This is a genomic window from Streptomyces sp. E2N166, assembly GCF_003671715.1.
GTDB classification, from domain to species: Bacteria; Actinomycetota; Actinomycetes; order Streptomycetales; family Streptomycetaceae; genus Streptomyces; species Streptomyces thinghirensis.
In genome coordinates this window covers 93234-195816 of sequence record NZ_RAIF01000006.1, presented here as the reverse complement: position 1 = coordinate 195816, position 102583 = coordinate 93234, and the positions used below count along the sequence as shown (strand labels likewise).

Here is a 102583-nt window from a genome sequence, read left to right as displayed (position 1 = left end):
ACCGAGGACGAAAACGGACCCCACCAGTTGGTGCTCAGCCCGCAGGACGCGGTTCCGGAGTTGGCCACTGTTCCGTGCACGGTCGAAGAGCTCCCGGACCGCCTCGCGCAGGCGGCCCGGTACGCGTTCGACCTGACCGCCGAAATCCCCATCCGCGCTTGGCTTTTCCAGACCGCGCCGGACGAACACGTACTCCTTACCGTCATCCACCACATCGCCACCGACGGCTGGTCGACGATTCCGCTCAGCCGAGATCTGTCCACCGCGTACCGCCGGCGGGTCGAGGGCGTGGACACCGGACTCCCGGCGCCTGACGTGCAGTACGCCGACTACACCCTCTGGCAGCGGGAGATCATGGGCTCGGAAGGAGACCCGGACAGTGTGATCTCGGCGCAGTTGGACTACTGGAAGTCGACTCTCGCGGGTCTTCCCGACGAGCTCGAACTGCCGATCGATCGCCCCCGTTCGGCGGTAGACGCCAGGCGGGGCGACGAGGTGCGGTTCGACGTGCCGCCAGAGCTGCACGAGCAGGTGACTGCGCTGGCTCGGGAGGCCGGAGCCACGTCCTTCATGGTGGTACAGGCGGCGGTTGCCACGTTGCTGACGCGGATCGGGGCGGGTACGGACATCCCCATCGGGGCGCCCGTTGCGGGCCGCATGGACGTCGCCACCGAGGACCTGGTCGGCTTCTTCGTCAACACGCTCGTGCTGCGCACTGATACCGACGCTGACCCGTCGTTCCGGGAACTCGTCCGGCGGGTGCGAAAGTCGGATCTCGCGGCCTACGCGCACCAGGACATACCGTTCGAGCGCCTTGTAGAGGTCGTCAATCCGCCCCGTTCGCTCTCCCGGCATCCCCTCTTCCAGGTTCTGCTGGCGTTCCAGAACGCCGAGGACCGAGCAGATGCCGCGCTGACCGGTGCGTTGCCCGGGCTGCGGGTTGCCCGGGAACACGTGTCGACATCGGTCGCCAAGTTCGATCTCGCGTTCCTGTTCTCCGAGTGGTACGACGACGAGGGCCGTGCGGCGGGGATGAGCGGGTCCCTCCACTACTGCGCTGACCTGTTCGACGGGGATACGGTGCGCACCCTCGCAGAGTGCCTCCAGCAGCTTCTGCGCTCTGCCGTTGCTTCCCCGGAGCTGCACCTGAGCCGCCTGGAACTGCTTGGCGAGGAGCAGTACCGAGGTGCTGTCGCCCGGGCCGACGGGGAACCCTGCCTTCTGCCCGAACTGCCGCTGCCGGAGATGTTCGAGCGGCAGGCCGCTCGTACCCCGCAGGCAACGGCGGTCATCGCTGACGGTGGGCGAGGGAAGGCACATACCTATGCTGAGATCAATGCCGCGGCCAATCGGCTCGCGCGGCTACTCATACGTCGCGGTATGGGCCCTGAACAGCGGGTGGCGCTGGCGATTCCCAACTCAGAAGACTCGGTCGTGGCCTGGCTCGCCGTCCTCAAGGCCGGTGCGGCATATGTTCCGATCGATCCGGAGTATCCCTCGGACCGCATCTCGTTCATGCTGCGGGACGCCGCGCCGCGGCTGATCCTGACGACTCTGGCAACCGGTGCGCGGCTGGCGGTCGGCGAGGACGGCCCAGAACTTCTGTGCGTCGACGACAACGCCACCCGGGCGGCTCTGAAGGGACTGCCGGACACGGACTGCACGGCTACGGACCGGATCGCGCCACTGCTGGTCGGCCACGCCGCGTACGTCGTCTACACCTCCGGTTCCACCGGCCGTCCCAAGGGCGTGGTCGTGCCGCACCAGGGCATCGCGAGCCTGGTGGCGTGTGAGCAGTCCGAGCTGCGGGCGGGGCCCGGTGACCGGGTGCTGCAGGTCGTGTCCGCCAGTTTCGACGCCGCCGTGTGGGATCTGACCACCGCCCTGCTGTCCGGAGCCGCGCTGGTCTTCGCGCCCGAAGAGCGGATCCTGGGCGAGGAGTTGGCGGAGCTGGTGACGGAGTGCGGGATCACGCATGTGACCATGCCGCCCGCGGCGCTGGCCACCATCCCGGAGGGGGCCATCCCGGCTCACGTGACTCTGACGGTCACCGGTGAGGCGTGCCCGCCGGATCTGTTGGCCCGCTGGCTCCCTGGCGGGCGGCGGATGTTCAACGGCTACGGTCCGACCGAGGCGACAGTGGGCGCCACGCTCGCGCTGTGCCGCCAGGACAGCGGCCCGGGGCCGGTGCCGATCGGCAGGCCCATGCCGGGGAAGCGCATCCGCGTGCTGGACGGCCGGCTGCGGCCGGTGCCGCAGGGCGTCACCGGGGAGGTCTATGTGGCCGGTGCCGGCGTGGCGCGTGGCTATCTGGACCGTCCGGACATCACGGCCGGACGTTTCGTCGCCGAACCCTTCGGCGGAGCCGGCGACCGCATGTACCGCACGGGAGACCTGGCCCGCTGGCGGGCCGACGGGCAGCTGCAGTTCGTCGGCCGTACGGACGACCAGGTGAAGATCCGTGGCTTCCGCATCGAGCCGGGCGAGGTCGAGGCGGTGCTCTGCACTCATCCGGCGGTGGCCCAGGCAGTGGTGGCCGTTCGGGAAGAGGAGGCGGGCGGCAAGTTCCTCGCGGCCTATGCCACCGCGGTGGTCGGCGCCACGCTGGATGCCGCCTCATTGCGTGAGCATGTCGCCGACCGACTGCCGCACTACATGCTGCCGGCCTCGTTCACCGTACTGGACAGCCTGCCGGTCAGTGCCAACGGGAAGGTCGACCACAAGGCGTTGCCCGCGCCCGTGCGGCAGTCGCGAACCGGTGGCCGTCCGCCGCGTACGCCCCGGGAACGGATGCTGTGCGAGCTCTTCGCCGAGGTGCTCGGACTGGACGAAGTGCCGGTCGACGACGGCTTCTTCGACCTCGGCGGGTACTCGTTGCTCGCGAGTCGGCTGATCACACGGATTCGTGCCGTGCTGGGCGCGGAGGTGTCCATCCGCGATCTCTTCGAGGCACCCTCACCGGCCGCGCTGGCCCGGCGGCTGGACGCCGGAGGTGGCGATGGCGGCCCGTATGACGTGCTCCTGCCGTTGCGGCCGCACGGCGACGGGACGCCACTGTTCTGCGTGCACGCCGGTGGTGGGCTCAGCTGGGCGTACGCAGGCCTGATGAAGCACGTCGACACGCAGATCCCGGTCTACGGGATCCAGGCGCGCGGGATCGCTGAGCGGGTCCCGCTGCCCGGCAGCATGGCCGAGATGGTCGAGGACTACCTCGCCGAGCTGCGCAAGGTCCAGCCGCACGGCCCGTACCGGCTGCTGGGCTGGTCGTTCGGAGGACGCGCGGCGCAGGCCATGGCGGTGCGGCTCCGCGAGGAGGGCGAGGACGTCGAACTCCTCGCGCTGCTCGACGCCTCCCCGAGCACGGGTGCGGACCAGGGCGAGGAGGTGGACGAACAGTCGGTGATCGCCCACCAGCTGAAGGGCATCGACCTGGAAGCCCCCACGGGACCGCTCACCGAGGGCCCCTGGCTGGACCGGCTGCGGGAACTGCTGCGGGAGCGGGGGGCTCCGACCGCCAACCTCGACCCCCAGTCGCTGCTCGCGGTCAAGGACGTCTTCGTCAACAACGTGCGGCTCACCCGCTCCTCCGTCTCCGGACGTTTTGACGGGGACATGGTCTTCTTCGCCTCCACCCCACCGTCGCCGCAGGAGGCCCCGGGTGCCAGGAGCGCGCTGTGGCAGCCATATGTGACGGGCCGCATCGACACCCACGTCCTGCCGTGCGCCCACCAGGACCTGACACGTCCCGACATGCTCGCCGAGATCGGCCGTGTGCTCTGCGAGCACTTCCGACCGGAGCCGGCTCCGCCACGAGCTGATGCGGGCTGAGGCGGTCACCGCCGTACACCGAGTGCTGGCCGGATCGGTCTGCCGAATCAGGATGACGCGGAAAGCGAGAGACATGGAAGACATGGAGCCCTCGGGCGATGGCCAGCCCGCATACGGAGACCTTCTACGGCTGCGTGAGCTGCTGGACGCGGCCTGCGTCCACGACGAGAACGTGGATCAGGTGCTGTTCCTGACCACACATCAGGTATGTGAGCTGTGGTTCGCCGTGCTGCTGCGACACCTGGACGCGGCGCGAGCCGCGCTGGGTTCCGGAGACGGGGAGGTGGCGGCACGGCGGTTGGAGCAGCTGCCGCCGGTGATCAGGGTTCTGATCGACCAGTTCGACGTACTGGCCACCCTGGAGCCCCAGGCGTTCGAGGCGATCCGCGTGGAGGTGGGAGACGCCAGCGGTTTCCAGTCCGTGCAATACCGCGAGCTGGAGTTTCTGTGCGGACAGAAGGACACCAGGCTGCTCGCCACCAAGGGTTTCACCGAGGAGGACCGCGGGCGGCTGCGCCGACGGCTCGAAGAGCCCTCAGTGGCCGACGCCTTCGCCGAGTTCGCGCGGGGCGGTGCCGAGGAGCCCGCCACGCCGCGGCGGTCACCGGCGGTGGTCGAGCGGATCCGACGCGCCCTGCTCGCTCTCGACGAAGCCGTCGTCATCTGGCGTGCGCGGCACGCCGTGCTGGCCGAGCGGTTCCTCGGCGGCAGACCCGGAACGGCGGGGTCCGCGGGGGCTCGCCATCTGTGGCGGGTGACGGAGCGACGGCTGTTTCCCGACGCCTGGCCACAGAGCTGACGCGCCCGAGAGCACGAGACGCCCACACCACAGAGAGGCACGGCAACATGGCTACGCACGGCGACGGCGGCGCGCCTTGGGCCCCCTTGGAGATCACCGCGGAGAACGGCGGCGGCACGGCAGCGCTGCTGGCCACGTTGGAAGAACTCGGCGACGGATTGGGGCCACTGCTCTGCCGCGCGAAGGCGATCGTCTTCCGGAACTTCCAGGTCACCGCCGACCGGCTGGACCCAGCGCTCGACCGTCTGCTTCCCAACCGTCTGGGGTACGTCCACGGCAACTCGCCCCGGACCAAGGGGAGCGGTGTCGCGGACAACGTGTACACCTGCACCGAGTACCCCCCGGAATACACCATCTCCATGCACAACGTGCTGAGTTGCGCCCACACCTGGCCGTCCCGGCTGGCGTTCTTCTGCGAGGTTCAGCCGGGTGGCGGCGGAGCGACACTGGTCCTGGACGGCGCCCTGTGGCTGCGGAACCTGGACTCCGAGATCCGCGAAGCTTTCGCCGACGGCGTGTGCTATGTACAGAACCTGCACGACGGTGTGGGGTTCGGCAAGAGCTGGCAGGACACCTTCGAGACGGACAACCGGGCGGCGGTCGAGGAGTTCCTGGACGGCAGCGGAGCCGAGTGGACCTGGAAGGCGGACGGCGGCATCCGGGTCACATCACTCCGCCCGGCCGTAGCCCAGCACCCGGTGACCGGTACCGAGGTGTGGTTCAACCAGGCCGGCCAGTGGCACCCCGCCGGCCTGGACGACGAGACCGCGGCCGAACGCGCCACGCTCCTGCCCGAGGACGAGATCCCGCAGAACGTGACCTTCCCCGACGGCAGCCCCATTCGCGCGGAGTACGTGCAGCACATCCAGGAGGTGGGCCTTGCCGGCGCCGTGGACGTCGACTGGCTCCGCGGTGACCTGCTGCTCATCGACAACATGCTCGTGGCCCACGGCCGACGGCCCTTCACCGGCAGCCGCCGGGTGCTGGTCGCGATGTCCGACTGACCGACCGAAGCGACCCAGCCACGTCAGGAGTGTGACGCATGCGCACAGCGGCCATCGTCGGAACCGGCCGAATCGGCCGCTCCATCGGTACCGCGCTGCGGGCGCGGGGGGTGGCCACCTATCTGCTGGACACCGACGCAGACGCGGTACGCGTCGCCCAGGAACTGGGCGCCGGGACCGCCCAGCCGCCCCCGCGACCGGTGGACATAGCGGTGCTCGCGGTGCCGCCGGAGCAGGTCGCCCCTGTACTCGCCGTACAGCAGAAGCAGGGACTGGCCCGCTGCTACACCGACACGGCGGGTGTCAAGGTACGTCCGCAACGGCAGATCGAGGCCAGTGGCTGCGACCTCACCAGCCTGGTCGGTGGCCATCCGCTGGTCACCGACGACCACGACGGGCCGCCGGCCGCCCGTGCCGAGCTCTTCGAAGGCTGCCCGTGGGTGCTCACGCCGACGGGCCGCACCAGCAGTTCGGCACTCAACGCGAGTCTGGAACTGGTCTCGCTGTGCGGCGGGGTGCCGGTCCTGGCGGACCACGCTGCACACGACCGCGCGATGGCGCTGGTCTCGCACACGCCTCGGCTGATCGCGACGCTCCTGGCCTCCCGGCTGCGGGACGCCGACAATGCCACCCTGCGGCTCGCCGGGCAGGGTGTACGGGACATGACCCGTGCGGCCGGGGGCAGCCCCGCGCTGTGGACGGACATCCTGACGGCCAACGCGCATCCAGTGGCAGAGGTACTCGACGCCCTGGCCGCCGACATCTCCTCGGCAGCCGCGGTTCTGCGCGGCCGGGCTGTCCACGCTTCGGGGCCTTCGGAGGATGGCGAAGCGGCCGGGGAGCGGTCAGGCGAGGCGCTGGCCCGGCTGCTGGAGTTGGGGATCAAGGGGCGGAACCGGCTGCCGAGCGGCACGTGAACCGGATAGCGAAGGGATAACGCATGCATAGCACGGCACCGCAGAGTTTCGCGGGGGGTGACGAGATGGCAGCCGATAACCCGGACATCACCCGGCTCGTCGACCCGGCGAGCCGCTTCGACCCCTATCCGCTGCTCGCCCAGTTCAGGGCGGCTTCCCCGTACGTGGTCTCCGACGGGCTGCTGATGGCCGGCCGGCACGCCGACTGCTCCGCGGTGCTGCGTGATCCGCGAATGAGCAGTGAGCGGGACCGCTCCCGGCTGTCCCCCGGGGCGAAGGGGCCGCGTACCCGCAACTTCCTGCACTTGGACCCGCCGGACCACACGAGGCTGCGCCGCCTGGTCGTCAAGGCGTTCACCCCGAAGGTCGTCGCGAAGCTCGAACCGCGGATCCGGGAACTGGCCGAAGGTCTCTTCCAGGAAGCGGCGCGGCGGGACCGCTTCGAGATCGTCTCCGAGCTCGCCTACCCGCTGCCGTTGCGGGTGATCTGCGAGCTGCTTGGCGTACCGTTCGAGGATCGTGACCTGCTCGAAGGCTGGGCGGAAAAGCTTTCGGAGGCCCTGGAACCGCCGTTCCCCGGGCTGGTCGCACCCCGTGCGCGCACCGACGCCGCCCGGGCCCGGGCGGAGGCCATCACCTACTTCCGTGAGCTGATTGCCGAGCGTCGTCGCTCGCCGCGAGACGATCTCGTCTCCCATCTGGTCCAGGCCGAGGAGAGCGGGGACCGGCTCAGCGAGAGCGAAGCCCTCGCCACCTGCGTTCTCCTCATAAACGCTGGCCACGAGACCACCGTCAACCTCATCAGCAACGGGATTCTCGCGCTGTTGAACCACCCCGATCAGCTCGAACTGCTGCGCAAGAGCCCCGCACTGGCCGCCGCCGCGGTCGAGGAGGTGCTGCGCTACGACGCGCCGGTCCAGATGACGTCACGAGTGGCCCGTGGAGACGGGCACATCGGGTCCCTTCCGGTCCGGGACGGCGACACCGTGGTGCTGATGCTGGGCGCGGGCAACCGCGACCCCGATGTCTTCGACGCGCCCGATACGTTCGACGTGACGCGCCCGCAAGGAGCCCAGCATCTCTCCTTCTCAGCCGGGCCGCACTTCTGCCTCGGCGCAGGACTGGCCCGGCTGGAGGCGCGTATCGCGTTCGAGCTGTTCGTGACCCGGGTGACCGCGCCGTCCCTGGCCCAGGACGGGCTGACGTACAAGCCGAACCTGACCCTGCGCGGCCCCGACCGCCTGACCGTACTGTTCGACGACATCCAAGGCCCCTCCTAATCTACGGAGCTGTTTTGCCCTCCTCCAGCACCACACCCACCTCGGAAACTCTCACGGCATGGCTGACTGAGCGGCTGGCGGTCCATGCCCGGACGAACCCGGAGGACATCCAGCCGGACGTCCCCATGGCCTCCTACGGTCTGGACTCCGTGACCACGGTGACCATGCTGGTGGAGATCGAGGACGAACTGGGTTTCCCCCTCGACCCGAACGTGCCCTGGGACTACCCGACCATCGATGCGCTCACCGGCTATCTGATGGGTGAAGCCCGGCGGCATGACAAGACCGATGCCCAGGACGGCTGATATGAGCGTCGCCGGCAAGCTCAGGGGTGACGGCCATGAGCACCTCGCGCGGATCGTCGACCATGTGACCGGTGTCTGGCCTCAGCACGCGGATTTTCTCGCTCTGCGTTTCGAGGGGGAGAGCGCCGGGCAGTTGCGCTTCGCCGAGGAGACCGCCGGCAAGGTGTGGCGGCTCATCGAGCACGAGGCGGAGCAAGCCGCCGTCAGCTACCGCCGGCTGTGCTACGAACTGCTGCGCGAGGAACATCATTTCCGCCGCCATGGCCGCTACCGGTACGCCACGGTGCGCGAGGTGCAGGACTCCGGAGTCTTCCAGGAGCCCCGCGTCACCCACTACCAGCGAGGGCTGCTGCTCACCCAGGTGCTGTGGCAGAACCACACCAGGGTCGCGGAGGCGTACGTGCGCGAGTTCCTGGAACAGCGCGGCGCCCGAGAGCGGCTGCTGGAAGTCGGCCCCGGCCATGGGCTGTTCCTCGCCATGGCCGGGTCCCGGCTGAGTGGTGAGGTGGCGGGGTGGGACATCAGCGACGCGATGCTCCGGTACACCAGGCAGAACCTCGCCGCACTCGGTGTCCGGGACACGAAGCTGGCCCGGCACGACATCCGGGAGGGGCCTCTGGACGGCACCTTCGACCTGGTCGTCGCCAGCGAACTACTCGAACACGTGGAGGACCCGGGTGCGGTGCTGCGCTCCCTGCGCGGCCTGCTGAGCGAAGACGGGCGGATCTTCCTCAACGTCCCGGTCAACAGCCCCGCGCCTGATCACATCTACCTGTGGCACAGCCCGGAGGAGTTCTTCGCCTTTGTGACGGAGAACGGCATCACCCCGTTGAGCACCCACACCTATCCCTTGACCGGCAGCACCGAGGAACGCGCGCGGGAAGGTGGCTTCACGATCTCGTGCGTCGTGGTGGGCCAGAGCGCCGCCGGCGCCGGATGACGACTGTCGCCGCGCAACTGTGAAGGCGTGACCGATCTGTCACGGTTGGGCGCGGCTTCGTGACGCGGCCGAGCGGCCAGGGTGCCGACGGTCGCGAGCGGTGGTGGCGGGTGGGGTCCCGGTGCCGGCGTACGGCCTCTGCTCCCATGCGGTTGTGGGTGACCACCTCAGCTTGCTGTCCGTCCCCTCGCCCTCGCTCAGAGGTCGTCCACGTCCACCAGCCCGTCCTGAATAGCGCGGGCCACCAGGCTTGCTTTGGTACGTGCGGGGCGGCCGACGTTCGCGTACTTGATGCGCACCCGGTCCAGATACGAGTTGACCGTCCGTACGGAGATGCCAAGCCGCTGCGCGACCAGCTCCTTCGACTCCGACTGGAACCATTCGATGAGCACGTTCTCCTCGCGCGCGGAGAGGTGGGGGCGGCCGGGCCGGGTGTTCGTTCCCAGCGCGCCGGCCAGGGCGGGCGGCATGTAGGGACGCGCATCGGCTGCTGCCAGCGTCGCCTCGACCAGGTGCTGTCGGCCCTCGCTCTTGGTCAGGAAGGTCGCGGCTCCCAGGTCGAGGCAGTTGAGCGCTGTCCTCTCGTCGTCCCGCATCGAATAGACGACCACCTGCCGTCCGGCGTCGACGAGTCTTCGGAGGCTGCCGAAGGCGGGTCCGCCCTCGCCCAGTTGCAGATCCAGGAGGACGACATCGGCTGTGTCGCCCGGCGCCGTCCAGGCTTCCTGTACGGAGGCACCGGCCGCGACGACGGTGATGGGCCGCCGCGATGCGGCGTACCACGCCTCTACACCCGAGAGGATGGCGGGATGGTCGTCGACGACGACCACGCCGACTGGTGCGTTGTCACTCATGTCAGGTCAACTCCGCCGGCCACCGGTCTTCTCCAACTGGCCTCCACCCACACACTTTTGCCACGCGTGGTTCTGGCCACGTTCACCTTCGAGTCCGTGGCACGGCCGTGCGTTTGAGCGTTCTGTCTCGTACTGGAGTCGTCGGCGCAGTCCTCGCTGATCACGCTCACGCGTACCGCGCCGGGGGTCCATACGACGGTCAGCCGCGCGGTCGAGCGGGTGCGGCCCAGAATCACCGTCACCGGGTCGATCAACTCCCTGCGTACCTCCACAGGTACCTCACCATGCTGGCCTCGTACGGCCAGGCTCACCGTCACCCCTTTGTCCTCGGCCACCTCGACGCAAGCCCGCAACTCGTTCAGCAGCGGGTCCGAGACGGCATCGTTTTCCGCGAACAGGCGGCGCATACGGGCGGCTTCCACGCCGCACCGCAGCCTGACCTCCTCGTCGTGCGGGCTCAGCGCACCATGGCCAAGGCCCACGAGGAGCGGCACCGTCGTCGCCGTCAGGGCGCGGTAGCGCTTCTTGTGGTCACGCTGCATGTGCTCGTGGATGCGTTCCCGGGTGCGCAGTTCTTCCTCCCGTGCGGCTGCGGTCCCCGCTGCCGGCGCCGTACCGTGGAGCAGGCGCGTCACCAGGACACCGACCGAGAACTGGAAGCCGCACGCGGATATCGTGGAGATCCCCATGACGGCCGACTCGGCGGTGCTGGGCGCCCCCGACAGGACCACGGCGGTCGCGTTGAGCCCCATATGCGCCCCGAGGAACGCCGCGTACACCCTGGCCCGCAGGTCTGCCAGCAGGAACAGCGCATGCCAGCCGACCACTCCGAATGCCCAGTCCGCCGGACCTGTCGCCTGCTCCGGCGGGAGTGTGAACGCGCACACCGCCGAAACGGCCAGCACCGAGCCCAGGCTCCACCCGCGCGTCCTCGGCGGGATCTGCCTGCCACGCAGCAGATAGGCGCCCCCGATCACCGCGACGGCGGCGAGGCAGACGAAGGCGGCTGTCTGTGCCCACGCAGGGCGGTACACGTCCTGGTGGACCGTGAGCCGCCGCAGCGAGACGGTGAACTGCCACACCACGCTGATCAGCAGCACGGCCAGTTGGGCCCCGTAGAGGAACTGGCCGCGGATGAGGCGGACGGCAGCGGTGTGCTGAGCCTGGACGCGGTGCGGGCGCGGTACGCCGCCAGTCACCTGTGCTCCGTCCGCTGCCTGTGACGGCCGGGCCCGGCCGTGCCATCGCCACTGCACGCGGGTCCCGGTGCCTGGACGGGAGGTGACGGAAGCCGAGCCTCCGACCGTGTGCATCCTGCCGATGATCGAACCGGAGATGCCGCGGCGTCGTGCGGGGACAGACTGCGGGTCGAAGCCCCGTCCCGCGTCGAACAGTTCGACGACGACGCCGTTCTCCTCCGCCCATGCCCTGAGCTGCGCCTGCCGCACCCCGGCATGGCGGCCCACATTGGTGACGGCCTCCCGGACCCCGTTGAATATCGCGAGCCCAGGGCCGGACGGAATCACGAGCGGGCCATCGATGCGCGTGTTGAGCTGCACCCTGGCGGGTCCCTCGCCCTCGGGCACGCAGCCGAGAAGCGCCGCGAGGTCGACGCTTCCCGTCTCGAACCCGGGCATGGCGGACAACGCCTCCAGATCCTGTCTTGCACGTGGCGACAGCCACGACCAGTCGCGGCCATCGCCCTGAGAGACCATCAGCAGCGTCGCGCTCGCCGTATCGTGCAGGGTCGCCAGGTACTCGCGCTCGGTCGCCCTCCGCGCGGCGGCGACAGCGGCCTCCCGGCGCGACGCCGCTCTGGCCGCGGCCGACCGGTCGGCCGCCCTGGCCCGCGCCCGAACCATGAGGTAGGCAGCCCTCGACAGGCTCACCTGGACAAACATGCGCACCAGGGATACCGCGTCGGGACTTTGCCCCGGCGAGGAAAGGACGTCGCCCATTACGCAGACGACCACCCCCACCATGGCCAGGCCGACCCCGGCCACGGGGCGCGACGCCCACTCGTATTGGAAGGCGACGACGCAGATGCCGACAACCGCCTCCACCATCACGTTCGCGCCGTCGCCACCGAGCACCGGCTGAGACAGTCCCGTCAACACCAACACGGCCGCGTCCAGCGTCCACAGCAGGGCCGGCCGGAGCGGGCGGCGCAGCGCGTAAAGGCGCACACCGCAGGCCAGGACAGCGGGCAGCAGCAGGGACATCGCCAGGGGAGTGTCCGCCACATCCGCCAGGACGATGCCCAGCGCACTGCACGGGAAGACCACGCCGGACCGGAGCCACACCCCGTACCGCTCGAGGGTCAGGATCAACAGGCGTTCGCTGGACCGGGGGGCGTCCACCGGCTCAGCGGCTCCGTCTCTGTTTCCCTCGTGTCTCCCAAACCCCATGGAAAACAAGAGTAGTTGGTCCATGTGAACCCGCAGGGTCTCTTCCACCGTAGATCACACTGCGGCTCCAGCACCGTCTCGACGTCTGTCGGTTCGGGCAGGATCTGCGTCGTCCCTCACAGGTTTCTCACGGTGCTGTGGCGCTGGGCGTGCTGTATGCCCGAGGTGCCGCGCAGTGTCGGCTGATGGTCCTCAAGTCATCCGACATGCAGCCCAGTCGCCCCTCGTGATTCCTGGCGTCGGTGCATGACGCGCGTTCTCGGCAGCGCCGCAGACGCGGGGCTGATGTGGCGCCGAACTGATACTTGGCCGCGCCCCTGTCGTGCCATCGGAGGCGGGTTGGGGAAATCGCCGTTCCGTCTCCGGTCGGCTCCTGGTTCAGATGGGCGTGTTCTCGTCGGGGACGAAGGGGTCTCCGTGGCCGGGGACGATCAGGGCGGGCTTGAGGGCGAGGATCTTGCGGCGGGAGGCGCTCAGGCCGTCGGGGTCGTCGGAGGTGGGGTCTTCGGCGGGGCCGTGGACGCTCCACCAGGCGTGGGTGAGGACGACGGTGCCTTCGGCGGTTTCCGCGACGGTGGAGATGTCCTGGGGGGTGTGCCCGGGCGTTTCGATCAGGCGGATCGAGGGGGAGAGCTGGTAGCCGTCGGCGGGGCGGTCGTACCAGAGGTTGTTGTGGTAGGCGGCCCAGACGTCGTGGGCCCGCGCGTTGGGGAAGAGGGCGGCGTTGAGGGTGTGGTCGGGGTGGTGGTGGCTGAAGACCACGTCGGTCACCTGCTCGGGGTCGATGCCGGCGGCGGCGAGCGGGTCGAGGATGAGTGTGCGGTCCTCGACCATGCCGGGGTCGACGACGACGATCGTGTCGCCGTCGCGCAGGAGGCCCACGGTCGAGGCGACGTACCACGGCTTCTCGCGGCCGTCGCGGCCGTCATTGGGTGCGTCGAGCCTGCCGTAACCGGTGGTCAGCAGGGTGAATGTGGCTGTCATGAGAGGTGATGGTCCTTTGCCGATCATGAGGAATGGCCGGCAGGGAGGGCGAGGTGTGCCGTCCGTGCCGGGGCTTGAGGGTGTGCGAAGCCGCGCCCCGGCGCGGGTCCGGTGAACCGGCGGCGGGGCGGCCGGACTCAGTCGGCGGCGGTCTGCGTGCGGCGGGCGTAGGCGCGGGCGGCGCGGGCGCGGTCGCCGCAGCGGATCGAGCACCAGTGGCGGCGTCCGGCGCGGAGCAGGTAGCGGTTGCAGGGGGTGGAGGGGCAGGCCGTCAGCCGTTCGGCGTCGGGTCCGGTGAGGAGGTCGGCGGCGTCGGCGGCGAGGATGCCGAGGGCCTGGTCAACGATCTGGTCGATGGGGTGCGGGGCGGTGCGGTGCATGCCGCGGACCGCGTCCCAGCCGAGCGGGGAGGCAGTGGGGACCCGTGTGAGGGCGTCGTTGACGGCAGCCATCGCGGTGACTGGGGCAGGGTGGCCGCCGACCTGGGCGGCAAGCAGGGCTCGTACCTGTTCGCGCAGGGAACGCAGGCGTGCCGCGCAGATCTCCTGCATACCGGCGTCCGCGGGGGCCAGGTCGTGGTCGACCAGCCACTGGTTGGCGCCAGACGGGGTGCCCAGAGCATCGAGGAATTGGCCGCCCGGCAGAGCGATGGCGCTGTTGGCGAGGTCGAGCGCGGGGTATTGCTCAGCGCCCGGTGCCTGCGGCAGCCCGGGGGCGGCATTTTCGGCGGTGGTGGCGGCATCGGTCTCACTCACAGACCTCACGCTACAGCTTGCTTCCATCCGTGACAAACGCCTATGGTCACGGATGCAAGCCAATCTATCCGTGAGGTGGTCCTCATTATGGCAGCACCCGGCACGTCCAACGAGCAGGTCCCCATCCGTGTCTTCGGCGGTCCGACCGCCCTCATCGAGTACGGCGGGCTGCGCTTCCTGACCGACCCGACCTTCGACGCCCCCGGCACCTACCCGTCGGGACTGGCCAAGACCGCTCCCGCCTCCGCTACGCCCGCCGATCTGGGCCGTATCGACGTGGTGCTGCTGTCGCACGACGAGCATGACGACAACCTCGACGCCTCGGGCCGGGCCCTGCTCGTCGATGTCCCGCTGACCCTGACCACGCCCAGTGGTGCGGGGAGGCTGGGCGGTACCGGACGCCCCCTGAAGGATTGGGAGTCCATCGAGCTCGACCGCCCCGGGGGCGGCACGATCACCGTCACCGGCGTCCCGGCCCTGCACGGCCCCGGGGCACGCGAGGACCTCGAACCCGTCGTCGGCGAGGTCGTCGGATTCGTCCTGAGCGGTGAGGGCCTGCCCACCATCTACGTCAGCGGCGACAACGCCCAGCTCTCCCTGGTCCGGGAGATCGCCGACCGTTTCGGCCCGGTGGACACCGCTGTGCTGTTCGCCGGCGCGGTCCGCACCGATGTCCTGGACCGCGCGCTGCTCACGCTCGACAGCGCTCAGGCCGCCGAGGCCGCCCGCATCCTGGGCGCCCGCCGGATTGTGCTGGTCCACTTCGACAGCTGGGCCCACTTCACCGAGGGCCGCGAGCAGCTCGTGGACGCCTTCACCACTGCCGGATTGATCGACCGCGTGGAACTGGCCTGACCTCGAACGCCATGGCCGCTGCGGTGTGTCACAAGCTCACCGCAGCGGCCCTTCCCCGGTCCGGCCACTCGCGCCGGGCCGGCGCACCGCAGAAGGAATCCCCCGTGAACGACCCGATCAAGGGCACGGCCCGCGGATCCGCTCCCGCGCCGCTGTCCGTCCTCGACACCGCCCTGGCCGGCCGCGGCATCAGCGCCGCCGGCGCCCTGTCCGGCAGCATCGCCCTGGCTGAACTCGCCGAGAGGCGCGGCTTCACCCGCTACTGGGTGACCGAACACCACTCCATGCCTGGCGTCGCCTCCTCCAGCCCCGCCGTCCTACTGGCCCGGCTGACCGCCCACACCACGCGGCTGCGGCTCGGGGCGGGCGGAGTGATGCTGCCCAACCACCCCCCGCTGATCGTCGCCGAACAGTACGGCCTGCTGCAGGCCCTCGCCCCGGACCGGATCGATCTCGGTCTGGGCCGCGCCCCGGGCACCGACCAGGCCACCGCGGCCGCCTTGCGCCGCGGACGTTCGGACAACGACGACTTCCCCCAGCAGGTCAACGAGCTACTGCGCTTCCTCGACGACGACTTCCCCGAAGAACACCCCTACCGCGGGCGCGTCTACGCCGTGCCCGGCCCGGGACAGGACAAGGAGAACGGCATTGCGCGGACGGCCGACCGTCCCTCGGTCTGGCTGCTGGGATCCTCCGGGTACTCCGCACAGCTCGCCGCCGACTTGGGCCGGCCCTTCGCCTTCGCCGCGCACTTCTCTCCCGATCACGTCGCCGCCGCGCTCCAGCTCTACCGGGACCGGTTCACCCCCTCAGCCGTCCTGGCCGAGCCGTACGCACTGGCCAGCTTCGCCGTCATGGCCGCCGACGACGAGCACGAGGCCCTGCGCCAGACACACAGCTACGCCCACAGCATGATGCGCATGCTCCACGGCAAGTCCTACCTCGTGCCCGCGCCCGACGAGGCCGCCTCCTACCCCTGCACCGCCTCCGAGCAGCAGGTCCTCGACCGCTGGACCAACAGCGTCCTGCACGGCACGCCCGACCAGGTCACCGCTCACCTCAACCGCCTGCACGAGGCAGCCCGCCCTGACGAAATCATGATCGCCAGCGTGGGCCACAACCATCAGGCACTCCTGCACTCGACCGAACTCATCGCCGACGCCTACACCTTGCCGACCTCACCGGTCCCCGTGTCCGCGCGCTGACACGGGCCCGCCGCGCCCCCCGGGGCAGTTCGCGCGGACCGCCCCTCGATGACCCCCGTGCACATGCACGACCACGGCCACAGCACCGCCGCATCCGGCCTCGTCATAGCCCTGCACATAGGCGCGATGTACCTGCCCTCACCTCTGACCGGAGCACTCACCGGCCGCTACGGACCCACCACGACGGCCGCCGCCTCCGGCCTGACCCTGCTGGCTGCCGGCGTCCTCGCCGCCGCCGCGCCCGCCGACTCCGCCCTCCTCCTCACCCTCGCTCTCGTCCTGCTCGGCATCGGCTGGAACTTCGGCCTTGTCAGCGGTACCACCATCATCACCAACGCCGTCCCCCTGGCCACGCGCGCCAAGACCCAAGGCACGGTCGATGTCGCCATCGCCATCGCCGGTGCCACTGGCGGCATGGCCTCCGGGATCGTCGTCACAGCAGCCGGCTACCCCCTCCTCGCCCTGACCGGAGCCGCCTTCGCCCTCGCTCTCCTCCCCGCAGTCGTCGTCACCGCCCAGAAAGGCTCGCCCCGGACACCTTCCTCGGAACGCCGATAGAGCAGCACCGAACCCTGAGCCCGCCCGGACATCGCCGTAACTGAACCGCCAGGCGCAGGAGAGCTCCGTGCCGTGACGTCCGCGGCTCCTCGCCGTTGCCCGCATCCGCACCACGGCCGGCAAGTTCGGTCTGCCCCACCTGGCCGAGCTCCTGAATCAGTACGCTCAGCGGGCCGACGACGCCAAACCGGGCTATCACTAGCGTGGCGTCAGCTTCAGCGGCGTGGCTCCAGCCTCGAGGGCGGAGAGTCGACGTTGGCCGGCTCCGTGCCTGACGCCGGTGCCCGCAGGCCCCAGGTCTGCAGGACATAGGGGCGTCCCTTCTCGTCCCCCTCGATCAGTGGCACGTCGAGCAGGCTGAAGCCCGCCTTGGTGGCCACGGCGACGCTGGCGGTGTTCTCGGCCTCCAACTCCAGGATCACTTCTTCCACCCCCAGTTGTTCGAAGGCATATGCGGCCATCACTCGTACCGCCCGCGCGGCCAGCCCCTGGCCGCGGTGCGCCGGGCCGACCGCGTAGCCGATCTCCGTGCCCTCGGGAGCGCGTCGCAGCATCACCTCACCAAGCGGCGCACAGCCGTCGACGGTGATGGCGAGCAAGACGGTCGTGCCCTCCGCCCGCATCTTCCGCTCCCGGCCCAGCCGTGCGCGAGCGGCCCCTTCGTCGAAGGGCGAGACGATCGGCGTCCAGTAGGCGATGTCGGGATGGTCGAACAGATCCGGCATCACGGCCAGATCTGCTTCCGTCCAGTCACGCAGGACGAGCCCCTCCCCTTTGAGCTCGATCCGATCGGGAAACGGCAACGTGCTGCTGCTCATGATGCGGAACCTCCCTGACCTGTAGGACGAGGCAGCATAACGGTGCAGCTGAACGCCTGGTCAAGCTCGGGATTCTCGTCGAAGCCGACACCGGCAACCTCGCCGGAAAGCAATAGCCGACAGAGCCCTCCATTGGCGACGCTCCAGCCTCAAGCAGCGAGCTGGAGATCCACGGGGACATGGCCAACTTCGCGTCGGCCGAGCCCAGTTCCTTCCTTGGCGAGGTGAAGTCCGGCTTCTCCGCCAACGAGTACGCCCAGAAGGTCGCCGCGGTCGTACAACCGCTGGGCGGAGACGCCACGACCAACGCTCCCTCGGGACAGGAGGGCGTCATCCTCATCATGTCCGCGATGGCGGCGCTGCTCACCCTGATGCTGGTCTCCGTGGCCGGCCTCGGCGTACTCAGCTCCGTGGTCATGGACACCCGGGAGCACATCCACGACCTGGGCGTCTGCAAGGCGATCGGCATGGCGCCACGGCAGACCATGAGCCTCGTGCTCTCCTCGGTGGCCGCGATCGGCGTGATCGGCGGGCTGATCGGCGTGCCCGCGGGATACGCGCTGCGCAGCCTTGTCATGCCGCTGATGGGACGTGCCGTAGGCACCAGGCTGCCGTCGCCGGTCCTCGATGTGTACGAGCCTGCTCAGCTGCTCCTGCTGGGACTGGGCGGGGTCGTGATCGCGGTGCTGGGCGCGCTGGTCCCGGTCGGTTGGGCGGCCAGGGCACGTACCGGCCACGGCGCTGCGCACCGAGTAGCGTCCGGCGGAGCGCGAGCCGCTGGGGCAGATCCGCCAGGCCCGTGCGATCGGGCTGCCCGTACAGGCGTAGGTGCCGATGCCCCCGTCCAGGCAGGTCCTCCAGAGAGGGACTCGGGAGGCGCGCACGGGACGGGCAGCGGGAAGCGGTGGGGGCATCGGCGGCGAGACGCACGGCTGCCTCGGCGTCCCGCACCTAAAGGCCTCCAGGGAAGATCGTTCGGCTGAAGCCCCAGTGTCTTTCGCCGCGTAGGCGATCGCCCTCACATCACGCATACCTTCAGATCAGCCCTGACTGGCATATGCCAGTCAGGGCTGATCTGCGTCTGGGGCGGAGTGGCCGCGGCGGTGCTGGGTACGGTGCCCGGTCATGGACGACTACGAGCGCACCGACCTCGACGAGAGCGACCTGCACGAAATACTCTCCACGCCGGTGGTGACCACGGACCTCCTGGCGTTGCTGGCGTGGGAGGAGGCCAACGACGTGCTCGGTCTGGTGACCCTCTCGCAGGAGAACGGGCCCATGTCGCGGGAGGCGGACCGCCTGGCGAAAGCGATAGCTGTCCGCATCCCCTCAGAGAACTGACGCCGGTCGGCGGGCGTTCTGGCAAGATCGGTCTTGCCCAATCGGGCACGTCTGTGAGTAGCGCGCGGCGGCTTCAGCCTGTTGCTGTTGCTGACTCGGTGAGACTCTCCACGAGAAGCTCCGGGACCGTACCAAGTCCTGCGGAGACGACTGCTCCGTCCACGCTGCCCCGACGCTCTCGGGGGAACCTCGGATACGACCACGGAAGCCGGGGGAGCGGCAGCCGCCGCTGCCGGGATATCAACGGCGTCAACGGTCCGCCCCGGTCCCGCAGGATCAGAACCAGAGTCTTCGGAACCGTTCACGCCGTTAACGGTTGGCCCGAACACGAGCGCATTCACCGGCCTCGCCGAGGAGAACCGTCATGCCGGACCCTGACGGGTGCGGCTGCGAGGCGTCGGGGGAGACGTTGAAGATCACGGGCAGGGGGAGCCGGGCTTGACCTTCGAGTCGGGGCGAAGGTTTACGGTCGGAGGATGAGCACGATGCGAATCCCCCAGCTCGCGACACGCAGCGGCGTCCCGGCGACCGCCCTGCGGTTATACGAAAGTGCGGGGCTGCTGCCCGCCGAGCGGACCCCGGCCGGCAACCGCCTGTATGGCGAGGACGCGGTCGACCGGCTGGCGTTCATCGGGGCGGCCAAGCACCTGGGCCTGCCGCAGGAGGAGATCGCCGAACTGCTCGGGGTGTGGCAGGCGCGGGCCTGCCAGGAGGTGAAGGCCGATCTGCGCGAGCGGGTCGTGGCCCGGATCCAGGAGGCCGAGCGGCGGGCGGTGGAGCTGGCCGCGTCACCACCTCGCTGCACCTCGCGGTGGAGCACCTGGACGAACTGCCCGACCGCGAGGACCGCTGCGACCCGCAGTGCGCCTTCCTCGGCCGGCTCCCCGCGGGGCTCCCGGCGCCGTCCGCACACCCGGACGGGGCCGGAGCCGTCCGGCGCGCGTGCCGACGGCCTGACCGTCGCTCGCCCCAACCCTCCCGGGGCCGGCCCCCGCCGCCCGGCGTCTTCTCTCTCGTCCCTGTCCGCAAGCAAGGAGCACGTACGTTGCCGCAGTCATCCGGCCTGGTCGAAGCCATGGAGCGCCGTCAGGTCGCCGTCTACATCGGCGCCCTGGCGGTCGGCGGCCTGGTCGGCTGGGCGGCCCCCGCGGCCGGGCCGAGCCTGGAGCACGCCATCAACCCGGTGCTCGCCGCGCTGCTCTACGTCACGTTTTTGCAGGTCCCCGCGGCCGACCTGCTCCGCTCGCTGCGCGCGGGGCGGTTCCTGACTGCGGCCCTGGTGGTCAACTTCGTGGTCGTGCCGCTTGTCGTGGCGGCCATGTTCCCGTTCCTGCCCGCCGGCCAAGCCGTCCGCCTGGGGGTGCTGCTGGTCCTGCTGGCGCCGTGCGTCGACTACGTCATCGTCTTCTCCGGCCTCGCCGGCGGCAGCAGCCAGCGCCTCCTGGCCGCGACCCCCTTGCTCCTGCTGGCCCAGATGATCCTGCTGCCCCTCTTCCTGTTCCTGTTCCTGGGCTCGGGCCTGGCCGACGTCGTAGAAGCCGGACCGTTCCTCGAAGCGTTCCTGATCCTGATCGTCATCCCGCTCGCCCTGGCCTGGCTCACCCAAGGCTGGGCCGCCCGCCGGGCCGCAGGGCAGAAGGCCGCCGACGCGATGGGGACCACCATGGTCCCGCTGATGGCCGCGACCCTGCTGACCGTGGTGGCCTCCCAGATTCCCAAGCTCGGCGACAGCCTGGCGGACGTGGCCCGTGTGGTGCCCTTCTACGTCCTGTTCCTGCTCGTGATGGCCTTCGCCGGACTCGCCGTCGCCCGCGTCTGCCGCCTGACCGCCCCCGACGGGCGGGCCATCGTGTTCACCGGCGCGACCCGCAACTCCCTCGTCGTCCTGCCCCTGGCCCTGGCCCTTCCCGACGCCCTGGCCGTCGCCGCCGTCGTCGTGGTCACCCAGACTCTCGTCGAGGTGATCGGCATGGTCGTGTACGTCCGGACGATCCCCCTCCTGCTCTCGGCCTCCGGCCGCAGCGTCCGCGCAGGTCAGCGGTAGGCGGCGGACTCCGGCACGGTGCCGCCCCCTCGCTTGGTCGACCCGGTCGGAGCCTCAACCGGTGCGTTCTCCGAGATGATCGCCATCAGCGTCTGCGGCTGCGCCGACGCCCCCGGAACTGGAGTAGCGCAGGGTCGGAACACCGCCTCTTCACCAGTCAAACGTGCTCAACGCGGGTATGGAGTCGTTCCACGGATTACGGAACAGAGCCGAACGATTCACATTCCCGCACTCGAGACCCGCGACGATCGCGACTCGCGGAACTGGTGCGCTCAGGCGAGAGCCTGGAGGCTGACGGGCCATAGCAGGGTGGTGGCCGCCCAGGTGAAGCCTGCGCCGAAGGAGGTTACGACGACTCGCTGTCCGGCTTTCAGCTGTCCGTCGATCGCGGAGTGACTGAGCAGCAGGGGGATGGAAGCTGCGGAAGTATTGCCGACTCGGGCGATGTTGGCCGGTACGCGCTCGTTCGGAATTCCCAGGCCGTTGGCTACTGCTGCGCTGATGCGTGCGTTGGCTTGGTGGACGATCAGCCTGTCAATGTCCTGGACGGCCCACCCTGCCGCGGTGGCCGCCTGACGGGTCACGTGAGTGATGCGACGTACGGCGTGACGGAATACCTCGTTTCCTTTCATGTGTACGTAGAGATCATCCAGGTCGGCAGTGGTACGTGAGGGGCTGCGGGAACCGCCGCCTGGGATGATGATGGCGTCTGCGTGCTCGCCGTCGCTGCCCCATGCGGCTGGGCCGAGAGCTCCGGGTTCGCCGGCGTGTCCGGCTGTGAGTACGACCGCTCCCGCTCCGTCGCCGAAGATCGGCGCGGTGGATCGGTCGGCGGGGTCGATGACGGCCGACATCTTCTCCGCTCCGATGACCAGTACGGTGCCGGCGGTTTTCGCGTGGATGAGTCCCGCGGCGACAGTCGTTGCGTAGACGAAGCCGGAGCAGCCGGCGCCGAGGTCGAAGGCGGGTACTTGAGGCAGGCCGAGCCGGTGGGCCACCACGGGTGCGGTGCCGGGCACGTGATGGTCCGGAGTGGCGGTGGCCAGGATGACGGCGTCGACGTGTTCGACTTGCGCTGATTTCATTGCCCGGAGGCCCGCCTCTGTTGCCAGGTCACTGGTGGCCGTATCCGGATCGGCGACGTGTCGCTCGGCAATGCCGATGCGGGTGCGGATCCAATCGTCTGTCGTGTCCAGGCGTGAGGCGAGGTCGGCGTTGCTTACCTTCTGTGAGGGCAGGTAGGACCCCAGACCGATCAGCCGCGCGGCGGGCGCGGGCGACGGAGACGCGATTTTTCGTGCGAAGATCAACGGTTTTCTTCTCTGTACTTGCTTGTTGGCGTCACCGTCAGCGGAGGGTCCGCCTTCGGAATTGCGGACTGACCGGCTGCGCGTTGTGATCCCTGCGCCGCCAGCCTGTTGCCGCTGAGGCCGGTAATGGCCGGTGCTGCTGACCGAGGAGCCGGGGCGCGACTACGCCTCGGGCACCGCGTGTGGTCGACCTGTCTGCTGGGGGTGGGGGCCCTGCTCTTGCGCGTTCTCGCGGCGTGGGGATGATGCTGCCCGTTGAGCTACGAGGTTGACCAGGTCCTCCATGGTCGTTGGCTTTGTGAGCTCGTGTTCGGTGATCACGACGCCCAGGCGCTCTTCGAGAATCATGGACAGCTCGGTCACCGCCAGGGAGTCGATGCCGGCTTCCTCCTTCGTCGCCTGACGCGTGATCGATTCAGCCGACAGGTTCCCTTGGTGGACCAGGATGCCTTTGATGAAGTCGAAATCGACGACTGCTGCGGTATCACGGGCAGTGGCAGGTACGGGGAGTGTCGGGCCGGCGTGGGGAAGTTGCTCCGCTCGGCTGCTTGCCTGCGGGTCGTCGTTCGGGCGCGGGAGGTCACCCACGGCGTCGTGGAACAGGCCAGACAGTCGGTCCAGGCCGGGGAGGGCGGTATTGGTGACGAAGCAGACGCTGGTGGTTCCGTTGTAGCTGCAGGCCACGATTGACGCCGGCTGGTGCCGGGGGAGCCAGGTGAAAGGCTGGAGACGGGTGACGGGGTCCTGTTTGTAGCGCAACGGCCGGTGGATGGCGACGTAGGACGTGCTGATGGAGGCCCGGTCGGGGGTGGTCAGCCGGGTCGCCAGAGCATGGAAGGCACGTGCGGGGACGAGGTTCATCACCGAACGCATGGCCTTGTGATGGGCCGGGTCTTTCGTGGTGCGGGTGGCGGCGATGACGCGGTCAAGGCGTCCTTCGGCTGTCGGCTCGTGGCAGGGCAGCGGCGCGGGGGCGAAGGTGAAGTAGTTCCCCGGCCGGTCGTGTTCTTCGGCACGGCGCAGGTTGACCATCGTGATCGCTGGGAGCGGCCTGTCCGTGCCGCGAGGCCAAGATTGTGCTGTCCAGGTGCGCAAGGCTCCGCTGAGGGCGGCCAGGAAGCCGTCGTTCGTGTCGCCACCGCGGGCGGTGGCGGCATGCCGCAGCCGCTGAGTGGGGACTTCCGCCCAGGTGATGTCGCGGCGACCGGTCAGAGGGCGGTCGGGGTCGTTCCAAGCGCTATTTGTTGCGCTTGCTGTGAGCATGTCGCGCACGGTGCTCAGGTAGGTGCCGGCGCCTGCCCGGAGCGCTGGGCGCTTCGCGGGCGCGGGTGCGCTTCCGAACAGAGCGGTCAGGGTTCCGATCAAGCCCAAGCCGTCCTGAGAGCTGTGGTGCGCTCGCAGACAGACGGAATAGCGCTCTGGGGCGTACCCGGCCAGCAGCCAGATGTCCCACAGTGGGCCCTCAGCGGGCAATGAGTGCGCGACGAGGCCCGTCAGGGCTGCATCGAGGTGCTGGGTGCCTGATGGGAGGCGCTGTTCGCGGACGCGGTGGGTCAGGTCGGGCGCGGGGTCGCAGTGCCAGCGCGCTTTGAGTCCGGGGCCGCTGAGGTAGTGGGTCAGACGTGGTTGGGACTTCAGGTGGGAGCCGACATAGGCGCGGAGTTCGCTGAGGGTCGGCGAGGTTCCTTCCAGATGGAGGATCACTCCGATGGTCTGGGAGATCGAGGGATAGGACTGGGCCATGTCGTGCATGGTCAGGTCCATGGGCGTGGGACGCAGGGGCACGGTCACGGGATTCTCCGCGGTGGTGGTTTGGTGAGGTACAGGGGTCAGGCCGGTGTCTGTCAGGCGGAAATGCGGCAGAAGTGTCCCGAAGGTTCGAGATCCGCTGCGCCTCCCGTGAGCAGACATACGCGCCTCGGCCCAGGCAAGAGGAAGCAGGTTGAGCGAAAGTCTCATGGGGCCGTCCTCTCGGCGAGTTGCGTATTGCTGTGCTGGCGGCCTGGCACGGCGATGCGTGACGGCCGGATGCGCCGGGAGAGGTGGCCCAGGGCGAGCAGAGTGAACGCGTCGGCCAATAGCGGGACGTGATAGGGGAAAGGACGCGGGCCGAGCATGTCGGGAGCGGAGACGATGCTGCCATCGGGGCGCTGCCGCGTGAGCAGGTAGTCCGCGGCGCGCGCAGCGGGTGCGGGATCGGGCTGTGCGGCCAGGATGATCAGGGCGTAGGCGGTGCTGATGGCATCGCTCGAGGCACCGTGACTCTGTCCGAAGCCGCCGTCCGCGTTCTGCGCGGTTCGGACCAGGCCGACGATCCGACCGCTCATATCCTGGACGGCCGGAGAGGACTGCCGGTTATGGGCGGCGAGGTAGGCCCGGAAGAGGGTGTGCAGGCGACTGCTGCTCCAGCCGGGGGGAAAGGAGCCGTCAGGCATCTGGCGGTCAGCGAGAAAGCGCAGCGCAGGCTGGATGAGGTGATGGTGGCGGCCTTGGGTGCTGAGCGCGTTGATCGCGGCGGCGGTCATGCACGCCTCGGAAGGAGTGCCCGCTCCGTAGGTGGGGAATCCGCCGTCGGCGCCGTGGACCGAGACCAGCGCGCCCAGGGCACGCTCAATCGGGTTGCGGTAGGTGACCGGCTCCAGCTGGTGCAGGAATTCGACTGCGGCGGTGGTGCAGTCCGTGTCGGAGAGCTCAGCGTGGTCGGTGTAGGACCAGCCGCCGTTCGCGTGCTGAACATGCACAAGGTGCCGGGCGATGCGGTGCAGCACCTCGCGCGGTGCGCCGGCAGTGCCCAGGGCCAGGCCCGCGACGACGGTACTCCACGTGTCGGTGTCCGTGACGAAGGGCAGGCCGCCGTCCTCCCACTGGTGCACTAGGGCGGTAGTCAGGCCGGCATGGACGACGCTCTCCATACCGGGGACATCCACCACCGCATGCAGGACGGACAGGTGAACGAAGAGATTTCCCTCCCATACCGTTCCCGGGCGTTGAGTGGATGCCAGCAGAGCGACATCGTCTGCGCCAGCGTGACCTCGGCCTGCCGCCCGGTCCAGGATCGCGTTCACGGCAACGGCTTGCACCGCGGCCCAGGGGTGCAGCGCGCCCGCATCGACCGCCGGGGCAGCGACGTCGGCATGGTCGGTAGCCGCGTCCAGCATGGTGAAGATGGCGTGGACCAGGGCACGTTTGCGTGGACCGGTGAAGTCCGGTACTCGGCTGACAATGTCCTCGAGGGCCTGGCGACGCACCGGCTGCCTGGTGCCCCGGCCCAGGGCAGCGGCGGCTGCGGTCGCGTCAACGAGGTTTTCGCTGTTCTGATGGCGCTCCAGGTAGCGCACGATGCGGGTACGCGCCTCGTGGTGACCGGATCCGCACCGCTCCATCAGCGCCAGTGTGAGCGCGGATTCGAGGACCCGGCTCCGGCAGGCGTCGCGCACAGCACCGTCCGCTCCCACCCGGTTCAGCACGTACGCCAGAAGACGCGCGCGTCCGGCAGGCAGTGCTGCTGGGAAGTACGACGACGGCCAGGCCGCTGGCAGTTGCTCGGTGGCAGGGGGTCTCATCGGTAGGGCAGTCCCTTGGAAGGCACGGAGACGCGGGGGAGCGTGGATCGGGAGGGCAGGTGAACGAGGTGGGTCACATCGGCCGGGGCGCCCAGCGGGCATCGAAGCGATGGGTGACGCTGAGCCACTGCAGCGTCGCGGCCACAAAGGACCCGAGTGCCGCCACGTAGCGGCGTACTTCCTCCCGCTCGGCCCCAGGAAGGGCCATTGCCGTCAGCGAGGCGGCCAGGGTGTGGAAATCCCTGACTCGGTCATCGCGCATTGCCGTGACCTGTTCGCGTGCCGAGGGCAGGGAGCAGCCGCGCTCGCAGCTCAACACGGTCACCAGGTTGTCGCGGACCTCCCGCAGGTCGTCCTCGGCCGAGGCAAGGTCATTGGTCCAGCCGGCCACGTCAGCCGCGGCCTGCCGCAGGGCCTTCACGAGGATTTCCCCCAGGGGCAGGTCGGGCCGGGGCGCGCGAGCGGTGCATTCCAGGATGTCTGCCATAGGCAGGGCCGTGATCGTCCTGCGGCGTTGCAGCACGTAGTCGTTGAGCCTCACCGAGACCCCTTCGATGCGCCCGGCGGCCTCTTCCTGCGTGGCCAGGGCGAAGTCGCGGTAGTCGGCAACGAACCGCTCCTGCCACTGAGCGGACATCCGCGGAGCCGTACGCCGCCACAGATCATCCAGGGCCTGCTCGATCGCGCTGCCTGACCCTGCGTGGCCACCGGTGATCACGTTCATCAGCCGCGCGAACAGCGATGCGACCTCCTCCGGCCGGACGTCGGCCCCGCTGCGGTCGAACCGGTCATCGACCAGGCAGATGAACGCGGCCCACTGTGCCGTCAGTTCCAGATCGGCGTCGCGTGCGTCCGGAGCCATCAGCTCAGCGAGTTCCCCCAGCCGCATGGCAAGCAGACGCTTCTCTTCAAACGCGTCAACCACCAGGCCCAGGTCCCGCGCCCATGCCAGCACCGCAGCGCCCGCCTTGTCAGCCCGGACCTCACCCAGCGGACCAGGACTTACAAGGCCGGCGCCATTCTCCCCCGACATCCGGTTCAGCCCAGCGCCGGGACCACAGCGACACGGCCCGCCAACGTGGCCAGGCCACTCCCAGTGGGAACCGGCGACGCGCCGAACGCTCGAGAGAACACCGCCGCACCGTCCGGCTGGAGCGTCGTATCGAACGGCGTGCCCTCAACCGAGCCCGGCGAGTTCACCGAGGGCATGGTGACCGTGATCTTCGTCATGTCGAGTTCGTACGTGGAGAGATCAACCGGCTGCGCCGCTTCATTTCCCACCGTCGCATCTACCAGCATCGACCGCCGCGCCAAGTCACCGTGCGCCCCGGTGAAGCGAAGACCGCGCCCGTCCGAGGCCCTGGTGAAGGACATACCGCCCCCCGCCGTCCAGGAGCCCTTGGTCAGGTCGAGACTGATCTTGCCCTTCATCGGCCACTGCACGCACGGGGTCGGTCCTGAAGAGTCGAGCACTGCCGGAGCAGCAGCCGCCATCACAACTCCGTCAGCCGCCAGGTGATCAGCCGCCGCTGCGGTCAAACACCACGTCACCGTCCCCGCCACGGGCATCACGGGCCCCGCAGCCACAGCCGCAGACACACCAACGGCCGACAGGGAAAGCAGAGCAGTGGCGATCACTGTACGACGTCGCATGAGAAAGCCTTCCGTTGGGCGGCTGCCAGAATTGCCCATAACGCCCCTGATGTCGGGTGGGTGAACGTTTCGGCATCCGAAGTTCACCTGAAGGCGTGAGACGGCAACTGCCCGGATTCCGGTAGGTCATCGCGGCCGATTCCCGCTGCGCGCACGCACCCGGTCAGCCGGCCCCGCGCGGGTCGGCTACGCAAAGATCATCAGTTCGGGCACGTCCCTGCTGGCGGCTGCACCGACGGCTACTCCACCTGCGCTGGCGGCAAGGCGCCGCTGGAACACGGCACTTGGGTGGCGGCCAAGGAGTTCGCTCACCGACAGGGTCGAGCCCGATTTCGGACCGTGGTACTACCTCGAAGGAGTCGAAGCCTTCGGGGGGACACCCTCTGCTCTACGCGATCGTCGCCGTCAGCGACTTCACCGCCGACGGGTTCAGTGCGACGATCGACGGCGACGGCCGTTACTCCGACGTCCTCGCCGAGCGACTGATCACCGCCGGCCGGCTCAGCCCGGTCCTGAACGCCGGGATCAGCTCCAACGAGCTGCTCACCGACTCGGCTCCCGGTGGTGACGCCGAGGCTGCGTCCGCGCTGCCCGCACTCCGAGGGCAAGGGGCACAGGCGCCATGCTCACCCCTTACCGGCACGCAGGAGCGGGCAGGTCCGCCGCGGGGCGAGGCGGTCCGTGCCCAGGTCGACCCGTGGATCCGCGCCAGTGGCGAGAACGATGCCAGCATCGGCTTGGCCAATGCCTCGCGGACGGGCGGATCCCCGCACTGGACGCGGGGCAGGGGGTGGCGGTCTCGACCAGTTCGGGACCGCGCTGCTGGCGGCCCGTCTGTGCCCGTACGGAGCACGGAGGCGTACGTTGCGCAGGGCCCGTTGTCAGCGGGCCTGCGTGCGCGGCAACTCGGCGGTCGGCACTTCCAGCAGTCGATGTACGTCCATCGATGCGCCGACAGTTCAGTCCCCTCGGGCCGCGCGGCGGGCGGACCGGCGGCGGAGCCACAGAGGCAGGGCGTACCACGACAGGGCGAACCAGACCATCACGCCGCCGACGAGGAGCTTCGCCATGAGTCCCGGCACAACGACGTGAAGGATCAGGAGGAGAGTGCACCCGATGGTCACGGCCATCAGAAGCATGCCGCACATCATCAGGCGATGCGCCACCTCCACCATCTCGTCCTTCATCCGCTGTCCCGACAGGAAGCGGTGGATGGAGACCGGGGCGATCAGGCAGGCGGTCGCGGTGGCACCGGAGACCACGGTGATGACGTAGGCGGCGTGCTCGAACGTTCCCAGGTCATGGAAGAGAGGCGTGAAGGCGACACTGAGCAGGAAGCCGAAGAGGATCTGCACTCCCGTCTGAGCGACGCGCGTCTCCTGCATGATCTCGTTCCACCGGCGGTTGACGCGCTCGCGTGGTGTCTCCGGCGCCTCGTCCGTGGACTCGGGGCCGTGCCCTTCGCACGCGTCGCAACCGCCGGGCTTCGCCTTCGGCCACGTGATCGGCTCCGTCGTCATGTTTGTCTTGCCCCTCCCGTAGTGGAACGTTCGTATGCCCATTGAAGCCGTGCACATGCCGAGGGCACCCGACGACGGGGTCCGTGGGGTCTCGTTCACGTGTGTGACGGAGCACGGAGGTTGGGGCAGCTTCCGGTGCGGATGCTGCCGACCGGTCGCCAGCCGAGTGATCGCGGGTGTTCGTTCAGCGTGCCGGGGCCGTGTGCTGCTCGGCTTCCGCCGCGACGAAAGCAGCGGACCCGACCGAGAGACAGGTTCCCTGAGCACGGTCAAGGAAGAGGTGGGAGCCGAGGTTCCCGTGCACACCGCCCATCGGTCGTGCGCTGGCGCGCCTGAGCACTTTCCGCGCCCAGGCGCCCACGGTCACGAGGGACGCGTACTGGTCGATCATTCGACACCAACGAGGCAAGCTATTCGTCACGGACCATCGACTGGTCCCGGACGGCGCCAGCCGGTGGTGTCTCTCCGGGCGCCGCCGCAAGCCAGGTCCGCCAGACGTGACGCGTATTGGGCACCTCGGGGCGGTCCAGGAGCCAGAGGACGTAACCTGCATGGCGCTGCGCCCATGGGTTGTCCGAACGGGCTGCTCTGTCGAGCCTGCGGCGCAGGTCCTCGCCGTCCACGGCCCGGGCTACGCGCACGTACTCGCGGTCCTTGCAGCGGTAGGGTCGCTTTACGACGGTTTCGAGCAGATCCACGAGCTTGCTTCTGACCGTCTCAGTGTGGTGAGCGGCAGACACGTCTCGGATGAGGCGCTCCTTCGTGCCCCACGACTTGGCATGCCGTGTCCAGTCCTGCGGGAACCTCGCCTCCCACTCCAGGAAGCACAGTGCGTAGGGAAGACCCGGCCAGGTGCCTATGTCGGGACCGGCCGGCCGGTCCCACAGCGCACCGGGCAGCGAATACCTCAAGGCTTTCAGGTAGTTCCTGTGGGGCACCTGCCACCCCAGCGAGTACCTGCGGCGCCACGCCTTGTTGAGCCGCTCCAGAGCCTCCTGGGTGTTCCTCTCGGCGTCAGCCAGACGGGCAAGTGCCGCAGCACGTTCTTCCGGATCGCTTGCTACCAGCCCGAACGCCCACCCCAGCCGCTCGTGCCACACGTCGGCACCGTCCACGCTCACGCCCGCATCCGCGTCCCTCTTCATATGGCTGATCATGCTCTACCTCGAGCCGCGATTGCCTTCCCTTATCCCCGTCCCGCACTGTCCGGCCGGCGTCAACAGCACAGTGACAAGACTCCTGCCTTCGTGACGACCTCCCTACAACTGGTCCCCCCTCATGGGTGGTTCCGGAGGATGCATCCCGCCACCGTCCTTGATGTCCTCTTCACAGGTGCGTCCGTCGTAGGACTGGTCATTGGGGATCAACAACACTCCGGCGACCTGCTCAGGGTGCTCGACGGCGAGCCAGTCGTCGCCCGTGAGGTCGTCGGCCGGCCTGAACGCCTGGGACGAGTAAACCGTCTGACACCCCAATGCCACACGCTCCTTGTCGACCGCGCAGGCATCCACTGCGGGATCGGAATATGCGTCGGCGCCGCTGAAGCGGAAGCGGAAGTGGACCCGGTCACCTTCGGAGGGCACCTGCGGGTGGGGCTCAAGGCGCCAGTCAACAACCGCGGCGGTGACGCCGAGAGGCTCCCCGTCCGTGTCCAGCACCTGCACCCTGACACCGGCCCTACCGCGCTCCGCCGTCGTGTCGGTGCAGCCCCAGGAAGCGCAGCCGGACAGGGCGAGAATCACCAGAGCCAGCGGGGCAACGGCGAATACCCGTGCAGGTAACACTGAGATGACCTCCGGTCGAGGTGGGGTGGGGCAGCGTATCCCGGGGCCTGGCAGCCGCGGGTGGTGGCGACGAGCGGCTGCGGCGGCGAAGCCGAAGCGCAGAGGAGCCCTGTGCACTGGGCGGGTGCTTGCAGCAACTGCGTTGGCCGGTCAAGGCTCCCAGTGGCCACCGGCACGGCCCCCGAACGCAGCCGTTCCTCCCGTGAGGAGATCCACTTGATCCCCATCGTCTTCACCGCCCCCAGGCGACCGCGTGAGGACCATCGCCCGCCAGGAGCGCGCCGATCTCCTCCGGCACCGAGTCCCGCCGGTCCCGCGGCGGCGTGGTGGCTGGTCACGTGGGTGCGGCCGGCGTTCGCGATCAGGTGGTCAGCGCCGCGAGCTCCGCGTTGGCACGCTCGGTGACCAGGACGAGGACACGGCCGGCGGCGGCCAGGTCCTCGGCGGGTATCCCGGCCCAGATGCGGGCGGAGATGGGGGCGACCTCCGCGCCGACGGCGGCGAGGAGCTCGCGCCCCGCGTCCGTGGGGCGAAGGTACGCGGCGTCCGTAACGAGCAACTGCCGGGCCAGCAGCTCGTCGAGAATGGCGCGGACATCGACCGGATCGGCCTTGAGGGAGCTCCGGACCTGAGTGACGACGTCGTCCGGTGTCTGCGGTGCGTCGGTGGTGACCGCGGCGCGCAGGACGATCTGCTGCCGGAACGTGACACCGTGCCGGGCCAGGACGTGCTCCAGGACGCCGCGGGCGGCGTGGTGGGCCAGGCCGAGGACGCGGGAGTCGGCGGCGGGTGCCGTGGGGGTGGCCGCAGCGCTGGTCATGGTGTTCTCCCCTGAGTGGTTTCGTCGTTCGGTACGGACGGAGTGAGGGGTACGTCGAGCAGGGTCGTCAGCTCGTCGGTGAACGCACGAGTCCGCGGGGCGTCGAGGCCGCCGAGAGGCTCCAGCAACTGCTGAAGTAGTTCCTGGACCACCACGACGGCCTGCCGCGTGACGGCCTGGCCCTGCTCGGTGAGAGCGAGCTGTACGGCTCGCGGGTCACTGGGGTCGCGGGTGCGCTCGATCAGGCCGGCCGACTCCAGGGCGCGCGCCAGCTTCGAGACGTACAACGCCTCCAGGCCGGTGTGGTCGGCCAGCCGGCGCTGGCTGGGCCGCTCGCCGGTGCGCTGCATGCCGTGCAGGGACGCGACCAGTGAGTACTGCGCGTGGGTGAGGCCCAGTGGAGCCACCGCGCGATCGACCGCGACGCGCCACTTGTTGGCGAGCCGCCATACCAAGAAGCCAGGGGTAGGACCCGGTGAACCCTTACTCATGGCGATAGATTACATGGCGACTATGTCCATGGCTACTATGCTGCGGATCTCGTCGCGCAACCCCACTCCGTGGCGCGACGTCTGGAATCCTGCGGAACGGAGTGGGAACGCCACCTGCAAGTGGGGGCTACGGCAGGGCCACCGGTGTGGTCCGCCTGTCGCACGACCACCCGAAACACGTTATTCAATCCAAAGATGCTAGAAAAGGGGCATGCTGGGGCGTACCGCTCGATCGAACCGTGCCGGTCAGCTCTCGGTCGACCTGACCGGTGAGGGAAGGAGCCCGGGCCGTTGGTGGGTGCTGCGTGGGCGCAGCGTCGCCGGGCAGGTGCTGTTTCTCCAGATCGCGGTCGCGGTGTTCCTCATCGTGGCGGCCGTCGCGGGGCTCACCCTGCAAGCACGCAACGACACCGAACAGGACGCGCAGGATAGGTCACGGGCTGTCGCGGAGAGCTTCGCGCACTCGCCGGGGCTCGTCGCGGCGCTGGAGTCGGACGATCCGACAGCGGTGTTGCAACCGTACGTGGCCGCGGCACACGGGGGCACAGGGGTGGACTTCATCGTCGTCATGGCGAAGGACGGCACCCGCTACGCCGACACCGACCCGGAGCTGATCGGCAAGCGGGCGGCGGGCGTCGAGCGGGCGGCGGGAGGCGAGCCGTTCACCGAGATCTACGAAGGTGATCCGACGGATGCGGCACGAGCGGTGGTCCCGGTCACCAACGGTGACGGCGCGGTCGTGGGGCTCGTCGGGGCAGGGGTGAGCCTCCGAACTGTCGGACAGTCGCTGCAGGACCAGATCCCGGTGATCATGGCTTCGGCCGGTGTCGCGCTGCTTCTCGCCGTCGGCAGCGCCGCGCTGGTCAGCCGACGCCTGCGACGTCAGACACGGGGCATCGGGCCCAGTGAGATGACTCGGATGTACGAGCACCACGACGCGGTGCTGCACGCCGTCCGCGAGGGGGTGCTCATCACGGGTCGCGACGGTCGTCTGGTTATGGCCAACGACGAGGCGCGGCGGCTGCTGCAGTTGCCGAAGGACTCCGACGGGCAGCACATCACGGAGCTGGGCCTCGAATCCGCCACGGTCGAACTACTCTGCTCCGATCGCCCCGTCACGGACCAGGTACACCTTGCCGGGGGCCGACTGGTGGCCGTCAACACCAGGCGCACCGCCCCGTCCGGCGGCCCCTCCGGCCACGTGGCGACCCTCCGGGACAGCACTGAGCTGCGAGCACTGGCCGGCATGGCGGAGGTGGCCCGTGAGCGGCTGAACATCCTTCATGAGGCGGGGGTGCGAGTCGGCACGACCCTGGAGGTGGCCCAGACGGCCGAAGAGATGGCGGGTGTGGCGGTTCCGCGGTTCGCCGACTTCGTCACCGTGGACCTGCTGGACGACGTGGCTCGGGGCGAGGAGCCGTCCGGCACGCCCACGCAGATGCGGCGCACCGCCCTGCGCGGCATTCGGGAGGACCACCCGTTCCGGCCCGTCGGAGGCGTCGTTCCGCTCGACGTCACGGGCGCGCCCGCTGCCTCGGCGCTGACCAGCGGACGCTCGGTGCTGGAAGCGGACCTGACAACCCTGCACACGTGGCCGGCCCAGGACCCGGAAGGGGCCGACGCCGTCCGCGCGTACGGCATCCACTCGCTCGTCACGGTGCCGTTGCAGGCCCGCGGCATCCCTCTGGGCGTGGCCCACTTCTGGCGTGCGGAGGGCTCGGCACCCTTCGACCAGGAGGACCTGACGTTCGCCGAGGAGCTGACCGCCCGAGCCGCCGTCGCCATCGACAACGCTCGCCGCTTCACCCGCGAGCACACGATGGCGGAAACTCTTCAGCGGAGCCTCCTGCCGCATGTCCTGCCCCATCAGAGCGCCGTTGACATCGCCTACCGCTACCTGCCCGCCCAGGCTCGGGTCGGTGGCGACTGGTTCGACGTGATCCCCCTGCCCGGTGCCCGTGTCGCGCTCGTCGTCGGTGACGTCGTGGGGCACGGGCTGCACGCGGCGGCCACCATGGGACGGCTGCGTACCGCCGTACAGAACTTCTCGACGCTGGACCTCCCCCCGGACGAACTCCTGACCCATCTCGACGAACTGGTCAGCCGCCTCGACCAGGAGGATCCCGAAGGTTCGAGCGGGGAAGCGGTCACCGGCGCCACCTGCCTCTACGCGGTGTACGACCCGGTTTCCGGCCGGTGCAGCATCTCGCGCGCAGGGCACCTGGCCCCCATGCTGGTCCATCCCGACGGCACCGTGGGGGTGGCCGGAGGGCCCATCGCTCCGCCACTGGGCCTGGGGGTCCTCCCGTTCGAGACCGCCGAGCTGCAACTGTCCGAGGGCAGCACGCTCGTCCTCTACACGGACGGGCTGGTCGAGCGACGCGACCGCGACATCGACGCGGGCCTGGAAGCGCTGCGCAGCACACTCGCCGGGGCACACGAGCGCACTCCGGAGGAGATCTGCGAGGCGGTGTTCGACGGCATGCTGCCCGGGCACCGCCGCGACGACGTCGCACTCCTCGTCGCCCGCACCAGACTGCTGGACCGTTCCCTCGTGGCCGACTGGGACGTGCCCCGCGACCCCGCCGCCGTCGGCACCGTCCGCAACGCGTGCAGCCGTCAACTGACCATATGGGGCCTGGACGACATGGCGTTCACCACGGAGCTCATGCTCAGCGAACTGCTCACAAACGCCATCCGTCACGGCTCCGCCCCGATCCACGTGCGGTTGCTCTACGACCGGGCGCTGATCTGCGAGGTGTCCGACGGCAGCAGCACCTCCCCTCATCTGCGCAGGGCGGCCACGACCGACGAGGGCGGACGCGGGCTGTTCCTCGTGGCACAGCTCGCCGAGCGCTGGGGAACCCGATACACCTCGACCGGCAAGGTCGTATGGACGGAACAGTCCCTGACGCAACCGCCCTCGGCCGAGGCGTCGCTTCCCGATCCACGTCTCTTCCCGGGGCTCGGCGACCTGTCCGAGCTGGAGCCGTGACCGACGGTGGGGTAGCGGCCGCGGTGGGCGGGGCGGACAAGGGCCAGGATGCCCGGGAGCGCGGCGAGGCGGTCGCTCGCGGGTGCCGATGGCCGTGATGACCCACTCGACCAAGGTACGCCGGAGGTTGAGTACGGCGGGCGTTCCGGACCCGCCGCGCCCAGGGGGGCGAGAGAGTGCCCGCGGTGGCTGGGGTCCCGGGGCTGAGGCAGGGCCCGGTCGCGGCCGACGGTTCCCGGCCGGTCTGGCACGACGGTGAACCGGCCGGGGCGGGGCGTACGGCACCCGCCCCGGCGTCCGACGGTCCCCTACTGCGGCGGACCTTGGGGTGTCGGCCTGTACCGGAGGCGCCTCATGCGGCCAGGACTCTTGTCGAGGAGTGCCGTGGCAGCCTTCCGCTGCTCCGCCGTGCTGTTCTCCCTGCGCAGGGCGGCCACGTCGACGAACTTGCCGGAGTCGGCGAGTTACTGGGCCGCATCACCCTGGGCGAAGGCCAGGCCGGCGAAGAGCGCACGCCCCTCCGCGGTGGCCTCGGCAGGAGTTGCGGCGGCCGCCCCGGCGTGTGTTCGGGGTGTCGCGAGGTTGACCATGGCCCCTTGGACAGCGATGCCGCTCAGCGCGAGCACGGCAACGCCCGCCACGGCGACACTTGCGCGTCTACCGAACCGCAAGATCGAGCCGTTCTCTGACCGTTGCACATCACATACGGGAATCCAAGAACACCCTCAATCAGAGATGTTCTAGTTGCAGGCGAACAATCAGACCGCCTGCGAGGTACGCAGAAGGGATGAGACGCACATGACGACCAGGCAAGCGCCCCGCAGCGGACTCGGGCGCCGTGTCGTGTCGACGGTCGCCCCCTACGCCGCAGGAGCCGCCGTCACCGGTGGGGCCTTTCTGCTCTTCAAGGGCTCCTTCGCGGACGAGATCGCCACCCACTTCACGTTGGACGGGGCAGCCGACGGATTCCACTCTCCGGGAGTCGCATTCGGCCTGTATCTGACGATATTCGGAATCGAAGCCGTTGGTTCCGGCGCTGCGCTCCTTTCGGTCAAAGGCCCTCGGACAGGAGGTTCCGTGGGCGCCTTCTCCTGGGGTCTGTCCGCAGCAACGGCCTACTTCTTCGTGGTGGTGATGCAGGCCAGTACTGACCTCCAAGGCGGGGCGGCCGAGCTCCCGCCGTACCAGCTCGCCATCGCCGTCGTCGCCGGCCTCGTCGCAGGAGGCGCGGCTTGGCTCATCGGGCGGAGGCGCGCGTGAGCCGGTCTTCGAGACGCGCGCCGACGCTGTTCCCACTCAGGTCCTTGACGAACTCGTCGCTCCCCAGGGAGTCGTCCCCCAGAGAGTCTTCCAGGCGCTGGAGGAGCACCTGCGGGCTCCTGAGTACCTGGGCGGCACTCACCCGACCGTGGACGGCGAGCAGCCAGCTCCAGCCTGACACGTCGCCCGGAACTGGCCGCCTGCCGCACCGCCGCCCATGATGCGCTGCTGACAGGAGAGCCAGCGCATCACGTGCCGCGCAGGGTCCCGGGCACCGCCCAACTGCGCACAGGCACCACTGCGGGCACTTCGACCATGGCGACGGCCGCCACAGCGGCGGTAGTCGCATGTCCTGTTGACGGTGGAACGCGGTTGAGAGCCGTATCCCGCCGAAAGCGTTCGGTGGCCGCGGGATTCAAGGGCCTCCAGGGGTGACGCCCGAGGGCGGCACCCTTCCAGGGTGCCGCCCTCGGGCGTCTACGGTCGTGTCGGGGCGCTCGTGGCGGAGTCAGCCGACCGGCGTCCGCTCCTTCGGGGTGGCGTTCTCGTCCGACGCGCCCCAGCACTCCACCTCGCCGCGCAGGCCCGGCACCTGGTCCTTGCGGAAGACCGGGTCGAGGCCCTGGCGGCGCTGGGCCATGTAGTCGTCGAGGAGGCGGAAGGCGACCGTGCCGAGGGGGATGATCGCGATCAGGTTGACCAGGACCATCGCGCCCATCGTGACGTCTGCGAGGCTCCAGACCAGCGGTACGGATCCGATGGCGCCGAGGACGGCGCAGGCGATGACCATTGCGCGGTACGAGCTCATCACACTCTTGCTGCGGGTGATGAACTGGATGTTGGACTCGCCGTAGTAGTAGTTACCGATCATGGAGCTGAAGGCGACCATGAAGACCACGAGGGTCAGCAGGTGACCGGCCCAGTCGCCGAGCGCGCTGGTGAAGGCGGACTGGGTGACGTCCGCGCCACCGCGCTCACCGAGGGTGGGGTTGGCGGAGAGGATCACGAAGGCGGTCATGCTGCAGATGACCAGGGTGTCGAAGTAGACGCCGAGGGTCTGGACCAGGCCCTGCTTGACCGGGTGCGTGGTCTCCGCGGACGCGGCGGCGTTCGGGGCGGAACCCATGCCCGCCTCGTTGGAGAACATGCCGCGCCGCACGCCCTGCAGGATCGCCGTACCCACGGCGCCACCGGCGACCTCGCGGAACCCGAAAGCTCCGCCGATGATGTCGCCGAGCATGCCCGGCACGCTGTCGAGGTTGAGGAGCACGATGACCAGGCCGACCAGCAGATAGAGCCCGGCCATCACCGGGATGATGACCTTGGTGACGGCCGTCAGGCGCTTCACGCCGAAGAACACCGCGAGCGCGAGCAGCACGGCGAGCACGACACCGAGGAGGGGGTTGAACCAGGAGGCGTCCGAGCCGAAGGAGCCCTTCGTGGCCACCGTGATGGTGTTGGACTGCACCGCGGTCAGCACGAACCCGAACGTCAGCGTGATCAGAACGGCGAAGACCACGCCGAGCCAGCGCATTCCGAGCGCCTTCTGCATGTAGTAGGCCGGGCCACCTCGGTACGTACCCGGCTCGGTGTCGCGCACCTTGTACAGCTGGGCCAAAACCGACTCGACGAACGCCGAGGCACCGCCGATCAGGGCCATCATCCACATCCAGAAGACGGCTCCGGGGCCGCCCATGGTGATCGCGGTGGCCACACCGGCGATGTTGCCGGTGCCGATCCGCGCGGCGGCGGAGATGCTGAAGGCGCCGAAGGGACTGATGCCGGACTCCGGCTTGTCCTTGAAGACCCGGAACATCTCCGGGATGAGACGGATCTGCACGCCCTTGGAGCGCAGGGTGAACCAGACACCGGCGACGGCGACCAGCGGAATCAGCAGGTATGTCCAGAAGACGTCGTTGAACTCGACGACCCAGGTTTCCAACGTGCTCATGCGAATGCTTCCCGGTTCCTCGTGAGTCGGGGAATCGGCCCGGTTTCCGCATGTGCGTACAGGTCATGTACGGAGCGGACGGACGGGCCGGGTGGTACGGAGGCAAAGGCTCCGCAAACCCCAGGACTTTAGGCTGGCGTCGCCGATCCTGCCTATGGTTCCTGAAGGTGCTCTATCTCACATGAATCCGACACGTGCCGGAAGCCACCGGTCGAAGCCGTCGTCAGAGCTGTTCGCCGACGCCTGCTCCGCAGTCGGCTCGCGACGCGGCACGCCCCGCACATCCGGCGCCCGGCCGCGAGGGGAGCCGCGTACCGCCGAGGAACTGCCTGCCTGCGAGCTGAGTCGACCGAGGGCCACACGGCCCGGCGCCCCGGGGTGGGCGGCGAAGGATCAGCCGGCGGCGGCGGTTCGGGTTGATCATTCACCGGGCGTAAGCGACTCCCATGCCGGAGGTGCCGGCATGTCCCTTCACGGCGTCGAGCGCCTGGGTGCACCTGTCGCAAGGATGCGGTTACGCTCTGCTGCTGGATACGCCGTGCGCCTGGGATCGAGCAGCGGCGCCCTTCGACGGGACGGTGAAGCGGTGTCGGCCGCTTCGCCGGTGCGCGCCACCGCTGCCTCCGTGTGCGCGTCTTCAGGACGGTCGTGCGCCGGGCCGTGATGTCCAGGGTGCGGTCGGTTGGAGTACGGCCTCGGAAAGCGCGCGGGTCCGTAGCGCGGTGATCCGCTGATACTCGGGGTCGGCGACCATGCCGCAGAACGCCTCCCGGTCGGGATAGCGCACCAGCAGCACGGCGTCCCAAGCCTGGCCTTCCCCGGCCACGAGGGGTGCAGCGCCGTCGCCTGCGTAGAGCAGTTCCCCGCCGTACCTGCTCAGGAAGACGGCCGCCCGGCGTGAGTATTCCTCGTAGGACGGCCGGCCGTCCGGCGTGAACCGCAGGAGGTTCAGCATGACGAGCGGCCCCTCGGGGCCTTGCCTGGCGAAGGCGTCGAGAACGGCCTTGTCGGGATCGACAGCCACGGGCTTCTCCTGTCGGTCGTCGGAGGGTGCGGCCCGCCCGCGCGGGCCGGGAGACACGAGGCTAGGCGATGACCGGCCCACTTGCATACCACCCGGTCGGTACGCCCTGCCTCTCGTGGGGTGATCAGTTCGACCTTCTGCAGACGTCGGTCACGAGCGGGCGAGGAGCAGACTCTGTGCGCCGTCCAGGCCGGTGAGTGCCGGTGCGATCGACTTCGCGGGGCTCGGCCTGGATCCGGTGGCCGAACCTCGTGACCTGTCGGGGAAGCAGCTCGTGGTCTCGGTGAACTATTTCGGCTTCGGCGGTGCCAACGCCCACGTGGTGCTCAGCTCCGCCCCGGAGACGCGCCACCGGCCCGGCTCGGACAGCGCCGACGGCCTTCCGCAAAGGCGACTTCCTCGCGGTTCCTCCCCCCGCACCCCGCACGTCTTCGTGGCCGCCCCGGGCTGTGAGGCGGACGTCCTGTTCGTCTTCACCTCTGGCATCGGCAGGTTCGACTACCTGCGCCTGTTCGGCCGGGTGATGCGTGGCGAGGCCGACACGAGGGAGATCGCCGAGCCGTCGGAGCGCTTCGACACCCACTACGTCGACAGCCCTGTCTGGCGTGCCACCGTAGAGGGTCCGCGTGATCTGCTCCACGACCCGGATCCGGCCGGCCCGGCCTTGAGGGACCTCGCCGCCGCGGAACGCTCCTACGTAGCGGGCCTCGGACCCGAGGCGGTATGGGGGGCCACTGAACGGGCTTCCGGCGAGGACGACTTGCCCGTGATCGGGCCGCCTGGCGTCGCCTGGCGCTTCGACCTCACCCATGACCCCGAACGGCCGGTCGGCCCCCGACCGTGACGACCTGTTCGTCGTCTGCCCAGGCACCGGTCGCCGTAGCCCATCGCCATGACCACCCAAACTGCTCCGCATGGACTGGTGCGAGTCCCTCGACCTCGAAATCATCTGGGACCTTCACCCCTGGCTGTTCTCCGAGAGCGGCGTCAGGTGAAGGCAGCTGCCGCAAGCTCTGCCTCTGTCTCCTCCCACGGAAGATAGAGGCCAAGCTCGCTCTCCAGAAACCGCAGGAACGCGGCATCGCCGGGCTCGTCGCCGGTGTGCACGAAGCCAAGCGCAACCTCGGCTGGCGCGCCGCTCGTCAAGTGAGGCAGGCCGGGCTCGAAGGACGTCACCATATCGCCGCGGTAGGCGTAATCGACGCGGCTGAAGCCTTTCGCGTTGCGATGCACGCGGAACGCCCGTCCCCGGTCGGACAGCGCCGCAAGGCATGTGTCCGTCCGGCAGTGAAATTCCTCCAGCGCGTAAGCCCAGCCCGCCACGGAGCCCGCTCGGACGATGGATTCCGGCGGGGCGGGCAGAAAGCCGGCGCTTGTCAGCTGCGCAACCACCGCTTCGTCCTCCCAGTCCAGGAAGTCGAGGTCACTGATGTCGTCCGCCTCATCTCGCAGTAGAAGTTCGTACGCTGCGGAGCGGGTGAGCGGGACAATGCGGCGCTCTTTGGCTCCGACACGACACAGCAGCTCGTGCGGCGAACGCCGCTCGCTGAGTGTGAACGAGAATCCGATGCTGTAGGCATCGGTTATCCAACGCAGCCCGTTCTCTGTGGAATCCCGGTTCATCAAGGCGCCCTCCCCGTACGCTGGCCGCCGCGATGACGACCCCTGCAAGCGAAATCCAACGCTCAGTACCGACACCTACGTGCGGTAGGACAGCCGCTAGCCCTCTGGGTCTTCCGACCGCACGGTCGCTGTTGCTACCGCAGGCATCTGGCCATGCAGGATGTCCTGGCGTGGCAGTCCGAAGTACCGCTGCAAGGTGGCCACGCTCGCACGCAACGAGTCGAATGCCTCACCCACGTCATCATCTCCAGTGCGGCGACGTCCCACCGGCCGGAGCGGGCCGCGAGCGCGACCTCGTAGGCCCATGGCCACAGTGGTCGACAGGGTACCGTCAGAAAGAACGCTCACCGTGTACGGCGACTTGGACACCGTGGCCCGGGACAGAGCGGCCACGACTCCCGGAGCGCCGGTCACCGCGAACGAGAACCCCGTCCGGTCGGTGGCGACGGGGACGGTGAAGTAGCGGACCGTGCTGTCGGCGTACTGTGCGGCCACCGTCACCGCCCACGCGTCCCCGTCGCGTTGCACACCGCGCACAACGGTCACGGACCGGAGCTTCGACTGTGGAGGGGCTGCTGGGCCCGGCAGGGCGACGTCCGGGGCCGGGGGCTCTGCAAGCCGTGCCTGCGCACTGTCCGCGTCGTCTGCGCTGCTGCGCAGCCACGCGTCTACGTACCTCTCGCACCTCCACCGCACCCGCCGTCATCCCGTCTTGGCCACCCGTGGCCAATCCGGCCAGGTGCCGGCGTCCGATCCCTCGTCCCGCGAGCGTGATCGCTCCCGCCTCTACGTCTGGGCCCTCGTCGGCATCGCCACCGTCACGAGCATCTGGGCGAACGCCCTGCACGCCGTCCGTCTCAACCGGGAGAGCGACGCCGCCGGGCTCCACCTGGACGACGTCACCGACGGCGCCCTGTCGTCGACACCACTGTCCAGGCCTCTGGCTCTGTGAACCGCGAGGGCACATGCAGGGCACATGAGTTCGGGAAGCGGCGTTGACCCGTGAGAACTACCGAAAGCAGGTTCCGAGGTCAACGCACACCTCGCCGGTAAGCGCCCGGTCAGCGCACCGCCGTGTTCAATCGCTGGGCTGCTGACGGCTCCCCTGAGCAGAGTGCCGCCGTCGCCGGCCGCTTCGGATTCACTAGAAGAGTCGCCGACTACCCTCTGTCCGCATGCCCCGATGGCTGCCGGAAGCGATACTGGTAGCAGCCGCGGGACGACGCCTGCCATGTGCCGGGACCGCGGGGGAATCCCGCGGTCAGCCACCGCGGTGGTCCCTTCGCCGCCGCCGGAAGGGGCGTCACGATGTGCCGCTGGATCGCCTACTCGGGCACACCCGTCCTCCTCAGCCAGGTTCTGTTCCAGCCGGAACACTCCCTGATCGACCAGAGTCTGCTCTCCCGGATGGGTGTGGAGACGACCAACGGCGACGGCTTCGGTATGGGCTGGTACCCGCAGGACACGGAAGTTGCCGATTCGGCGGTCCTGCGCGATGTCGGCCCGGCCTGGAACGACCGCAATCTGCAGGAAGTCGCCCACCACACGCGCTCGGGGCTGTTCTTCGGACACATCAGGGCGCCGACCGGAACGGCGGTGCAGCAGAGCAACTGCCACCCCTTCCGGAGCGGTCGGTGGCTGTGGATGCACAACGGGATGATCAGTGCGTTCCGTCGGTTCCGGCGTGTTCTCGCCCTGGCCGTCGACCCGGTCCTGTACCCCGACATCGAGGGCTCCACGGACTCCGAGGTCACGTTCTTCCTCGCCCTGACCTTCGGTCTGGCCGACGACCCGCCCGGTGCGGTGGCGCGCGTGGCGGGTCTTGTCGAGACGACCGCGAAGACGCACGGTGTCCCTCACCCACTGCAGATGACCGTCGCGGTGACAGACGGCGAACGCGTGTGGGCTTTCCGTTATTCCGGTGAAGGCCGTTCGCGATCGTTGTACGTCAGTACGAAGGTGGACGCCCTGCGCGCGCTCCATCCCGACGTGGCGTTCCTGCGTGAGCTGTTGGACGAGACCCGTCTCGTCGTGTCGGAGCCCCTGGGTGACCTGCCGGGGGCGTGGAACGAGGTTCCCGAGAGCAGCTACGGCGTCGTCAAGCCGGGCGGGGGCGTGCTCCACCGCTTCAGGCCGGAGTACGTCGACGGGCCGGGGCCGTGGGGGTGAGGGGCGTGGGCACGGCCGACGGCGCGGCTCGGCGGTCCGCCGATGCGAGCACCGATCCGCTGGGCGATCCGTACCTGCGCACACGGTTCGCGCTTCCCTCTCGGCCTGCCACTTTCCTGCGGCGGCAGCGGCTCGTCGTTCATCTGAATCAGGCCCTGCGCACACCGCTGACGCTGGTCAACGGCTCGGCCGGCGCCGGCAAGACACTCCTGACGGCCGACTGGGCCGCGGGGCTGCGGCTGCCGGTCGCCTGGCTGACCGTCGAGGCCGGAGATCACCGGCCCGGGGTCTTCTGGGCTTACGTCTTCGAGTCCCTGCGCATGTGCGGGGCGAGGGCGGCCGACGCCGCCGCGGCGCCCGCGGACTCGAGCGGCGTGGGACGCGGGCTGCTGACGTCGCTCGCCGCCGAACTGAACGCCCTCGACCGTCCCGTGGTCCTCGTGCTCGACGAGTACGACCGGATGACCAACCCTGAGGTCGCGGAACAGCTGGAGTTCGTCCTGCACCACTCCGGGCAGGGACTGCACCTCGTCCTCGTCACCCGCACCGAGCCGCTGCTCCCGCTGCACCGCTACCGGGCCGCCGACGAACTGACCGAGATCCGCGGCGCCGAGTTGTCCTTCACCCCGCAGGAAGCCGGCGCGTTGCTGCGACTGCACGGACTGCACCTTCCCGAGCCCGCCACGTCCGCCCTGGTGGACCGCACCCGGGGCTGGGCCGCCGGGCTGCGGCTGTCCGCCTTGGCGGCCCGGGAGGACACCGACCCCGAGCGGTATCTGAAGGAGTTCGAGGCGGACCACAGCACGGTCGCGGACTTCCTGCTGGCGGAGGTCCTGAAGGGGAGGACGGAGGAGACGCAGGACCTGCTGCTGCGGGTCAGCGTCCTGGACCGTTTCTGCCCGGACCTGGCCGATTCCCTCACGCTGCGGACCGACGCCGAACCCCTCCTCGCCGGGCTGCACCGGGAGAACGCGTTCATCGAGCGACTGGGACACTCCTGGTACCGGCTGCACCCGCTCTTCCGGGAGATACTCCGGGCCCACCTGCGTGAACGCCTGCCCGGTGCGGAAGCGGAGCTGCATCTGCGAGCCGCGCGATGGCTGCGCCGTTCCGGCTTCCTCCCGGAGACGCTCGCCCATGGAGTAGCGGGCGGCGACTTCGATCTGGCCGCCGGCGCGCTCGTCGACGACCTCGCGATCGGTCAGCTCTTCACGGGCCTGCGCTCGGATGCTCTGACCCAGCTCTTCGCCGGCATGGGATCCGAAGCGGGGAGCCCGGCGAGCGACCTCGTGCGGGCGGCCGGCGCACTGGCCCGACGCGACCTCGATCACGGTCTGGGCCGGTTGCGACGGGCCCAGGAACAGCTCTCCGGGACCGAGGTCTCTCCCGGCCTGGTGGCGGCCCGGCTGAGCTGCACGCTGCTGGAGGCGCTCGCCGCCCGGCTCACCGGCTGCCCTCCGAGGGCCGAGCAGGCGGCCGCGACGGCCGAGGAACTGAGCCAGGACCTGCCCGATCATCTGCTGGACGCGCATCCGGAACTGACCGCCCTGCTGCTGACACACGTGGGTTCGGCCCGTCTGTGGGAAGGACGCTTCGACGACGCACGTGCCGTGCTGACCCGTGCGGCCGGTGCCCCGGGGGGATCCGCCACCGTCCTGCCCCGAGTGGAGTCGATGGGGCACCTGGCCCTGCTCGACTACCTGAACGGCTGGCTCGGCCGTGCGGAACGCAGGGCTCTGGCCGCGGTGTCCGAGGCGGACCGGGCGGGCCTGCCCCGGCCTCCCGGCGCGGGCCTCGGCCGGCTGGTCCTGGCCGCGGTGGCCGTGGACCGACAGGAACTGAGCCGGGCCCGGGCCCTGCTCGACGAGACGGCCCGGCTCCCGGCGCGGGAGCACGACCCGGTGCCGACGGCGGGGCGGGCCCTGGCCGTCTCACGCCTTCTCCTCGACGACGGTGAAACTCACGCCGCCGCCGAGGCGGCGGAGCCGGCCGTGTCCGTGGTGGTGGCGTCCCCTTGGGCGGAGAGTCACGCCGCAGTCGTCCGCTCTGCCGCCTGCCTCGCCGACGGACGGCCGGACGAAGCCGTGCGACTTCTCCACGGCGTCTGCGGCGACCAACCCGTGTGCGCCGTCGAAGCGGCGGGGCTCCAGGTCGCCGCGGGGCGTCCCCGTGCGGCGGCCGAACTGCTCGGCGCCGTTCGTGCCGAGGGACGCACCGGCCCCGCGGTGAGCGTGGGCGCGGCGCTGGTGCGGGCCCGGATGGAGCAGGAGTCGGGAGACACGGTCACCGCCCGCAGGCTCGTCGCACGTGCGCTTCTCGACGCCCGGCGCGAGCGTCTGCGGCGTCCCTTCCTCCAGGCAGGAGACTGGATCGAGCCGCTGCTGGCCACAGCCCCGCTGCGCGGACTCGCCGAGGGCTGGCTTCTGTCGGGCCGGCCGGGGGCGCACGGCGAGCCAGTGCGGCCCGGCGCCGAACCCGCGCCCCTGGTGCCGGTGGAGCTGAGCGGACGTGAACGTGATGTGCTGCGACGGCTGGCCCGCATGATGTCCACGGAGGAGATCGCCGCTGACCTGTTCGTGTCGGTCAACACGGTGAAGACGCATCTCAAGAGCGTCTACCGGAAGCTGGCGGTGAACCGGCGCGGCGACGCGGTACGCCGGGCGCGTGACCTCGACCTCCTGTGACCTCCCCCGCGAGGGGTGAGGCACGCGGCGCCGCCGCCGGGGTCCGATGGCGGGAACGTGCCGCAGCACACCGGCCGACTCGGCGAGGTGAGACGACGTGAAGCACTGGCGGGCCCTGGCAGTCCTCGGTACGGCCCAGTTCCTGATGGTTCTGGACACCTCCGTGATGAACGTGTCGATCAGCCGGTTGGTCGAGGACTTCGACACGGAGGTCACTGCCATCCAGGCCGTGATCACCCTCTATGCGCTGGTCATGGCAGCGTTCATGCTCATCGGTGGCCGGCTCGGAGACATCCTGGGCCGGCGCCGCATGTTCCTCGCGGGACTGGCCGTGTACGGGGTCGGCTCGGCCGTGACGGCCGTGGCGCCCACGCTGTGGGTCCTCACCCTGGGCTGGTCCGTCGTCGAAGGGCTCGGGGCGGCCATGGTGCTGCCGGCCATGGCGGCGCTGGTCGCGGAGTCGTACCGCGGACGGGACCGGGCCGTCGCCTACGCGGTGATCGGCGGGCTCGCGGGCGCCGGGATCGCGGTAGGCCCGCTGCTGGGCGGCTGGATGACGACCTACCTGACCTGGCGGCTGGTCTTCGCCGGTGAGGTACTCGTCGTCGTGGCCGTGCTGTTGTGCCGGCGGGTGATCGCGACGCCCGCTCCGGCCGCCAAGCGCCCCCGGTTGGACGGGGTCGGCGCGGCGCTCTCCGCCGCCGGGGTGGGGCTGGGCGTGCTCGGGGTGCTGCAGAGCAGCACCTGGGGCTGGGTCGAGCCCCGCAACCCTCCCTTCACTGTCCTGGGTTTCGCTCCCACCTTGTTCGTCGTCGGCGCCGGAATCGCCGTGCTGGCCCTGTTCCGGGGCTGGGAACGGCGGCGGGAGGCCCGGGACGCCGACCCTCTGGTGCACCTGTCGTTGCTGGGCAGGCCCGTACTGCGGGCCGGTCTGACGACCTTGCTCAGCCAGAACCTGATTCTCCTCGGGCTGTTCTTCGCCATCCCGCTCTACCTCCAGGTGGTGCAGGGCTTCGACGCCTTCCAGACGGGGCTGCGCCTGCTGCCGGTGTCGGCCACCATGCTGGTGACCTCCCTGTGCGGGTCCGCGCTGGGGGGCAGGATGGGGCCGCGCCGCGTGGTGCGGCTGGCCCTGGTGATCCTGGCGGCGGCCGTGGTGTGGCTGCTGGCCACGATCGACCCGGTCATCGACGACGCGCAGTTCGCCGGGGCCATGGCCGTGCTGGGCGTGGGCGTCGGTCTGCTCGCCTCGCAGCTCGGCAACGTCGTGCAGTCCGGTGTCGGTGAGGAGGAGCGCAGCGAGGCCGGAGGGCTGCAGTTCACGGCGCAGAATCTGGGCTCGGCGCTGGGCACCGCGCTAATCGGCTCGATCCTAATCGGGGCGCTGGCAGGCGCCTTCACCACCCAGGTCGCGGACGACCCGAGGCTGTCCGAGGCCGCCCGCGATGAAGTCGGGGTCGGTCTGGAGGCCGGCATCACCTTCGTCCCGACCGAGCAGGTGCGTTCCGCGGCCGAGGAGGCCGGGCTGCCGCCGTCCGAGGTCGACGCCGTGGCGGAGTCCTACGCCTCCGCCCAGTTGGACGGGCTGAAGGCGGCGATCCTGGCCACGGGCGGCGTCGCGCTCGCGAGTTTCCTGGTCACCGCGCGTCTTCCGACCGCCCGGGCGGAGCGTCAGTCCGAAAGTGAGCCCGTTGCCGGGACCCGGACAACCGGACAGACCGGGCCGACGGGCTGAGCGCGGAGGAGACACAAATGACCGCAGACGAGACCAGGACAGGGCGGTCTACGGACCGGCGGAAGCGGCGGGCCGCGCACCGCGCCCACGCGGACTACACCGGCGGTGTGTACGGCTCCATGCTCGCGGCCTCCGTGGTGATCGGAGCCGGCACCCTGGGCTCGTTCCCCCGCGCCGAACTGGTCCTGCTGCTGTTGCTCACCAGCCTGGTGTTCTGGATCGCCCACGTGCACGCCGAGCTGTTCGGTGCGCGTCTCGCGCGGCGCGCTCCGGACCGGCGGGTGATCCTGCGTGTGTGCCGCGAGGAGTGGCCGATCGTCAAGGCCGCCGTGCCTCCGGCCGCGGCGATCGCCGTCAGCCCCGTGCTGGGGCTGGACGTCCAGGGTGCCCTCTGGCTGGCGCTGTCCGTCGCCGTAGCCGGACAGGTGGGCTGGTCCGTCGCCGCGGCACACCGTGCGGGCGCCTCACGACGGCTGGTGGCCACCACCGCGACGGTCAACGTACTGCTCGGTCTGGTGATCGTTGTCGTCAAGATCGCGGTGACGCACTGAGGTACCGGTACCGCGGCCACGGTCACCTGTACCGGGTGAGGGCGCCGGAGGGCGACGAGGCGCAGGATCGTCACAGAGCACCGTCCGCCCCCGAGCCCCGGACGGTGTCCCGAGCCCGTCCGGTGGAAGGACCGCTCGTGCGCTACGAGATTCGAATCGAGGGACACCTGTCGGAGACGCTGGCCAACGCGTTCCCGGAGCTGGAGCACGTCGTCATGTCCGGCCAGACCGTTCTGTTCGGCACGGTGATCGACGAGGCCCACCTGTACGGGCTGCTCACCCGCTGCCAGTCACTGGGCCTGCGCGTCATGGAGATGCGGCAGCTCCCGGAATGACGCCCACGGACGGTGTGCGTCGGCCCGCTCGCCGTTCCCGGGCCGGCCTCACACCCGGGCGGCCGTGATCCGGCCGGAGCGGCAGGCCGCCATCAGGGCTTCGTGGTCGTGTTCGTTCTGGTCGGCGTAGCACTGGGCGAACTCGGTGAGCGCGCGGTCGAAGCGGTCGCTGCCACCCAGGTACGCGGCGAGCGCGACGGGGTCACCGGAACGGGCGTGGGCCCTCGCCAGGCAGGTTCCGCACAGCCGGGCGAAGAGGGAGAGCAGGTCGGGCCCCATGGTCTCCGGCCGCGCGATACCCTTCCAGTCCCACAATTGGCGCACGTAGAAGTCCCGGCCCTTTCCGTCGAGGCCGGTGACACGGGTCCAGCCGAGGAAGATGTCGCTGGTGGTCTGGATCAGGCGTTGGCCGGTCACGACCCGGCGGCCCTGGTTGTCGTAGCGTTCGCCGCCCGTGTGCGCCGCCAGCACCGATTCCGAGGCTTCCTTGGCCTGGAGCAACAGCGGGTCGTCGTCGTCCCTGCCGAGCAGGAGCAGTACCCAGCAGCGGGTACCGACGCTGCCGACGCCGACCACTTTGCGAGCCATGTCCACGAGCCGGTAGTGGCGCAGCAGGTGTCGGCGCTCGGGCGGCAGGGACCGCGCGTAGCCGCTCACGACGGACCGCAGTTCCTCCTCCCGGCCGGCCTCGGCCGGGTCGGTGAGCAGATCGGCCAGTGGGGTGATCAGCGGCGGGTCGGGGGTGATGCGCCGGCCCTCGGCCGTGACGCGGGTGAGTTTCGCGAACGCCCTCATGTGGGTGCGCGTGCGGGCTTTCACGGCCGCTTTCCTGAGCCGGTGCTCCGCTTCCCCCGCTGCATCCGCCGCCAGCAGTTGCCGTACGTGGTCGGCGTCGTCCTGGGCGTACCAGATGTCCAGGGTCGGCATGCCGGCGAACTCCCGCATGCGCTCCCGGTAGGCCCGCACACAGGCCCGTACGGTGCGGTTCTGTTCCTTGGGTGCGAAGCCATTAGCCCGGGCCGCGATCACGAATCCGGCCGCAAGACGTTTGACGTCCCACTCGAAAGGGCCGGGCAGCGTCTCGTCGAAGTCGTTGATGTCGAAGACCAGGCGGCGCTCCGGTGAGGCGAGGAGCCGGAAGTTCAGCGGGTGCGCGTCCCCGCACAACTGCACCTGGAGTCCGCTGCAGGGCAGGGGTGCCAGGTCCGCCGCCATGATCGCTGCCGCGCCGCGGTAGAAGCGGAACGGCGACTCCAGCATGCGGCCGTAGCGGATCGGCACCAGGGCCGGGACGCGTTCGCCGGACTGGCGCTCCAGCAGGTCGACCGGGTCACCCCGCCGTTGCCCGGTCTCGTACCAGCCGTGGCACGAACGTGAGGCCCGTTCACGGGCCTTCCTGCCGTACGTCGCCCGCTCCGCCAGTGGCAGGGAGGCGGTGAAGGTGCTGGGTATCGTCATTCTCCGGCCTCCGGTTCTTCCACGGGCCCAGCTCCGGAGCGCGGCGCAACCGTCGGCCCCCGGCGCTGTCGGTTCAGCCCTGCCTGCACCGCGCTCGCCAGCACCCGGGCGGCGACACCTACGAGCAGCAGCCCTCCCGCCATCTGCGCCATCGTGAGCACCCGCCCCGTCTGGGAGCGTGCCGTGATGTCGCCGAAGCCGACGGTGGCGAACGTGGTCAGGGCGAAGTACAGCGCGTCCGTCCTGTTCAACGGCTCGCTGAACGAGCCGGGCGCGGAGCGCTCCAGCAGGTAGAAGGAGCCGGCGAAGAGGACCAGGAACAGCACCAGCGTCGCGGCCAGGCCCTCGACGGCTCTCAGACGCGGATGAGGGGAACGCGCGATGGCCCGCACTTCCCAGCAGAACACCAGGAGGACCGCGAGCAGGCCGCACACCAGCAGCACCGACGTACCGGCCGTGAGCCGCTCGTCCAGGGGCAGCAGATAGTAGGCCGTGACAAGCCCAACGGCGACGAACACAGCACGCGCGACAGCTACCGCCGCTGCGCCTCGGCGAGTACGGAGCCCGCCACGAGGGGGCGGTCCCGACAAGGTGCGGCCCTTGCTGCCTCCTGAGGGCGTTTCGCTCATCTCACGTCTCTTCGTCTCGTCCGGGCCCGGTGGGCAGATGTTCCCGAATCCCACCTCACTGCCCCGCCGACAGGACGGGATCACCCCTCATGGGTGACCCCGGCCCTGAGCGCCCGCCCCGACCCTGGAACGGACACGTACGAGTCCTCCGGCGCTCACCGACCGTCCCCATCGGGCGGGTCCGGCGACGACCGGCCGGTCCACGAGGAGGCGCCATGACCGTGCCCCGAGACGCGGCGGAACCCACCGGCCATAGAGGCGAGTCCGGCAGGACGGTACCCGGAGCCATGGACGACCCCGCGCACATCCTCGCCAGGCTCGGCCGATCCTGGACCTGGCTCATGGGATCGGCCGTCGCCACGCTGGTCCCCGGCCTCCTGGTCCTGGTCTGGCCGGAGGCGACCCTGCACGTCCTGGCCGTCCTCCTTGGTCTGTATCTGCTGCTGACCGGAGTGTTCCGGTTCGTAGCCGTCTTCGCGCGGGAGGGACACGAAAGGCTGCCCGGGCTCCTGCTGGCCGTGCTGTACGTGCTGGCCGGGGTGCTGTGTCTGCGCAACCCGCTGCAGACCGTCGCCGCGCTTTCCCTGATCGTCGGCATGGTCTGGCTGGTGTCCGGCCTCCTCACCCTCTACGCCGCCCTGGTCACCGAGAACCTGCCGCACCGCGGCCTGGTCATGGGGACGGCGGTGCTCGCGGTCGTCGCTGGGATCGTCGTCCTCGCGCTGCCCGCCGAGTCGGCCCGCGCTCTGACCCGGCTTCTCGGCCTGTGGCTGGTCCTGCTCGGTCTGGCCGAGGCGGTGGTCGCCCTGGGGTGGCGGTCCGCGCTGCGCGGGGCACGCCCTCCGAAGACAGGCACGCCCGCTGCCATGACTTGACCGTGAGCCGGTGGAAGGAACGACGATGGCCCCGACCACACCGGCCGGACCGCTTGGCTCCGTGGGCCTGCGGACCGCTCCACCGTTTTCTCCGCCGGTGAGCGAGCGGAGTACGAGTCTCCGCGCCGGCAGGAGTCGGTACAGCACCGGCGGGCCCGCGTGGCCGGCTCCTCGGTCCTCCTCCTGCTGCTCGTCCTTGCGGTCCTGGCGGCAGCCGCCTGACCGGCACGTCCGGCAGCGCACCGAACAGCCTCATGAACGAGCGCCGTGGCTCCGGGCAGGGCACCGGCCGCCCGGCGGCCAACTCACCCGTGCCGGGTGATGCCGGGGGCTGAGCCCCGTGACCACTCTGAGGTCAGTACGCAACGAACGCCGGGCTCGCCCGGGACGGAGGACGGACATGAACGCGCAGACCTACCTGGCGTACGACTACCCACTGCTCAGCATGTTCTGGACCATGCTTCTGGTCTTCCTGTGGATCATGTGGTTCGTCCTGCTCTTCCGGATCATCGGTGACATCTTCCGCGACGACCGGCTGAGCGGCTGGGCCAAGTCCGGCTGGCTGGTGTTCTGCCTCCTCCTGCCCTTCCTCGGGGTATTCGTCTACGTCATCGCACGGGGGAAGAACATGGGCCAGCGGGAGACGGCGCAGGCCCGTGCCCGTCAGGAGGAGCTCAACGCCTACATCAGGAAGACCGCGAGCGGTGGAGAGCGCACCAGCGTCGACGAACTGGCCCGGCTCTCCGAAATCCGGGATCAGGGTGCCATCACGGACGAGGAGTTCCGCAGGGCGAAGGAGTTGGTCCTGAGCGGCCATGGGCCGGCGGAACACGCGGGCCACGCCCCCACCACAACCAGTCCTTCCGCCCGCTGACCATCCGCACGCCACGAATCGAGGCGCACGATGACCGCCACACACACCCGGCCGACGCACTCGCCGAGGCAGGCGTGGGCGACCGGCCTGACCGTCTTCGCCGCCGTCATGCTCCTGCTCGTCGGCCTCCTCGACATCCTCCGGGGGGTCATGGCCATCGCCGAGGACGACGTGTTCGTCACCACACCCGACTACGTCTTCCAGTTCGACCTCACCAGTTGGGGCTGGATCCACCTCGTCCTGGGCGTGCTCGCCGTGATCATCAGTGCCGGGCTGCTCAAGATCGCGACGTGGGCGCGCGTGTCCGGCGTGGTCATCGCCGCACTCGTGATCCTCGCCAACTTCCTCTCCATGCCGTACTACCCGCTGTGGTCCGTCGTGATGATCACCATGTCGGGCTTCATCATCTGGGCCCTGAGCGTGATCAAGCCCGGTGGCAACCTCTACGACCTGTCCGGGGAACGCACGCCGGACTAGACGTGTGACGGAGCGAAAGAGCGACACGTGGATGCACAAGGCGCGGACACGAGCCGGCGGCGCGGGAACGGCGTCCCGCCCGCGGGCGAGGGCGGCACCGCTCTCGCCCGCGTCTCCCTGCTGGCTCTGCTGGCCTGCATCCTGGTGCCGCTCGTCGCCGCCGGGCTCCGCAGTGTGCTGTGGGCCCTGATCGGCATCGCGGGCCTCACGCTCGCAGCCGTCGGCGTGTGGTGGGCTCTGGCCCATACCGGTGTCGCCCGCATCGTCGGAACAGTTCTGTCGGTGGCCGCGCCGGTCACCGTCCTCACGCTCTACGCCGCGGCCGACCTGCTGGGTCCCGCCCTGCTGTCGTCGGGCCTCCTGGTACTGGCCGTCGTCGCGGCACGCTGGGCCCTGGCGCCTGCTCCCACCGCCTCCGAAGAGGCCGCCGTAACGCCCCTCCGCCCCTGGGTGCTCATGAACCGCCGGTCCGGCGGCGGCAAGGTGGACCGGTTCCGTCTGGTGGACAGGGCACGGGCCGCGGGTTGCCGTGTGCATGTGCTCGACACCGGCCAGGACGTCACCGCACTGGCCCGGAAGGCCGTCGCCGACGGAGCGGACCTGCTGGGGGTGGCGGGTGGCGACGGCACCCAGGCGCAGGTCGCCGACGTCGCAGCGCACCATGACGTGCCGTTCGCGGTGATCCCGGCCGGAACCCGCAACCACTTCGCCCTCGACCTCGGCCTCGACCGCGACGATCCGGTGGCGGCGTTGGAAGCCCTGACCGGAGGTGTGGAACTCCGCGTCGACCTCGGGTACGCCGCGGACCGTGTCTTCGTCAACAACGCCTCGTTCGGCACGTACGCGGCCGTCGTCAACGACCCCGCCTACCGGGACGCGAAAGCCCGTACGGTCTTGCAGACCCTCCCCGGACTGCTCACGGGCGAGAACGCCCCCGCTTTGCGCATGACGGCCAACGAGCGGCATATAGGCGGCCTGCAGGCACTGCTCGTCAGCAACAACCCCTACGGACGGGCCGTTGACGTGTCACACCCGGGGCGCAGGGCGCGGCTGGACACGGGGCTCCTCGGTGTGGCGTGCGTCCGGGTCGGCAGCACCGCCGAAGCAGCGCGCCTGGTGAGCCGACCGCGCTCCGGGGGCCTCGTCCGGCTCACCGCCGACGAAGTCGTCGTCGAGACCAGTACCGTCACCATGCCGGTCGGCATCGACGGGGAGTACGTCGTGCTGCCCTGTCCCGTGGTGTGCCGCAGTGCACCCGGGGCCCTACGGGTCCGCGTGCCGCGCCACCGGCCCGGTGGGTCGAGACCACGGGGACCCGCAGCCGACTGGCCGCGCCTGGCCCGGCTGGCACTGGGCCGGCCGCTGCCCTGTCCGGGAGGAACCGGGCACCCGGGCAAGGCAGCGAGACTGAAGCGCCGCCCGGCAGGTGTCGACCCCTCGGTGGCGCGACCCGTGCCCCAGGGGAACGCTGGACGTGGGGGGCAATGAGATGGAGAGGCACCTCATGACTCAGGAAACCACGGGCAAAGCGCACAAGTCGTTCCTTTCCCGCCCCGCTGTCCGCCGCCTTATACCATTCACCCTGATCACCGCGATCGCTCTGATCTTCATCTTCGAGAACCGTTCGAGTGTCGAGATCCGCCTCCTCATCCCCATGGTGACCATGCCGCTCTGGGGTGCCCTCCTGATCGCCTGGGCCCTCGGCATCCTCGCCTGCGTCTTCACCGTGCGGCGACGGTCCAACCGGCACTCACGACGACACGGGTGACGCCTCGCCCCACACCGATGCCCCAGGCGGCACAGGCTCACCACACACCAGGAAGCTGTGGTCACGCACGTCGACGAGCGGCTTCCCGTACTCGCGCACCGGGATCGCGGCGACCCGCGGATCGGACATCAACACCAGAGGGTTCATCGAGTCTCCCTGTGACGGCTTGTACCGCGGTGGCGGGATGGGGGAGGCAGAGGCCGGGTCGGGTTCGGGCAGGATGCGCGTCGACCTCGACGCCGACACCTCGCTGGCCGTTCCCGGTGACCCTGTCCTGCTGCGCCACCTGCTGACGAACGTGATCCGTAACGCCATCCAGTACAACCATCCCGGCGGCCACGTCCGCGGACGTCTCGACGCCCGCACCGTGACGGTGACCAACACGGGCCCCCACGTGCCTGCCGAACGGATTCCGGAACTGTTCGAGCCCTTCCGACGCCTCGGCGGGGACCGCACCGCCGCTAACGGCCACGGTCTGGGACTGTCCATCGCCGCCTCCATCGCCGAGGCCCACCACGCCACGCTCACGGCGTACCCAGGCGCCGAGGGCGGGCTCGCCCTCACCCTGCGCTTCCCCTGATGGTCGACCAGGGCAGAAGCTCCAACGCCCGTGTTCATGACCTGCCGTGCACCTGACGGCCGTATCGCCCCGCAGGACACCGGCAGTTCTGCGGAAGACCACGCCTTTCGTAGTCACTCGTCTCCACGGCCCAGTGCGCGGGTGTCCACGGCTCCACCTCGCCAAGGGAGCTCGCGCCCGGAGCATCGGAGTCCATCGTGTCGTCTTCGCTCCGCCGCCCGCTGGGCCCTGGCTTCCGGAACAACAACGGACCACGGGCAGAACACGCGGATGCCAACCCGACCCCGCTACGGTGCGCTCCTGAACTACGCCAACCTACATGCTGCATCACTTCAAGACGCATCATGCGAGAGTCTCCGACAGAGCGCTCTCCATAAGATTTCGTCCGGCCCTGATGGGCATCGCACATCGGGGTACACGGGGCGGCATGGCACCGAAGACCGAACGCATCCAGTTCCTGCGGGCCGTGCGGCAACTGCGCCGTATCCGCTCCTTCTACGCTGCTGCCATTGTGCTGTGGACAGGGTCCGCGGCCTGGACTGGCTGGCAGTCGCCCGGGAGCCGGCAGATGTGGGTGTCCGTCCTTCTCCTGGCCGTCTTCACCGTTCTCCTGGTCACCGCGAGCCTGTCCCTGCGGCGCCTCTCGGTCCCCGCTACCGGCCGGCCCGTCCACCATGCCGCCCCGCACAAGGCGCCGGGCACCCGCCGCCACGCCCATGCCTGAGTACCCGTCACCCTGCCGACGTTCCCCCGTATCCGGCCGTCAGGCGTCGAAACGGCCGCGCGCGCTCTCGATGTGACCGAGGTGCTGGTGAGTCCAGCCGCATATGGCGTCGACCGCGGTGCGCAGGGCCCGGCCCGGCTCGGTGAGGGTGTACTCGACTCGCGGCGGCACGGTGGGGTGCACCTTCCGGTCGACCAGGCCATTGCGCTCCAGCATGCGCAGGTTCTGGGTGAGCATCTTGTGGCTGACGCCCTCGACCTCGTTGCGCAGCTCGCTGAAGCGCAGGGTGCGCTCGCCGAGCGCCTCGATGATCAGGAGCGCCCATTTGTTGGCGACGTCCGAGAAGATCTCCCGCGCCAGGGAGTCTGCGCGCCGCAGGTCAGCGTCCTCGGGCAGGCCCTTGAGCAGTTGCTTGGTCACCATGAGGTTCCTCAGTCACCGAGAAGTGCGTTCTTCCAGTTCAGCCGCCACTCTCCTACAGTTTCCGGGTAACTACAAGAGAGCAATGCGGAAGGGCGAGCACCGTGGCCACCATTGATGCCTTCAACTACGACGTTCCGGCCGAGAGCGACTTCGGCTACTCACAGGCGATCAAGTCCGGTGAGCTGATCCACGTCTCTGGACAGCTCTCATTCGATGAGGCGGGCGAGTTCCTCTACGCGGGCGACTTCGCCGCCCAGCTCAAGCAGACCTACGCCAACATGGACAAGGTCCTGGACCACTACGGCGCCACCCGGAACCAGGTCGTCTCGCAGACCCTGTACGTGGTGAACCTGCGGCAGAACGCCGCGGCGACGGCGGAGGGCAACCTGGGGTACTTCGGAGACCACCGCCCGGCCAGCACGGTCTTGGGCATCACTGAACTGACCTTGCCCGGCCAGGTCGTCGAAATCAGCTTCGTCATCGACACGAGACTGCCCGCTTGAGGTCTCCTCCTCACACGTTCCACAGCCCTCTGAGGGCTCCGTTCGTGGAACGCCGGCCTGACCCCCGACGAGCCTGCGTCATGCTGACGAGCCGCCGAAGTCGGTATCCACTTCGCGCCGGGCACCGAAACTGCCCGTGGTCCTCTACTGGACCATGGGCAGCTTCGGTGCCGCGACTTGGGGCGCGCTGCCCGTCGTCTCCGTCGTGGTGCCGGCCGGTCCCGCGGTCCTGTACCGGTACGGGCGGGCACTGGACGTCCTCTCCCTCGGCGACGAGACCGCCGCGAGCCTCGGCTTCGATCCCGACCGGCGGTCCCGGAGGGACAGGGAGAGATACCGGCACCCAGGGGGGTGCGATGAAGTCGTCCCGTAGCGCTCGTGTGCGGCGATGCTGAAGGTCGCTGCCGTGCGCTGGGCGTCACCGGTCCGGTCCGGCCGCTTCACGCCGGCTGCCAGATCCGGGACAGGGCCACCGGGGTGAGTACCTGGTCGGGCGGACCCTGTCCGACCAGCCGTCCGTCGCTGAGGAGCAGGCAGGCATCGGCCGAGCGGGCGGCCTCCAGGTCGTGGGTGGCCTGGACGACGGTAGTGCCGTCGGCGACCAGTTCCGTCAACAGCGCCGTGATCCGATCCCGGGCTTCGGGGTCGAGCCCGGTGGTCGGCTCGTCCAGGAGCAGAAGGTCGGACTGCTGGGCGAGGCCCTGTGCGATGAGAACGCGCTGACGTTGCCCGCCGGACAACTCGCCGAGCTGGCGGTCGGTGAGGTCGGCGACGCCCAGTCGTTCCATGGCGGAGTCGACCACGGTCCGGTCCTGCCGGGTCAGCCGCCGCCACAGCCCCCGCTCTCCCCAGCGCCCCATCTCCACCGTCTGCCGTGCCGTGAGGGGGAGTGCGTCACCGACCGCGCCGCGCTGTGGCACGAAGGTCGGCGGGCGGCCTTCCGCGTACCAGAGCTGTCCGGATGTGGCGTCGATCACGCCGGCGAGGACGCCGAGCAGGGTGGACTTCCCGCTGCCGTTCGGGCCGACGAGTGCCGTCATGGCCAAAGCCGGTATCCAGGAGCTGAGTTGGCGGAGCACCGGACGGCCGGGGTAGCCCGCATCCAGGTCGGTGAAACGGACGCGGCCGTTCCTCGGTTCGGCGTCGGGCGGCGTCGGGCGGTGTTTGTTGAACATGGTTGTCATTGTAGGGTCCTCGTATGGAGTGGTTGACGGCCCCTTTCGAGGTGGCCTTTGTGCAGCGAGCCCTGTGGGCCGGGATTCTGGTGTCGGCGATATGCGCCCTGGCGGGGACGTGGGTGGTGCTGAGGGGGATGGCCTTCCTCGGTGACGCCATGTCCCACGGCCTCCTGCCGGGCGTCGCGGTCGCCGCGCTGCTCGGAGGCAACCTGCTGGTGGGTGCGGTGGTGAGTGCGGCCGTCATGACGGCCGGTGTCACCGCCCTGGGCCGCACTCCGAGGCTGTCCCAGGACACCGGTATCGGCCTGCTCTTCGTCGGCATGCTGTCCCTCGGCGTCATCATCGTGTCGCGCTCGCAGTCGTTCGCCGTGGACCTCACCGGGTTCCTCTTCGGCGACGTCCTCGCCGTACGAGAGAGCGACCTGGTCCTCCTCGGGGTGGCGCTGCTGCTGGCGCTGGCCGTCTCGGTGCTCGGTCACCGTGCCTTCCTGGCCCTGGCGTTCGACGAACGCAAGGCCCGGACGCTCGGCCTGCGTCCCCGACTGGCGCACGCCGTGCTGCTCGGCCTGCTGGCCCTGGCCATCGTCGCCTCCTTCCACATCGTGGGCACGCTGCTCGTCCTCGGGCTGCTCATCGCCCCGCCGGCGGCAGCTCTGCCCTGGGCGCGCGGTGTTCGCGGCGTCATGATCCTTGCCGCGGCCCTCGGTGCAACCGCCACCTTCGGTGGCCTGCTGCTCTCCTGGCACCTGAGCACCGCGGCGGGCGCGACCGTCTCGGCCCTCGCGGTCAGCCTCTTCTTCCTGTCCCACATGGCGTCCGGGATCCAGCACCGGCGCCGTGCACGCCGCGCCGGCCCCGCCCGCGCCGCCACGTTCACCGCGACCCCCACGACCCGACCGAACGAAACCTGAGGCGATCTCCTTGTTCGTCCGAAGAAACGTCACATCCCTGTTGCCGGCGCTTCTGTCAGTGGTTCTGCTGACCGCGGGCTGCGCGGGCCAGGACGGTGCCAGGTCCCGCCCGCCTTCTTCCTCCGCCACCCCCCACGGCTACGTCGCGGGTGCCAGCGAGGCCGCCGAGCAGCAGTCCCGGCTCCTTCTCGGCGACCCCGCCACCGGCGACACCCGTGTGCTGGACCTGATCACCGGCAAGACCCACGACACCGGGCGCAAGGCCGGCGTCACCGCACTCACCACCGACGGCCGTTTCGGCTACTTCCACGGCGCGGACGGCACCCACGTCCTGGACAGCGGCGCCTGGACGGTCGACCACGGAGACCATGTGCACTACTACCGCGCGAAGATCCGGGAGGCGGGCGAACTCCCGGGCGGCACCGGCACGAACATCCGCGGCGACGCGGGCGTAACCGTCGTCACGGCAGTGGACGGTAAGGCGGACGTCTACCCTCGCGCGGATCTGGAGAAGGGCGCCCTCGGCACCCCCGACCAGTTCCCCGGCACCTACGCCGGGCCCGTCGTGCCGTACGCGGAACACCTGGTCGCCCTCACGCGCGACGGCGACGCTCCCGCGAGGGTCGTCGTGCTCGACCGGTCCGGCAAGCGCGTCGCCACCCCCGAGTCCGCGTGCGAGGATCCGAAGGGCGACGCGGTCACCCGGCGAGGGGTCGTCCTCGGCTGCGCCGACGGCGCCCTGCTCGTCCACGAGGACGAGGGCACCTTCACCGCCGAGAGGATCCCGTACGGCGAGGATGTGCCGCAGGCGGAGCGGGCCACGGAGTTCCGCCACCGTCCGGGCAGCACCACGCTCACCGCACCCGCGGGGAAGGACGCCGTCTGGGCCCTGGACGTCACCGAACGCGCCTGGAAGCGGGTGAAGACCGGCCCCGTGGTCGCCGCCAACACCGCCGGTGAAGGCTCCCCGCTCGTCGTCCTGGAGACCGACGGTGCCCTGCACGGCTACGACATATCCACCGGCGAGGAGACCACGGTCACCGAACCTCTGCTGACGGACCTCCCCAAGGCCGGCACCGGTGAAGCCGCGGCACCGGTGATCGAGGTCGACCGGAGCCGGGCCTACCTCAACGATCCCGCCGGCAAGCGCGTGTACGAGATCGACTACAACGACGACCTCCGTGTCGCCCGCACCTTCGACCTCGACATGCGGCCGTCCCTGATGGCGGAGACAGGCCGATGAGCGCGCGTGCGCGAGCCGCGCGGGTGCGCGCCCTGCTGCTGGCCCTGGTCACCTTCTCCGTCCTCGCCGGTACGGCGACCGGCTGCGCGGGCGGCGACGACGAGCAGCCCCGGGTCGTGGTGACGACCAACATCCTCGGTGACATAACCCGGGAGATCGTCGGCGACGAGGCGGACGTCAGCGTCCTGATGAAGCCCAACGCCGACCCGCACTCCTTCGGCCTCTCGGCCGTACAGGCCGCCGAACTGGAGAACGCGGACCTGGTCGTCTACAACGGCCTGGGCCTGGAGGAGAACGTACTGCGGCACGTGGAGGCCGCCCGCGCATCGGGAGTGGCCACCTTCGCGGCGGGCGAGGCGGCCGATCCCCTCACCTTCCACGCCGGTGAGGAGGGCGGCCCCGACGACGAGGCCGGCGAGCCGGACCCGCACTTCTGGACCGACCCCGACCGCGTCCGCGAGGCGGCAGGCCTGATCGCCGACCAAGTCGTGGATCACGTCGACGGCGTGAACGAGAAGGCCGTCCGGGACAACGCCGCACACTACGACGGACAACTCGTCGACCTCACCACGTGGATGGAGAAGTCCTTCGCGGACATCCCCGAGGACCGCCGCGCCCTGGTGACCAACCACCACGTCTTCGGCTACCTCGCCGACCGCTTCGGCTTCCGCGTGATCGGCGCGGTCATCCCCAGCGGCACGACGCTCGCCTCGCCCAGCTCCTCCGACCTGCGCTCCCTCACCCAGGCCATGGAGAAGGCCAAGGTGCGCACCGTCTTCGCCGACTCCTCGCAGCCCACCCGCCTCGCGGAGGTCCTGCGTCAGGAAATGGGCGGTGACGTGGACGTCGTCTCGCTGTACTCCGAGTCGCTGACCGAGAAGGGCAAGGGCGCCGGCACCTACCTGGAAATGATGCGCGCCAACACCTCGGCCATGGCCGAGGGCCTCACCGGCGACTGACCAGCTTTCCCCGAGGGCCGGCGTACCCATCGCCGGCCGCTCCAGCACACAACCCCGTGCCCTACGGGCCGGAGAGGACATACACACGATGAACAGGTCGACACGCACCAGAATGCTTACGGGCACGGCGCTCGCCCTGACGGCGTCCATGGCGCTGAGCGCCTGTGGCGGCAGCGACGGCGCCTCGTCCGACGCCGAGCCGAAGAAGCAGACGAAGAGCAGTGAGGCCGCCGCGGTCAAGGAACCGCTGGTCGCCACCTACGACGGGGGCCTGTACGTCCTCGACGGCCAGACCCTGAAACTGGCGAAGACCGTCGAGCTGACCGGATTCAACCGGGTCAACCCGGCGGGTGACGAGGACCACGTCATCGTCTCCACGGACAGCGGGTTCCGCGTGTTCGACGCGTCCCGACAGACTTTCACGGACGCTGAGTTCAAGGGCGCGAAGCCCGGCCACGTCGTGCGGCACGGCGGCAGGACGGTCCTGTTCACCGACGGTACGGGCGAGGTGAACGTCTTCGATCCCGCGGACCTGGCCGGCGGGAAGCAGCCGGAGGGCCGAAGCTACACCTCCGCCGAGCCCCACCACGGCGTCGCCATCGAGCTGGCCGGCGGTGAACTGGTCACCACCCTGGGCACCGAGGAGAAGCGCACCGGCGCCCTCGTCCTGGACAAGAACAACAAGGAGATCGCCCGCGCCGAGAACTGCCCGGGCGTGCACGGCGAGGCCGCGGCCCAGGGGGACGTGGTCGGTCTCGGCTGCGAGGACGGCGTACTGCTCTACAAGGACGGCAAGTTCACCAAGGTCGACGCCCCCGACGACTACGCCCGCACCGGCAACCAGGCCGGCAGCGACATCTCCCCGATCCTCTTGGGTGACTACAAGACCGACCCGGACGCGGAGCTGGAACGGCCGACCCGCATAGCGCTGATCGACACCCGTACGGCGAAGATGAAGCTGGTCGACCTCGGCACCAGCTACTCCTTCCGCTCGCTCGCCCGTGGCCCGCACGGCGAAGCCCTCGTGCTCGGCACCAACGGAGTCCTCCACGTCATCGACCCGGAGACGGGCAAGGTGGAGAAGAAGATCGAAGCGGTCGGCGACTGGACCGAGCCCTTGGACTGGCAGCGGCCCAGGCCCACCCTGTTCGTCCGTGACCACACGGCGTATGTCTCCGAACCGGGCAAGCGCCAACTGCACGCCTTCGACCTGGACTCCGGCGAAAAGCTGACGTCCGTGAGCCTGCCGAAGGGCACCAACGAACTGTCGGGGACGGTAGCCGGTCACTGACCGGTCCTGCTCTGTGCGCGCCTTGAGCAGCGCCCGCCGGCCCAGGGCCGGCGGGCGCTGTGTGCTGGCCGCATCAGGCGCTCACGCGAGGTGTCCGGCGAGCCGGCGTGGTCTCGCCGCCGGCCGGCGAGATCACCGAGCCCTTGTCGCTACTCCTCTGCGTTCGTGGAGAGTTGGCCGCCGCTCACATCCTGCCCAACGCCGCGGGTCCCGCCGTCCACGCGCTCACTCTCACCACGGGCGCGCTGGTCGGCTCGGCGGTGGCGGAGAACGTCTTCGACTACCCGGGCATCGGCCGGGAACTCCAACTGGCCGTCGCGGCACGGTACCTACGCATGGTGCAGGGCATCGCCACCGTACTCGCCGGGGTAATGCTCGCGGTGCTGTTGATGGGTGACGTCTGCGCACGCCTGCTGGGCGCAGGGGAAGGACACGGCCGATGACGACCGTCCTCACACCACCGGGGAGGCGGGCACGCACCGCCCGGAGTGGCACCCTCCGGCGCCGCCGGCCGCCACTGCTCAGTGGGGCGGGCACACTGCTCGTCCTCCTGCTCGCCCTGCTGGGCCCGCTGGCCGCGCCGCACAGTCCCACCGCACAGCTCGCCGCGCCCTTCCAGGAGCCCGACGGCCAGTTCCTCCTCGGCACCGACGTGCTGGGCCGGGACGTACTGAGCCGGGTACTCAGCGGCGGCCGCACCATCGTGCCCACCGCGCTGGCGGGCACGGCCGCGGCCGCCGTGGGGGTGGCCGCCGGCGTCCTGGCGGCCATGGTGTCCCGCCGGCTGGGCGACCTGCCGCTCTCGTGCATCTTCCCGTACCAGTCCGCGTCTCCCCAGCCCGCCTGCGCTGTATGGAACTGGCCGTAGAACTCTCCGCCCAAGACTCACCCGCTACCTAAAACACGCCCAGTCGGTGGTACCTCCACCGACCGCCTCGCTCCGGCTTCCGGTCTGGGAGTAACGGCTCAATCCGCGCCCATTGCGCGTCAGTCACCGACACACCTGGACCAACGAACAGGCGATCCGGAAGGAGCGGTTATGCGCTGTCGCCATCGGCCTGTCCAGCAGCTGTCCACCAGGCGGTCACTCGGAGGGCCATCGCTTCCGGTCGCGCGCCAAGGGGGTCGAGACCGAAATGCTCCTCTAGTTCGTGCCGGAGGAACTCACCGATCTCCGTCTCGTTGGCACCGCCACGGAGCCGCTGGAGCACGGGGGGGAGCATGCAGTCGTACTCGTCCTGCACCTCGGCGGCGACGCCGATCGGGTCCCACTCATTGAGCAGATGCCGCAGATCGTTCTCAACAGATGGGCTCCAGGACTGCATCACCCCAGATTGCCACCTTGAAAGTAACCCGGCGCACCCGCCCCCACCTTGCTCCAGACGAGAGGGCAGCGACAGCAGCCGGGCGCGCGTGCTGGAGTCCGAGCTCTACTCGTCGGCCACGGTCCGGACCCTCGCCTACAGCAGCACCGGCCATCCACCGCCTGTCCTGCTCGACCTCGACGGCACCATGAGCTTCCTGGACCAGGCGACTGACCCGCCTCTCGGAGCGCGCCCCGGACACGTCCCACGGCCGGAGGCCAGTACGACCCTCACCGAGGGCGCCATCCTGGCCCTCTACACGGACGGGTCTGGTCGAATGCCGACACGAGGATATCGACGCCTGCCCGGCCCGCCTGGCCGACTCCCTCGTCCGCCACAGGGAAGCTGGCCCCGAGGCTCTGGCCGACACGCTCCTGACCGATCTCCTCCTCTTCTGGCAGCAGCGACGACACGGCATTGGTCGTCATCCGCTTGGACCCGTGTCGCCCGGAGCCCGAGCGGGACGCCGCGGCGGAGTTGCAGAAATCGGGACGGCCCCCAATTGGACTCCGCGGGCGACTCTGCCGCTGTGGTGAGGCTCATGCCCTCCGCATCCAGTGGCTCTGCCCGCGATGGCGCCGCCAGGGCCCTGACGCCCGGGCGTACGTACTGGAGGCCATGACCGAGCCCAGCAGCAGGCACTCCATGACTACATCCGCGAGGCCCCGGACCAGGGCATGGGACCCGGGAACGAGGCCGAGCAACTCGCCAAACCGTCAGGGGGCCGTTCCATGGGCGATAGCACCGACGAGGAGTTCCGGCGGGCGAAGGAGAAGCTTCTCCACTGGATGCAGGGCCGGCTTGAGCCGGACGTGCTCTCGTCGTGTCCTGCCCGCAGGAACCGTGCTGACCGTGGTTGTTTGGGCACGTGATCAGCAAAGTTCGCGCCCGTGTTCTGCCCTCCTCTCAGCGCCGTTCGCTGGACGAGCTGACCGAGGATCTGGACCTGTCGTCCGGGGACACCACGTCCAAGCGTTCGGCCTTCTGGACCATGCTGACGCTGTCGTCGGTCATCGCGGCAGGCGGAGTGCTCACGGACTCGACGGCCACCGTGATCGGCGCGATGATCATCGCACCACTGTCAACGCCGATCATGGGCATCGCTCTGGGCTCGGTGCAGCGCCGCCGTACCGGATCGGCCAGGACCGTCCTCATCGCGTGCCTCCTGGTGATCGCCGTCGGGATGGCCATGTCGGTGGTCCTCCCCAGTGACTACGACCTGCTGTCAAACAGCCAGATCTCGTCGCGGACATCGCCGGGTCTGATGGACCTGATCGCTGCCCTGGCGACCGGCTTCGCCGGCGCGGTGGCACTGGCCCGCCGGGACGTCGCCGCCGTACTGCCCGGGGTCGCGATCGCCATCTCCCTCGTCCCACCCCTGGTGGTGGTCGGGGTGTGTCTGGGGCAGCTCTCGGGATGGCTGGCGCTGGGCGCGCTGGTGCTGTTCGTGTCGAACCTCTTCGCCCTGGTCTTCGGGGGCGTCGTGGTCTTCGCCTCGCTGGGCTACGCCGCGGAGGCCGACAAGGAGGCCGGACGGCCCGCCCACAGGACATACGCCGCCATGGTCCTGTTGTTCGCCGTCGTCTTCGTTCCACTGACGGCCAATACCGTGGTCACGCTGCTGCTCAACGTCTGGACCGGGCGGACCAAGGGCGTGGCGCAGCAATGGCTCGCCGACGAGCGGGGCGCGTCCGTCACAAGCGTCGACGCGACCTCCCGGACGATGTACATCCACGTCCGCATCCCCGGCAACCTCCCACCGGTGGAGACTCTGCTCGAACGGCTGGAGGGCCGGATCCCGGACGGCATCCCCATTGTGGTGGACGCGTCACGCGGTCGGCGCATCGACGCCGGGGTGGTTGGCGACTGAATGCCGGACCGTTCCATCCAGCCGTGGCCGATCTCATGGATTGGGCTGGCAGACAGCTGTGATGTGCCGGCTCTGCTGGGCCCGGCAGCGTGGTGTGGGCCGACATCGAGCACACCCCCGGCGATCGATCCGACTCGTGGGGGAAGGTGGTCGACATTCCCGAGGTGACCGGTCGTGTCGTGGTGAGGCGGGTCCCCATCGAGCCGCACTACTGGGAATTGCAGCAGGTCAGCTAAGGCGTGTCTCTCTGATGGGCTGGTCAGTCGATCGGATGTGTTCGGACCCTGCCACGAAGACCTACGTCGCCCGTCGAGTGGCCGAAGGCAAGGCCTCTCGCGACGCACGACGCTGTCTCAAACGCGCTGTCGACAGCTCTTCAAGATCCTCGAGCGCTTCGACCGGAACGACAAGAGCCCCTTGAAGATCTCCTCCAAGTAGCTTGACGCCGATATGGCAGCCTCGGGGCGGAACAGGTGGGACAGCCGAGGTCATCGGGCTCACAGCGCGGAGGTTCGGCGACTCCTGGCAGCTTGTCGTGCCCGGCTCCCGCACCTGGCCGGACGCCGAGGACTACACCACGCGCTGAGCTGGTCGGCCTGGCGCCGCCGACGCCAGGCAGTCGCCCGCTGCTGCCACTGCCTGCGGCGTTGTCGCGCGATCGAGGGGCGGTCTCCGTGAGACCGCACCCCCCACACGATCGAAGTCCCGCTACACTCCAGCCGCCCAGCGAAACCTGCAGGCCAGACAGTACAGCCCTGTTGGAGTACTGGCTCACGTTGGTCTCGGCTGTGGCCTCGCAGGCGACCGAGGGCTTGATCGTCCGCGGTTACATCCGGAAACCCGCTGGCCCTCGCACCGCGGCGGCGGCGAGCTCCTTGATCCGGGCGACGGGTACGGGTACACCGGGTGCCTGCTGGACCCAGGACACGAATTCCATGGTGGTGAGGCCGGAGGGCGGCTGCCCCACGTACGGGATGGCGTACAGAGGGGTGTTCGGTTCGCTGCGCCAGCTGTCGGCCAGTGTGCCGAGGTCGACCGCATCGAAGCCGAGGACATCCAGCAGGTCGGCCACCTCCTTCCTGGCGTCCGGGTCGTCGCCGGAAATTGGCAGCGCGGTACGGTCGGGGGCTCCGGCCGGGCGGAACAGCTCCAACAACTGCTTGGGGCCGATGTTGTGCAATGCCTTCACCACCTGGGCATCTGGGAGGTGGCGCTGCACCAGTTGGCTGGACGTCAGCTCGTCGCTGTCGAGTTCCGGGACCTCGAATTCGCTATGTGGCGCGTAGTTCATCGGGTCGATCACGGTCTTGCCGGCGAGCTCCGCCCGGGGCAACTGCTCGTGGGCGGCCAGAGGCACGGACGCGATGACAGGATTGCCGGCTGCTGCTGTCTCTGCCGGGGTGGCCGCGCGGGCCCGCTCGCCGAGCTCCGAAACGAGACCGGCCAGCGTTTCGGGACCGCGTGAGTTGCTCAGGACGACGTTCAGGCCCGCGTCCACGGCGCGGCGGGCGACCCCGAGGCCGACCATGCCGGTGCCGATGACTCCGAGGGTTGTTGTGCTCACTCTGTTCTCCGTTCACTTGTCCCCGCGTCGCAGCATCCGGCGGCAGGGCCACCCCGGCGGGCTCGGAACCATCACAGCCGGAGTGACCTGCGCGAACAATGACCAGAAACGCCCAGCGGCGATCACATGATGTGATAGATCAGGCGGATGGAACTGAGAGCGCTGCAGTACTTCGTGGCCGTATCCGAGGAGCTGCACTTCGGGCGCGCGGCGCAACGGCTGGGCATAGTGCAGCCGGCGGTCAGCCAGCAGATCGCCCGGCTCGAACGCGAGCTCGGCGTGCGCCTGCTCGACCGCACCTCGCGCCGGGTACGGCTCACCCCGGCCGGCGAACGAGTGCTCGCCGCGGCTCGTAGGACCCTCGCCGCGGCGGCCCGGGTGCGGGTGGTTGCCGGAGAACCGGCGGCCGTCCTGCGGATCGGGGTGGCGTCCTGCACCACCCGACGGCTTGACCGGGCGCTGGGCCGCCTGAGCGACGGCGAACGCCCCGCCGAGCCGAGATTGGTCGACCTGCCGGTGGCCGCGCGACTCGACGCCGTCCGCGACGGAGAGCTGGACCTGGCGCTGGTGCGGGGCGCGCTCACCTCCACGGCGGTGACGGTGGTGCGTACCTGGTCCGAGCCGCTGCACGCGGTGCTCGCGCGCGGCCACCCCGCCGCCCGCAAGCCCGTGGTCAGCCTGCACGACCTCGACCCGTACGGTCTGCGGCTTCCCGCCCGAGACAGTGACCCGCCGATGCATGACGCGATCCTTGCCGCCCTGCCCATGGCCCCGCTGCGGCCTCCTGCCGGGGACATGCTCAACGTGCTGTTCGAGGTGGGCCGGGACACCGAGGGCTGGACGCTGATGCCGGCCGAGCAGCTCGACGTGTCCCGCTCCGAGCGGTTGCTCCAGATGCCGCTCGACCCGCCGGTGACCGTCGATGGCCACGTCGTCACCTCACTGGCCACCCCGGAGCCGTGCGTGGCGTCGTACGTGGCCGCGTTCGCGGACTGAACTTCCGCCTCGGGCGAGCGCTCCCAGCTCACGTACCGGCGGGCGGGGACCGGCCCGGGGCGTCCGCCTGGTCTTCGCCCTGCCGGCCGGCCCTGCAGCGTCCTCTCCACCTCACCACCGAGAGCTCACGCCTCTCTAGCCAGACGACCGGTCCAGGCCGCCAGCAGCCCGGGCCGTGGAAGACGTTGCACTCCGGCTGTAAACGCTGTTGTTCCCGGCGATCATGGACATCGCGGTGCTGACGGTGGGCGTGGGCATCGAGAAGGTGCGCCTTCACGCGCAGTGCGCCACGGCCGGCGCCGCCTGCTCGGGATGCGGAGTCTGCTCGACCCGAGTTCACAGCACCTCCCTGGGGATTCTCGCTGATGTCCCGAGCGCCGGACGAAGCGTCGTGCTCCAGCCGCGGGTCCGGCGGTTCCGGTGCGGGAACAGCGAGTGCCCACGTCAGACGTTCGTGGAGCAGATATCCGGCCTCACTCGCAGGCATGGCCAGCGCCACGAGCGACTGCGCTCCACTCTGACCGCAGTCGGCCTCGCCCTGGCTGGTCGAGCCGGTGGGGAGCCGGACGTGGCCTCGGCAGTCGGCGTGCAGGGCGCATTGCAGGGCCGGCAGTCGGGCGGCGGGGGAGGGGAAGCGGGGCAGCGCCCCCCGAGGTAGGTGAGCATTTCCCACACCCACACCCACACCCACACCCGCAGCCGCACCCGCAGCCGTTCGCCCGGTCCGTGCGGGGCACGGGCGTTCCTGGCTGCCGCACCGGCCGGCCGTGCGCGTGTGGAGGCGAGCAGGGTGTCGGGCACGACGGCGGTGTTGGTGATGGCGGCCGCGCAGGCGGCGCATGCATCCCAGTGAGGCACCACACGCGGCCGCTGCCGTCGCAGGTCAGCGCCAGAAGCACGGGGCCGGCGCAGCCGCGGGGTGACAGGGGTGCGGAAGGAGGCGGTGCGGCCGAAGCGGCTCCTCTACGACGACGCCTTCTACTGCGTTCGCCATCTCCACCAGAAGATGGATGCCGAGACCTTCGTCCAAGGCGCCCGGGTGTGGATGGACGTCCTGCGGGAGCAGCATCCGGATGCGTGCAAGAGTCTCCTCGCCGAGCTGGGAGCCCGGTAACGGACCAGCAGTCGCCCCACGGTCCTGTTCGCCTTCCTCCGTGGCGGCGAGCGGGGCCGAGTTCGTTGCCGTGAAGGCGAAGTCCGTACGGCAGTACACCCGAAGAGCGGAGCCACTGCCGGAGGCCGCAGTACTATGTCGGGCCGGGATGATCCGCACAACTCACCGGGCCCACAAGTAATTTGCATGGCCCAGCAGAAGGGTAGCCGCGTGTACCTGAGTGTCCCTTTCGAGGACGGCGAGGTCTTCGTCGTCGAGCTGTCCGACGAGCAGGGTTCCGGGGTGATCCGGGCCAGCCGCGGCGACGAGCTCTTCGAGACGTCCGCCGAGACGTTCGAGTCGGGGATGGCACGGGTGCAGCGGGTGGCCGCGACCATGCTGGAGCGGCTGGCGGATCTGCCACGCAGCCCCGACCACGTCCGTGCGGAGTTCGGACTGCGGGTGACAGCTGAGGCGGGTCTTGTTGTGGCGAAGGGATCCGGGGAGGCACACATCAAGCTGGAACTGGAGTGGGGCCGGACCGAGGGCGGTACGTGACACCGGCGGCCGTGCCGGGCATCGCGTGGGAGCGCGGGACGGCCCGTGTGCTGCACGAGGGCCGTCCGGTCGGGGTGGCGTTCCTGATCCCCGACGGGTTGCTGCTCACGTGCGCCCACGTCGTCGCCTCCACGGCGGGCCTTCCGGAGGACCAACCGCTGCCGGAACTCCTTCCGGTCACCCTCGACTTCCCGCTGCTGCCCGGGCGGCCCGCGGCCGCGGCCACCGTGCACTTCAGTGTGCCGGTGGCCGGCGACAGCAGCGGTGACGTAGCTGTCCTGCAACTGGCCGGTGAGCCTCCGCCGGGCGTCGTGCCGATGCGGATCGTGGAGGCGGACGATCTGGCCGGGCACCGCTGGCGGGCCTTCGGGTTCCCGAGGTATCCGGGACGGGGCGGCAGCAAGGACGCCGGAATCTGGACCCGCGGCACCGTCGAGGGCCGCGAGGGCACTGGCTGGTGGCAGCTGACCTGCGACGAGGAGACACCGTTCCCGCTGGCCGGCGGCTTCAGCGGAGCACCGGTGTGGGACGAGGAGTACGGCGGCGTCATCGGCGTCGTCGTCGCCGTCGAGGGCGACCAGCGGCGCCGGACCGGCTACGCGCTGACCGTGGAGTCCCTCACCCGGGAATGGCCCCAACTGCGCAGGAGGCTGCTGGCGGACAGCCCGTACCGCGAACTGCTGTCGTTCACCGAGCGCGACCGCGCCGTCTTCCACGGCCGTGCGAACGAGACGCAGCGGCTGATCGAACTCCTCGAGCAGCAGCAGGTACCCGTCCTCCCCGTGCTCGGCCCCTCCGGCGTCGGCAAGTCCTCGCTGGTCGGCGCCGGCCTGCTCGGCCACCTCGACCGCGACCGGTACGTGATCGCCCGCCTGCCCCTCGGGCTGCGCCTCACCGCCGAGGAACTGCTGGCCTGGGCCCTGGCCTCGGCGGGGGACGCGGACACCATGCAGTCGGACTGGCACGACCGCTGGTCGGCGCTGGCCCGGCAGTTCACCGACGAGCAGGGCATCCGTGCCGCCGTCGAGCAGACACTGGCCCGCCACGGCGTACGCTCCCGTCTGGTGCTCGTGGCCGACCAGTTCGAAACGCTGCTCGCGGACGCGCCCGACACCGCGCGCCGGCTGGACGCCATCCTCGGGGTGCTGACCGCTCGCCGCACGGACGGCAGCCGCCCCGCCCAGGCCGTGGTGGTCGCCCGGATCGACTACCTCTCGCAGATCGAGCAGCTCCCCCACCTCCGAACGGCGTGGGACGCCACCTCCGCCGTGGTCCAGCCTATGACGCGGACGCAGCTGCGGGAGGTGATCACCCGTCCGCTGGAGAGACACGCGGGGGTCCGGTTCGCCGACGGCCTGGTCGAGCGACTGCTGCAGGACACCCCGCCCGGCCCGGCCGCGCTGCCGATGCTTGAGTACACCCTGAGCCGACTGTGGCACCGACAGGAACGCGGGTGGCTGACCACCACCGCGTACCAGCAGCTCGGCGGCGTGGAGGGGGCCCTGGCGAAAGACGCGGAGAGCAGGCTGTGGGCCTGGGCGGACGGGGCCGAACGGCAGGCGCTGGAGCGGATCTTCATCCAGCTGGTACGTCCCGGCGAGCAGCTGGACGCCGGAGAACCCGGCCCGGACACCCGCCGGGTCGCCGCCCGCACCGAGTTCTCCGAGGGCGACTGGGCGCTGATCCACCGGTTGGCCAGCACGCGGCTGGTCGTGGTGACGCGCCGCCCGACGGGGAGGGACACCGCTGAGCTCGCGCACCAGGCACTGGTGGAGAAGTGGCCGCAGCTACAGCGCTGGGTCGAGGAGAACCGGGAGTTCCGCAGATGGCAGGAAGGGCTGCGCCGCTCCTTGCAGGCGTGGCAGGAGCAAGGCCGCCCGAAGGCACTGGTCCTCAGCCGGGAACAGGTCACGGAGGCGCGGCGCTGGATCGACGCACGCGCCAGCGAAGTACCCGTCGAGGAAGCCGAGTTCGTCGCCACCAGTGCTCAGGTCCAGCAGCGTCGCACCCGCCGGCGCCGCTTGTTCCTCGCGGGCTTCGCCGTGCTCACCGTCCTCGCTCTCGTCGCGGTGTCCCTGGCCACCCGCAACGCCCGCGACAGCAGTGAGCAGCGGGCCCTGGCCGCCGGCCGGAGCCTGACGGAGCAGAGTCGGCAGCAGACCACCGCCGACCCGGCCCTGGCGGCTCGCCTCGCCCTGGCCGCACAGCGCGTCTCCCCGACTCCGCAGACCCGCGCACAGCTCCTGTCCTCGGTGTACTCGCCCGTACAGGTCACCCTGACGGGGCATACCGAAGCGGTGGAGTCGGTCGCCTTCAGTCCGGACGGGCAAACCCTTGCCACCAGTGGGGACGACGGCAAGGCGCGGCTGTGGGACGTGGCGGGGCGCCGGCAGATTGCCGCACTCGACGGCGGTAGCCGCCAGGTGCACACAGCGGCGTTCAGCCCCGACGGCAGGACCGTCGTCGCCAGTCGCGACGGGTGGGAAGCAGGCCTGTGGGACGTGCGCACCCGGAAGCAGACCGCAGTCCTGACCGGTGCAGGAGGTCCGGCTCTCTACACGCCGGACGGAGACACGATCGCCACTGGAGGCCGTCAGGGAAAGGTCCTGCTCTGGGACGCCCGGACTCATCAGAGGATCGACGAACTCCGGGTACACCGCAGCAACGAGGATGCCGGGCCCTCCCATCTCGCCTTCAGCCCGGACGGCACCACCCTCGCCGTCACCGTCGGCGGCTTCCGCGCCAGCAAGAGCGACCAGTCCGAGGTACAGCTCTGGAATGTGCGGGAGGGACGGCGCACGGCCACGCTGAAAGGCCACACGGGACAGGTGACCTCGCTGGCGTTCAGCCCGGACGGCGAGACGCTGGCCACGGGGGCGAGTGACTCCACAGCCCGCCTGTGGGACGTACGCCGGCACCGCCCACTGGCCACGCTCCCAGGACACAGCAACACCGTGTGGTCCGTGGCGTTCAGCCCGGACGGCCGGATCCTGGCGAGTGGAAGCCATGACCGTTCCATCTGGCTGTGGGACGTGGAGGAGCACACGGCCGTGACCGTGCTGAACGGCCACACCGGGGGTGTGAACGCACTCGAGTTCAGCCCGGACGGCGCGATGCTGGCCAGCGGGTCCTCGGACGCCACGGTCCGGCTGTGGGACATGCGGGTCGGGCAGCCGCTCGTCACGATCGCCACGGACGGTCCGACACCGAAGACCGTGATCACGGCACCTCAAGCCGTGTACAGCCCGGACGGGAAGGTGCTGGCGGTCAGCGACGACACCGGGGCCGTCCGCCTGTACGACGCCCGTACGCGGCGCACGCTGGGTCGGCTGACCGGGCACAGCGGCAACGTGAACTCGCTAGGGTTCAGCCCCGACGGCAGTCTTGTCGCCGCGAGCAGCCACGACAGTCCGCTCGTCATGCTGTGGGACGCGCGCACCCACCGCCGCCTCGCCTCGCTCGACAGCCATCGCAGGCCCGTGCAGTCCGTTCGCTTCAGCCCGGACGGCCGGACCCTCGCCACCAGCAGTTACATCGACGGAACGACCCGTCTGTGGAGCGTACGGACCCATGAGCAGCTGGCTTCCCTCGACGCCGGGGCCCAGTGGACGGGCTTCAGCCCGGACGGCAGCACCCTTGTGACCGGCGGCTTCCAGTCCTCGTCCGTGCACCTGGTGGACGTTCGGACCCACCGTCGCCTCGACACCCTCGACGCGGTCAACAAAAGTATCCACTCCGTCGCCTTCAGCCCGGACGGGAGCACCCTGGCCATGGCGAGCGGGGACGGAAAGCTGAGGCTGTGGGATCTCAGCCGCCGCCGCCTCACCGCGACACTCACGGGACACACCGACACGGCGCAGTCGGTTTCCTTCACCCCGGACGGGAAGACCCTCGTCAGCAGCGGCGGGGACGGCGCGGTCATACTGTGGGACGCGCACACCCACCGTCGCCTCGCCACCCTCACGGGCCACACTGGCATTGTCTGGTCGGCCGCCGTCAGCCCGGACGGGAAAACCCTGGCAACGGTCGGCGACGACCGCGCGATGCGCCTTTGGGACATCGGGACCCACCGGCAGTTGGCCCTGTACACCGGCCATACCGGTGCCGTGAATTCGGCCTTCTTCTCCCCGGACGGGAACACCCTCGTCACCAGCGGCTCCGACATGACCGTACGGCTGTGGGACACCCGCGCCTTCAGCGACCTCGACACCCTCACGGACCGGGCCTGCATCCTCGCGGGCCGGTCCCTGACCGAACAGGAATGGCACCGGTACGTTCCTCACGGAGTCGCGTACCGCCGGATATGCCCATGACGGCGACGGCTCGGGGGGCATGGCGGCTCGCCATGGAGCCGGCGAGCGTGTGCCGCACGTTCCTCACCTCGCAAACGGACCATATCGACTCTGCGTCGGCGTACCGACTCGACCCAGGCGGCCACGTGACCGCCGAAGTCGACGACCCTCCAGAGGGGAGCCTCCTCGGCAACCGCGAAGAATGCCAGCAGGTCGTCCGCCGACGTGTCGCCGCTGTCGCAGGCCGGGCACAAGCCCGCTTCCCGGAAGCCCTCGACGGGACGCCCGGCAGCGTTCGTCCATGAATGACCGAACCGGACACGGAACAGTGCCGCGCCTCCGCAGCGGGCGCACGGCTGGCTTCGTTCGCTTCAAACAGCAGCGTTTGTCTACCGGTCTGGGCAGCAGTTGGTGATTTTGAGGCGCGTGAATGTTCACGAGAAAAAGCAGCAGTCCATCCGCAACTCGCTGAAGCGCAGGGTGCGCTCGCCGAGCGCCTCGATGATCAGTAGCGCCCATTTGTTGGCGACGTCCGAGAAGATCTCCCGCGCCAGGGAGTCTGCGCGCCGCAGGTCAGCGTCCTCGGGCAGGCCCTTGAGCAGTTGCTTGATCACCATGAGGTTCCTCAGTCACCGAACCCCTACGTGCTTGTGTCAAGACCGTGGTTGTGCCTGTCCCGGCGCGCTCTGATATGGCCACCCACGATGCCCTCACAGGAGGTTCGGGGTAACCGTTCGCGTGGGTTGCTCCCGGCCGCGTACGTTCCGCGTATGACCAGGACAACGCCGGCCAGGCCGGTTGCCGTGGAGGCCGTGTTCCCGGAGCTGGCGGCGTACCGAGGGCGGACCACCCGCCTGCATCCGCGGCCGGGGCGGCCCGGGAGGCACGACAGCCATGTTGGCGGGCCATTGCTCTGGCCGGGCAATGAGCCGTGGCCGGCGTGCCGCGAGCCCCACGAGCCTGAGACCGTGGGATACGCACCGGATGAGATCCGCGCCGCTCGGGCTGTGGGCGCATGGCCGCGGAGCCGTCCTTGGTCCGACGGCGGCAGCCCCGGGGAGGGCGGGCCAGTGCCCTTCGTGGCGCTCGCTCAGTTCTTCGGCCGGGACGTTCCTGGCCTGGCCGCCGGCCCCGGCGGCGCGGACCTGGTGCAGCTCTTCCGCTGCCCGTTCACCCACGGCCCGCATCAAGAGCGCCGATACCTCCTGCAGTGGCGGTCGGCCGCGCAGACCGAGCGCGCGGACCATTTCCTTGCCGCCGCGCCCGAAGTGCCGTTGTTCTGGTGGGAGCACGAACTCCCCGAGCCATGTGTCGTGCACCCCGAGGAGGTGGACACCTGTCCGTGGGCGGAGGACGACACGCTGCCTGCGGCTCTGATTGCCCGCATCGACGCCTGGGACGATACCCAGGCGGCGGAAGACGGCCGGGACGCCCCCAGCTACCAGGGCGCCCTCTCGATACCGCCCGGCTGGCGGGTCGGCGGCTTTCCCAGCTGGGCGTCGACGGGCCCGATGGACATCATCTGCGCGTCCTGTGCGGCCCCGATGCTGCTGCTGGCAGCCGGCGGCGGCGAGATGGACCCGGACTCGCACAGCTGGATGCCGCTCGAAGACCGCGATCCGACCCGGCGGGGGATGGCCTCGATCCGGGGCGGCCAGCCCGTCGCCCAACCCACCCGGCTCCGCTTCGGCCGTGACCGAGACCTCCAGGTCTTCATTTGTCCGACCGACCCGGGACACCCGCACCAATGGGTACTCTCCTGACGCGCTTCTGGAGGTACGACTCAAAAGCCGTACGCCGGGAACTGCGTCGCCGCAGGATCTTGTTGGTCATCTCCCGCAAGGGCGCCCCGAACGTCAAGGGCCTGGGCATGTTCCGCTACGGCGTCGAGCAGACTCGGTGCATCGTCCCGCAACTACCCGTTCTCGGCGAACGTGCAGGTCATCGTGGACGCCGAGACCCGTCTGGTGGTGACCGCGGCCCGGCCGGTGCCCGGCAACGCGGCGGACGCGAGAGCCTGACGGGACTCAGGCCCGGCCGACATCTGCGCAGGTGTGACGGTCCTCGGCGACGGTGCGTACATCAGCACCGGCCTGATCGTCCCGCACCGCAAACGCCCCGGACGGCGTCTACTCAAGGGCGAGCAGGAGGACAACGCGCAGCACCGCAAGGCCCGCGCCCGTGTCGAGTACACCTTCTCCCGCATCGCCATCGTTTGACGACAGAAGGGGCGTATGCGATCCAGCCGCTGGGGCCATCGGGACGCTACGCGGGTCCCGGGGGCAGGTGAACGGTCATGATCAGGTGGCAGGTCTCGGCGCCTGAACCGCGGTAGGTGTGGGTGGCGTCGGCGTCGAAGGTGGCGGTCTGTCCGGCGGCGACGGGGTACTCGGTGCCGTCGACGACGAGCACCATCTCCCCCCTGGTGACGCTGACGGTCTCGGTCACGCCGGCCTGGTGGGGGTGGCTGGGGTACTCCTCGCCGGGTTCCAGTGCCCAGCGCCAGACCTCGGTGGCCGCCGGACCGCCGGTGGTCAGCATGAGCCGGGCCTCGCTGCCGCGCTCTCCCTTCCACAGGGGCACAAGGGCGTCGGCGCTCACCACCCGCACGCGCTGTTCGGGGCTGCCTTCCATCAGCGCGGAGACGGAGACGCCGAGGGTGTCGGCGAGGCGGACCAGGGTGGCGAAGTTGGGGTTGCCCTGGGCCTTCTCCAGGGCGACGAGGGCACCCTTGCTGACCTTGGCGCGGCGGCCGAGTTCGTCCAGGGACAGTCCGGCGCGGGTACGGGCCGCGCGGACGTTGTGCGCGAGCGTCCGCAGCGCCGCCTCGGTCTCGGCCATCGGTTTCGTCCCTCCAGCAGCAGGTCGGTGTGCTGCACCGCGTGGTCGTTCGGTTGACGATATGCGGTCGGTGCGTTGTACGGTGCAGTCGTTCCATTGATAGTAAGGGATATACGTACCGTGATCGCTCTCCTGCTGGCCCTGGGCAGCTCCCTGGCCTACGGCTGCGCCGACTTCCTCGGCGGCCTCGGCGCCCGCAAAGCCCACGTCCTGCGGACCGTGATGATCGCCGCCCCGGCCTCGCTCACCGTCGAGCTGCTGCTGTGGCCCTTTCTCGGCGCCTCGTTCACCCCCGCCACCCTCGCCTGGGGCGCGGCCTCCGGCGTGGCGTCGGCCGCCGCTTTCGCCCTGCTCTACCGCACGCTCGCGATCGGCCCGATGAACGTGCTGTCCCCGATCACCGCGCTCATTTCGGCGATGCTGCCGGTCGGCGTCGGGCTGGTGCAGGGCGAGCACCTGGGCCTGGCCGGGCTGATCGGCCTGCCGCTGGCACTGGCGGCGGTGGTCCTGGTCAGCGCCGGGCACGGCACGAAGTCGGCACGCCCCTCGCGCACCGCGCTGCTGCTGGCCTTCGGCGCCGGCACCGCCATCGCCCTGCAACTGGTCTTCCTGCACCAGGCGCCCTCCGACAGCGGCGTGGGCCCGCTGATCGTCGGCCGCGCCGTCTCCTCCGCCGTCACCCTGGCCGCCGCCGGCGTGATGTTCCGGCGCCTGGGCCCGGAGAATCCCGCCTACGCGATCTCGGCGGCGGCCGGTGTGCTGGACTCGGTGGCCAACCTGCTGTTCCTGCTCGCCGCCCGCAGCGGCGACCTGGCCGTCGTTGCCGTGATCACCGCCCTGTACCCGGCCGGCACCGTCCTGCTCGCCCGCGGCGTCCTGGCCGAACGCATCCACCGCGGCCAGCTGATCGGCCTGGGCTCCGCCGCCGTCGCCGTCGGCCTCCTCGCCCTCACCTGAACCACCACCCTGTACCACCCTGTACGGAAGGAGCTCGGCATGTTCATCCAGCCCTGGGACGCCGCCCTGGACGACGCCGAATGGCAGACCTGGATCGCGGACGGCCACGACTTCGGCATCCTCAGCGTCAACGGCTTGCCCGACCAGGCCCCGGTCGTCGTGCCCACCCACTTCACCGTCGACGGCACAGTCCTGCTGATCCATCTCGCCCGCCCCAACCCCGTCTGGAAGACGATCGAGGCCGACCCGAACGTCACCTTCACCGTCACCAGCGACTACGCCTTCATCCCCGGACCCTGGCGGGCCAAGCCCGGCATCCCGCCCACCGACGGCGTCCCCACCAGCTACTACGCCGCAGTCCAGTTCACCTGCCAGGCCACCATCGTCGACGAACCCGAGGACAAGGCCGAACTGCTGCGCCGCCAGCTGGCCCACTTCCAGCCCGACGGCGACCACGCCCCCGTCGATCCCGACCAGCCTCCCTACGGGCGGATGCTGCCCGGCATCCGCGGCCTGCGCCTAGCCGTCGCCGAGGTCCGCGCCAAATTCAAGTACGACGACCACAAGCCCGTCGAGCAGCGCACTGACACCGCCCGCCGGCTCACCGAACGCGGCACCGCGCTGGACGCGCCCACCGCGGCCCAGCAGCTGCGCCGCCTGGACCGCGTCGGCACCTGGAAGTCCTGACCACCCTCACCCCAGCCCGCTCCCGGAATGGAATTGCTCTCACGATGACCGCCTTCCGCATCAGCCCCGCCGTCGCCGAGGCCTTCCCCGACACCCTGATCGCCGTCGTCACCGCCACCGGCCTGCACGGCCGTGAGCCCTGGCCCCGCACAGCCGCCGCTGTGGAGATCCTGGAACAGGACCTCGCCACCGGCGCCTGGACCCCCGCCGACGAGAGCGACCCGCGCATCGAGGCATGGCACACCGCCTACCGCTCCTTCGGCACCAACCCCCGCCGCGTCCGGCCCAGCGTCGACGCCCTCGGCCGCCGCCTGGCGAAGAAGGGAACGCTGCCCCGGATCAACCCGGCCGTCGACTCCTACAACGCCGTCTCTGTCCGTCACGGCCTGCCCGCCGGCGCCTTCGACCTCGACCACGTCACCGGTGACGTCGAGATCCGCTACGCCGAGGGCACCGAGACGTTCACCCCGCTCGGCGAACCCGACACCGTTGAGAACCCCAAGACCGGTGAGATCATCTACACCGACACCACTGACGTCCTCACGCGGCACTGGAACCACCGCGACGCCCACCGCACCCGCGTCACCGAGAACTCCACCCACGTCGCCTTCGTTGTCGAAACCCTCCACGCCAACCGCGACGGGCATCTCCTGACCACCGCCGCCGACGAACTGCAGGACCTCCTCAGCGAACACTCCGTCCAGAGCACCGTCCACTACCTCAGCCCCGCACACCCGCAGGCCACCCTCTGACACCACGCCTTGGCATCCCGGTGACGGCGAAGGCTGAACAGCACCTCGTTCGGGCTTTGGTGCTCACTCCTGGCCACCGCCGTCCACGTCCAGCTCCAGCGCGTCCGGGTCTCGCAGCGGACGCAGGGCGCCGGAGGCCGGGACCTGGGCGGTGAAGCTGTAGCGGCCGAGCAGATTCAGCTTCCGGTGCTTGAGCGGGGAGCACGTCCCCCGCCCCTCCGCACCCGTCTCTCCGACGACCTCAGTTGAAACCTCCTGCCGACGGCTGACCTCTTGCTCGCCGGCGACCTCACCGGCACCACGACCGCCGGCCGTAACCGCGGAGCCTGTATAGCCCTGCGGACCGCCCTGGAGATCGCGTCGACCAGGTGCTCGACGCCGCGGTGCCGGGGCTTGGCGACGCCACCATGCGGGCCAAGCTGTAGTAGTGCGCTGGTCGGGCATGGTTCGGGCGGTCAGTCGTCCTCGACGATGTGGAGGTGGCCGGTGGCGTCGGCGATGGGGTTGCGGGAGGAGCGGGAGGCCGCCGCCCGGGTGCGGGTGGAGTGGCTTCAGGCGGAGGCGGGCCGGATCCTGGCTGAACTCGGCTCAGCAGAAGCGGTGTTGGAACGCCGGGTGATCGCTCGGGTGGAGCTGCCGAGGCCCTGGCCGCCCCCGATGACGGGGCCGCGCAGGAGGTGCCGGAGTTGGTGCCGGCGGCCCAAGCGGTGCAGGTGCCGGTCGCGGGGTCGATCGTGCCGCACTTCGGTGACAACTGCCATCCTCTGCGGTGCAGGAGCGGTGTGCTCCCGCCGCCCCGATGTGCCGCCGCCGGTGACCACCGGGGAGCGCGAGCGCTCGGCGTTGCCGGACCTCAGTCAGCTGTCACGGCCTTTGCGTTCCCGTCGGCTGCCGAGCGTGTCCGCCCAGGCCAGCAGTTCGGGAGCGTCCAGCGTCGGCAGCCACCTGTCGGCCCGGACGGTACCGTCGCCGTTCGGCCGTGGGCCGACGCCCAGGACCCGCAGGCCGGCCCGTCGGGCCGCTTCCACACCGGTCAGGGAGTCCTCCACCGCCAGCGCCCGGTGCGGGAGGACACCGCAGAGCCGGGCCGCCACGGCGTACACATCGGGGTGCGGCTTGGGGCGCACGCGGTCCCCGGTGTCGGGTACGACCAGGTGCTCGAAGTGCTCGAGCAGCCCGGCCCGTACCAGGCTGCCTTCGACCACGACCCTCGGGCAGTTGCTGGCCACCGCCAGCGGCAGGCGGCCGGAGAGCAGCCGTACGATCCGGACCGCACCTGGCATCGTCCGTGGTTCGTCGGTGACGAGTGCCAGGAAGTGGTCGAGAAGCGCGGCTGTCAGATCCTCGGTCAGTTCGGGTTTTTGCACGGACTGCGCCATGAGTCGGCCGCAGTCCTCGTAGTGCAGGCCTAGGGCCTGCTCGGCAAACCCGGGCGGTGGCTGGAGTCCGTGCTCCCGGAACGCCTGGCTGCGAGCCTCCTGCCAGTGGCGTTCGCTGTCCATCAGGGTGCCGTCACAGTCGAAGACGACGGCTTCGGGCGACCAGTCGAGCAGATCGTGGTCCGAGCGGGTCACTGGGGTCTCCCATACCTTCGCGTGTATGTCGCATTTCCGTATCCGGAGGAAACGGAAAGATAGCGACCGCTACGTTATTTCCGTCCAGGCAAATCGGGCAATAACCCTTTTCGGTGACTAGGCGTGCGCCGGAAACAGGCGTATGGCTGTGCGGCGGCGACATCTGCTACGCGGCCGCCGAGACCTTCAACCCCGTGTCCGGGCACGTCGGTTGCCGCGCATGCCGGACAGTGCGGGGCCCTGGAGTGCTTTGCTTCCGATACCACTCGCAGGCGTTCGCATTCGAAAGAACTGTGTAATCAGTGCACGAAAGTGCCCTGTCTGAACGCCAGGCGTACGCTGGCGCACTAAATTCTTGGGTGGTGTGAAAACAGAGCGAGGGCGGACGGAACATTGCAGGAACGGGCGAAGGCAACCCGCAGATCACTGCTTGAAGCGGCCGCTCAACTGTTCGCTGAGCAGGGATACGCGGCCACCAGCGTCAATGACATAAGCGCGAGGTCGGGCCGGACCAGCGGTGCGGTGTACTTCCACTACACCGGCAAGGAGGGGATCGCCGTCGCCGTCGTCGAGGACCGGTTCGCCACCTGGTCTCAGCTCGCTGCACGATACGGAGACGAGACGCTTCCCCCGCTCGAACGGCTCGTTGCCCTCAGCTACGACATTGCGCACGCCCTCACCCGGGATCCCGTGACGCGTGCCGGTGCCCGTCTGTGGGCCGAGCGCACCGTCATCAGAGCTCCCGTACCCCACCCCTTCGCGTTGTGGACCGCCGCCGCCACGCGACTGCTCGCGCAGGCCCGGCTGGCAGGACAGGTCAGCGAGCACGTCCGCCCCGCCCGCGCGGCCCGCGCTCTCGTGCCTGCGTTCTTCGGCCTGTGCACTCTCACCGAGGCCCTTGAGGGTACGACCGTCCTCAACGACCGCCTGACCGACTGGTGGCACCTGATCTTGCCGTCCCTCCGGCCGCAACCGTCCCGCGAGGACCATCCGGCATGCCGGTGACGCACATCGGGCCGCTGGGCCGGTGCGATGGTCGTGAGCCATCCGGGCTGTCGGGGACCGTCTCCTCCTCGTTCGTTGTCCTGGTGGTGGCTGGAAGAGGGCAGCGGACCTTGATCCAGGGCTGCGGCCGGCTCTGTGCGCGTTGGTCGAGCCCGACGAGCTGGGTGACCCGGTGTCGCCGCTGCGGTGCACGACGAAGAGTTCGTCTCATTTGGCGAGTCTGCGGTAGCAGATGAGGCCATCGGCGCGGGCGGTCGTAGTCGTATCCCTTGTCCGCGTGCAGTTTGGCGGGGAGGCGTCGACGGGGCCCGCGGCGGGAGCGAATCGGCGGGATGCCCCGTACGAGCGGCTCGGAGTGCCTGGCCGTCGTGAAGATTGGCGCCGGAGATGGCACCACCCGCTGGAACAGCTCCCACAACTCGTCCGGCACCAAGCGCTCGACCATCACCACGCATGCCAGTGGGCCGGGGTCGCGGCTTGCCAGGAGCGTGGATGTGAAATGGCGTTGCGTCCCGTGTGGTGGGAATGGACGCTGGCTGGTCGGAGGTGGTGAGGATGACCAGCGTTGTGGTGAAGCTGTCAGCACGCGTCTTCGTACATGCGGACCTCGCGTCGTGCGGGTGGTCGGGGTCCAGACTCCACTTGGCCAGCGTCGCGACGCAGTTGGAGCGTGCCCGGCTCGGCGAGGTCGACTATCTTGCGGTCTGCTCTGCAACGGACATTCCCGTTGCGAAGGGTGGCGTCGACTACCGAGTCAAGGAGGGTGTTGGCACTTTGTGGCAGTTGGCTGTCCATCCGGCATTGCAATCGTGCGGGATCGGCACCTTCCTTGTCGAAACATTAGAGCTTCGGATCATGAACCGTGGTCTGCGGCAAGCCGAACTCGGCGTGGAGGAGAACAACCCCCGGGCTCGGGCGCTGTACGAACGGCTGGGCTATGTCGCTTACGACCGCCGGCCTGACTCGTGGCACGAGCAAGCCCCGGATGGGTCGCTGCGCCGCTACGAAACGATGTGCACGTTGATGCGTAAGGAACTTTTGTAGCTTTGGGCATGTCAGGGCCCTCAGTCGAGGAGCGGGTGGAGACCTGCCCGTCCGGGGAGCTTGGGCGCGGTCTCGTCCCGCAGGCATCGCCCGCTGCGCTCGCCGCCGAGGACGGCATCGGCGGGGGCATCGCGCCGTGTGGCCTGACAGAGCGGTTGAACGGGGAAAACGCGGGCACCTGGGCTGGACGACGCGGGGGAGACGGTGCGGGACTCGACGACACTCCCGGAGTGTCGTCCTCGCCGCGCTGTCCCCGTACTGCCCCGTCGTCCGGCCGAGCCGGCTAGCCGCGAGGGAAGGCCAGAGCCGTCAGGCGCTGAATCGCGGTCTCAGAGGCGGGCGCAGCCCAGCGTCGAACTGTAGTGCTTCATGCTGTCGCGGGTGTTCGGGCCGTAGATGCCGTCCTGGAAGAGGCTGTACTTGCCCTGGAGGGCCTCAACGGCGAGGAACGTCTGCGGGCCGTAGAAACCATCGACGCCCAGGTAGGAGTAGCCCTCGCAACTCTTCAGGCTCCGCTGCAACGCCTTCACGGCTGGGTTCTCCGTGGTCTGGTTGAGTACCAGTTTGCAGGTCAGGCTCTTGGAGCTGCCATAAGCGGGCACCGTGACGGAGTGGCCCGAGGTGATGGAGACGGCCTTGGTGGTGTTGCAGGTCGGGTGAACACCGGCCGCGCTCGCGGAAGGGGAAACGGCGACACCGCAGGCGAGTACGGCTGCCAGGGCGCCCAAGGCGGCAAGGGCGCGGGGCTTGCTGCGGGACGTGTGCGAAGACATCATGCTCCTCATGGGAGGTGTCGGGCAGGCACGAAAATCTTGATCAAGGATCATGATGCTTGCTCTCCCTTGGCATGTCTATGCCTCCTCCGCACACCGTTGCGCCTGACACCTGCCTACAGGGCGACCAAAGTCGCCGTGTCAGGTGCTCAGATGGACCTCACCGAGATGCGTACCGGTACGGGACGGACGATCAGTTGAGGCTCACGGGGCCACATTTGAATGCGGTGGTGCTCTTGACGACGCTCCGTCGATGCCGCCGTCACTCAGCTCCGCATCGAGGGCCTCGAAATCCGTGACGAGGGCGGACCGACTCTGCCCGCTCAAGCACCGTGAGCCCAAGGTGCTCGGCCGCTACAGTTTCAACGCCTCCCTCCTGGCCGCCGGCGCTTTTGCGCCCGCTGCGCGATCCGGGACCGGTCGACCTTGACCACGATGACAACGGCGACGACGAGTGAACCCGGCGCCTCGCCGAACACGGCCCGGCCCGGCCCGCACCACTGACTTCGCCCGTGTGCGCCGCGAACACCACCGGTGACGCCGGCCTTTGACCTGCGCCATCAGGTTGGCGGGACCTTCTGTGCCGGGCTGCCCGAAGGGCGGTCGGGCTTGTGGGGAATCGGGTGCGGCGGGCGGCCCAGACGGTGCGCTCGGTGCGCATCGCCAGGTTGTCGCGGCGCGGCCTCGACGGCTTCGGGGTACGCCTCGCGCTTCGCGTGTTCGGCGAGCGCCCGGTAGAGGCTGGCGACGGAGGGGGTCTGTCCCTCGCGCTGGCCGGTGGGGATGATCAGGTCGGGCTGGATCTGTTCGACGGACTCGCCGCCCGCGCGGCGCCGAAGAACGGTGTGGAGCACGTCGTCGTCCATGGCGGCTGCGTCGTCGAGGTAGGCGTCGGCGTCGTACACCTCGATGAAGCGACGGCGAGGAATTGTCAAATTCTGTGGACCGACCGGACAGCCCAATGACTGGTCGATCAGGCGAGCGGCTTGCGGTAACGGACGTACTCGTTCTGCCTCCGGAACCCCACGCTCTCGTAAAGATCGTAGGACCGGTGCGGATTTGCCATGCCCGTGGACAGCCTGGCAGTCGTTGCTCCCTGCTCGCGAAGGCTTCGCAGCCCGTCCAGCAGCAGGATCCGGCCGATTCCGAGGCCTCGCTGGTCCGTTCGGACACTCAGCTCTTCGACCTCGCCCACGGTGTGGCCGTGACGGCGGATGGAGCAGAGGGCCACGCCGAGCATGTCCTGCCCCCTCCAGGCAGCCCTCCAGCATGCCGGGTCGGCGGTGTCGACAAAGTTCTGGAAGGACCATCTCTGAGTGAAACCGGTGTCCGCATACGAATCGACGACCGTCCTCCAGGCCGCACGGTAGTGGTTGGTCCCGATCGGCCCCGTCCGTATCCCGGCCGGGAGTTCGCTGGCCGGCTCGGGCAGCTGCTGCAGATCGCCCAGCTCCAGCTCGACCAGGCTGAAGACACGTCGGTAGCTGGCTGCGAGCAGAAGCGCCGTGGCGTCCTGCTCGGAGGCCATGGCGTTCGCGCCGATCGCTGCCGTCCGCGCCGTTCCATGTTCTTCGACGAGCTGGCGGATCCGCTCTTCGGCCCAGCTCAGCATGGCTGAGCCGATGCCCTGGTGGCGATGCTCGGGCAAGAGGTAGCCGCGGTGCAGGTAGAGCCACGTATCGTCCCGCTCCTGCCACCACCGGATCGTCGCGTAGCCGACGACGCTCCCGTCGCGCACCACCAGGACCTGGTTCGTGGACGGCTCGTCCAGCTTGGCAGAGGCCTCGGCGATCTCGGCCGCTGTCGGGAGCCCCTCCACAACCGAACGGGCGTCGACCCGGTCCCGTTCGACACATCCCAGCCGCACCGCGGCCATGGGGCCGTGATCCTCGTCGCCCCGATACGGCCGGAACCCGAAGCCGGCTGGGAGGTCTCGTCCTGGCGTGTCATCCGACATGATCGGATGATCTCGAACTTTGAGGCAGGTCCGCCACCCTGTTCATGATTCATGCTGCGGTCGTTTGCGGCCGTTCCACGAGGTAGCCGTGTTCGAAGTGGGCTCCGGCTCGGACGAGGGCGACGAGGTGGCATGCGTTCACGGCTCGCCCGTCATCGACGATCTTCTTCACCGCCTTGGGGAACTTCGCGCCATACTGCTTGGCGAACGCCTTGACTGCAGCGGCCGCGTGCTCGCGGTCCTCGGCGTTGTAGATGTCCTGAATGGCCTTCTTCCCCACGGACTGGGCCGACTTCGGGATGCTGTCGAGGCAGTTGGGCCGTTTCGTTTGGATCAGTCGGTCGTAGGTCCGGGTGTGTCGTTGACTGATGCCCAGTGGGCGCGGATCGAGCCGCTGCTCCCGCACCGGACGCCGAAGCGGGGTGGCCGCTGGCGTGACCATCGTGAAGTGATCGACGCGATCGCCTACAAGTTCCAGACCGGCACGCAGTGGGTCCACCCGCCGCAGAAGTGCGGCAACTGACGGGGCATCTACAGCCAGCTGCGGATATGGGCCTTCGACGGCACCTGGGCGACGCCGGGAGGAAGGAGGGAGTCAGCCACTCTCCGGCGCCCCGATCCGCTGACTGGGGGGTAACGATGATGCTTGTGGAGCGACCCAGAACTTCTGTTACCCGATGCCCGGAATGTCTGCCTAGGCTCGTCTGTGGAAAGTGATCAAGACGATCGCCGACAAGGACGTGAGGGAGCGCGGAGCATGACTGAGAACTCGCTGCGGGACAAGGTCGCCGTCGTCGGCGGTGGCGAGAAGAACCTGGGTGGGCTGATCAGCGGGACGTTCGCGGAGGCCGGGGCGAAGGTGGTCGTGCACTACCACACCTCCGAGAGTGACGCCGAGCAGACGGTCAAGGCGATCCAGGAGGCCGGGGGGCAGGCCGTCTCCGTCCAGGGAGACCTGACGAAGGTGGCCGACGTACGGCGGCTCTTCGACACGGCCGTGGACACCTACGGCGGCGCCGACATCGCGGTCAACACCACCGGGATGGTGCTGCGCAAGCCCATCCTGGAGACCACCGAGGAAGAGTACGACCGCATGTTCGGCATCAACGCCAAGGCGGCGTACTTCTTCATCCAGGAGGCCGGACGCCGACTGAACGACCACGGCAAGATCATCAGTCTCGGCACGTCGCTGCTGGCCGCCTTCACCGACGGCTACTCCACCTACGCCGGTGGAAAGGCGCCGCTGGAGCACTTCACCCGTGCGGCGGCCAAGGAGTTCGCGGACCGCGGGGTCTCCGTGAACATGGTGGCCCCGGGGCCGATGGACACGCCGTTCTTCTACGGTCAGGAGACTCCGGAGCGGGTGGAGTTCCACAAGTCGCAGGCGATGGGCAACCAGCTCACCCAGATCGAGGACATCGTCCCGATCATCAGGTTCCTGGCCACCGAAGGCTGGTGGTTCACCGGCCAGACGATGTTCCCCAACGGCGGCTACACCACCCGTTGAATGGCCTCCCGACGCGGGTATCCCAGCCGGCCCCCGGGCACGGCCGGGACGCCCGCGTCGGCGCCTCGCGCGAAGCACCAGGAGGTCCTGATGACCGCACATCCGAGTGACCCCGCGGTGGCCGCCTTCGTCGCTGCCGTCAACGCCGGCGACAAGGACGCCTTCTTCGCCACGCTGACCGATGACGCCACCATGTCCGACGACGGCACCGACCGTGACCTCACGGCGTGGGCGGAGCGTGAGATCTTCTCCTCGAACAGCCGCATGGACGTCGAGGACGTCTCCGCCGACGGCCGGACCCTGACGGCCACGTATACCAACGCCACCTGGGGCAGTATGCGCACGCGGTGGGCCTTCACCGTCACGGACGGGCGCATCAGCCGCTTCGAGACCGGCCAAGCCTGACGCGGTCCTCCTGGCCGCCATCCGGGGTACGGGGGCTCCCATGGGAGCCCTCGCCCGGCCGCATGGCTCGCTCACCGGCCCGCCTCGTGGCCGGAGGGCGAGCCATACCGGCGGCACCGGAGGATGCGTACAGCACAACACCGATGCCATCCAGGCTCGCGAGCTGGGCGGACCGGCCCGCTCGGCGCCTGTGCCCGTGGCTTCCCGGCCGGGCAGGAAGGAAGGGGCGATCAGTGACGCCGACCGAGCGCGGAAGGAAGACGTAATGAGCGGCCAGGCTGACGCCACCCCAGACTCGACCGGACCGCTGCGGCGGCTGATGCGCGGGCGGGACCCGAGAGAGGGACACCGGGCGGCGACGCCGCTGGAGCTGTTGTTCGACCTGACCTTCGTGGTCGCCGTCTCCCAGGCAGCGTCCCAGCTTCACCACGCCCTCGCCGAAGACCATGTCGGCTCCGGGCTGGCCGCCTATGCGGCCGTGTTCTTCGCGATCTGGTGGGCTTGGATGAACTTTTCCTGGTTCGCCTCCGCCTACGACACCGACGATGTTCCCTACCGGCTTCTGACGCTGCTGCAGATGGCCGGCGTGCTCGTACTGGCATCAGGTGTGCCCGCCGTGTTCGAGGACGGTGACTTCACCCTCGTCGTGGCCGGCTACGTGGTGATGCGGGTCGCGATGGTCGCTCAGTGGCTGCGCGCCGCCATCGAGCATCCCGAGGGCCGCAGCGGCGCACTGCACTACGCCGCCGGTATCACCGTGGTACAGATCTGCTGGGTCGCCCGCCTGTGGGCACCCGGTGCCTGGGCCTGGACCACCTTCCTGGTCCTGGTCGCAGCCGAGCTGGCCGTACCGGCATGGGCCGAATACCGGGGCCACCCCACCAGCTGGCACCCCGGGCACATCGCCGAGCGCTACAGCCTCTTCACCATCATCGTCCTGGGCGAGGTGATCCTAGGCTCACTCGCCGCCGTCCGCTCCGCTGTGGACGACCACGGCCTGTCCGCCCCCGTTCTCATGATCGCGATCGGAGGGCTGCTGCTCGTCTTCGCCCTGTGGTGGATCTACTTCACCGGAAACGACGCCGGACTGACCACCCTGCGCACCGCCTTGGTCTGGGGGTACGGCCACTACGTGGTCTTCGCCGCGCTGGCCGCGATCGGCGCGGGCCTGGAGGCGGCTCTGGACGCCGCCGAACACCACGGACACCTCTCCACCCGGGGTGCCGGACTGTCGGTCGCCGTCCCCGTGGTGATCGCGCTCCTGATACTGGGAGCACTGCACCGGGCCACCCGTACCGGAGCGATGGGACACGCCCTGCTGGTAGTCGCCGGTGCACTCGTGGTGCTGGCTCTGGGCTTCAGCGCACCCGCCCTGGGAATCGGCGGCGCCGTCCTGGGCATGGGCCTGGCGGTTGCCGCCACGCTGACAGCCAACCTCTTCACCGTCCGCCATCGAGCCGAAGGGCGTTGAGGTGCGACTGGACCTGAACAAACTCGATCACCTGATCGCCGTCGCCGAGGAAGGCAGCCTCACCCGCGCAGCCGCCCGGCTCCATCTGTCCCAGCAGGCCCTGTCCACCTCCATCCGGGTCCTCGAACGCGAAGTCGGGGTTCCGCTGCTGGAGCGGAGCAGCGCGGGCGTCACCGTACCCTCGACGGCACCGACCACGCCAGCCACAAGGAACAGGGCAGCATGATCCGCCGCTACATCATCTGGCGAAACCGCCACGCCGACGACCGGCGCCTACGCGCCGTCGTCGACAAGGCCAACGTCGCCTGACCGTGCAAGAAGAAGGCAGAGAAGATGACCACACAGACCGACCGTGTCGACCACGAACTGATCCGGACAGCGGCACACGTCGCGGCCACACGCTGCCGGGGCGACAACCACACCATGGCGGCTGCGGCCCGCGCCCGAGACGGCCGGATCGTCACCGCGGTGAACGCCTATCACTTCACTGGAGGCCCCTGCGCGGAGCTGGTGCTGATAGGCGCCGCTGCCGCCCAGGGCGCCTACGACCTGGACACCATCGTCGCCGTGGGTGACCGCGACCGAGGCGTCGTGCCCCCATGCGGCCGCTGCCGCCAGGTCCTTCTTGACTACTTCCCAGCCCTCAAGGTCATCGTCGGGACAAACGACGGCCTCCGGATGGTGCCCGTCACCGACTTGCTTCCCGAAAGCTACATCTGGGCGGACCACCAGCTCGACCATGAGGAGAGCGCACCACTCAGCACGAGCTGACACCCCAGGAGGTTACAGGGCAAACGTTGCCTGCTACGGCACTAGGGACCGTAATGAGTTCCGATCAATGGGTGGCTCGGGTGAGGTCCTTGAGCCAGATCATCGAGGCGCGTAGGTGGAGGCCGGCGAGGTAGCTGTCGGGAGACTTGTCGTACCGGGTGGCGATGCCACGCCAGGCCTTCATCTTGTTGATCAGCCGCTCGACGGTGTTCCTCTCCTTGTAGACCTCGGCGTCGAAGTCGACGGACCTACCGCCCTGGGAGCCCTTCTTCTTGCGGTTGGCCAGCTGGTCCTTCTTCTCCGGGATGACCGCACGGATGCGGCGTTTGCGCAGGTGGGCGCGGTTGGCACGGGAGGAATAGGCCTTGTCGCCCGCCCGCCACGGCGTCCGGCCGGGTGCGCGGACGGCCCACGGGCAGACGGACGCGCATCTGGTTCAGGACGGGGATGAACTGAGGGCTGTCGGCGGCCTGTCCGGCGGTCAGGAGCAGCACACCAGCGGGCGGCACCTGCGGTCGCCGGCGAGGTGGATCTTGCTGGTCTGCCCGCCCCGGGAGCGGCCCGTCGAAGCGGCCTTCAGCCGCAGCCGGTGCCGGCGCCGGACGCGGCGCCGCTCCTGCCGTCCGGGGTCGGTGTCGATGTCCTGTCCGGTTCGTCCGTTGTTGCCGCCCCCTTTGGCCTGGCTTATTCTTCGGCCGCGGCCTTCTCCAGCGCGGTGAGGACGTCTGGGCGCAGGTGCATGCCGGCCGCGTCTTGGTGGGCGCGCACGGTGGTGGAGTCGATACTGACCAGGGACAGGTCCACCTCGTCCCGCCGGGCCGCCTCCGCGATCAGCCCCTCCAGCAGGGCCTGGAAGACGCCCGCGTCGCGCCACTGCCTAAAGCGGTTGTGCACGGTGGGCCAGGCACCGAACTCAGCCGGCATCTCCCGCCACTGCCCACCGGTCCTGAACCGCCAGATCACCCCCTCGAACTGCTGCCGCAACCGCTCGGGATACGGACCGAACCGGGCCGATCGGCAGATAGGACTCGACGAACTCCCATTCAGCGTCGCTCAGTTGCACCTGCGTCATGACACCAGGTCCACCGGCTCACGCCGTGCCGCGAGGTCGAATCCCGCAGATTGATCACAACTGGATACGGTCCCTAACGAAAAACTCAGTAATCACTCGTCCGGTCACAGGCCCAGGACCGTCGCCACCAGTTCGCTGCGGCTGCGGACACCGGTTTTCGCGAACACACCTTTCAGATGGTCCTGCACGGTCGCCGCGGTGATGTGCAGTTCCACGGCGATGGTCCGCGACGGCAGACCGGCGACGACTCGCGCCAGCACGTCCCGCTCGCGCGGTGTAAGCCCGTACGCGAGCAGCAGTATCTCGGCCACGTCGGCGGCCGGCGCCGGATGTACCGTCACGGCGATGGCCGCCGGGTGCGGGCCACCACTCAGCGGCGAGGCCTGGACGGAGAGCCACCGGCCCGAGCGGCCGCGGATGCGTCCGTACGCCGGCAGCTCAGCGCCTCTTCCCCGTGCGGCCACCTCCAGGATCGCGGACGGCAGTTCCGCCTGCGACGGGCCCAGCTCGTCCCGCCAGAGTTTCGCGGCCAGGTTCTCCGAAAACAGCCGCAAGTCCTGGTCGAGCAGGAGCACTCCGGCCTCGGACGGGCCCGCAGCGGTGTCGTCGGGTGCCCGGTGGGCGGCCCGGCGCAGGGCCGCACCGACCGAGGCGGACAACCGCCGCAGGACGCCGACGTCGGCCGGGGTGAAGTCAGGCCGCCGGCCGCCGCGGAAGAGGGCGACGACGCCCCAGCAGCGGCCGTCCACCACGAAGCCCGCCCGCAGCTCATGCCGTGCGTCGATCATCGGCAGCACGGTCCGGTAGCGGTGGCTGGATTCCGGATCACCGCCGGTGGCCGCACCGAGCGTGCCCGCCGACACCTCGGAGCGGGCCAGCGCCGCGAACTTCAGGACGTCGTCCACCAGGTACTCGTTGTGCGCGGCGGCCGCGGCCGCCTCCGGTACGAGCCCGGCGCTGACTTGGTCGGCGGTCAGCAGCGTCATCGGGTCGATCGTGCTGAAGCAGTAGGAGTCGGCCGGGATGAGGCGTGTCAGCCGGTCGGCGATCCGGCGGCGCAGTATTCGGGAGTCGAGGTCGAGACGGCAGATCGCCTCGATGTCGCGCACGGTCTCGCGCCGGACCATCGGGGAACTCACCCTTGCCACGGTATCCCAGAAATGTGGGAGGGCCGCCCGACCTCCAGGCGCCTACCGTGGGTCCGAGAAACCCCAGGTCACCGGAGGTACACCGACATGTCCCCGTCCATGCTCAACGTCGGACTGGATCCAGCGCTGGTGGACGACGCGCCCTCGTCACGGGCGGCGTTCCCTGAAATCGACGCCGAGGCGGTCCGGGCCGGAATGGCCGCGGGCCGGGCTCGGCTCGAGGAGCTCGGCCTCAGTGTCGATGTCTGCCTGCTCGACTACGGCCGCACGGCCGAGGCGGTCTTTCGCGCCGCGTTGACCGCCAAGGACTACGACATCGTGCTGATCGGCGCCGGCGTCCGGCTGGACCCGGAGCTGACCCCGCTGTTGGAGGTGCTGGTCAACACCACCCACGAGCTGGCACCCGGCGCGAAGCTCTGCTTCAACGTCAGCCCGACGACGGCTGTCGAAGCCGTCCAGCGGTGGTGGCCCGAACACAAGCCGCTGGTCTAGGCGCTCCATAGCACTCAAGAGACGATTCGACGAACGGGAGGCGGTCTTCCGCCATGTCTGCAAGAGCACTCGAGGACAAGGTCGCACTGGTCACCGGCGGCAGCCGGGGCATCGGCCGGGCGATCGCGGAGCGGCTCGCCCAGGACGGCGCCGCCGTCGGCGTCACCTACGCCCGCGACGAGACGGCGGCGAGCGAGACCGTCGAAAACATCCGCAAGAACGGAGGACGGGCTTTCGCACTCCAGGCGGGGCTGGGCGAACGCGGCGACGCGGCCCGCCTCTGGGCCGCCTTCGACGCCGCGGGCACGGAGCACGTGCCCGACGGGAAGCTCGACATCATCGTCAACAACGTCGGCATCGGGGATTTCGCATCCCTGGAGTCGTTGACCGAGGACGCCTTCGACAAGGTCTTCGCCGTGAACGTGCGTGCACCGTTCTTCGTCACGCAGCAGGGACTGCCGCGCCTGCGCGACGGGGGCCGGGTCATCAACATCTCCAGCTCCGTGGCCCGCCTGGCCACGCCGGGAATGATCGCCTACGGCGCCACCAAGGGAGCCCTGGACAACTTCAGTCTCGCCCTCGCCAAGGAGCTGGGCCCCCGGGGCATCACGGTCAACTCGGTGGCCCCCGGAACCGTCCTCACCGATGCCAGCGCGGCCACCCTGCTGGGCGATCCGCATGCCGAGGCGCAAGCGGCGTCTCTTGCCGCCCTCGGCCGGATCGGGCGGCCGGAAGACATGGCCGACATCGTGGCCTTCCTCGCCTCCGACGACGCACGCTGGGTAACCGGCCAGGTCATCGACGCAACGGGAGGCATGGCCCTCTGACGTGCAAGGAGAGGAACACCGTCGAGCGACTGATCAACAAGATGAAGGCCTGGCGTGGCATCGCCACCCGGTACGACAAGTCTCCCGACACGGCCTGGCGCCGGCTTCGGGACTGGACCGAGACTGGTGTCTGGCCCCGCCTGCACGCCACCCTCCTGAGCGAGTTGCGCCATGCCGACGTCTTGGACCTCGACGACTGCGCCGTGGACGGCTCGCACATCCGGGCCCTCAAAGGGGGGACCATGTCGGCCCCTCGCCGGTCGACCGTGCCCGCCCCGGCTCCAAGCATCATCTGATCGTCGACCGTAACGGCATTCCGCTCGCAGTCACACTCACCGGCGGTAACCGGCACGACGTCACCCAACTCCTGCCACTGTTGGATACGGTTCCGCCGATACGGGGCGTGCGGGGGCGCCCCCGCCGCAGGCCCCGGCGGTTGTCTGCCGACCGCGGTTACGACTTCGACAAGTACCGTCGTCTGCTGTGGAAGCGAGGCATCAAACCCATGATTGCCGTCGCGGCACTGACCACGGCTCCGGGCTGGGCAAAGTGCGCTGGGTGGTTGAACGGACCTACGCCTGGCTGCACCAGTTCAAGCGACTCCGCACCCGCTACGAACGACGCGGCGATCTCCACCAGGGCCTGCTTGAACTGGCCTGCAGCGTCATCTGTCTGCGACGACTTCAGCGAACTCAGGCAGCGGTGGATCAGTAGCGGAGGCGAGCCTCCAGCCCGTCGATGCGCAGCGAGCAGTTCTTGAAGACCTCCAGCAGAACCTGCTCGTCACCCGACACCAAGGTCAAGTCCAGATCCCGCAAAGGCTTCACGACTGCAAGAGTTCGAGTCCCGTCTGGGTCAGGGCCGCTGAGAGATGCCCAAGCCTCGAAGAGGCCCCTGACACTCTCCCACCCTGGTCCCGGGCTGAAGTGGGCGAGGAAGGACGGCTGGTCGATCCCGGACTCATGGAGTTCACCGACCAGGACTTCGCCCCGTAAGAGTCGCCACTGCCTCACTGGAGGTTGCCCCCGGTTCCGATCGGCGCCATTGAGATCGAATCCTCGCAAGGTTCATCCGGCTAGCCAAGCACTTCATTCTGAAACGATCAGTTATTCGACCCTTCCTTGGTCGAGGTGAAGGGGTACTCGTCGCGCTGCAGGAATGTCCCGCTGGAGTCGCCCCAGACGTTGCTGCAGGTGGCGATGGACTTGTTGCGGTGCGGCAGCGACACCGGATTCATCCGCGAACCGGCGGGCACGCTGAACTCCATGACGACTGGGGGAAGTCCTACTACTACCTCACCGACGCCACCGGCAACGTCCTCGGCCTCGTCGACGACGCGGGCAAGCGTACGCGTACGGCCTCACCGGCCTGACGCGAACGACACCGACGTCGGCAAGCAGACGCATCACGGCCACGGCCTGATCCCGGCCGGGAAGAATGTGTTCGACAAGCAGCTGCCGAACAGCGAGCCGAAGCTGCGGGCTGTCTTCGACAAGCTCACGGCCAAGTTCGGCACCCCCCACGCGCACTCTTGCGCGTCGGTCAACGGCACACCTAGACCAACGATCGGCTGATCCAAACGAAACCGCCTGCTCCCGCCCCGACTGGGCCAGCTCATCAAGGAACAGATCGCCCTGCCGCGCACCACCACCCGAATGAGCCGGGCCCTGGACGAATCCCTCCCCCTATCTACTGCCTGGCAAGTTGCCCCACCGCACCCGCAATCCCCATGGGGTGCATGGGCGAAGTACGCCAACGACAGCTTGGCGCACTACCTCGCCGCCCGCTCATGACGGTACTGGCGCCTCGCGCACGACGTCCGACAGCGCTTCGAGGGGGACATGGTTGATCGACACAGATAGGTGAGGACAGCGTGACCGCATGGGGGCCGCCTTCCCCCCGATCAGCTCTGCACCGTTTGCCCGGGCCCCCTGGGGTACGCAAGGTTGAAACGCTGGGTCGGTGAGAAGGAGCGATCATGTCAGTTCTCTTCGCGGCGCGTGGCCGGTGCGCCCTTGTTGCGACCGCGCTTGCCGTCGCGCTGACCGCGAGCGGATGCGGCGGAGATGACGACTTTTCGCTCCCGGACTGGGAGGCGCCGGGCCAGAACGGCCGTGTCGGCGACATCATGATCCGCTACGCCCACGTGGCTGAGCCGCAAGGCGAACCGTGGCAGCCGGGAGACGACGTCCCCGCGTATGTCTGGCTTTACAACAAGGGTGGTGAGGACGACAAGCTGGTGGGTGCCAGCACGCCGAACGCGGTCTCGGTGGATATCGTCGGCCCAGACGGAAAACCGCAGCCCGGCGGGGTGGAACTGCCGGCGAACAAGCTCGTAGAACTGGAGTCGGGCGAGACCCACCTGGTGCTGCGCGATGTGCGTCGGCAGATCAGAGGGGGCGACTTCATGCAGTTCACCATGCGCTTCGAAGACGCCGGAACAGCCACCTTCAACATCCAGTCGCAGGTTCCCGTCTACGACGGGAGTTCATCCCCGACCCGATAAGCCGCGCACGCCTACGGGGAGCCGTCTGCCAGGCGGCCGCCGCACCTGACCGTCGAGGTCTCGGCCAGCCCGGTCACGGCAGAACGTGCTGCACTCCCGGCCCTCACGAGTCCTTCCCTCGCCCCGCGGTCCTCTTGGTCCCGCCCGCACCGTCAGCAGCGCCCGCCAGGGCGGTGCGGGAAGACCCGGCGAACAGCGCGCCGGCCAGAAGAGAGCCCGCGACGCCCACGGCCAGATCGGCGACGGTGTCGCCGTATCCGACCTGCATCGTTCCCGGCGAGACCTGCTCAGCGACCCACTCATAGAGCTCCCACAGCGTGGCAGCACTGGTCCCGGCCATGCCGACCAGAAGGGTCAGCGTCCAACGCGGCATCTTGGCGGCAGCCTGCCTCAGCTCTCGTCCCGCGCCCCTGAGCAGGGCGAACAAGGCGACTACGGAGCCGGCTCCGGTGAGCAGGAAATGCACCACCGTGTCCAACTCCGGGACCCGGTGGTACCACCGACCGACATCGCACCAGAAAGCGAGCGTCACGACGACGGAGAACACCGCCTCATAGGGTGCCGGTACCCGCAGCCTCGTCACGGCGGCAAGGAGTACGACGCCGGAAAGGAAGCGGAGAGCGGAGAACTCTTCCCCTCGGGCTCCCACCACGACGGCACTGCAGGCCAGCATCGCGACGGCCAGCCACGTCACGTTCCGAGCCACCAAATTGCCGTCGTCGCGGGCGTGGGCCTGCCGCGGTTGGATGAACGGTTCCAGCACGACATCCCGACGTGGCTGCGGGACTACCTGTTCGGCGGCAATGCAGACGCGGCACGCTCGGTGCTGGAGGCGATCGCCGGCTCCCTGGTCATGCAATTGGCCAGCAGCCAGTTCTCCCCGCGCCTGCTGCGGACCTTCACCGCGGACCGCTACGTCCAGACGACTCTGGCACTCTTCCTCGCCACGTTCACCTACGCCCTGACCGTGCTGCGCACCGTACGCACCGGCGAGGACGAGCGGAGCGGCTTTGTCCCTCAGATGTCGGTCACGGTGGCCTTGCTTCTCACGCTGGCCAGCGTCCTCGGCCTCGTGCTCTTCCTGTCACACCTGGCACGCGAGATCCGCGTCGAGACGATGATGAGCAGCGTCCACTCCGCCGCCGACCGCACCATCCAGCGGCTCCTGCCCCACATGGAGGACGCGCCACACAGGGACCTCGCTGCCCAAGCCCACCCGGACGCCCCTCACAGACCGCCCAATGATGCCTTGACTCTGACGGCCTGCACCTCCGGCTTCCTGACCTCCGTGGACGAGGAAGCCCTACTCAATGCTGCCGTAGCAGCCGACGCCATCCTGCTCATCGACCGCCACCCCGGAAGCTCTCTGATCACCGGCACACCCATGGGCGCCGCCTGGCCACGCACCCGTGAGCGATTCACCCCCGAGACACGGGCACGCCTGACCGAAGCAGCCGCCAAAGCTGTGACCACCGGCCCCGAACGCACCGACCACCAGGACATCGCATTCAGCCTGCGGCAGCTCACCGACATCGCCGCCAAAGCACTCTCCCCAGGCGTCAACGACCCCACGACCGCTGTCCACGCCCTCTCCCACTCCTCCGCACTGCTGTGCGAACTGACACAACGCCACCTTGGCCCCCGTCTGCTCCTCGACAACGACCAGCAGGTCAGAGTCGTGCTACAACGGCCGAACCTGGAAGAACTGCTCGACCTGGCAGTGACCCAGCCAATGCGCTACGGCGCCGCCGAACCCGCCGTCCTCGCCCGCATCGCCATGCTGCTGCGCGAACTCGCCTGGACCAGCCCACCCGCCCACCAGCCTCCCGTTCACTCCGCACTCACCCGGCTGCGCGCCACCATCGACGCCCAGGACTTCCACCCCACCGAACGTCTCCGGCTGACCGAACTGACCCGTCTCATCGGACAGGAGCTGGCCAGGCAACAGGCACATGGCCCCACCCTCTGACCAGCGAGCCGGGCACCGTCGCCACCCGCCATCCAGCAGACGCCCGCCGCCTCCCGCGAAACGCGTCCGGGTGACACGTCGGTGTGGCCCCCGGCAGCCGTAAGTCACCCTTCGGCCTTCGGCCTTCGGCCCTCGACCCTCGGCGCCGAAGCCGTTGAGCCCCGACAACCCGTTCACATCTGGGCGGAATCCGACCGTCCCCTCGGAGCGAACGCCGCGCGATAGGAGGTCGGTGTCGTGCCGAGGGAGCGCCGGAAGTGCAACCGCAGGTTGGAGGGGCTGCCCAGACCACATCGGTCGGCAATGTGGTCGACGGCGAGTCCAGTGGTTTCCAGGAGTTCCCGGGCACGGTCGAGCCGGGCGGTGAGCAGCCACCGCAGGGGCCAGCGGTACAGGTGCGTCGAACCAGGTCACGGGGCCTCGAAATTGGTCACGGCCAGCGCCTTGTCCACCCGTACGGCGGCCAAGTCGTCGTGGCGGATCACAAAACTCGTGTAGTACTCCTCGTAGACCGGGGCTTCACTGGCGAGCGAGATCCATTCGCTCGCCAGCCGGTGCTTTTCCTTCTCCAGGTGGGAATACCATTTCGAGATCGGGATGGCTGGGATCTTGCCTGCCTTCTCGCGTCCCGCGAGGGTCTGCTCCGCAAGGCTGTCGATCACCTCGTCATCGGGATACCCGCCGATGACGAAGTAGGCGCCAGACGACCAGAGGCCGTGGGCCAGAGCACGGAGTTCCTCCAGGTGCGGCAGTTCACGCTCCATGTACCGGGCCAACTGCTGCTGGAAGGACGACATGTCGTCCCACTCGAGATCCTCCCAGAACTCGTGCCAGTCCTCGTCGCCCTCCTCGAGCCAAAGGGGCAGATCGGTTCCGAGTTCGGCGCAGACGTCGATGCGCTCGCTGACACACGCGGAGTCGGGGGGTTCCGCGACCGCGGTTTCGGTGCCTTCCGGTACATACACGACTCGCGCATACTGCCCCGGAGCAGCTCGAGATTCGCCGAAGTCCATCTCTCGGTCAACGAAGAAGAGCAGCGTCCCGTCCGTCGGCAGGTCGAAGCCGTCGACCCTCGGCAGCGCCCCACAATCGACGGAGAGGAGCAACGGCAACGGAATGTCCCCGGCGGACGGCCACTTCATGCCCACCGGCAGCCGGGGCAACCCACCGATGTGCCCGACCGGAGAACCATCGCTACCCCCGGACAACCCGATCGCCAAACGAAGGTGCTGGCTGAATCTGCTGATCTCGTCGTCCGGTATGCCCAACTCAAGCGCTGCCCGACGAAACTCACCCTGGTGATCCATGCCCGAGAAGATAGGTCCTTTCCCACCGGTCTCTGTCATCGGGGTGTTGGTGGGCCTGGGCTGTACGTGGTGGATGCGAGCGGCCGGTCACCTTGGATTGGCCCATCCCAGCGGGTCCGCCTACAGGAAGTCGCTCAGGTCCAGGGCGAGGTTGCACCTGCTCTTTCCGGGAGCGTGATCAGTCCTGACTGTGAAGTGGCACTCGTCGCCGGGGAACGGATGGTGCAGCCCCCACGTCCGTTGGACACGGGATCCCACGCGCTTGGCTGAGACCGTCAGACTTCGTTCCAAGAACATCGGGTTCGGGCACCGTTCAATCCAGGTCGCCAGGACCACGGCACCGCGCGCATCCAGCCGTGCCACGAGACCAGGTGCCAGCAGGGCACCCACCAGCCCGGCCGCCCCCGACGCGCTGAGTACCAGCCCGATGGTGGTGCCACCGTCGGCGGCGAGCACGAACACGGCCGTGTACGACAGCAGCGTCACGATGACCGAGGCCGCCGACGCCCACACCAGGACCATCCGCAGCAGCGCAGAGCGTGTCACGGTCCGGAAGCCGGTCCCCGCCGTTGCTTTCCGGCGTTCCGGCACGGGCGGGTCGCGCGGGGCGCGCAGGGACCGGATACCGAGCGCGGTCGCGGCGTACGACAGGGCGTCGGCCAGGAAGGGCAGCGGCCGGGCCGCCTCGAACAGGGCTCCGCCGAGGATCAGCAGCGGCAGGACGATGCCGGGGGCCTGCGTGCCGAGGCCGTCAACGGCATTGGTCCACCACAGGATTCGCAGGTCACGGTGGACCTTGCGGGACACCCGCACCGGCGATGCCGGTGCCGACGGCTGGTTCACGACGTTCACCCCCGCCGGCAGCCGACGCGGAGCCGCCGGACCGGAGAAGAGCCGATTCGACATGAAGAAGAAGTGTGCTGTTCGTGAAAGTGAGCCGGAGCCTAGTCATGGGTGCATCACAGCGACAAGGGTGCGGTCGGCGAGGCGTACGGCCCGGATCGGGGGAGGCTGACCAAGAACGGTCTGGCCGCCGGTGCCTGCGCCGTGCTGCTGCGTCATGACGCCGCCGCGTACCGCGGCCGGAACTCCGGTGGGCGGGGCAAATCACTTCCGCACACGCCGACGGCCCGAGCCGTGGCCCGGTCATTGGCCGATACTGCGATCGGATCAGCCGTGGCGTCGGGTCGTGCCGCCCCTGCCGGAGGAGGCCGGGGGCCGCAACCGCGACCGCGTGGCGCAACCCCACCTCCTCGGTGACCCCGCATCGCTGCCGCTCGTCTCACGCCCGAGAACGAGTCCCCGGGGCCGCCGGACCGTCTTGCCCCGACGTCGTGGGAAAGGGCTGCTCGGTCCAGATGGTTTTGCCGAAGCGGCTGTAGCGGGTCCCCCACCTCTGTACCAGCTGCGCGACGATGAACAGGCCGCGCCCGCCCTCGTCCTCCTCGCCGCTGTGGCGCAGGTGCGGTGACGTGTGACCCGTGTCGGCTACCTCGCACAAGAGAGTGCGGTCACGGATGAGGCGTACCTGGATCGGCCCCTCGGCGTATCTGACGGCATTGGTCACCAGCTCGCTGACGACGAGCTCGGTGGTGAAGGACAGTTCTCCGAGACCCCAGTCGCGCAGCTGCCGGGTCGTCAGGTCCCGGACACGGCCGGCGGTGACGGGTTCGGCGGGCAAGTCCCATTCGACGACCTGCGACGTGTCGAGTTCGCGGGTACGGACGAGCAGCAGCGCGGTGTCGTCCGTCGTCGTACCGCCCGGCAGGAGTTCCCTCACGGTACGGTCGCACAGTTCTTCGAGGGAGGCGTGCCGGTCGCTGAGTACCTGTCTCAGGGTGTCGAGTCCATGATCGATGTCACGGTCGCGAGCCTCGACCAGACCGTCGGTGAAGAGGGCCAGCAGGCTGCCCACAGGCAGCTCGATCTCCATGGACTCGAACGGCAGGCCGCTGAGTCCCAGGGGCGGGCCGGCCGGCAGGTCAGCGAAGGACACCCGGCCGTCCGGATCGACGATCGCCGGTGGCAGGTGCCCGGCCCTGGCCATGACGCATCGCCGCGACACCGGGTCGTAGACCGCGTAGAGACAGGTCGCTCCCGTGGTCACATCGGCGTGGGTGCCGTCCGGCGTGCCCATCTCGCCCCACTGTTCCTCCGCCGACTGCGCCACCAGATCGTCCAGCCGCGAGAGAAGTTCGACGGGGTCCATGTCCATCTGGGCGAACGCGCGGACGGTCGTACGCAGTCGCCCCATGGTGGCGGCTGCCTGCAGACCGTGGCCGACCACGTCGCCGACCACGAGTCCGACCCGGGTCCCGGACAGGGGGATGACGTCGAACCAGTCGCCACCGACCCCCGTCACGTCGTCCGTGGGAAGGTAGCGGTAGGCAAGGTCGACCGCTGACCCCTCGGGCAGCTGCTGCGGCAGCAGCTGGCGCTGCAGGGCCAGGGCGGCGGTGCGCTCACGCGTGAACCGGCGGGCGTTGTCGATGGACACAGCCGCACGGGCCACCAGTTCGTCGGCCAGTGCCACTTCGCCGCTGTCGAAGTTGGCGGAAGCGGCACCGCGGACGAAGGTGACGAGTCCCAGCATGCCGCTCCCCACCCGGAGCGGCACGACCAGGGTGGTGTCGTCGAGCACGAGTCCGCCCGAGGAGAGGCTGCGGTCCTGCGGAGAACCGGACGGGTATTCAACGGGCGGGTGGTCTGCGACGGATGAGGGCGAAGCCCGCTGTCCCGGTTCCTCGGCGCCGGTCTCCTCACTCGAGCGGGCGACTCGGACCAGAGGCATGGCCGCCGAACCGCTGGCGGCCGGCAACTCGCCTTCCAGTACCATCCGCGCAAGGTCGACCGTGACGGTGGTGGCGAACGCCGGCACCCCCATCTCGGTGATCTTCTCGGCCGTGACCATCACATCGAGGGTGGTTCCGATCCTGCGGCCGGCCTCGACGAGCAGGGCCAGCCGCCGCTGCGCCCTGTGACGGTCGGAGATGTCGAACGCGTCCTCGCACACTCCGAAGACGTGGCCGTCGGCGTCCTGGAGCCGGTAGTAGGCGCAGGACCAGAGGTGATCCGTCTCCGGATCGCTGGGTGGCCGACCCAGGAAATGCAGGTCCAGAAAGGGTTCCCCGGTATCCAGCACGTGGCGCATGACGCCGTCGAGCGTGGGCGGATGCCCCTTGGTCACAAATCTTCCCTCGCTGTACATCTGGTCGGGGTGAAGGCCGCGGAACTCGGCGAACGGCTGTCCGATCTCTCGTTCATAGGCCGTGTTGCACCAGGTCAGGCGCAGATCAGTGTCGTAGATGGCCAGGCCGACAGGTGACTGGGTCGCCAGCCCGTTCAACAATGCCAGCCGGGAGTCCCACAGCCGAAGATGCTGCAGTTCCGTCGCGACGATGACGTGCCCCGCCGTGCCGGCGCCCGGTAGGGGACACACCGCCGTGGCGACGACCACCTCGAAGCCGTCCCGGTGCCGCGCGGCACGGATCTCGTTTCCTCGGACGGGGTGGGCGTGTGGGGAAG

General features: G+C 69.4%; 90 protein-coding genes and 20 pseudogenes. 68 read left to right on the top strand and 42 right to left on the bottom strand.

Translation table 11 applies throughout. The features are described from left to right. The first annotated feature begins 30 nt into the window (after window positions 1-30). From EBH09_RS37655 to EBH09_RS01145, 7 genes are all read left to right on the top strand, one after another. A complete protein-coding gene (locus EBH09_RS37655; protein ID WP_238697126.1) occupies window positions 31-3828 on the top strand; it encodes an amino acid adenylation domain-containing protein in 3798 nt (1265 codons plus the stop codon). A gap of 73 nt (window positions 3829-3901) precedes the next feature. Then, a complete protein-coding gene (locus tag EBH09_RS01170; RefSeq protein ID WP_193776057.1) occupies window positions 3902-4627 on the top strand; it encodes a tryptophan 2,3-dioxygenase family protein in 726 nt (241 codons plus the stop codon). Window positions 4628-4674: 47 nt separating this feature from the next. Then, entirely contained in the window at window positions 4675-5631 is a 957-nt protein-coding gene (locus tag EBH09_RS01165) for a TauD/TfdA family dioxygenase (protein ID WP_121745194.1), read from the top strand. Between the two features lie 38 nt (window positions 5632-5669). Next, window positions 5670-6548 (top strand): prephenate dehydrogenase, encoded by an 879-nt coding sequence (locus EBH09_RS01160; protein WP_121745193.1) that lies wholly within the window; start codon window positions 5670-5672, stop codon window positions 6546-6548. Between the two features lie 65 nt (window positions 6549-6613). Further along, the gene (locus EBH09_RS01155; RefSeq protein WP_121745192.1) at window positions 6614-7828 is read left to right on the top strand and encodes a cytochrome P450; all 1215 of its coding nucleotides are present in this window, start codon (window positions 6614-6616) and stop codon (window positions 7826-7828) included. Between the two features lie 14 nt (window positions 7829-7842). After that, window positions 7843-8133, top strand: coding sequence for an acyl carrier protein (locus EBH09_RS01150; protein ID WP_193776056.1), 291 nt, complete (start codon window positions 7843-7845; stop codon window positions 8131-8133). 1 nt (window position 8134) lies between these two features. After that, entirely contained in the window at window positions 8135-9073 is a 939-nt protein-coding gene (locus EBH09_RS01145; protein ID WP_193776055.1) for a class I SAM-dependent methyltransferase, read from the top strand. A gap of 197 nt (window positions 9074-9270) precedes the next feature. Here EBH09_RS01145 and EBH09_RS01140 read toward each other — a convergent pair whose 3' ends face one another. The 4 genes from EBH09_RS01140 to EBH09_RS01125 all read right to left on the bottom strand — a co-directional run bounded on the left by EBH09_RS01140 (window position 9271) and on the right by EBH09_RS01125 (window position 14083). Further along, entirely contained in the window at window positions 9271-9927 is a 657-nt protein-coding gene (locus EBH09_RS01140; protein ID WP_193776054.1) for a response regulator transcription factor, read from the bottom strand. Further along, entirely contained in the window at window positions 9924-12287 is a 2364-nt protein-coding gene (locus EBH09_RS01135) for an ATP-binding protein (protein WP_238697125.1), read from the bottom strand. The genes EBH09_RS01140 and EBH09_RS01135 overlap by 4 nt, the downstream gene beginning before the upstream one ends. Window positions 12288-12713: 426 nt before the next feature. Further along, entirely contained in the window at window positions 12714-13319 is a 606-nt protein-coding gene (locus EBH09_RS01130; RefSeq protein WP_121745189.1) for an MBL fold metallo-hydrolase, read from the bottom strand. A gap of 137 nt (window positions 13320-13456) precedes the next feature. Then, complete coding sequence (locus tag EBH09_RS01125; RefSeq protein WP_238697124.1) at window positions 13457-14083, bottom strand: ABATE domain-containing protein; 627 nt, start codon at window positions 14081-14083, stop codon at window positions 13457-13459. 78 nt (window positions 14084-14161) lie between these two features. On the opposite strand from EBH09_RS01125, the gene EBH09_RS01120 reads away from it, so the two are divergent. The 4 genes and pseudogenes from EBH09_RS01120 to EBH09_RS39920 form a co-directional block, all read left to right on the top strand. Next, window positions 14162-14929, top strand: coding sequence for an MBL fold metallo-hydrolase (locus EBH09_RS01120; RefSeq protein ID WP_121745187.1), 768 nt, complete (start codon window positions 14162-14164; stop codon window positions 14927-14929). A 104-nt stretch (window positions 14930-15033) separates the two neighbouring features. Next, complete coding sequence (locus EBH09_RS01115; protein ID WP_238697123.1) at window positions 15034-16134, top strand: LLM class flavin-dependent oxidoreductase; 1101 nt, start codon at window positions 15034-15036, stop codon at window positions 16132-16134. Window positions 16135-16179: 45 nt separating this feature from the next. After that, window positions 16180-16692 (top strand): annotated as a pseudogene (locus tag EBH09_RS01110) (MFS transporter); the annotation flags it as partial. Window positions 16693-16795: 103 nt separating this feature from the next. Beyond that, window positions 16796-16888, top strand: a pseudogene (locus EBH09_RS39920) (AAA family ATPase); the annotation flags it as partial. 19 nt (window positions 16889-16907) lie between these two features. On the opposite strand, the gene EBH09_RS01100 reads toward EBH09_RS39920, so the two are convergent. Then, complete coding sequence (locus EBH09_RS01100) at window positions 16908-17510, bottom strand: GNAT family N-acetyltransferase (protein WP_193776053.1); 603 nt, start codon at window positions 17508-17510, stop codon at window positions 16908-16910. A gap of 179 nt (window positions 17511-17689) precedes the next feature. On the opposite strand from EBH09_RS01100, the gene EBH09_RS01095 reads away from it, so the two are divergent. From EBH09_RS01095 to EBH09_RS01080, 4 genes and pseudogenes are all read left to right on the top strand, one after another. Next, on the top strand, window positions 17690-18493 hold the full coding sequence (locus EBH09_RS01095; RefSeq protein ID WP_274595121.1) for an ABC transporter permease: 804 nt from the start codon (window positions 17690-17692) through the stop codon (window positions 18491-18493). 142 nt (window positions 18494-18635) lie between these two features. Next, entirely contained in the window at window positions 18636-18851 is a 216-nt protein-coding gene (locus tag EBH09_RS01090) for a DUF6417 family protein (RefSeq protein ID WP_121745183.1), read from the top strand. Between the two features lie 476 nt (window positions 18852-19327). Then, a pseudogene (locus EBH09_RS38395) lies at window positions 19328-19579 on the top strand (MerR family transcriptional regulator); the annotation flags it as partial. Window positions 19580-19926: 347 nt separating this feature from the next. Then, window positions 19927-20895, top strand: coding sequence for a bile acid:sodium symporter (locus EBH09_RS01080; RefSeq protein WP_121746165.1), 969 nt, complete (start codon window positions 19927-19929; stop codon window positions 20893-20895). Between the two features lie 272 nt (window positions 20896-21167). On the opposite strand, the gene EBH09_RS01075 is transcribed toward EBH09_RS01080, so the two are convergent. From EBH09_RS01075 to EBH09_RS01055, 5 genes are all read right to left on the bottom strand, one after another. Further along, the gene (locus tag EBH09_RS01075; RefSeq protein ID WP_345940918.1) at window positions 21168-22205 is read right to left on the bottom strand and encodes a beta-ketoacyl-ACP synthase III; all 1038 of its coding nucleotides are present in this window, start codon (window positions 22203-22205) and stop codon (window positions 21168-21170) included. Window positions 22206-22367: 162 nt separating this feature from the next. After that, the gene (locus tag EBH09_RS01070; RefSeq protein WP_193776052.1) at window positions 22368-23996 is read right to left on the bottom strand and encodes a wax ester/triacylglycerol synthase domain-containing protein; all 1629 of its coding nucleotides are present in this window, start codon (window positions 23994-23996) and stop codon (window positions 22368-22370) included. A 164-nt stretch (window positions 23997-24160) separates the two neighbouring features. Beyond that, window positions 24161-25672, bottom strand: a complete 1512-nt coding sequence (locus EBH09_RS01065) for a prenyltransferase/squalene oxidase repeat-containing protein (RefSeq protein ID WP_193776051.1) — start codon at window positions 25670-25672, stop codon at window positions 24161-24163. 169 nt (window positions 25673-25841) lie between these two features. Beyond that, window positions 25842-26723: a hypothetical protein gene (locus EBH09_RS01060; protein WP_121745180.1), complete on the bottom strand. Its 882-nt coding sequence runs from the start codon at window positions 26721-26723 to the stop codon at window positions 25842-25844. Window positions 26724-26806: 83 nt separating this feature from the next. Next, entirely contained in the window at window positions 26807-27199 is a 393-nt protein-coding gene (locus EBH09_RS01055; RefSeq protein WP_153182578.1) for a hypothetical protein, read from the bottom strand. A gap of 409 nt (window positions 27200-27608) precedes the next feature. On the opposite strand from EBH09_RS01055, the pseudogene EBH09_RS39915 reads away from it, so the two are divergent. Next, window positions 27609-27730, top strand: a pseudogene (locus tag EBH09_RS39915) (short-chain dehydrogenase); the annotation flags it as partial. A 650-nt stretch (window positions 27731-28380) separates the two neighbouring features. Here EBH09_RS39915 and EBH09_RS01045 read toward each other — a convergent pair. From EBH09_RS01045 to EBH09_RS01020, 5 genes are all read right to left on the bottom strand, one after another. Further along, window positions 28381-28941, bottom strand: coding sequence for a DUF6328 family protein (locus EBH09_RS01045; protein WP_121745178.1), 561 nt, complete (start codon window positions 28939-28941; stop codon window positions 28381-28383). 410 nt (window positions 28942-29351) lie between these two features. After that, window positions 29352-30086 carry a hypothetical protein gene (locus tag EBH09_RS01035; protein WP_238697122.1) on the bottom strand — a complete coding sequence of 245 codons (735 nt, stop codon included), beginning with the start codon at window positions 30084-30086 and terminating at the stop codon, window positions 29352-29354. A 114-nt stretch (window positions 30087-30200) separates the two neighbouring features. Then, window positions 30201-30725, bottom strand: a complete 525-nt coding sequence (locus EBH09_RS01030) for a hypothetical protein (protein ID WP_193776050.1) — start codon at window positions 30723-30725, stop codon at window positions 30201-30203. Window positions 30726-31086: 361 nt separating this feature from the next. Then, a complete protein-coding gene (locus EBH09_RS01025) occupies window positions 31087-31545 on the bottom strand; it encodes a MarR family transcriptional regulator (RefSeq protein WP_121745176.1) in 459 nt (152 codons plus the stop codon). Beyond that, window positions 31542-32036 carry a MarR family transcriptional regulator gene (locus EBH09_RS01020; RefSeq protein WP_121745175.1) on the bottom strand — a complete coding sequence of 165 codons (495 nt, stop codon included), beginning with the start codon at window positions 32034-32036 and terminating at the stop codon, window positions 31542-31544. Before EBH09_RS01020 ends, EBH09_RS01025 begins: the two co-directional genes overlap by 4 nt. A gap of 211 nt (window positions 32037-32247) precedes the next feature. Between EBH09_RS01020 and EBH09_RS01015 the strand changes: the two genes are divergently transcribed. Together EBH09_RS01015 and EBH09_RS01010 are read left to right on the top strand one after the other, a co-directional pair. Continuing rightward, on the top strand, window positions 32248-35031 hold the full coding sequence (locus EBH09_RS01015) for a SpoIIE family protein phosphatase/ATP-binding protein (protein WP_121745174.1): 2784 nt from the start codon (window positions 32248-32250) through the stop codon (window positions 35029-35031). An 843-nt stretch (window positions 35032-35874) separates the two neighbouring features. After that, entirely contained in the window at window positions 35875-36291 is a 417-nt protein-coding gene (locus EBH09_RS01010) for a hypothetical protein (RefSeq protein ID WP_153182577.1), read from the top strand. Between the two features lie 508 nt (window positions 36292-36799). On the opposite strand, the gene EBH09_RS01005 is transcribed toward EBH09_RS01010, so the two are convergent. Next, window positions 36800-38242: an alanine/glycine:cation symporter family protein gene (locus EBH09_RS01005; protein ID WP_121745172.1), complete on the bottom strand. Its 1443-nt coding sequence runs from the start codon at window positions 38240-38242 to the stop codon at window positions 36800-36802. 637 nt (window positions 38243-38879) lie between these two features. Then, on the bottom strand, window positions 38880-39266 hold the full coding sequence (locus tag EBH09_RS01000; RefSeq protein WP_238697121.1) for a DUF1330 domain-containing protein: 387 nt from the start codon (window positions 39264-39266) through the stop codon (window positions 38880-38882). A gap of 193 nt (window positions 39267-39459) precedes the next feature. On the opposite strand from EBH09_RS01000, the pseudogene EBH09_RS39780 reads away from it, so the two are divergent. Beyond that, window positions 39460-39621: pseudogene (locus EBH09_RS39780) on the top strand (ketoacyl-synthetase C-terminal extension domain-containing protein); the annotation flags it as partial. A 31-nt stretch (window positions 39622-39652) separates the two neighbouring features. Continuing rightward, window positions 39653-39885: pseudogene (locus EBH09_RS00990) on the top strand (cupin domain-containing protein); the annotation flags it as partial. Window positions 39886-40253: 368 nt separating this feature from the next. On the opposite strand, the gene EBH09_RS00985 reads toward EBH09_RS00990, so the two are convergent. Together EBH09_RS00985 and EBH09_RS00980 are read right to left on the bottom strand one after the other, a co-directional pair. After that, window positions 40254-40889, bottom strand: coding sequence for a DUF6461 domain-containing protein (locus EBH09_RS00985; protein WP_121745170.1), 636 nt, complete (start codon window positions 40887-40889; stop codon window positions 40254-40256). A 96-nt stretch (window positions 40890-40985) separates the two neighbouring features. Continuing rightward, window positions 40986-41435: a hypothetical protein gene (locus tag EBH09_RS00980; RefSeq protein WP_193776049.1), complete on the bottom strand. Its 450-nt coding sequence runs from the start codon at window positions 41433-41435 to the stop codon at window positions 40986-40988. Window positions 41436-41601: 166 nt separating this feature from the next. Here EBH09_RS00980 and EBH09_RS00975 point away from each other — a divergent pair, with 166 nt between their 5' ends. From EBH09_RS00975 to EBH09_RS00950, 6 genes are all read left to right on the top strand, one after another. Then, a complete protein-coding gene (locus tag EBH09_RS00975; protein ID WP_153182576.1) occupies window positions 41602-41841 on the top strand; it encodes a hypothetical protein in 240 nt (79 codons plus the stop codon). A 356-nt stretch (window positions 41842-42197) separates the two neighbouring features. Beyond that, the gene (locus EBH09_RS00970; protein ID WP_121745168.1) at window positions 42198-43058 is read left to right on the top strand and encodes a class II glutamine amidotransferase; all 861 of its coding nucleotides are present in this window, start codon (window positions 42198-42200) and stop codon (window positions 43056-43058) included. A 5-nt stretch (window positions 43059-43063) separates the two neighbouring features. Then, on the top strand, window positions 43064-45742 hold the full coding sequence (locus tag EBH09_RS00965; protein WP_121745167.1) for a LuxR C-terminal-related transcriptional regulator: 2679 nt from the start codon (window positions 43064-43066) through the stop codon (window positions 45740-45742). Between the two features lie 97 nt (window positions 45743-45839). Continuing rightward, a complete protein-coding gene (locus tag EBH09_RS00960; RefSeq protein ID WP_121745166.1) occupies window positions 45840-47477 on the top strand; it encodes an MFS transporter in 1638 nt (545 codons plus the stop codon). A 17-nt stretch (window positions 47478-47494) separates the two neighbouring features. Further along, on the top strand, window positions 47495-48028 hold the full coding sequence (locus EBH09_RS00955; protein ID WP_121745165.1) for a hypothetical protein: 534 nt from the start codon (window positions 47495-47497) through the stop codon (window positions 48026-48028). Window positions 48029-48165: 137 nt separating this feature from the next. Further along, complete coding sequence (locus tag EBH09_RS00950; protein ID WP_003972591.1) at window positions 48166-48363, top strand: hypothetical protein; 198 nt, start codon at window positions 48166-48168, stop codon at window positions 48361-48363. A 48-nt stretch (window positions 48364-48411) separates the two neighbouring features. On the opposite strand, the gene EBH09_RS00945 is transcribed toward EBH09_RS00950, so the two are convergent. Together EBH09_RS00945 and EBH09_RS00940 are read right to left on the bottom strand one after the other, a co-directional pair. Then, window positions 48412-49821 carry a DUF2252 domain-containing protein gene (locus EBH09_RS00945; protein ID WP_121745164.1) on the bottom strand — a complete coding sequence of 470 codons (1410 nt, stop codon included), beginning with the start codon at window positions 49819-49821 and terminating at the stop codon, window positions 48412-48414. Continuing rightward, complete coding sequence (locus tag EBH09_RS00940; RefSeq protein WP_121745163.1) at window positions 49818-50450, bottom strand: potassium channel family protein; 633 nt, start codon at window positions 50448-50450, stop codon at window positions 49818-49820. The genes EBH09_RS00945 and EBH09_RS00940 overlap by 4 nt, the downstream gene beginning before the upstream one ends. Window positions 50451-50737: 287 nt before the next feature. On the opposite strand from EBH09_RS00940, the gene EBH09_RS00935 reads away from it, so the two are divergent. From EBH09_RS00935 to EBH09_RS00910, 5 genes are all read left to right on the top strand, one after another. Continuing rightward, complete coding sequence (locus EBH09_RS00935) at window positions 50738-51325, top strand: DUF308 domain-containing protein (protein WP_345940917.1); 588 nt, start codon at window positions 50738-50740, stop codon at window positions 51323-51325. A gap of 400 nt (window positions 51326-51725) precedes the next feature. Next, complete coding sequence (locus EBH09_RS00925; RefSeq protein ID WP_121745161.1) at window positions 51726-52199, top strand: SHOCT domain-containing protein; 474 nt, start codon at window positions 51726-51728, stop codon at window positions 52197-52199. A 30-nt stretch (window positions 52200-52229) separates the two neighbouring features. Continuing rightward, window positions 52230-52676 carry a hypothetical protein gene (locus EBH09_RS00920; protein WP_121745160.1) on the top strand — a complete coding sequence of 149 codons (447 nt, stop codon included), beginning with the start codon at window positions 52230-52232 and terminating at the stop codon, window positions 52674-52676. Window positions 52677-52703: 27 nt separating this feature from the next. Next, a complete protein-coding gene (locus EBH09_RS00915) occupies window positions 52704-54164 on the top strand; it encodes a diacylglycerol kinase family protein (protein WP_121745159.1) in 1461 nt (486 codons plus the stop codon). A 16-nt stretch (window positions 54165-54180) separates the two neighbouring features. Continuing rightward, on the top strand, window positions 54181-54444 hold the full coding sequence (locus EBH09_RS00910; RefSeq protein WP_121746162.1) for a hypothetical protein: 264 nt from the start codon (window positions 54181-54183) through the stop codon (window positions 54442-54444). On the opposite strand, the gene EBH09_RS38385 is transcribed toward EBH09_RS00910, so the two are convergent. Then, window positions 54427-54591: a hypothetical protein gene (locus tag EBH09_RS38385; RefSeq protein ID WP_238697120.1), complete on the bottom strand. Its 165-nt coding sequence runs from the start codon at window positions 54589-54591 to the stop codon at window positions 54427-54429. The two genes, EBH09_RS00910 and EBH09_RS38385, sit on opposite strands and share 18 nt — an antisense overlap. Before the next feature lie 37 nt (window positions 54592-54628). Here EBH09_RS38385 and EBH09_RS00900 point away from each other — a divergent pair, with 37 nt between their 5' ends. Further along, the gene (locus tag EBH09_RS00900; protein ID WP_121745158.1) at window positions 54629-55024 is read left to right on the top strand and encodes an ATP-binding protein; all 396 of its coding nucleotides are present in this window, start codon (window positions 54629-54631) and stop codon (window positions 55022-55024) included. Window positions 55025-55451: 427 nt separating this feature from the next. Continuing rightward, window positions 55452-55748 (top strand): hypothetical protein, encoded by a 297-nt coding sequence (locus EBH09_RS00895; RefSeq protein ID WP_121745157.1) that lies wholly within the window; start codon window positions 55452-55454, stop codon window positions 55746-55748. Window positions 55749-55787: 39 nt separating this feature from the next. On the opposite strand, the gene EBH09_RS00890 is transcribed toward EBH09_RS00895, so the two are convergent. Further along, window positions 55788-56171, bottom strand: coding sequence for a helix-turn-helix domain-containing protein (locus EBH09_RS00890; protein ID WP_121745156.1), 384 nt, complete (start codon window positions 56169-56171; stop codon window positions 55788-55790). 101 nt (window positions 56172-56272) lie between these two features. On the opposite strand from EBH09_RS00890, the gene EBH09_RS00885 reads away from it, so the two are divergent. After that, entirely contained in the window at window positions 56273-56674 is a 402-nt protein-coding gene (locus EBH09_RS00885) for a RidA family protein (protein ID WP_121745155.1), read from the top strand. A gap of 139 nt (window positions 56675-56813) precedes the next feature. Further along, window positions 56814-56984, top strand: a pseudogene (locus EBH09_RS00880) (iron chelate uptake ABC transporter family permease subunit); the annotation flags it as partial. 130 nt (window positions 56985-57114) lie between these two features. Here the strand turns inward: EBH09_RS00880 and aztA are convergent. Then, complete coding sequence (gene aztA, locus EBH09_RS00875; RefSeq protein ID WP_193776048.1) at window positions 57115-57849, bottom strand: zinc ABC transporter ATP-binding protein AztA; 735 nt, start codon at window positions 57847-57849, stop codon at window positions 57115-57117. Window positions 57850-57872: 23 nt separating this feature from the next. Between aztA and aztB the strand changes: the two genes are divergently transcribed. From aztB to EBH09_RS00845, 6 genes and pseudogenes are all read left to right on the top strand, one after another. Next, on the top strand, window positions 57873-58763 hold the full coding sequence (gene aztB / locus EBH09_RS00870) for a zinc ABC transporter permease AztB (RefSeq protein ID WP_121745153.1): 891 nt from the start codon (window positions 57873-57875) through the stop codon (window positions 58761-58763). A gap of 10 nt (window positions 58764-58773) precedes the next feature. After that, window positions 58774-60006 (top strand): hypothetical protein, encoded by a 1233-nt coding sequence (locus EBH09_RS00865; RefSeq protein WP_121745152.1) that lies wholly within the window; start codon window positions 58774-58776, stop codon window positions 60004-60006. After that, entirely contained in the window at window positions 60003-60965 is a 963-nt protein-coding gene (gene aztC, locus EBH09_RS00860) for a zinc ABC transporter substrate-binding protein AztC (protein ID WP_121745151.1), read from the top strand. The genes EBH09_RS00865 and aztC overlap by 4 nt, the downstream gene beginning before the upstream one ends. Before the next feature lie 88 nt (window positions 60966-61053). Then, the gene (gene aztD, locus EBH09_RS00855; protein WP_121745150.1) at window positions 61054-62256 is read left to right on the top strand and encodes a zinc metallochaperone AztD; all 1203 of its coding nucleotides are present in this window, start codon (window positions 61054-61056) and stop codon (window positions 62254-62256) included. Window positions 62257-62417: 161 nt separating this feature from the next. After that, window positions 62418-62699: pseudogene (locus EBH09_RS00850) on the top strand (ABC transporter permease subunit); the annotation flags it as partial. Further along, window positions 62696-63124, top strand: coding sequence for a hypothetical protein (locus EBH09_RS00845; protein WP_238697118.1), 429 nt, complete (start codon window positions 62696-62698; stop codon window positions 63122-63124). The pseudogene EBH09_RS00850 and the gene EBH09_RS00845, both read left to right, overlap by 4 nt. 169 nt (window positions 63125-63293) lie before the next feature. On the opposite strand, the gene EBH09_RS00835 is transcribed toward EBH09_RS00845, so the two are convergent. Then, window positions 63294-63581 carry a hypothetical protein gene (locus EBH09_RS00835; RefSeq protein WP_121746161.1) on the bottom strand — a complete coding sequence of 96 codons (288 nt, stop codon included), beginning with the start codon at window positions 63579-63581 and terminating at the stop codon, window positions 63294-63296. 127 nt (window positions 63582-63708) lie between these two features. Between EBH09_RS00835 and EBH09_RS38375 the strand changes: the two are divergent. Then, window positions 63709-64055: pseudogene (locus EBH09_RS38375) on the top strand (SpoIIE family protein phosphatase); the annotation flags it as partial. Between the two features lie 433 nt (window positions 64056-64488). Further along, on the top strand, window positions 64489-65490 hold the full coding sequence (locus EBH09_RS00825; protein ID WP_121745148.1) for a TIGR00341 family protein: 1002 nt from the start codon (window positions 64489-64491) through the stop codon (window positions 65488-65490). An 826-nt stretch (window positions 65491-66316) separates the two neighbouring features. On the opposite strand, the gene EBH09_RS00815 is transcribed toward EBH09_RS00825, so the two are convergent. Further along, on the bottom strand, window positions 66317-67054 hold the full coding sequence (locus EBH09_RS00815) for an NAD(P)-binding domain-containing protein (RefSeq protein ID WP_121745147.1): 738 nt from the start codon (window positions 67052-67054) through the stop codon (window positions 66317-66319). Window positions 67055-67201: 147 nt separating this feature from the next. On the opposite strand from EBH09_RS00815, the gene EBH09_RS00810 reads away from it, so the two are divergent. The 4 genes from EBH09_RS00810 (at window position 67202) to EBH09_RS00795 (ending at window position 74014) form a co-directional block, all read left to right on the top strand. Next, window positions 67202-68050 (top strand): LysR family transcriptional regulator, encoded by an 849-nt coding sequence (locus tag EBH09_RS00810; protein ID WP_121745146.1) that lies wholly within the window; start codon window positions 67202-67204, stop codon window positions 68048-68050. 943 nt (window positions 68051-68993) lie between these two features. Next, complete coding sequence (locus EBH09_RS00805) at window positions 68994-69164, top strand: hypothetical protein (RefSeq protein ID WP_238697117.1); 171 nt, start codon at window positions 68994-68996, stop codon at window positions 69162-69164. Between the two features lie 210 nt (window positions 69165-69374). Then, entirely contained in the window at window positions 69375-69701 is a 327-nt protein-coding gene (locus EBH09_RS00800; protein ID WP_030968161.1) for a CU044_2847 family protein, read from the top strand. An 11-nt stretch (window positions 69702-69712) separates the two neighbouring features. Then, the gene (locus tag EBH09_RS00795; RefSeq protein ID WP_153182575.1) at window positions 69713-74014 is read left to right on the top strand and encodes a trypsin-like peptidase domain-containing protein; all 4302 of its coding nucleotides are present in this window, start codon (window positions 69713-69715) and stop codon (window positions 74012-74014) included. Here EBH09_RS00795 and EBH09_RS38370 read toward each other — a convergent pair. Both EBH09_RS38370 and EBH09_RS00785 read right to left on the bottom strand, forming a co-directional pair. Then, window positions 73981-74322 (bottom strand): DUF6300 family protein, encoded by a 342-nt coding sequence (locus tag EBH09_RS38370; RefSeq protein ID WP_238697206.1) that lies wholly within the window; start codon window positions 74320-74322, stop codon window positions 73981-73983. The two genes, EBH09_RS00795 and EBH09_RS38370, sit on opposite strands and share 34 nt — an antisense overlap. Before the next feature lie 129 nt (window positions 74323-74451). Beyond that, window positions 74452-74610: pseudogene (locus tag EBH09_RS00785) on the bottom strand (transcriptional regulator); the annotation flags it as partial. A 453-nt stretch (window positions 74611-75063) separates the two neighbouring features. Between EBH09_RS00785 and EBH09_RS00780 the strand changes: the two are divergent. Together EBH09_RS00780 and EBH09_RS38365 are read left to right on the top strand one after the other, a co-directional pair. Continuing rightward, the gene (locus EBH09_RS00780) at window positions 75064-75756 is read left to right on the top strand and encodes a hypothetical protein (RefSeq protein ID WP_238697116.1); all 693 of its coding nucleotides are present in this window, start codon (window positions 75064-75066) and stop codon (window positions 75754-75756) included. A gap of 291 nt (window positions 75757-76047) precedes the next feature. Further along, complete coding sequence (locus EBH09_RS38365; RefSeq protein ID WP_238697115.1) at window positions 76048-76212, top strand: transposase family protein; 165 nt, start codon at window positions 76048-76050, stop codon at window positions 76210-76212. 46 nt (window positions 76213-76258) lie between these two features. Here EBH09_RS38365 and EBH09_RS00770 read toward each other — a convergent pair whose 3' ends face one another. Next, window positions 76259-76834 carry an XRE family transcriptional regulator gene (locus EBH09_RS00770; RefSeq protein ID WP_121745144.1) on the bottom strand — a complete coding sequence of 192 codons (576 nt, stop codon included), beginning with the start codon at window positions 76832-76834 and terminating at the stop codon, window positions 76259-76261. Between the two features lie 120 nt (window positions 76835-76954). Here EBH09_RS00770 and EBH09_RS00765 point away from each other — a divergent pair, with 120 nt between their 5' ends. Genes EBH09_RS00765 through EBH09_RS00755 form a run of 3 tightly spaced genes read left to right on the top strand, consistent with a single transcriptional unit; the run spans window position 76955 to window position 79230 of the window. Further along, on the top strand, window positions 76955-77791 hold the full coding sequence (locus tag EBH09_RS00765; protein ID WP_121745143.1) for a DMT family transporter: 837 nt from the start codon (window positions 76955-76957) through the stop codon (window positions 77789-77791). A 39-nt stretch (window positions 77792-77830) separates the two neighbouring features. Beyond that, window positions 77831-78478 carry an FMN-binding negative transcriptional regulator gene (locus EBH09_RS00760; RefSeq protein WP_121745142.1) on the top strand — a complete coding sequence of 216 codons (648 nt, stop codon included), beginning with the start codon at window positions 77831-77833 and terminating at the stop codon, window positions 78476-78478. Window positions 78479-78522: 44 nt separating this feature from the next. Beyond that, window positions 78523-79230: a phenylalanine--tRNA ligase beta subunit-related protein gene (locus tag EBH09_RS00755; protein WP_121745141.1), complete on the top strand. Its 708-nt coding sequence runs from the start codon at window positions 78523-78525 to the stop codon at window positions 79228-79230. Window positions 79231-80087: 857 nt separating this feature from the next. Here the strand turns inward: EBH09_RS00755 and EBH09_RS00745 are convergent. Continuing rightward, entirely contained in the window at window positions 80088-80804 is a 717-nt protein-coding gene (locus EBH09_RS00745; protein WP_121745140.1) for an HAD family phosphatase, read from the bottom strand. A gap of 393 nt (window positions 80805-81197) precedes the next feature. Here EBH09_RS00745 and EBH09_RS00740 point away from each other — a divergent pair, with 393 nt between their 5' ends. Next, the gene (locus EBH09_RS00740; RefSeq protein ID WP_121745139.1) at window positions 81198-81809 is read left to right on the top strand and encodes a ScbR family autoregulator-binding transcription factor; all 612 of its coding nucleotides are present in this window, start codon (window positions 81198-81200) and stop codon (window positions 81807-81809) included. Between the two features lie 70 nt (window positions 81810-81879). After that, window positions 81880-82026, top strand: a pseudogene (locus EBH09_RS00735) (ISAzo13 family transposase); the annotation flags it as partial. Window positions 82027-82050: 24 nt separating this feature from the next. Here EBH09_RS00735 and EBH09_RS00730 read toward each other — a convergent pair. After that, window positions 82051-82198 (bottom strand): annotated as a pseudogene (locus EBH09_RS00730) (IS5/IS1182 family transposase); the annotation flags it as partial. Between the two features lie 166 nt (window positions 82199-82364). On the opposite strand from EBH09_RS00730, the gene EBH09_RS00725 reads away from it, so the two are divergent. Continuing rightward, on the top strand, window positions 82365-82853 hold the full coding sequence (locus EBH09_RS00725) for an N-acetyltransferase (protein ID WP_121746159.1): 489 nt from the start codon (window positions 82365-82367) through the stop codon (window positions 82851-82853). A 329-nt stretch (window positions 82854-83182) separates the two neighbouring features. Here EBH09_RS00725 and EBH09_RS00720 read toward each other — a convergent pair whose 3' ends face one another. The 4 genes and pseudogenes from EBH09_RS00720 to EBH09_RS00705 form a co-directional block, all read right to left on the bottom strand. After that, window positions 83183-83629 carry a peptidoglycan-binding domain-containing protein gene (locus tag EBH09_RS00720; RefSeq protein ID WP_193776047.1) on the bottom strand — a complete coding sequence of 149 codons (447 nt, stop codon included), beginning with the start codon at window positions 83627-83629 and terminating at the stop codon, window positions 83183-83185. A gap of 557 nt (window positions 83630-84186) precedes the next feature. Next, window positions 84187-84531, bottom strand: coding sequence for a hypothetical protein (locus tag EBH09_RS38360; protein ID WP_238697114.1), 345 nt, complete (start codon window positions 84529-84531; stop codon window positions 84187-84189). 68 nt (window positions 84532-84599) lie between these two features. Continuing rightward, window positions 84600-85583: a GNAT family N-acetyltransferase gene (locus EBH09_RS00710; RefSeq protein WP_121745137.1), complete on the bottom strand. Its 984-nt coding sequence runs from the start codon at window positions 85581-85583 to the stop codon at window positions 84600-84602. Window positions 85584-85632: 49 nt separating this feature from the next. Beyond that, a pseudogene (locus EBH09_RS00705) lies at window positions 85633-85908 on the bottom strand (transposase); the annotation flags it as partial. Window positions 85909-86340: 432 nt separating this feature from the next. Here EBH09_RS00705 and EBH09_RS00695 point away from each other — a divergent pair. The 6 genes and pseudogenes from EBH09_RS00695 (at window position 86341) to EBH09_RS00670 (ending at window position 89737) form a co-directional block, all read left to right on the top strand. Next, the gene (locus EBH09_RS00695; protein WP_121745136.1) at window positions 86341-87090 is read left to right on the top strand and encodes an SDR family oxidoreductase; all 750 of its coding nucleotides are present in this window, start codon (window positions 86341-86343) and stop codon (window positions 87088-87090) included. Window positions 87091-87180: 90 nt separating this feature from the next. Continuing rightward, entirely contained in the window at window positions 87181-87495 is a 315-nt protein-coding gene (locus EBH09_RS00690) for a nuclear transport factor 2 family protein (protein ID WP_121745135.1), read from the top strand. Between the two features lie 265 nt (window positions 87496-87760). Beyond that, window positions 87761-88966, top strand: coding sequence for a low temperature requirement protein A (locus EBH09_RS00685; RefSeq protein ID WP_121745134.1), 1206 nt, complete (start codon window positions 87761-87763; stop codon window positions 88964-88966). A 1-nt stretch (window position 88967) separates the two neighbouring features. After that, window positions 88968-89144: pseudogene (locus tag EBH09_RS00680) on the top strand (LysR family transcriptional regulator); the annotation flags it as partial. Continuing rightward, window positions 89135-89275: pseudogene (locus EBH09_RS39910) on the top strand (IS630 family transposase); the annotation flags it as partial. The pseudogenes EBH09_RS00680 and EBH09_RS39910, both read left to right, overlap by 10 nt. A gap of 24 nt (window positions 89276-89299) precedes the next feature. Next, window positions 89300-89737: a cytidine deaminase gene (locus EBH09_RS00670; protein WP_121745133.1), complete on the top strand. Its 438-nt coding sequence runs from the start codon at window positions 89300-89302 to the stop codon at window positions 89735-89737. A gap of 64 nt (window positions 89738-89801) precedes the next feature. Here the strand turns inward: EBH09_RS00670 and EBH09_RS00665 are convergent. Both EBH09_RS00665 and EBH09_RS00660 read right to left on the bottom strand, forming a co-directional pair. Continuing rightward, window positions 89802-90809: pseudogene (locus EBH09_RS00665) on the bottom strand (IS5 family transposase). 104 nt (window positions 90810-90913) lie between these two features. Then, entirely contained in the window at window positions 90914-91948 is a 1035-nt protein-coding gene (locus EBH09_RS00660; protein ID WP_153182574.1) for a helix-turn-helix transcriptional regulator, read from the bottom strand. Between the two features lie 108 nt (window positions 91949-92056). On the opposite strand from EBH09_RS00660, the gene EBH09_RS00655 reads away from it, so the two are divergent. From EBH09_RS00655 to EBH09_RS00630, 6 genes and pseudogenes are all read left to right on the top strand, one after another. After that, complete coding sequence (locus EBH09_RS00655; protein ID WP_153182573.1) at window positions 92057-92449, top strand: hypothetical protein; 393 nt, start codon at window positions 92057-92059, stop codon at window positions 92447-92449. Between the two features lie 53 nt (window positions 92450-92502). Further along, window positions 92503-93276: a glucose 1-dehydrogenase gene (locus tag EBH09_RS00650; RefSeq protein WP_121745131.1), complete on the top strand. Its 774-nt coding sequence runs from the start codon at window positions 92503-92505 to the stop codon at window positions 93274-93276. Window positions 93277-93281: 5 nt separating this feature from the next. Beyond that, a pseudogene (locus tag EBH09_RS37645) lies at window positions 93282-93368 on the top strand (IS5/IS1182 family transposase); the annotation flags it as partial. After that, window positions 93366-93990, top strand: a pseudogene (locus EBH09_RS00645) (IS5 family transposase); the annotation flags it as partial. The pseudogenes EBH09_RS37645 and EBH09_RS00645, both read left to right, overlap by 3 nt. A gap of 671 nt (window positions 93991-94661) precedes the next feature. Next, a pseudogene (locus EBH09_RS00635) lies at window positions 94662-94793 on the top strand (IS110 family transposase); the annotation flags it as partial. Between the two features lie 461 nt (window positions 94794-95254). Continuing rightward, a complete protein-coding gene (locus EBH09_RS00630) occupies window positions 95255-95782 on the top strand; it encodes a copper chaperone PCu(A)C (RefSeq protein WP_121745129.1) in 528 nt (175 codons plus the stop codon). 103 nt (window positions 95783-95885) lie between these two features. Here the strand turns inward: EBH09_RS00630 and EBH09_RS38355 are convergent, their stop codons facing one another. Further along, window positions 95886-96545, bottom strand: coding sequence for a hypothetical protein (locus tag EBH09_RS38355; RefSeq protein WP_238697113.1), 660 nt, complete (start codon window positions 96543-96545; stop codon window positions 95886-95888). Between EBH09_RS38355 and EBH09_RS00620 the strand changes: the two genes are divergently transcribed. Further along, window positions 96525-97751, top strand: a complete 1227-nt coding sequence (locus tag EBH09_RS00620; protein ID WP_238697112.1) for a DUF2254 domain-containing protein — start codon at window positions 96525-96527, stop codon at window positions 97749-97751. The two genes, EBH09_RS38355 and EBH09_RS00620, sit on opposite strands and share 21 nt — an antisense overlap. Before the next feature lie 173 nt (window positions 97752-97924). On the opposite strand, the pseudogene EBH09_RS00615 reads toward EBH09_RS00620, so the two are convergent. From EBH09_RS00615 to EBH09_RS00600, 4 genes and pseudogenes are all read right to left on the bottom strand, one after another. After that, window positions 97925-98134 (bottom strand): annotated as a pseudogene (locus tag EBH09_RS00615) (helix-turn-helix domain-containing protein); the annotation flags it as partial. Window positions 98135-98161: 27 nt separating this feature from the next. Then, complete coding sequence (locus EBH09_RS00610) at window positions 98162-99058, bottom strand: DUF1963 domain-containing protein (RefSeq protein WP_121745126.1); 897 nt, start codon at window positions 99056-99058, stop codon at window positions 98162-98164. Between the two features lie 120 nt (window positions 99059-99178). Then, window positions 99179-99964 (bottom strand): hypothetical protein, encoded by a 786-nt coding sequence (locus EBH09_RS00605; protein WP_121745125.1) that lies wholly within the window; start codon window positions 99962-99964, stop codon window positions 99179-99181. A gap of 376 nt (window positions 99965-100340) precedes the next feature. Then, the coding region (locus EBH09_RS00600) for a SpoIIE family protein phosphatase (RefSeq protein WP_345940916.1) at window positions 100341-102583 on the bottom strand (2243 nt) is incomplete at its 5' end.

Excerpts from the sequence above, each read along its gene's own strand:
- EBH09_RS01170 (WP_193776057.1), top strand. The coding sequence starts at position 3,902 with ATGGAAGACATGGAGCCCTCGGGCGATGGCCAGCCCGCATACGGAGAC.
- EBH09_RS01165 (WP_121745194.1), top strand. The coding sequence starts at position 4,675 with ATGGCTACGCACGGCGACGGCGGCGCGCCTTGGGCCCCCTTGGAGATC.
- EBH09_RS01160 (WP_121745193.1), top strand. The coding sequence starts at position 5,670 with ATGCGCACAGCGGCCATCGTCGGAACCGGCCGAATCGGCCGCTCCATC.
- EBH09_RS01155 (WP_121745192.1), top strand. The coding sequence starts at position 6,614 with ATGGCAGCCGATAACCCGGACATCACCCGGCTCGTCGACCCGGCGAGC.
- EBH09_RS01145 (WP_193776055.1), top strand. The coding sequence starts at position 8,135 with ATGAGCGTCGCCGGCAAGCTCAGGGGTGACGGCCATGAGCACCTCGCG.
- EBH09_RS01140 (WP_193776054.1), bottom strand. The coding sequence starts at position 9,927 with ATGAGTGACAACGCACCAGTCGGCGTGGTCGTCGTCGACGACCATCCC.
- EBH09_RS01130 (WP_121745189.1), bottom strand. The coding sequence starts at position 13,319 with ATGACAGCCACATTCACCCTGCTGACCACCGGTTACGGCAGGCTCGAC.
- EBH09_RS01120 (WP_121745187.1), top strand. The coding sequence starts at position 14,162 with ATGGCAGCACCCGGCACGTCCAACGAGCAGGTCCCCATCCGTGTCTTC.
- EBH09_RS01100 (WP_193776053.1), bottom strand. The coding sequence starts at position 17,510 with ATGAGCAGCAGCACGTTGCCGTTTCCCGATCGGATCGAGCTCAAAGGG.
- EBH09_RS01095 (WP_274595121.1), top strand. The coding sequence starts at position 17,690 with ATGGCCAACTTCGCGTCGGCCGAGCCCAGTTCCTTCCTTGGCGAGGTG.
- EBH09_RS01090 (WP_121745183.1), top strand. The coding sequence starts at position 18,636 with ATGGACGACTACGAGCGCACCGACCTCGACGAGAGCGACCTGCACGAA.
- EBH09_RS01080 (WP_121746165.1), top strand. The coding sequence starts at position 19,927 with ATGGAGCGCCGTCAGGTCGCCGTCTACATCGGCGCCCTGGCGGTCGGC.
- EBH09_RS01055 (WP_153182578.1), bottom strand. The coding sequence starts at position 27,199 with ATGAAGGGCAAGATCAGTCTCGACCTGACCAAGGGCTCCTGGACGGCG.
- EBH09_RS01045 (WP_121745178.1), bottom strand. The coding sequence starts at position 28,941 with ATGACGACGGAGCCGATCACGTGGCCGAAGGCGAAGCCCGGCGGTTGC.
- EBH09_RS01035 (WP_238697122.1), bottom strand. The coding sequence starts at position 30,086 with ATGAAGAGGGACGCGGATGCGGGCGTGAGCGTGGACGGTGCCGACGTG.
- EBH09_RS01025 (WP_121745176.1), bottom strand. The coding sequence starts at position 31,545 with ATGACCAGCGCTGCGGCCACCCCCACGGCACCCGCCGCCGACTCCCGC.
- EBH09_RS01020 (WP_121745175.1), bottom strand. The coding sequence starts at position 32,036 with ATGAGTAAGGGTTCACCGGGTCCTACCCCTGGCTTCTTGGTATGGCGG.
- EBH09_RS01015 (WP_121745174.1), top strand. The coding sequence starts at position 32,248 with ATGCTGGGGCGTACCGCTCGATCGAACCGTGCCGGTCAGCTCTCGGTC.
- EBH09_RS01005 (WP_121745172.1), bottom strand. The coding sequence starts at position 38,242 with ATGAGCACGTTGGAAACCTGGGTCGTCGAGTTCAACGACGTCTTCTGG.
- EBH09_RS00985 (WP_121745170.1), bottom strand. The coding sequence starts at position 40,889 with ATGAACCGGGATTCCACAGAGAACGGGCTGCGTTGGATAACCGATGCC.
- EBH09_RS00970 (WP_121745168.1), top strand. The coding sequence starts at position 42,198 with ATGTGCCGCTGGATCGCCTACTCGGGCACACCCGTCCTCCTCAGCCAG.
- EBH09_RS00955 (WP_121745165.1), top strand. The coding sequence starts at position 47,495 with ATGACCGCAGACGAGACCAGGACAGGGCGGTCTACGGACCGGCGGAAG.
- EBH09_RS00945 (WP_121745164.1), bottom strand. The coding sequence starts at position 49,821 with ATGACGATACCCAGCACCTTCACCGCCTCCCTGCCACTGGCGGAGCGG.
- EBH09_RS00940 (WP_121745163.1), bottom strand. The coding sequence starts at position 50,450 with ATGAGCGAAACGCCCTCAGGAGGCAGCAAGGGCCGCACCTTGTCGGGA.
- EBH09_RS00935 (WP_345940917.1), top strand. The coding sequence starts at position 50,738 with ATGGACGACCCCGCGCACATCCTCGCCAGGCTCGGCCGATCCTGGACC.
- EBH09_RS00925 (WP_121745161.1), top strand. The coding sequence starts at position 51,726 with ATGAACGCGCAGACCTACCTGGCGTACGACTACCCACTGCTCAGCATG.
- EBH09_RS00920 (WP_121745160.1), top strand. The coding sequence starts at position 52,230 with ATGACCGCCACACACACCCGGCCGACGCACTCGCCGAGGCAGGCGTGG.
- EBH09_RS00910 (WP_121746162.1), top strand. The coding sequence starts at position 54,181 with ATGACTCAGGAAACCACGGGCAAAGCGCACAAGTCGTTCCTTTCCCGC.
- EBH09_RS38385 (WP_238697120.1), bottom strand. The coding sequence starts at position 54,591 with ATGAACCCTCTGGTGTTGATGTCCGATCCGCGGGTCGCCGCGATCCCG.
- EBH09_RS00900 (WP_121745158.1), top strand. The coding sequence starts at position 54,629 with ATGGGGGAGGCAGAGGCCGGGTCGGGTTCGGGCAGGATGCGCGTCGAC.
- EBH09_RS00895 (WP_121745157.1), top strand. The coding sequence starts at position 55,452 with ATGGCACCGAAGACCGAACGCATCCAGTTCCTGCGGGCCGTGCGGCAA.
- EBH09_RS00890 (WP_121745156.1), bottom strand. The coding sequence starts at position 56,171 with ATGGTGACCAAGCAACTGCTCAAGGGCCTGCCCGAGGACGCTGACCTG.
- aztA (WP_193776048.1), bottom strand. The coding sequence starts at position 57,849 with ATGTTCAACAAACACCGCCCGACGCCGCCCGACGCCGAACCGAGGAAC.
- aztB (WP_121745153.1), top strand. The coding sequence starts at position 57,873 with ATGGAGTGGTTGACGGCCCCTTTCGAGGTGGCCTTTGTGCAGCGAGCC.
- aztC (WP_121745151.1), top strand. The coding sequence starts at position 60,003 with ATGAGCGCGCGTGCGCGAGCCGCGCGGGTGCGCGCCCTGCTGCTGGCC.
- aztD (WP_121745150.1), top strand. The coding sequence starts at position 61,054 with ATGAACAGGTCGACACGCACCAGAATGCTTACGGGCACGGCGCTCGCC.
- EBH09_RS00845 (WP_238697118.1), top strand. The coding sequence starts at position 62,696 with ATGACGACCGTCCTCACACCACCGGGGAGGCGGGCACGCACCGCCCGG.
- EBH09_RS00835 (WP_121746161.1), bottom strand. The coding sequence starts at position 63,581 with ATGCAGTCCTGGAGCCCATCTGTTGAGAACGATCTGCGGCATCTGCTC.
- EBH09_RS00810 (WP_121745146.1), top strand. The coding sequence starts at position 67,202 with ATGGAACTGAGAGCGCTGCAGTACTTCGTGGCCGTATCCGAGGAGCTG.
- EBH09_RS00770 (WP_121745144.1), bottom strand. The coding sequence starts at position 76,834 with ATGGCCGAGACCGAGGCGGCGCTGCGGACGCTCGCGCACAACGTCCGC.
- EBH09_RS00760 (WP_121745142.1), top strand. The coding sequence starts at position 77,831 with ATGTTCATCCAGCCCTGGGACGCCGCCCTGGACGACGCCGAATGGCAG.
- EBH09_RS00755 (WP_121745141.1), top strand. The coding sequence starts at position 78,523 with ATGACCGCCTTCCGCATCAGCCCCGCCGTCGCCGAGGCCTTCCCCGAC.
- EBH09_RS00725 (WP_121746159.1), top strand. The coding sequence starts at position 82,365 with ATGACCAGCGTTGTGGTGAAGCTGTCAGCACGCGTCTTCGTACATGCG.
- EBH09_RS00720 (WP_193776047.1), bottom strand. The coding sequence starts at position 83,629 with ATGATGTCTTCGCACACGTCCCGCAGCAAGCCCCGCGCCCTTGCCGCC.
- EBH09_RS00710 (WP_121745137.1), bottom strand. The coding sequence starts at position 85,583 with ATGTCGGATGACACGCCAGGACGAGACCTCCCAGCCGGCTTCGGGTTC.
- EBH09_RS00695 (WP_121745136.1), top strand. The coding sequence starts at position 86,341 with ATGACTGAGAACTCGCTGCGGGACAAGGTCGCCGTCGTCGGCGGTGGC.
- EBH09_RS00690 (WP_121745135.1), top strand. The coding sequence starts at position 87,181 with ATGACCGCACATCCGAGTGACCCCGCGGTGGCCGCCTTCGTCGCTGCC.
- EBH09_RS00685 (WP_121745134.1), top strand. The coding sequence starts at position 87,761 with ATGAGCGGCCAGGCTGACGCCACCCCAGACTCGACCGGACCGCTGCGG.
- EBH09_RS00670 (WP_121745133.1), top strand. The coding sequence starts at position 89,300 with ATGACCACACAGACCGACCGTGTCGACCACGAACTGATCCGGACAGCG.
- EBH09_RS00655 (WP_153182573.1), top strand. The coding sequence starts at position 92,057 with ATGCTCAACGTCGGACTGGATCCAGCGCTGGTGGACGACGCGCCCTCG.
- EBH09_RS00650 (WP_121745131.1), top strand. The coding sequence starts at position 92,503 with ATGTCTGCAAGAGCACTCGAGGACAAGGTCGCACTGGTCACCGGCGGC.
- EBH09_RS00630 (WP_121745129.1), top strand. The coding sequence starts at position 95,255 with ATGTCAGTTCTCTTCGCGGCGCGTGGCCGGTGCGCCCTTGTTGCGACC.
- EBH09_RS00610 (WP_121745126.1), bottom strand. The coding sequence starts at position 99,058 with ATGGATCACCAGGGTGAGTTTCGTCGGGCAGCGCTTGAGTTGGGCATA.
- EBH09_RS00605 (WP_121745125.1), bottom strand. The coding sequence starts at position 99,964 with ATGTCGAATCGGCTCTTCTCCGGTCCGGCGGCTCCGCGTCGGCTGCCG.